We start from the raw sequence: 112,312 nt of genomic DNA on the forward strand, positions 1-112,312 counted from the left end.
GTCGCCCTCGACCTCGACTACGCCACCCGCTGGAGCCTGCGCCGGGATCTCGCCATCCTCCTGCGCACAATCCCCGCCGTCCTCGCCCAGCGCGGAAGCCGCTGAGCCGGGCGCAGGACTGGATTGGCGGCGCGCCACCGCCGTCATGACCGCGGGTGCGGGATCGGTCTGCCACCCGTCCGAACTTAAGCTGGGCGGGTACGAACTGCGATGAAGGGCCTGTTGCTGAACGCGCTGCTCGGGTTGTGTCTCGGGCGGTTCGGCTCCGTGTGGTGGCTCCTGGTGTTCCTGCCGGTCGTGGCCGCCGAACTCGCCTACGGCGTTTACGTGTACCACCTCGGCCTGCATGCCGGCTTCATCCGGCGCGCCGTGACCCTGCTGGTCTGCGGCCAGTTCGGCTTTCTGCTCGGCGCGCTCCTGCGCCCCATGCGCGGCGAGACGTGAGGGTCGAAGCGGGCGCAGCCGATTCCGGAGGCTGGGCCGACGATGACGGCTTCCGGCCGGTATCGGATGACGGATCGCCACCCCGGGGGCGCTCGGCCGCGCGAGCGCCCGCATCCGGGAGCGCGGCGCCCCCCTGGCGCCCCCCTGGCGCCCCCCTGGCGCCCCCCTGGCCGCCCCCCTGGCGCCCCCCTGGCGCCTTGGCCCTTCCCCCGGTTCTCGTGATAGCCAAGCCCCGGCTCCGAAGCCGCCGTGGATCGGCGGCCAGACGCACGGGATACGGTCGTGGAAGCGATATGGGTGACCGCTCTCATCCGAGCGTCGACCTCGGGAGCCGTCGTCGTGCTCGCCTCGGTGCTGGCCGAACTCCTCGGGCCGGTCTGGGGGGCGCTGATCATCAGCCTGCCGGTCTCCGCCGGGCCGGCCTACGTGTTCATGGTCCTGGAGCATGACACCGCCTTCGTGGCCGACGCGGCCCTCAACGGGTTCGCGGCGACCGCGGGGACAGGCCTGTTCCTCCTCGTCTATGCCCGCCGCGCGGCCGGCCGAGGTCTGGCCCGCAGCCTCGGCCCGGCGGTGGCGGCGTGGGGCGCGGCGGCCGTTCCGATCGCCGCAGTGTCGTGGACGCCGCTGACGGCGTTCCTGCTCAACGCGGCCGTCTACGGTGCGGGTACCCTGATGACCCGGCCGGCGGCGGGACCGTCGCTCGTCCGGAGCACCGTCGTCGCGAGGCCCCGGCCGCTGGACCTCCTCGTCCGGGCGGCCGCCGTCGCTCTGTTCGTGACGGCCATCCTGGCCCTGAGTTCAGCCTTGGGACCGGCGCGAACCGGGGTCATCGCCGCCTATCCGGTCACCCTCACGAGCACCTTCGTCATCCTGCACCGCCGCGTCGGTGGAGCGGCGATGGCACGGCTGGCCAGCATCACGATCCGCGGCGTGTTCGGTTTCGGCCTGACCCTGCTCACGCTTCACCTGACGATCCGGCCACTCGGTGCCGCCCTCGCCCTTGCGGCCGCGCTCCTCGTCTCTCTGACCTACTCGGCCGGGCTTCTCGCCCTGCAGAGCCGCCCGGGTCCGCAGGGCGAGAAGCCCGGCCGGTACGGTCGCTTCGCCAGACGGCCCTGACGCCCGGTCCGGTCCCGTGCGGCGGCTTTGCGGTGGCCGCGCGCGCCGGTCATCGGGACTGCACCGTCCATTTGGCGATCGCCACGGGACGCCCGGACCCGTCGGGTCGGGGCGCCCGGCGGGGCCGGATCCCACCGCCCAGGCGCGCGGCCTCAGGCGGTGCGCGGGGCGACCGCTTCGGAAGCCGCTCGGGCAGCCGCTCGGGCGGTATGGCGGCTCGGTGGCCGTGGCAGGCCGAGATGGTCGCGCAGGGTCGCGCCCGCGTAGTCGTGCCGGAACAGGCCGCGCCGCCGGAGGATCGGCACCACCGCGTCCACGAAGGTCTCCAGCCCGTCCGGCAGCACGTCCGGCATCAGGTTGAAGCCGTCCGCCGCGCCGGCCCGGAACCACGCCTCGATGTCGTCCGCGATCGCCTCGGGCGTGCCCGCGACGATGCGGTGGCCGACGCCGCCGCCCAGCGCCCGCAGGAGCTGGCGCACGGTCAGCCGGTCCCGCCGGGCGAGCGCGACGGTGCCGAGGAACAGCGTGTGGTTGGCGTCCGGCGGCAGCGGCAGCGGGTCGGGGAGCGGCCTGTCGAGGTCGAGCCGCGCGGGATCGATCCGCAGGGTGCCGGCGAGCCGGGCGAGGCTGTACTCCAGCGGTACGAGGTCCCAGAGCTCGTCCTGGCGGCGGCGCGCCTCGGCCTCCGTGGAGCCGATGACCGTTGCGAGGCCGGGCAGGACGACCAGCGCGTCCGGCCCGCGCCCGCAGCGCGCCGCCCGCGCCCGCAGGTCCCGGGCATAGGCCGCGCCGTCCTCAACGGTCTGGGCCAGGGAGAACACCGCGTCGGCGGTGGCGGCGGCGAGCGCGCGCCCGTCCTCCGAGCCGCCGGCCTGGAAGGTCACCGGGCAGCCCTGCGGGCTGCGCGGCACCGTGAGCGGTCCCTCGACGGAATAGTGCGCGCCGCGGTGATGGATGGCGTGGACCTTCCCGGCATCGACGAACCGGCCACCCGCCTTGTCGCCGAGGAAGGCGTCGTCCTCCCAGCTGTCCCACAGGGCGTGGACCAGCTCGGTGAACTCGCGCGCCCGGGCGTAGCGCGCCCCGTGCTCGGACGCGCCCGCGAAGCCGAAGTTGCGGCCCGCGGCGGCATCCGCGGTGGTGACCACGTTCCAGCCCGCCCGGCCGCGGCTGACGAGGTCCAGGCTCGCGACGCGGCGGGCGAGGTTGTAGGGCTCGTTGTAGGTCGTCGAGGCGGTGGCCACGAGGCCGACATGGCTGGTGGCCGCCGCGACGCTGGCCAGCACCACCGTGGGTTCGAGGGCGTTGAACGGCCGGTGGTCGATCCGGTCGTTGATCGCCGGCGTGTCGGCCAGGAAGATCGCGTCGAGCTTGCCCCGCTCCGCGACGCGGGCGACGCGCACGAAGTGGTCGATGTCCACGAAGGCGTCCGGCCGGCTGTCCGGCAGCCGCCACGCGGACGGGTAGACGCCCGAATGCAGCAGGTTGACGTTGAGATGCAGGGTGCGTCCGCTCATCGCAGTAAATCCCCGGTCAGCGGACGCGCGGCAGGACCTGCTCGGCGAAGCGGCGCATCTCCGCCTCGAAGGGCTGGAACTGCAGCATGAACAGGTCGATGCCGGCCGCGTAGAACGCCCGGATCCGCTCCGCCACTGTGGCGTAGCTGCCCACCAGCCCGGCTGCCGTGCCGCCGTTGGTGCCGACGTGGCGGGCGGCCCCCGCATCGGTCTTGGCGAACATCGCGCTGGCCCGGTCGGTCCGGGCGCGGGTGTCGGCGCGCAGGCCCGCGTCGCGCTGCGCCAGGGTGAGGAGCCGCGCGTGCTCGGCCACCGCCTCCGCGTCGGTCTCCCGGGCGATCACGAAGGCCGAGAGGCCGAAGCGCAGCGGGCCGTTGGACGCGGGCCGCCGGGCGACGTCGGCGATCAGGGCGGCGACGTCGGGCAGCGGCTGGCCGTTGAGGAACCAGACATCCGCGTGGTCGGCGGCCAGCGCCCGGGCGGGCTCCGACTCGCCGCCGAGATAGATGGTCGGCCGCGGCCGGAAGGTGCCGGCGGGGCGCAGCTGGTAATCCTCCACCTGGAAATGCGCCCCCGCGAATGTGACCCGCTCGCCGCGCATCAGCCGGTCCACCAGGCCGATCCACTCGCGGCCGTAGGCGTAGCGGTCGTCATGCGCGGGGAACGGCAGGCCGGCCCGCTCGAACTCGGCCCTGTTCCAGGCATTCACGAGGTTCAGGGCGAAGCGGCCGCCGCTGACGTGCTCGATCTGGAGCGCCATCTTGGCGAGCACCACCGGATGGTAGAGCCCCGGCTTGATCGCCGCGATGATCTCGATGCGGCGGGTCAGCGCCGCGAGCGCCGCCGCGGCGGTCCAGGCCTCGAGCTGGTCGCGTTCGCCGTCGTAGGGGTTCATCGTGTGCTGGGCGACCAGCACGGAGTCGAAGCCCAGGGCCTCCGCCTCCAGCACCAGGGCGCGGTTGCGCGCCCAGCTGGCGTCGTCCGGCTCGTCGGGATCGTGGTGGGAGGCCCGGGAGCCGTGGACGGCCGCCCAGATGCCGAAGCGCGGCGCGCGTGTCGGTCCGGCCATGGCCTCAGCCCCGCTCCGCGGGCGGCTGCCAGATCGGCACGGCGGTGGCGTCGAGGGCGCGGGGGATGAGCTTGGCCTCGTGGAACACGTCGGCGATGGCCTGCTGCTCGCCGAGCTGGGCGCGCTCCACCGGCTCGACCGCGTAGGTGCGGCGGCTGTTGGCGGCGGCCACCACCGAAGCCGGGAGGTCGCCCCAGATCGGGGCGAGGAGCGCGACGGCCTCCTGGGGGTTCGCCCGCATCCAGGCTCCGGCCTCGACGAGCGCCCGGTAGACGGTCGCGACGACCTCGGGCTGCGCGGCGACGAAGCTGTCGTTGACGAGATAGTAGCGGTGGTAGCTCGTCAGCCCGGTGGCGTCGGCGACGACGCGCACCGGGCGCTTGGCCTCCGCGAAGGCGAGGAACGGGTCCCAGATCGACCACGCGTCGAGGCTGCCCTGCTCGAAGGCGGCCGCCCCCTCCGGCGCCTGAAGGTAGGCCGGCTTGATGTCGGCGAAGGTCAGCCCGGCGCGCTTCAGGGCGGCGGCCAGCACGTAGTGGCTGCCCGAGCCCCGCGAGACGCCGACCGTGCGGCCCTTGAGGTCCGCGACCGTGCGGACCGGCGAGGCGGCGGGCACGATGATCGCCTCGGCGGACGGTGCGCCCCGCTCGCGGGCGTAGAAGGTCAGCGGCGCCCTGGCCGACTGGGTGAAGATCGGCACCGCGTCGGCGACGTCGGCGTGGATGTCCACGGCGCCGGCCGTCATCGGCTCGATCACGCTGGTGAACAGGTGCCAGCTCGGGGTGAAGCCCAGCGGCGCGAGGCGCTCGGCGAGCGTCCCCTTCACCTTCAGCACGGTGAACAGCACCGACGAGCGCTGCATGCTGATCCTCACCGCGCGGGGTCCGGCCCGCACGGCCGGTGCGCCGAGCGCCACGGCGGCGGCCCCGCCGAGGCCGGTCCGCAGGAGCGAGCGCCGGGACGGGGCGATCCGGCACAGGACGTCGTCGGTCATCAGGATCTCGCGGAATGTTCGGTCTGGCTGAAAGTCGGTCGGGCGGGAATCCGGTCGGGCCAGACGGAGGGCGCCGTGGACGCGACGGCTGTCCCGTCCTCAAGACGCGCCGCGTCGCAGCCCGGCCTGCTCTATTGAAGACCATCGTCGAGCGGCGGATCAATGAAATGTATTTTCGATTTCCCCGCGGACCGTGAAGGTTCGTCCCCTGGAATGACGGACCGGCAGCGGTCCTGAACTCCGGGCGCTGCGAAGCCGGCGCGGTGAGGTCGGAACGCCCGGTAAAAGAGCCCGTTCCGGGCCGACGCGATGCGAAGAACGGTTCTCCTTCGCGGCCGCAGAACACAGGATGGAACTATTCACGCCGCCGGATCAGGGGAACGACGCTTCCAAACTCGCATCGACCGCCGTGTTTTACCTTGAGATCGGGCTTCATCTGGTTGAGTTCATGGGGTGCCGCTCCGGGACGGCAGGTCAATTCGGGAATGGAAAGCCATGTCGCAGACGGAAGCGGGCTGGGGCGCGGGTCCGAGCGGGCGCTACGAGACCCTGGCCGACCGCTTCCGCCCGGTCTTCGCCGAGATCCGCGCCACCGCGGTGGGCCGGGACCGCACCCGCGGCCTGCCCCATGCCGAGATCGGCTGGCTGCGGGAGGCGAACTTCACCACCCTGCGGCTCGCCCCCGAGGAGGGCGGCCACGGGGCCAGCCTGCCCGAGCTGTTCGCGCTCCTGATCGAGCTGTCGAAGGCGGATTCCAACGTCACCAACGCGCTGCGCGCCCATTTCGGCTTCACCGAGGACGCGCTCTGCGCCTCGTCCGCCGTGTGGCGTGCCGCCTGGATCGCCCGGATCGGCGCCGGCGAGACCGTCGGCAGCGGCGTCTCGGAGACCGGCCCGGCCAAGGTCGGCGCGTTCGACACCGTGGTCCGCCGCCGGGACGGGAAGCTCGTGGTCGACGGCCGGAAATTCTACACCACCGGCGCGCTCTTCGCCGATTACATTCACCTGTCGGCCGAGGACGAGACGGGCGGCGCCGTCACCGCCGCGGTGCCGGTCCGGGCGCCGGGGGTGACCATCGTGGACGATTGGGACGGGTTCGGGCAGGGGCTGACGGCCAGCGGCACCGCGACCTTCGAGGGGGTGGCGCTCGATCCGGCACTGATCAAGCCCGATCCGGCCCGCTTCCCCTACGCGATGGCGTTCTTCCAGCTGGTGCATCTCGCGACGCTCGCCGGCATCGGCCGGGCGGCGGCCGAGGACGTGGCGCGGCTGGTGGCCGAGCGCACCCGGGTCTACAGCCACGGCAATGCCGGGCGCACGGCGGAGGATCCGCAGATCCAGGCGGTGGTGGGCCGCGTCCGCGCCCATGCCTACGCGGCCGGGGCCGTGGTGCTGAAGAGCGCCGAGGCGCTCCAGCGCGCCTACGAAGCGCACCGGGCCGGCGACGGCCCCGGGGCGGACCGGGCGACCACCCTCGCCGATGTCGAGGTCAACCAGGCGGTGGGCGTCGTCACCGACCTCGTGCTCCAGGCGACGACGACGCTGTTCGACGCGCTGGGCGCCTCCGCGGTGAAGACCGGCCTCGGCCTCGACCGCTACTGGCGCAACGCCCGCACCATCGCGTCCCACAACCCGCGGATCTACCGGGACCGGATCGTCGGGGCCTTCGCGATCACCGGCGCGCCGCCGCCGCGGCAGTACCGCGTCGGATCGGCGTGAGGCGACGGTGCCGCGCCGCCGCGACCGCCTGCGCCCGGGCGCCTGCCTGTATCCCGGCGGCCACCACGTCGCCGCCTGGCGGCACCCGTCCGTCAAGGCCGAGGCCGGGATCGACGCCGCCCATGCCCGGCAGATCGCCCGCACCGCCGAGGCCGCGAGGTTCGACCTGATCGTCCTGGCCGACGGGGTCAGCCTCCGGGGCGACGACCGCGACGCCACGACCTCCCGGGATGGCGCCGGGATGGCCACGCTGCGCGCGACTGCGGCCCCGGCAGTGATCGTCTAGGTACTTTGCCGGGGGCGGCGGACAGGATCGCCAGATTGCGCCAAACGTGTGTAGGTTGCATCACAGAGGACTGAGCGGAATGGTTCGGTGCCGCAGGGTGGCCTCGACGTGGCCGGGAGACGCGGATGGTGCGCTCACTACCTGGATCGGCCCTCCTCCTTCTGGCGTCGTTCTCCCTCCTCGTCCCAGCCGTCTGCGAGGCCAGGCCGAAACGCGTCAAGCTTCCCATGCTGGAGGTCCCCGACGACGCGGAGCCGCCGAGCCGGCGGATACCCTTCGTCGACCGATCCGCGTTGATAGGAAAGCCGATCGAACTCTCGAACGCCGACGACCGGCGGGTCCTGGCGCGGGAGCAACTCCTGTGGAGCCGGTTGAACGGTTCGCTTTGCACGGGATGCGGCGAGACTCGGCGCATCCGCAAGGTTGCCTACGTCGATCCGATCGCCGTTCTCAATGCGAAACCTGCACTTCTTGTTGCCGCTGTCGCGCCTGTTCAAGCGATCAAGCGGGGACGTGCCGCCCGGATCCAGCTGGCGCATCGGCGACATCATAGATCAAAGCTCTATTCCTACTACAATCGGCTTCGATATGCTGTTCTGAAGTGGCGCAGACATCACCGTGTCCGGACGCGTGCGGTGCACCGTAATTGGACTCCGGACGCGTGAGACTGCTATAGCCAAGCTCAAGCTCGGCTAGAATGGCCGGGTACGGCACGAGAGCGGCCATGCGTTTGAATCGAATCGGAGCGCTCGCGGCTCTGCTGCTGACGACGAGTGCCTGTTCGCATCTGCCGATGGGGCCGACGGCCTACAGCGCGCTGCCCTCCAATCCGCCGGCCGGCCTCGCGCCGGCGACCCTGCCGGCGACCCTGGCGCCGGCCGCGGCACCGCTTGCGGAGGCGGCGCCCGTCCGGCCCGAAACCGACGTCGCCCTGGCACCCGTCGTGATCCCCGGCACCTGGAAGCTGCGGGATGTCGAGACGCGGCGGGGCAGCGTGAACCCCTTGGCGGCCCTCGAGGCGTCGGTGCGCACCCGCCTGGCCTGGGAGACCCTGCATCCGGAAGATCTGTCGGAACAGCCGAAGCCGGCGGCGCGGTCGTTCAGGTCGCTCAGGACCGACGTCACGGAGACGTCGGCCACGTCGGCTGCCGGATCGCCCGCCGGATCGCCCGCCAAGGCGTCTGCGGACGCTAAGCTCTCGGCCGAGCCGCCGGCGAACTACAATCGTGAGGCGGCCATGACCGCCCTCCTGAAGGGCGGGAAGGACGCCGCGAAGAGCATCTGCTCGGGGTGCTGACCGCGTCGCGCCCCGCGACGCCTCGGCCTCACCGCCGGGCCGCGGACGGCGCGGCGGCGAGCCGCGGAGCCGGCACCGGGCGGGCCGACCCTGCCCGCCGCGCCGGTCACGCTGCGGAGGACCGGTCCGCGGCCGAGCGCGGTGCGACGCGGACCGGCTCCGACGGAGAGCCCTAGGCCTGAAGGCCGGCCGTCCGTATCACGGGCGCCGCCATCGCGTTCGTTTCCGAACCGCGACACACCGCTCCCCGTGAATGGATCATGCCGGCCCGTCCCCTCGTCCTGTTCCCCGATCCCCGCCTCTCCCACCCGGCGACTCCGGTCGACGCGTTCGGGCCGGACCTCAAGGCCCTGGCCGAGGATGTGCGGGACACCCTTCTGGCGGCGAGCGCCCTCGGCCTGACCGCCCCGCATATCGGCGTGCCCGCGCGCGTCGTCGTGATCCGCATGGCGCCGGACGCGGATCCGCGCGCCTACGTGAACCCCGCGATCCTGTGGGCGTCCGCCGACACGGCGACCCACGACGAGGGCAGCGTCAGCATGCCGGGCATGCGCGAGCGGATCACCCGGTCGGCCCGCATCCGGTTCGGCTACCGCGACCTCGACGGGCTCGCCCACGAGGCGGAGGCGGATGGCTTCCCGGCCGCGATCGTCCAGCACGAGATCGATCAGCTCGACGGCCTGTTTTGGATCGACCGCCTGTCGCGGCTGAAGCGCGAGCGGTTGCTGAAGCGGTTCTGGAAGCAGAAGCCGGCACCGTGAGCGGCCCCCCGCCGCCAGGCCCGGGGCGTCCGGCGGGCACGGGATGATCCGCGGGGACGCGTCCGGAGCGCCGCCGCGGCCGCGCGCCGAACCGAACCGGGCCGGGAAGCCGGACGGCGTTCAGCCGCCCGATGGCGCGAGCGGCTGAACACATCCGGTTTCGAGGCGCCGCGGGTCCGGCCTGCGCGGGACCCGCGGCGAGGGCGATCACTCGGCGGCGTGCAGGACCGGCGCCGGCGCCAGGGCCGGCGCGGTCCTCCCGGCCAGCGCGGCAGCGAGCTTGTCCTCGTCGACCTCGTTCTCCCAGCGCGCGACCACGATGCAGGCCACCGCGTTGCCGATGAAGTTGGTCAGCGCGCGGCACTCGGACATGAACCGGTCGACGCCGAGGATCAGCGCCATGCCGACCACCGGCACCGAGGGCACCACGGCCAGCGTCGCCGCCAGGGTGATGAAGCCCGAGCCGGTCACGCCCGCCGCGCCCTTCGACGACAGCATGGCGACGAGCAGCAGCAGGGCCTGCTCGCCGAGGCTCAGCGGCGTGTCGGTCGCCTGCGCGATGAACAGGGCCGCCATGGTCATGTAGATGTTGGTGCCGTCGAGGTTGAACGAGTAGCCCGTGGGCACCACGAGGCCGACCACCGGCTTCGAGCAGCCGGCCCGCTCCATCTTCTCCAGGAGCGACGGCAGCGCCGATTCCGAGGAGGACGTGCCGAGCACGAGCAGCAGCTCCTCCTTGATGTAGCGGATGAGCTTGATGATCGAGAAGCCGTTGTAGCGGGCCACTGCGCCGAGCACGACCAGCACGAAGATCGTCGAGGTCAGGTAGAACGCGCCGACGAGGTAGGCGAGGTTCGCCAGCGAGCTGATGCCGTACTTGCCGATCGTGAACGCCATGGCGCCGAAGGCGCCGATGGGGGCGACCTTCATGATGATGTTGACGACGCCGAACACCGCCTCGGACAGCACCTTGATGATGTCGAGCACCGGCTTGCCGCGGTCGCCCAGGAAGGCGAGGCCGAAGCCGAACAGCACCGAGAAGAACAGCACCTGCAGGATCTCGCCGCCCGCGAAGGCGCCCACCGCCGTCGTCGGGATGATGTTCATCAGGAACTCGACGATGCTCTGCTCCTTGGCCTTGCCGGCGTAGGTGGCGATCGCCTTCGGATCGAGGGATTTGGGGTCGATGTGCAGGCCGTTGCCCGGCTGGAGCACGTTGGCCACGATCAGGCCGACGATCAGCGCCAGGGTCGAGAATGTCAGGAAGTAGATCAGCGCCTTGCCGCCGACCCGCCCGACCTTCTCGAGGTTGGTCATCCCGGCGATGCCCGAGACCACCGTGAGGAAGATCACCGGGGCGATGATCATCTTGACGAGCTTGATGAACGCGTCGCCGAGCGGCTTCATCTCGGCGCCGAGCTGCGGATAGAAGTGTCCGAGCAGGATGCCGATCGCGACGGCGACCAGGACCTGGAAGTACAGGGTCCGGTAGAGCGGTCTCGGCTTGGCGGGCGGATGGGGCGCGGTGAGCGGTGACGGTACGGCAGCCATGGGTCGTTCTCCCTGTCGGCGGTTGCGATCGGGGCGGGTGGCACCGGAACGATCCGGCGGGGTCCGCGCTTGGTCTTGGCCTTCCGGCGCGCAGCTTTGCCGTGGGGGCATGGCTGCGTTTCGGCGAGGGAATGGCAACCGGCGTGCCATGTGCCGGAACGGGGCGACTTTTTAGTAAGGCGCTGTTCGGGAACAGGTTTTTGTCGGAGCTCCGCGTCCGCCCCGGGGCGCGGCGTGCGGGAATCCGCACCGGCGCGGCCCGGGCGGTCCGGTTTTCCGCACGGGCGACCGGGCGTTGACCGGACTCGCCGAGCCGGAACGCGGCGGGTGGGCGGCCCGCCTCCCGTCGCGCCGCGTCCTCCTCGTCCTCGCCGGCCTCTGCGCCGTCCTGGTCGCGGCCTGGCTCGCCGGGCGCGCGGCGGAACGCTGGGTCCTGGCGGACCTGCGGCGCGGCGCCCGCTCGGCGATCGGGCTCCAGGTCGGCCTGCTGCTCGCCGAGATGCAGAAGCAGGCCTCCCTGCCCCTGGCGCTCGCGGCCGACCCGGAGGTCGCGGCCGCGGTCGAGACGGGGGCGGGGCGCGACCTCCTCGACCGGGTCGACCGGCGGCTCGCCGAGGTGGCGGCGGCCACCGGCTCGGCGGTCCTCTACGTCATCGGTGCCGACGGCGTGACGGTCGCGGCCAGCAATGCCGGCGGGGACCGGAGCTTCGTCGGGCGCGACTACGCGTTCCGGCCGTATTTCCGGCGGGCGCTCTCCGGGGGGGCCGGCTCGCAATTCGCCCTCGGCACGGTGAGCGGCCGACCCGGCCTCTACCTCGCCCGGCGCATCGGCGCGGCGGCCGGCGTCGTGGTGGTGAAGGTCGAGTTCGACGCGGTCGAGGCGGCGTGGCGCGCGGCGCAGGAGGTTACCTTCGTCACCGATGCCCGCGGCATCGTCCTCGTCACGAGCGAGCCGGGCTGGCGATTCGGGACGCTCGGCGCGGTGGACGCGGCCGAGCGGGCGCGGATCGGCGCCGGCCAGGATTTCGGCGCGGCTCCGCTGGAGAAGCTGCCCCTGCATCCCACCGGCATCCCCGACGTGGTCCGCGTCGGACGGGGGGCGCTGCCGGCCTGGACGGCGGTCGCCACGCGGGCCGCCGTGCCGGGGACCGACTGGCAGTTGCACGCCCTCACCCCGGTCGGGACGGCGGTGGACCGGGAGCGGCTGCAGGCCTGGATCATCGCCGCCCTGACCACGGCGCTGGCCGGCTTCGGGGCCGCCGCCCTGGCCGACCGGGGCCGCCGGACGCGGGCGCGGCTGGCGGAGGCGGCCGCGCGGCGGGTGGAGCTCGAGACCCGCGTCGCGGCGCGGACCCGCGCCCTGCGCGAGGCCAACGCCCAGTTGCGCGCCGAGATCGAGGAGCGCCAGCGGGCCGAGGCCGAGCGCGAGCGCCTGGGGCGGGAACTGGCACAGGCCGGACGGCTCGCGGCCCTCGGCCAGTTCGCCGCCAGCATGGCGCACGAGATCAACCAGCCGCTGGCGGCGATCCGCTCCTACGCCGACAACACGGCGGTCCTGGTCCGGCGCGGGCGGAATGAGGACGCGGCCGAGAACGCCTTCGCCATCGGCCGGCTCACGGACCGCATCGCCGGTCTCACCCGGCAGCTCAAGGGCTTCGCCCGGCGCGCCTCGCCGCGGCGGGAGCCGGTCCCGCTCCGCGCGGTCCTCGACAACGCGCTGGAGCTGGTGCGCGCCCGCGCCGCGGCCCTGCGCGTGCCGCTGGAGGCCGACCTGCCCGGCCCCGAGCTGCGGGTCCTGGGGGACGGGCCGCGGCTGGAGCAGGTCCTGGTCAACCTGCTCCAGAACGCCCTCGACGCGGTCGCCGGGCGCCCGGACGGCCGCGTGACCCTGAGCGTCGCCGCGGAGGGCGCCGAGCGCGTGGCGGTGGCGGTGACCGATACCGGCCCCGGGATCCCCGAGGCGGAGCGCGGCCAGATCTTCGACGCGTTCTTCACGACCAAGGCCGACGGCCTCGGCCTGGGCCTCGCCATCGCCCGCGGGATCGTGGAGGATTGCGGCGGGAACCTGATCCTGGCCGTCCGCGACGGCGGGGACGGGCCGGCGGCCGGCACGGTCTTCCGGATGGAACTCATCCGGGCGGCCGCGGCTGATCCGGCCGCGGGAGGACGCGTGGGGGCGATGCAGTGAGCGGGGACGCGGACGGGGCGACCGGGCGCGTCGTGTTCATCGACGACGAGGCCGAGGTGCGCCGGGCCAACGGCCAGAGCCTGGAACTCGAGGGCTTCGCCGTCGAGGCGTTCGCCGCGGCCGAGCCGGCGCTGGCGGCGATCCTGGCCGTGTCCCCCGGCGTCGTGGTCAGCGACGTGCGCCTGCCCGGCCTCGACGGGGTCGGCCTGCTGGCGCGGCTGCAGCGGGTCGATCCGGATCTGCCGGTGATCCTCATCACCGGCCACGGCGACATCCGGATGGCGGTCGCCGCCATGCAGGGGGGCGCCTACGACTTCCTGGCCAAGCCCTACCCCGCCGAGGCCCTCGTCGCCTCCGTGCGCCGGGCGCTGGAGCGGCGGCGCCTGGTGGTGGAGAACCGCGCGCTGCGCGCCCGCCTCGACGCGGCGATCGAGGAGGATCCGGCCTTCCTGGGCGATTCCCCCGAGATCGTGCGGCTGCGGAGCCTGGTGCGCGAGGTGGCGCGGGCCGACGTCGACGTGCTGGTGTCCGGGGAGACGGGATCCGGCAAGGAGGTGGTGGCCGGCGCCCTGCACCGGTGGAGCCGCCGGGCGGCGCGCAACCTCGTGGCGATGAATTGCGGCGCCCTGCCCGACAGCGTCGTCGAGAGCGAGCTGTTCGGGCACGAGGCGGGCGCCTTCACGGGGGCGCTCAAGCGGCGGGTCGGGCGCATCGAGCATGCCCACGGCGGCACGCTGTTCCTCGACGAGATCGAGAGCATGCCGCTGACGCTCCAGGTCAAGCTCCTGCGGGTGCTCCAGGAGCGCACCGTGGAGCCGCTCGGCACCAACGAGGTGCGGCCCGTGGACATGCGGGTCGTGGCCGCCACCAAGGTCGATCTCGGGCAGGCGGCGGCGCAGGGCACGTTCCGCGACGACCTCTACCACCGGCTCAACGTCATCACGGTCGCGATCCCGCCCCTGCGCGATCGGGGCGACGACGTGATGCTGCTGTTCCAGCACTTCCTGCGCCGCGCCGCCGAACGGTTCGGGAAGGCCGTGCCCCCGGTCACCCCGGCCGTCCGCGACCACCTGCGCGGCCATGCCTGGCCCGGCAACGTCCGCGAGCTCGGACACTTCGCCGAGCGCTGCGCCCTGGGCCTCGTCGAGGCGCCGCAGGCCCCGCCCGAGGCCGCCCCCGGCGGTCTCGCCGAGCAGGTGGACCGCTTCGAGCGGCGGCTGATCCGGGACGAGCTGCTGGTCGCGGGCGGCGACGTGCGGGCCGCCGCCGAGGCCCTCGGCCTGCCGCGCAAGACCCTCTACGACAAGATGGCCCGCCACGGGCTCACGCCGGGCGACTACCGCTGACGCCTCCGCGCCGTCAGCCCGCGCGCCCTCAACCCCTCAGCCCGCACTGCCTGGACCCGGGCCGACGTGGTCGGCGATGGCGCCGGCCGTGGTGAGCCAGACGTCGGCGCGGCGCCCGGCGATGTGCTGCAGCGCCCGGCGCAGGGGCCTCAGGCGGTGCGGGCGCCCAACGATGTAGGGGTGGAGGGCGAGGCCCATGACCAGGGGCGCGGCCTGCGCCTGCTCCAGCATCTCGTCGAAGGCGTCGACGATCATGTCGGCGAACTGGCGGCCCGTCTCCTTGCGGGCGATGATCGCGGGGATGTCGTTGAGTTCCTGCGGATAGGGCACCGCGAGGATGCGGCCGCCGCCGCGCGTGGCGAACCACGTCGGCTGGTCGTCGTGGTCCCAGTCGAGCAGGTAGCGGTAGCCGGCCTCGGCCAGGAGGTCGGGCGTCACCCGCGACTGCGAGATCCACGGCCCGAGCCAGCCGGCCGGCGGCTGGCCCTCCCGGGCGGCGATCGCGGCCGTCGTCTCGGCGATCAGCGCCCGCTCGGCGGCCTCGTCGAGGGTGCCCTGCCGCTCCGCGTTGGTCCGCCCGTGGGCGACGATCTCGTCGCCCCGCGCCCGGAACGCCTCGATCAGCCCCGGACAGTCCCGGTAGAGGTTGCTGTTGACCAGCACGCTCGCCGGCATCGCCAGCTCGTCCAGCAGCGCAGCGATCCGCCAGGCGCCGACCCGGTTGCCCCAGTCCCGCCAGGCATAGTTGAGCACGTCCGGCTGCGGACCGCCCGGCGCCAGCTCGGCGCCCAGGCCTTCGCCGAACGCGAAGGTCTCGAGGTTCAGCCCGATATAGACCGCCAGCCGCCTGCCCTCCGGCCAGTCGAAGACCGGCCGGTCCGGGAGGGCGCTGTAGGGGTAGCGGCCGTGTCCGGCATCCGTGTCCATGAGATGTCCTGTTGCGCGGCACCGGGACGGGCCGCTCCCGCCCCGCCGCCCTCGACGACGCGGCTCAGCGCAGGTCCCGGAAATAGGCGATCGTCCGCTCGAGCCCATCCCGGACCGACACGGTGGGCGCCCAGCCCAGCAGATCCCGGGCCTTCGTGATGTCGGGGCGGCGCTGGTGCGGGTCGCCGAGCAGATGGGCGATGTTCCGCCGCCGCCCCCTGAAGAAGTTGTCGAGGCACAGGACATCGCGGCCCTGTGCCAGCAGCCGCTCGCAGAGATGCGAGCCGATGAAGCCCGCGCCGCCCGTGACGAGGATCCGCTCCGTGTCACCGTAGGGCAAGCAAACACATCCCCGCGTCCGGATCGGATCTCCTGGATATGACGCGAAGTCTTGGATCCATGTGAAAAATCGCAATGTCCAGTTGGGAATATCCTTGACTCTTGCGTGGTCAAATTCAGCGCCGTGACGCCAGCGCCGCCCGTCGCGGGACCGATGCCGGCCGGAGCGCCCCGTCGGGGCGGGCGATCGGGAGCCGTCCGGCCGCGACACCGGGGCCGGCCCGGTCCGAAGACCCCGCGGCCCGACCGCGGCCCGACCGCAGCACCGGGCCGGGCGAAGGCGCGCCGGCGGTCTCCCGCCGGAGCCGTTCCCGGTCGCGTCGCCGCCGGACGGGGCGCTAGCGGGCCGCGTCGAAGGCGGCGAGGAATGCCGTCAGGTTCCGGGGCAGGGCCGCGCAGAGGTAGCCGCCCTCCTGGACGAGGGCGGTGGGCAGCCCGGCCTCCGCGATCCGCGCCGCCGCCGCCTCGAAGCCGGCTTGGGTCACCCGCAGGGCGCCGATCGGATCGTCCTCCGCGGCGTCGAGGCCAAGCGCCACCACGAGGCCGCGCGGGGCGTGCGCGGCGACCCGTGCCAGCCCGGCCTCCACGGCGGCGAGCCAGGGGGCGTCGCCCGAGCCCGGCGGCAGCGGCAGGTTCCCGTTGAAGCCCGCGCCGGGCCCCTCCCCCGTCTCGTCGGCGTAGCCGGCGAAGAACGGGAAGTAGTCCGACGGGTCTGCGTGCACCGAGACGGTGAGCACGTCGGCGCGGGCGTAGAAGATGCCCTGCGTGCCGTTGCCGTGGTGGACGTCGATGTCGAGGATCGCCACCGGGCCGCCCGTGGCGGCCAGCATCCGCGCCGCCGCGACCGCGCTGTTGTTCAGGAAGCAGAAGCCGCCCGCGGAATCCGCGTAGGCGTGGTGGCCCGGCGGCCGGCACAGGGCGTAGGCGTGGCCCGATGCCAGCGCCGCGTCGGCGGCCGCCACCGCGCATTGCGCCGCGCCGTAGACCGCCGGCCACGTGCCGGCCCGGATCGGGGTCGAGGTGTCGGCCATGTAGAGGCCGGCGAGCCCCAGGAGCCCCGCGGGCTTCCGGTGCATCTGCGGACGGGCGAAGGCGCCGGTGAGGATCTCGTCGCCGATCCCCGGCATCTCCGCCCGCCGCGCCCAGGCCTCGGCCAGGAACGCCACGTAGTCCGGATCGTGCACCGCCCGGATCGGGTCGAGGCCGTGGTCGCCGGGCGCGGCGAGGGCGTGGCCGCCCCGCAGGGCCGCGTCGCGCAGGATCGCGTAGCGTGCGGCCTGCTCGGGATGCGGGATCGGCGTGCCGCGCCGCCAATACCGTTCGGGATCGTGCCGGGCCGTGTCGGGCGTGTGGAAGATGCGCATCCCGCGAGGTTAAGGCCCAACGGGGTGCGCGTCATCCGTCCGGGCCGCCGGCCCGCGGGGAAGACGGGGACGCCTGCGGCCGTCGGTTCGCGTGTCGCGTCCGCCGCTCGGGCCGGCGCGCTCCCCGGCCGCGCCGTCCGGCGCGCCCGCGGGCCGGGGCTTCGCCCGTGGCCCGGCCGGCTCCGGCGCTCCCGGTTCCCGGGCCGCGGGCACGGGCGGGGCGTGGACGCGCCGATCCGACGGCGCGGGGGACGCGGCGATCTCGCGCAGCAGAATCGGGACCCGCGCCCAGGGCTCGGTGACCGGCCGGATCGGGGCCGGGGCGCGGTCGCCGGCGGCCCGGATCTCCGGCCAGCGCGCGCAGAAGGCCTCCACGCAGGCCGGATCGAAGTGGCGGCCGCTGTCGGCCCGCAGACAGGCGAGCGCCGCCTCGAAGGACATGGCCTCCTTGTAGGGCCGCGACGTGGTCAGGGCGTCGAACACGTCGGCCACCGCGACGATCCGGGCCGCCAGGGGGATCTCGGGGCCGGCAAGCCCCTCCGGGTAGCCGCTGCCGTCCCATCGCTCGTGATGCGACGCGGCGATCTCGGCGGCCAGCCGGATCAGCTCGGAGGCGCTGCCGCCCAGGATGCGCTGGCCGATGGCCGCGTGCGTCTGGATCAGGGCGAACTCGTCGGGGTCGAGGCGGCCGGGCTTCAGCAGCACGCCGTCCGGGATCCCGACCTTGCCGACGTCGTGGAGCGGCGCCGCGAGGTAGAGGCTGCGGCAGGCCTCCGGGGGCAGGCCGAGCGCCTCGGCCACGATCTGGCTGTAGCGGGCCACCCGCCACGTGTGATCGCCGGTGTCGTTGTCGCGGTACTCGACGGCCAGCGCCAGGCGGAAGATGATCTCCTCCTCGCGCTCGCGCATGTGGCGGAGCGCCGCCTCCACCTCGCCGTCGAGCCAGGCCGCCTGCTCGGCGAGCCGCCGCACCGCCTTGGCCAGCCGGATCACGTTGCGCAGCCGCACGGTCAGCTCGACGCCCGGCATGGATCGGTCGAGGAAATCGGTCGCGCCGGCCTCCAGGGCGGCGAGCCGCACGGCCTCGGACACGTCGTCGGTGATCATCACCATGGGCACCTGGGCGTAGTGCGGGATGGTCCGCATGCACCGGATGAAGGCGATCCCGTCCAGGGCGGGCATGCGGCAAACGACCAGCACGAGGTCGAAGGCGCGCATCTGCGCCTCCACGAGGGCGGAGGCCGTGTCGGCGTGGTCGGTCACGCTCACGCCGCGCTGGGCCTCCAGCAGCCGGCGCAGCCGCAGGCGCATGGTGGTGCTGTCGTCGACCAGGAGCGCGTCCATCATGGATTCCCGTGTCGGAGCGCGGAACCGGCCGGCGCGGGGGCGCGCGGCCGGTCGTCGGGGCCGCGGGATCCGGCGCCGCGTCCTCGCGGACGCGTCCGGCTGGACGCGGCGACAGGTCGGAGTGAGAGTTGTGCGATCATCGCGGAACGTTCGAATGCCGAGATGGGATGTTGATTCGGTGCCGGTTAAATTAAAATGAATGAAGACCGCGGTAATGATGGATCAAGATCGAGTAAATTGCAGTGGATCTATACCAAAAAATACTGCGTTTGCGTCGATTAAAAGCACGATACGTACTGAGTATTGGGTACTGACTATGCGATAGTGATATCGATGGCGGCAACGTATTTTCATGCCCGTGACCAGGATTGTCGTGGGCGGATGCGCGCCGGCCCTGCGGCGCGTCCCGCTGACAGGTCGGCGGGCCGGCGCTACCGTCGGTCCGTGAGCGCGGGCCGGCAGCCCGGAGAGCGCGTCGCACGGCGTGTCGGGTGGCGTGTCGGGTGGTGGGTCGGGTGGTGACTGGGCGATGATGCGGTTCGATCTCACCGATCTCGGCCTGTTCCGGCACGTGGTCGAGGCCGGTTCGATCACCCACGGCGCGGCGCGGGCGAACCTCGCCCTGGCGGCGGCCTCGACGCGGATCCGCCTGATGGAGGAGTCCCTCGGCGCCGCGCTGCTGACCCGGGGGCGGCAGGGCGTGAGCCCGACCCCGGCCGGACGCGCGCTCCTCGTCCATGCAAGGGAGGTCCTGGCCGGCGTGGAGCGCCTGCGCGAGGAGATGGCGGCCTTCTCGGGGAGCGCCTTCGGCCAGATCCGGGTGCTGGCGAACACCAACGCGCTCACCGAGTTCCTGCCGGACGCGCTCTCGGCCTTCCTTTCCGGACATCCCGGGATCGGCGTCGAGATCGACGAGCGCACCTCCGAGGAGATCGTCGGGCTGGTGGCCGAGGGCGCGGCCGATCTCGGCATCCTGTCGGGCACGGTGGATACCGGCTCGCTCCAGACCTTCCCGTTCCGCGAGGACCGGTTCGTGCTGGTGGCGGCCCGGGACCATCCCCTGGCGGCGCGGGGCGCGATTCCCTTCGCCGAGGTGCTGGACCACGATCTCGTCGGCCTCGACCGGCGCAGCGCCATCAGCCGGTTCCTCGTCGCTCAGGCGGTGCGCGAGGGCCGGCCGATGCGGCTGCGGGTGCAGCTGCGCGACTTCGAGGCCGTCTGCCGGCTCGTCGCGGCCCGGGTCGGTCTGGCGATCCTGCCCGAGAGCGCGGCCGCCCGCGCCGCGCAGGATCTCGCCCTCGCGGTGGTGCCCCTCGCCGACTCCTGGGCGCGGCGCGACCTGACCCTGTGCCTGCGCGACCTCGACAATCTGCCGCCGTTCATCCGAGCCTTCGTGGCGGCGCTGAGGGACTAGCGGGCGAGGCCCCGGAACCGCCTGGAGGCGGTCGGGCCGGTCCGCTGGCGGACCAGGCGGTGGACCAGGCGGCGGATCGCGGTGGAACGCCGCTCCGCTCGCTGCGACGGGTTCTTCGTGGCAGTCTGCCGGCCGAGTCGCCGCCCTGTGCTTCGGAGGCTGCGGATCGGCACCGCAGGAGGACCCGTGAATCGTCTGCTGCCCCGCGACGGCATCGCCGCCCTGCTCGCCGCGGGCCTCGTGGTCCCGGCAGCCCCGACGCGAGCCGCATCGTCCACGATCCGCCACGTCGCCTTCGCCTGCCCGGCCGGCCGGACCCTCACGGTCGCGTTCGACATCGGCAACCTGGAGGCGCCGGCCGTCGTCCACCCGCCCGGCGGTCCGGCGGTGACCCTGCCGGTCCAGCCGCACGCGGATGGGATCCGGTACGGGGACGGGCGCCGCGAATTGCGCGGCAAGGGGCGCGTGGTGACCTGGAGCGACGCGGGCAAGCCTCCCGTCACCTGCGCGGAGACCCCCGCCGACAGGTGAGCGCCGACGGGTCCGCGCCGGGGCTCCGCACCGGAATGCGCCGCTTCCGCCCAACAACGTCCCGCCCGGCAACGTCCCGAGCGCCCGGCCCGGAGGCAACGCGCCCCCTTCGCCCGCCGGTGATCCGACCCGCGATCCGCGATGATCCCCCGGGTTCGGCAGGCACCTTCCGACGGCGTCGGGCCGCAGCGCGAAGAGGATCCGCCGCGGACCGGCCCCGCGCCGCGGCGGTTTCCTGCGCTCGGCCTCGGCATCGGAGGGGCGCCGGGCACGCCCCCGCCAGGCGGCTTCAGCGCCACCGCTCCTCCGTGCACGCCAGCACGTAGACGACGTGCATGCAGCGTGCCTGGGCGGCTTGCGAGGTCGCGTCACCCATGCACGCCCGCATCCCGACGGAGAGCAGGCCCCGATCGACGTCCTGATCCCGGGCACAGGTGAAGATGGGCTGGAAGCCCTCGAACCGGCTCACCTGCCAGAAGATGGCCATGAACGAGAGCAGGCAGAACGCGCAGACCAAGAACCGGTTGTCGTAGAACCAGTGCCTCCGATCGGCCTTCGCGGCGACGCGCTCGGTCATTCGGCCACCGGGGGCGCCAACGGAATCGCGGTCTGGACCACCCGTGCTCTCCAAGCGGATCGCCCGCCCCATCCCGCCGGACCCCTCGGCCACGCGCCCACCGGCAGGAGGTGCCGGTCGGGGTGCCGGTCGGGGTGCCCGTCGGGGGCCGTCAGTCGATCACCTCCACGATGCGGCGCGATCGCGGCTCGACGAGAACCGGATGGTGGTTGACGATCGTGTAGCTGTACTCCGGCAACGCGAACTCGCGCGGGACATCGTAGTACACGACGCCATCTTCCGGTAGCACGGTCCCGACCCGCACGGGGCCCGCGAGCGCGATGGACGGGCGGCGCTCGCCGAGCGCGTAGATGCGGAACCGCTCCCGCCGGTCGACGCCGAGGATGCCGTTGGCCGTGCCCACGGCCGCACCGATCGCGCCGCCGACGACCGCCCCGAGGGGGCCCGCCATCTCCGCGCCGCGCGAGGCGCCCTCCTGGGCCCCGCGCTCCAGCCCCTGCGCGTGGGCGGCCGCGGCGAGGCCCAGCGTGGCCAGGAGCGCAAGAGGAGTCGCGATCCGCATGATGTGTCGTCCGGGTCGGTGGCATGAACCCTCCGGCTTGCGCCCGAGGGAGCGGGGGCATCCCGGCCGGAGGATACCGCGAAAAGGCTGCCGATGGGTTGCCGCACGGCCTCGGCCGGGCGCCGCATCCCGCAGGGCGGGCCCGAGGCGCCCCGCGCGACGGTCCGGCGCGACCCGGCAGGTGCGGGCGCGGCCGCGGCATTGCCCCGGTCCGCCCATGGGTTAGCCTCGGGCTGATTCCGTCGGAGGGGACAGGGCATGCCGATCGAGACCGTGGAGACCGCCGGCCGCCGCCGGGGCGCCGACCTCCTGGTGGAGGTGCTGCGCTCGGAGGGGGTGCGCTACATCTTCGGCAATCCCGGCACCACCGAATTGCCGCTCATCGACGCGCTCACCGAGGCGCCGGACATCGCCTACATCCTCGCCCTGCAGGAGGCGACCGCGGTCGCCATGGCGGACGGCTACGCGCAGGGCGCCCGCCGGCCCGCCTTCCTCAACCTGCACACGGCCGGCGGCCTCGGCCACGCCATGGGCGGGCTGGTGAACTCGCAGGTCTCAGGCACGCCGCTGGTGGTCACAGCCGGTCAGCAGGACCTGCGCCACGCGCTGACCGACCCGCTGCTGATGGGCGACCTCGTCGCCATCGCCGACCCGGTGATGAAATGGGCCCGCGAGGTGACGAGCCCGGACCAGATCCCGATCCTGCTGCGCCGGGCCTTCCACGACGCGGGGGCGGCCCCCTCCGGTCCGGTCTTCCTGTCCCTGCCCATGGACGTGATGGAGGCGATGTCGTCGGTGCCGGCCGGCGAGACCTCGACCATCGACCAGCGGGCGGTGGCGGGCTCCCTCGACCGGCTGGCGGAGAGGCTGGCGGCCATCGCGCCCGGCCGCCTCGCCCTGATCGCGGGCGACGAGATCGACGCCTCGGACGCCTCGGCGCAGATGGTGGCGCTCGCCGACCTGCTGGCGGCGCCGGTCTACGGCTCGTCCTGGCCGGCCCACATCCCCTTCCCCACCGCGCACCCCCTCTGGGCCGGCAACCTGCCGACCCGGGCCGACGCCATCGCCGACATCCTCGGACGCTACGACGCGGTGTTCGCGCTGGGCGGCAAGTCGCTGATCACCGTGCTCTACTCGGAGGTCTCGGCGGTGCCGCCGGGGGTGCAGGTGTTCCAGCTCTCGGCCGACGTGCGCGACCTCGGGCGCACCTACGCCACCGCCCTGTCGACGGTGGGCGACATCCGCGCCTCGCTCGACGCCCTGCTGCCGCTGCTCGGCCCCCGCCTCGCCGACCGCGCCGACGCCTTCGAGCACCTGCGCAGCCAGGCCGTGACCGCGCGGGCCGGGCGCCGGGCGAGGCTCGCCGCCGCCGCCGACGCGGCCTTCGAGGATCCGGTGATCGCCCCGCTGGTCGCCGCCCGGGAGGTCGCCCGCGCGGTCGGGGCCGAGACCACCATCGTGGACGAGGCCCCCGCGACGCTCACCCACCTGCGCACCTTCCTCGACAGCCCCTCGGCGCATCAATACGCGGCGATGCGCGGCGGCGTGCTCGGCTGGGGCATGCCGGCCGCCGTCGGGTTTTCCCTGGGCCTCGACCGCGCGCCCGTGGTCTGCGTGGTCGGCGACGGGGCCGCGATGTACTCGCCCCAGGCGCTCTGGACGGCCGCGCACGAGAGGCTGCCGGTCACCTTCGTGGTGATCAACAACGCCGAGTACAACATCCTCAAGACCTTCATGAAGGGGCAGGCGCACTACGCCTCGGTGCGCGCCAACCGCTTCATCGCCATGGACCTCACCGATCCGCGCATCGATTTTCTGGCCCTGGCCGCTTCCATGGGCGTGCCGGGCCGCCGGGTGACCGCGGCCGCCGACATCGCCCCGGCGATCGAGGCCGGGATCCGCTCGGGGTGCGCCAACCTCGTGGAGGTGGTGGTGCGGGCGACGTGAGGGCTGTCGGGCGGAGGCCGGTCACAAGCCCTGTGCCGGGCCCTGCGCCGCGGCGTCTGCCGCGTCGTCTGCCGAACCCTGCGCGCGGGCTTCCGCTCATCCCCCGCGACGCAGCGTCCGGCTGAAGAGGCCGAGCATCGCGTCCCAGCCGCGCGCGGCCGCGACCGGGTCGTGGACCGGGAAATCCGGCATCATCCAGCCATGCGCGGCCGGATAGGTCTCCGCCCCGTAGCGGACGCCCGCTTGGCTCAGGGCCGCCTCCAGCCGCGCGGCCATCTCGGGCGGGTAGCTCCGGTCGTTCTCGGCCGCCGCGATGTAGACCTCCGCCCTCAGCCGCGGCGCGGCGCGGTGGGGGCTCGTCGGCTCGTCGGTGGCGAGATTGCCGCCGTGGAAGCTGGCCGCGGCCGCGAACCGGTCGGGATAGGTTCCGGCCGCCGTCAGCGCCATGGGGCCGCCCATGCAGAAGCCCACCGCCCCGACCGCGCCCCCCGCGACATCGTCGCGTGTGTCGAGATAGGCGAGCAGGGCGCCCGTATCCTCGGCCGCCTTGACGTTGTCGGTCGTGGCCATCAGCGGCCCCAGGATGGCGCGGAAATCGCCCTTGAACACCTCCGCGGGCACGAACGGCCCGTAGGGGCCGTAGCGATAGAACAGGTCCGGCAGCAGCACGACGTAGCCGCCCGCCGCGAGCTGCCGCGCCAGGTCGACCAGGGCCGGCCGGATGCCGCCGGCATCCATGTAGAGGATCACCGCGGGCCAGGGCCCGTCGCCGTCCGGCGTGACGGCCTGCATCGCGCACGTCCCGTCCTGGGTTCGGATCGCGACGTCCTGGACAGCCATGCGGTGTTCCTCGCCCGGGCGGTGAAGCCTTCTGCGCCCGGTCGCCGGAAACCGCCAGGGGCCCGGGGAGACCGGGACGCCGGACGTCCGCGTCCCGCCCGTCCGGGAACGGGACGGGTGCACCGGCCTCGGGCGCGGGGGCTCACGCCAGCCCCGGGATCGGCACCCCGAAGGCCGCGGCGAGCAGCACCACGTTGAGGCCGAGCACCAGGGCGGCCCCCGCCACGGCGGCCGCCTGGGTGAGCGGCCCGTTGGCGAAGGGCCCCATCACGGCCCGGCGCCGGGTGAACACCACCAGAGCCACCATCGGCACCGGCAGGGCGAGGGACAGCACCACCTGCGACAGGACCAGGGCCTGGGTCGGGTCGACCCCGATGGCCACAACCGCGAAGGCCGGCAGCATGGTCACGAGGCGGCGGACGAGGAGCGGGATCCGCCAGCCGGTGAAGCCCTGCATCACCATCTGCCCGGCCAGCGTTCCCACCACCGAGGAGGAGATCCCGGAGGCGAGCAGCGACACCAGGAAGGCCGCCCCGGCCGCGGGGCCGAGGAGGGGCGTCAGGGTGCGGTAGGCCTCGCCGATCTCGGCGACCCCGCTGTGGCCGACATGGAAGGCCGCCGCCGCCATGATCACCATCGCCATGTTGACGAGGCCCGCCAGCAGCAGGGCCACCACCACCTCGCGGTTCGAGTAGCGCACCAGCAGGCGCCGGTCGGCCTCGGTCCGGGGATTGCCCCGCCCCTGGGTCAAGCCGGAATGCAGGAACAGGGCGTGCGGCATCACGGTGGCGCCGATGATCCCCACCGCGATGGTGAGGGCCTGCGCGTCGGGAATCCGCGGGGTGACGAGGCCCTTGGCGGCCTCCCCCCAGGCCACGGGCGCGATCAGGAGCTCGACCGCGTAGCAGAGGCCGATGGTGCCGACCATCACGCCGATGGCGATCTCCAGAGGCCGGAAGCCCTCGTGCTCCAGGAGCAGGATCGCGTAGGTGACCACCGCGGTGATCGCCATGCCGACCATCAGCGGCATGCCGGTGAGCAGCGACAGCCCGATGGCGCCGCCCAGGAACTCCGCGAGGTCGGTGGCCATGGCGGCCACCTCGCTGATCCCCCACAGGGCGAGGCGCACCGGGCGCGAGGTCGCGTCCCGGCAATGCTCGGCGAGGTTCTTGCCCGTGACGATCCCGAGCTTGGCCGAGAGCGCCTGGAACAGCATGGCGGTCAGGTTGGCGAGCAGCACCACCCAAAGCAGGCCGTAGCCGTAGCGGGCGCCGGCCTGGATGTTGGTCGCGAAATTGCCGGGGTCCATGTAGGCGATCGACGCCGTCACGGCGGGCCCCGCGAACAGCAGAAACCGGCCCCGTCCGCCGGGACGGCCGTCGAGGACGTCGCGGATGGCGCCCTCGGTCCGCCGGCTCATCGCCCCGGGCGCGGTGCGCCCGGGGACCGTCGCGGCGTTCGGCGCCACCATGCTCACCCTCTCCTCAAAAATATAGCGGATGCTATATTCAGGGTTCGAGGTCGAGATTCAAGGGGGCCCTGTCGGCCGCGCGGGACTCCCCTCCCGGTGGCGGTGTTTGCTAGACAGGGGTCGGGCGGCGCGTGCGCGCCGAGAGGGGAGAGCCGATGCAGGAACCGTCCGAGCCGGGCTCGCCCGAGACCGTGCTGGTCGAGCCCGAGCGGCACGTGGAGAGCTTCCGCCAGGCCCGCGAGGCGCGGCGCTCGGAGCTCGTGGAGGATTACGTCGAGCTGATCGACGACCTGATCGGCGATGGCGGCGAGGCGCGGCAGGTGGACATCGCGGCCCGGCTCGGCGTGGCGCAGCCGACAGTCGCCAAGATGCTGAAGCGCCTGTGCGAGGACGGGTTCGTCCAGCAGCGGCCCTATCGCGGCGTGTTCCTGACCGAGGCCGGCCGGCGCCTCGCCGCCCAGGCGCGGGAGCGCCACCGGATCGTCGAGCGCTTCCTGTGCGCCCTCGGGGTGAGCCCCGAGACCGCCCGGCGGGACGCCGAGGGGATCGAGCACCACGTCAGCGCCGAGACCCTGGCGGCGTTCCGCGCCTTCGCGGAGCGGCACGGGGGGGCGTAAGGCGTCCGGTCGCCGTCAGGGCCGCCGTCACGGCGGGCGCAGAAAGGCGACTCGGAGCGGCCGGATCCCGATCGTGCGGCGCTGTTGAAGTGCCGCTGAAGCGCGCCGCCCCGCGCAGGCGCGGTTTCACACCGTCGGCGCGGCCACCTTCTGGCGCAGGCCCATGATCACCGCGCGCAGCATCTCGGCCCCGGCTGCGCCGGCATCCGGCAGGGTGCCGGTGCGGGAGGCGTAGATCCGCTCGTGCACGAAGGCGAGCTTGGCGATCACCGTGGGCGTCAGCTTGAACGGGTAGAGCGCCGGCTGACCCATGCTGTGGGAGAGTGAGTTGATCGCGTAGGTGAGCGGCAGCCACGCCGCGATCAGCCGGTCGAGATCGAGGGTGTTGTACGGATCGAAATCGATCACCGTCGGCGCGGCCTGCCCGTGGCGCAGGCGCGGGCGCACGTGCAGCTCGAAGGTCGAGGCGGTCTCCACCGTGTCGACGATGTGCAGGTAATGCGCGAAGGTCTCGGCGAAGTCCTCCCACGGGTGGGCGGTGGCGTAGGCCGAGACGTAGCCCTCGTCCCAGTCGGCGGGTGCCCCCCGCGCGTAGTGATCCTGCAGGGCCTGGACGTAGTTCCGGCCCTCATCGCCGAACAGCGTCCGGAAGGCCCCGATCATGGGGCTGTTCATCACCAGCAGATACCAGAAATAATGCCCGATCTCGTGCCGGAAATGGCCGAGCAGGGTGCGGTAATGCTCGCCGAACAGGATCCGGCGGCGCTCCCGCTCGACGTCGTCGGCCTCGGCGATGTTCATGGTGATCAGGCCGTTGATATGGCCCGTCAGGACCGGCGTGCCGCCGGAGAAGCTCTCCGCGGGATCGACCAGGAAGTCGAAGGCCAGCCCGTCCGTGTACTGGGCGCGGGTGGCGAGCGGCAGCTCCAGCCGCAGCAGCGAGTAGAACAGCCGGTGCTTGGCGGCCTCGATCTGGCGCCAGCGGGTGAGGTTCCAGCCCTGCGACAGGTCCGGCACCACGCGGTTGTGGCGGCAGGCGGTGCAGTAGAGGTCCGGGCTGTCCTCCGGCACCAGCCAGTTGCAGGCTGACGAGACGGCGTTGTTGCACAGGCGGTAGCGCCGGCCGGGATCCGCGTAGGCATGGAAGATCTGGGCGCCGCCCATCAGCGGGTGCGCGGAGAGCCCCTGCGGCTCCAGGGCCGAGACCTCGTGGACCGCGCAGACGTAGCCCAGCTGCCGCGCGCAGCTCTCGCAGCCGGTCGCCTCGAAGGTGACCGGCTGGTCGCAGGCTTGGCACTGGAAGATCTTCATCGGGCGGTCCCGGGCCGGCAGCCGGCCCACTGGGGGCTCAAGCGGGGCCGGCCGGCAAAGTTCCTGCCACATGCCCCGACCGGCCGGCGCCGCCGCACGAAAATTGCTTGTGGCGCCGTCTGTGTCGCATAACCGGGCGGCAGGGTCCGGTGCCCGGGACCGGCGACGAGACCGCGTTCGATCCATCCGACGGAGCCATCGTGTCGATCAAAGCCGCCCTGCACCACGTCACGCATTACCGCTACGACCGGCCGATCAGCCTCGGGCCGCAGGTGATTCGCCTGCGCCCGGCCCCGCACGCGCGCACCAAGGTGCCGGCCTACGCGCTGACCGTGACGCCCGCCAACCACTTCCTGAACTGGCAGCAGGATCCGAGCGGCAACTGGCTCGCCCGCCTCGTCTTCCCGGAGAAGACCGACGAATTGAAGATCGAGGTCGACCTCACCGCCGACATGGCGGTGATCAACCCGTTCGACTTCTTCGTGGAGGATTACGCGCAGACGCGACCCTTCGCGTACGAGCCCGATCTCACCGAGGAACTGGCCCCCTATCTCGCCCCCGTCGACGCGGATGGCCCGGAGATGGAGGCGCTCCTCGCCCGCCTCCCCGCGGAGCCCAGCACCGTCCAGTTCCTGGTGGCGCTGAACGGCCTGATCGCCCGGGAGACCGCCTACGGCGTCCGGATGGAGCCGGGCGTCCAGACGCCCATCGAGACCCTGCGGCTCAGGAGCGGATCCTGCCGGGACTCGGCGTGGCTGCTCGTGCAGGTGCTGCGCCGGATCGGGCTCGCCGCCCGGTTCGTCTCCGGCTACCTGATCCAACTCGTGCCCGACACCACCGCGGTCGACGGGCCGACCGGCGCGGCGGCGGACTTCACCGACCTGCACGCCTGGGCCGAGGTCTACCTCCCGGGCGCCGGCTGGGTCGGCCTCGACGCGACCTCGGGACTGCTCACCGGCGAGGGCCACATCCCGCTGGCCGCGACGCCGCACTACCATTCGGCCGCCCCGATCTCGGGGGCGATGGAGCCGGCCGAGACCACGTTCGACTTCCGCATGGCCATCACCCGCGTCGCCGAGACGCCGCGGATCACCAAGCCGTTCTCGGACGCGGTCTGGGCGGCCATGGACGCGCTGGGCGAGCGGGTCGACGCCGACCTCGCCGCGCAGGACGTCCGCCTGACCATGGGCGGCGAGCCGACCTTCGTGTCGGTGGACGATTTCGAATCGCCGGAGTGGAACATCGCCGCGGTCGGCCCGACCAAGCGGGGGCTCGCCGACCAGCTGATCCGGCGCCTGCGCGACCGGTTCGGCCCGGGGGGGCTGCTCCATTACGGCCAGGGCAAGTGGTATCCTGGCGAGAGCCTGCCGCGCTGGGCCTTCGCGCTCTACTGGCGCAAGGACGGCAAGCCGATCTGGCGGAACCCGGACCTGATCGCTCCGGAAGCTGCTCCCGGGCAGGCGGGGACGGCCACCATCGCGCAGGCCAAGGCGCTCGCCGACGCGCTGGCCCGGCGCCTCGGCCTCGCCGCCTACGTCTTCCCGGCCTTCGAGGACGGCGAACTCTGGGAGAAGAAGGCCGCCGCCCTGCCGGTCAACGTCACGCCCGAGGCGGCCCGGTCCGGCTCCGTGGAGTTCGACGCCCGGATCCGGCGCGTCTACGCCCGCGGTCTCGGGGAGGCCGCGGGCTACGTCCTGCCGCTCGCGAGTCTGCCCACCGGCCGGGACGGCGATTCCGATCGCGTCTGGATCTCGGAGGCCTGGGAGTTCCGGCGCGGCGCCGCCTTCCTGGTGCCGGGGGATTCCCCCGTGGGCTTCCGGCTGCCCCTGTCGTCGCTGCCCTACGTGCCGCCCGAGCACTATCCCTATTACCAGCCCCAGGACCCGCTGGAGCCGCGCCCGCCCCTCCAGGACGGGCTTCCCGGCGCGGCCACCGTCAACGGCGCCGGCATCACCGGCGTCGCGGTGCGCACGGCGGTCTCGATCGAGCCCCGGGACGGCGTGGTGCGGGTGTTCATGCCGCCGGTGCAGCGCGCCGACGAGTATCTGGAACTCGCCGGCCACCTGGAGGCGGCCGCCGCGGAGCTGGACCTGCCGATCCACCTGGAAGGCTACGAGCCGCCCTACGACCCGCGCATCGGCGTGATCAAGGTCACCCCCGATCCCGGGGTCATCGAGGTGAACGTCCACCCGGCGGCATCCTGGCGGGAGGCGGTCGCCATCACCACCGATCTCTACGCCGAGGCCCGCCAGACCCGGCTGGGCGCCGAGAAGTTCATGACCGACGGGCGCCACACCGGCACCGGCGGCGGCAACCACGTGGTCATGGGCGGCGTCACGCCGGACGATTCCCCGTTCCTGCGCCGGCCCGACCTCCTGAGGAGCCTCGTGCTCTACTGGCAGCGCCACCCGGCCCTCTCGTACCTGTTCTCCGGCCTCTATATCGGCCCGACCAGCCAGGCGCCGCGCATGGACGAGGCGCGGCACGACGGCCTCTACGAGCTGGAGATCGCCCTCGCCCAGATCCCCGCCCCCGACGCGCCCAACATCCCGCGCTGGCTCGTCGACCGGGTGTTCCGCAACATCCTGGTGGACGTGACCGGCAACACCCACCGCGCCGAGATCTGCATCGACAAGCTCTACTCGCCGGATGGGCCCACCGGCCGCCTCGGCCTGCTGGAGTTCCGCGCCTTCGAGATGCCGCCGGACGCGCGGATGAGCCTCGCCCAGCAGGGGCTGCTGCGCGCCCTCGTGGCCTGGCTGTGGCGCGAGCCGCAGACCGGCGGCTGTGTCCGCTGGGGCACGAACCTGCACGATCGGTTCATGCTGCCGCATTTCCTCTGGTCCGACTTCCTCTCGGTGCTGGAGGATCTCCGGGAGGCGGGGTACGCTTTCGATCCGGTTGCCTTCGAGGCGCAGGCCCTGTTCCGCTTCCCCGTGTTCGGCACGGTCGAGCAGGGCGGGGTCCGGATGGAACTGCGCCAGGCGCTGGAGCCCTGGCACGTGATGGGCGAGGAAGGGACCAGCGGGGGCACCGTGCGCTTCGTCGACAGCTCGGTCGAGCGGCTGCAGGTCAAGGTCGAGGGCTTCGTGCCCGAGCGGCACGTCATCGCGTGCAACGGCCGACGCCTGCCCATGACCTCCACCGGCCGCGGCGGCGAGGCCGTGGCGGGCCTGCGCTTCAAGGCGTGGCAGCCGGCCTCCTCGCTGCACCCGACCATCCCCGCCCACTCACCGCTGACCTTCGACATCCTCGACGCCTGGAGCGGGCGCTCGCTCGGCGGCTGCCGCTACCACGTCGCCCATCCCGGCGGCCGCAACTACGAGACCCATCCGGTGAACGCCTACGAGGCGGAGGGGCGCCGTCTCGCCCGGTTCCAGCCGCACGGCCACACGCCGGGCCGGGTGGAGATGCCCCGGGCGGAGGCCAGCGCCGAGTTCCCGCTGACCCTCGACCTGCGGATGCCGGCGCCGCAATGACCGGGGGGCCGTGATGGAGGCGGCGCTCGCGGGAAGCCGCGGCCAGGCCGAGCCGGCGGAGGGCCCGCGGGAGCGCGCCGCCCGCTGGAGCGCGGGCTATCGCCCCGCCCCCGGCCGGCCGGACGAGTTCCTGGGACCCGACGGTCGGCCCCGCGGGGCGTGGCCGCGCCTGCTCGACCGTCTCGGCGGCCTCACCGAGCCGGAGATCATGGCCCGCTTCGTCGCGGCGGAGCGGCACATCCGGGATGCCGGCATCTCGTTCCGCATCGCCGGCGACCAGCGCGAGCATCCCTGGCCGCTCGGCTGCCTGCCCCTGGTGATCGAGGGGCCCGAATGGGCCGCGCTCAGCGCCGGGATCGTCCAGCGCGCGGAGCTGATGGAGGCGATCCTCGCCGACACCTACGGGGACGGCCGCCTGGTCGCCGAGGGGCTCCTGCCCGCCGCGATCGTGGCCGGCACGCCCGAATTCCTGCACCCGCTCCACGGCGTCGCACCCCCCGGCGGCCACTACCTGAAGCTCTACGCCGCCGATCTGGGCCGGGGACCGGACGGGCGCTGGCAGGTGCTCGCCGACCGGACGCAGGCGCCCTCGGGGCTCGGCTGGGCGCTCGAGAACCGGATGGTCCTGGCCCGGACCTTCCCGGACTTCTTCCAGGATCTTCACGTCGAGCGCCTGCCGGCCTTCTTCCAGGCCTTTCGCGATGGCTTGGCGCTCGGTGCCGAGCGCGCCGACCCGCGGATCTGCCTGCTGACCTCCGGCCCCTACAGCAGCACCTATGTCGAGCAGGCGGCGCTCGCCCGCTACCTCGGCCTGATGCTGGTGGAGGGCGACGACCTCGTCATGCGGGACGGCCGCCTGCACGTGCGCACCGTCTCGGGCCTGAAGCGCGCCGACGCCCTGTGGCGGCGGATCGACGCCGACTTCCTCGACCCCCTGGAGCTGAACCCGGCCTCGCGGCTCGGCGTGCCCGGCATCCTGGACGCCCTGCGCAACGGCTCCCTGGTGATGGCCAACATGCCGGGTGCGGGGCTCGTCGAATCGGCCGCGCTCGCCCCCTACCTCGACGGCATCGCCCGGCGCGTCCTCGGGGAGCCCCTGCGGCTCGGCCATCCGCGCACGTGGTGGTGCGGCGACCTCGAGGGGTTGGCACACGCGCAGGCCAATCTCGACAGCCTGATCCTGCGGCCGGCCGCCACGCCCCAGCGCGGGGCGGGGCGCGACGCGATCCTGGCGGGGCCGGTCCTGGCGGCCGAGCGCGAGCGGGTCGTGGCGGCCCTGCGCGACCGGCCCTTCGACTACGTCGCCCAGGAGGCGGCGCCGCTCTCGACCATGCCGGGCTGGGAGCGCGGCGAGGCCGGCCTCGCCCTGGTGCCCCGTGCCTTCGTGGTCCGCGTCTTCGCCACCCGGACGCCCCTGGGCTGGCAGGTCATGCCGGGCGGCTTCTGCCGCGTCTCGGAGCGCGAGGACGTCGACCCCATCGAGATGCGGCTCGGCATCCGCTCCGCCGATGTCTGGGTCCTGTCCGATCAGCCGATCGCGGCGCCGCTGATCGGCTCGCACGCGGCCCCGCGGGTGCGGCGGGTCGGGGGACACCTGCCCTCCCGGGCGGCCGACGGCCTGTTCTGGCTCGGCCGCTATCTCGAGCGCGCCGAGGCGGTGATCCGGCTCGTCCTCGCCCATCTGCGCAGCGTCGGGGACGCGGTCGGGGCCGACATCTCGGGCGCCCTCGACACGCCCGCGGCCCTGGCGCTGCGCACCCTCCTGCACGAGTGGGGCAGCATCGGCGCGGCCGACCTGCCCACCGCCCGCCTCGCCCAGGAGGCGCTGGCCAGGCACCAGCGGCCGGGCTCGGCCCAGGCCCACATCGGCTCGGCCCGCCGCAACGCCGCCGCGCTCCGGGCCCGCCTGTCGGGCGAGACCTGGCGGGTGCTCGCCGACTTGGACGAGTTCCTGTCCCTCGACACCGAGCGGGGGCTGACCGAGTCGCAGCTCGCCGGCCGCGCCGAGCAGGCGCTGAGCCACCTCGCGGCGCTCTCCGGCCTCACGCACGAGAACATGAGCCGCGCCGAGGGCTGGCACTTCGTCGAGCTCGGCCGGCGCGTCGAGCGGGCGATCAACACCTGCACCTTCGCGCTGGCCTTCGCCAACGACGAGGCGACCCCGGGCTGCCTCGGGGTGATGCTGTCGCTCTGCGATTCGCAGATCAGCTACGGGCGCCGCTACATGCAGGGCGCGGCCCTCGACCCGGTCCGCGACATGGTCCTGCTCGATCCCTACAACCCGCGCTCAATCGCCTTCCAGGCGGAGGCGATCACCCGCCACCTCGCCGACCTGCCGGCGCTGGCCGCGGACGGGATCCCCGAGCCGCATTGCCGCCTCGCCGCCCGGATCCTGTCGGAGCTGCGCAGCGGCGAGGCCGCGGATTTCGACGCCGTGCGCCTGACCGTCCTGGCGACCGACCTGGAGCGGCTCGCCGACGGGATCGCGGTCCGCTACTTCCCCACCGGGCCGAACGCGCTGCGCCCTGAGAAACTGACGGGGCTGGCGTGATCTACACGCTGCGCCATCGCACCACCTACCGCTACGGCAAGCCGGTGCACTTCGCCCGCTGCACCCTGCGGCTTAAGCCGCAGGATTGCGAGGGGCAGAGCGTGCTGGCGAGCGCCGTCACCGTCGATCCGAGCCCCACCCGGGCGGTGATGCGGCGCGACTATTTCGGGATCGACGCGGTGGCGATCACCCTGGAGGTGCCCCACACCACCTTCAGCGTCGAGGCGCTCTCCACCGTGCGGGTCGAGCGACCCGCCCCGCCGCTCCCGGAATCCGGGATGCCCTGGGAGCGCGTCCGGGACGCCGTGGTGGCCGGGCGCGACCTCGGCGGCCGGGCGCCGGTACATCTCCTGTTCCCGAGCGGCCGGGTGCCGCTGCTGCCCGCGATCACCGACTACGCCCGCCCGAGCTTCGCCTCCGGCCGGAGCGCCTACGGGGCGGCCCACGACCTGATGCTGCGGATCGGCCAGGATTTCCGGTTCGACGCCAAGGCCACCACCGTCTCGACGCCGCTCGCCGAGTCCTTCGCGCTCCGGGCCGGGGTCTGCCAGGACTTCGCCCACGTGATGATCGCCGCCCTGCGCGGCATGGGCCTGCCGGCCGCCTATGTCAGCGGGTACCTGCGCACGGTGCCGCCGCCGGGCCGCCCGCGCCTGCGCGGGGCGGATGCGAGCCACGCCTGGGTGGCGGTCTGGTGCGGCGAGAGCTGGCTCGGCCTCGACCCGACCAACGGCGTCGCCGTGCGCGACGACCACATCGTGGTGGCCCGCGGCCGCGATTACGGCGACGTGGCCCCCGTCGACGGCATCGTCAGCGGCTCGGGCAAGCAGCGCCTCAAGGTCGAGGTCGACGTCATCCCCGATACCGAGACGCAGGATCTCGCCCTGGTGGGGTGAGGGAGCCGGGCTCCGCTGCCGGACTGCGCCCGAGGCTCCCCCGTTTCCTCATCGGGGAGTGCCCCAGCGCGGCGGAGGCCTCGCAGCAGGACTCCAGGGATCGCGGCGCTTCCCGGAGGCCTCCTCCGCGGCCCGCGGGTGCGGGCACCCTAGGAGGGAAGGGTCATCGGAAAGGCCGGCTCTCGGCGCCGGCCCTCACCACATCGTCTCGGCCGCCCGCTCCGGCCATTCCGCGTCGTAGCGCGCACCGCCGACCGCGCCCGCGGTGAGCGCCGCCAGGATCGCCCCGGGGGTCGGCAGGGTCGCCGGTTCGACGCGGGATTCGGGATCCCACAGCCTGGCCCGGATGATCGCCCTTGCGCACTGGAAGTAGATCTCCGCGACGGTGATCACGACCGCGGTGCGCGGCGCGTGGCCGTCGACCCGGAACGTGGCGAGGAGATCCGGATCGGCCGAGATCACCGCCCGCCCGTTCACCCGCAGCGTCGTGCCCGAGCCCGGGATCAGGAACAGCAGCGCCACCCGCGGATCGCGCACGATGTTGCGGAGCGAGTCGATCCGGTTGTTCCCCCGCCGGTCCGGCAGGATCAGCGTGCGCGGATCGGCGACCCGCACGAAGCCCGGCCGGTCCCCGCGGGGGCTGCAATCGAGCCCCTCGGGGCCGGCGGTCGCCAGCACCGCGAAGGGCGAGGCCGCGATCAGCGCCGCGTAATCCGGCGTGACCGCGCCGGCCACCTTCACGGTGGAGGCGGGGGCCAGGGGCGCGGTGTAGATCGCCTCCAGGGCGGCGAGGCTGTCGACGATCACGGCGCTCACGCGACCGGGGGCGCGACCGTGGCCTTGCCGGCCGCGAAGGCTTCGTGCTCGGCGACCAGCGCCCCCGACAGGGCCGCCTCGATCAGCTCCCGGGTCTCCGCGACCCCGTAGAGGGCCACGAAGGAGCCGAACCGGGGCCCGCGCGCCTCGCCGAACAGCACGTTGTACAGGCTCGTGAACCACGCCTGGGACACGCCCGGCCGGCCGTCCGGGCTCTTGGCCTTGCCGGACGTGTCGGGGAAGTGACGCCGTCCGACCTCGTAGACCGCCGCCTGCAGGGCCTCCGGATCGGTGGAGCCGGCATGGGCTCGGAGGGTCTCCGACAGGTCCTCCAGGGCGGCCCGCTCCTCGGGCGTCGGCGCCCGGTAGGTCTTGGCGGGCCGCACGAAGTCCGAGAAGTACTTCAGCGCGTGGACCACCAGCCGGTCGAGGCCCGGATGGGTCTCCGGCCCGGTCTGCGGCGCGTAGCGGCGGATGAAGCCCCACAGCACTGCCGGATCCTCGGTGTTGGCCACCGCGGCGAGGTTGAGCAGCATCGCGAAGGTCAGGCTCGCGCCCTCGACCCGCTCCGGCACCGGCGGGCTGCCGGCATGGAGGTGCCAGACCGGGTTGCCGAGACGCAGCTTCGCGTCCTGGCCGGCATAGCGGTCGAGGAAGCCGATATACTCGTCCACGTGCCGGGGGATCACGTCGAAGAACAGGCGCTTGGCCTCGCGCGGCTTGTTGTACATGAACAGGGCGAGCGAGTCCGGCGTGCCGTAGGTGAGCCACGCGTCGATGGTCAGGCCGTTGCCCTTCGACTTCGAGATCTTCTGCCCCTTCTCGTCGAGGAACAGCTCGTAGTTGAAGCCCTCCGGCGGCTCGCCGCCGAGCGCCCGGGCGATCCTGGCCGAGAGCTTGACCGAGTCGATCAGGTCCTTGCCGGCCATCTCGTAGTCGACGCCGAGCGCGACCCAGCGCATCGCCCAGTCGGGCTTCCACTGCAGCTTGGCGTGGCCGCCGGTCACCGGAGTCTCGTAGCGCTCGCCTGTGGCGGGATCGCGCCACACGATGGTGCCGCTCTCCGCCTTCACCTCGTCGATCGGCACCTGCATCACGTGGCCGGTGACCGGGTGGAGCGGCAGGAACGGCGAGTAGCTCGCCGAGCGCTCGGCCCGCAGCGACGGGAGCATGATCTCCATCACGGCGTCGTAGCGCTCCAGCACCCGCAGCAGCGTGGCGTCGAACACGCCCGCGCGGTAGCACTCGGTGGCCGAGCGGAACTCGTAGGCAAATCCGAACGCGTCGAGGAAGCGGCGCAGCTCGGCGTTGTTGTGCGCCCCGAAGCTGTCATGGGTGCCGAACGGGTCCGGCACGCGGGTGAGCGGCTGGTTGAGGTGGTCGGCCAGCATCGCGCGGTTCGGCACGTTGTCGGGCACCTTGCGCAGCCCGTCCATGTCGTCCGAGAAGGCGATCAGCCGGGTCGGCACCGCGTCGCGGGTGAGCACCCGGAAGGCGTGGCGGACCATGGAGGTGCGGGCGACCTCGCCGAACGTGCCGATATGCGGCAGGCCCGAGGGCCCGTAGCCGGTCTCGAACAGCACCTCCGTCTTGCCGGATTTCTCCAGCCGCGCGACGAGCTTGCGCGCCTCCTCGAAGGGCCAGGCGGCGGCGTTGGCGGCGGCCTCGATGGTGTCGGGATCGAGGGTCGGGGCTGGGGGAGCGGCTGGCATGTCTTCGGGGATGCGTGTTTGGGAGGGCGCACCCTAGAGCGGTTCGCGCCGGAGCGGAACGCCCGGTGGTGCAATGGAATCACGTTCGCCCGCAGCGGCGGTGGCGCGGTCGGAGCGATCAGACTTGCGACGGCACGCGCTGTCGCGTGCCAAGTATGTCGCGTGCCAAGTATGATGACCTCGCCTGCACGGACGCGGTCCGTGATCGCACAGGGGTACGGGCGTACGACGAGCCGACGACGTCCCGGGCGCGGTCGTTGAGCCCGCGAAGGGATGCTGCGAGAGCAGATCCCTCGCACCCTGACCGCGTTGCAGGCCGTGCTGCGCGCCCTGCGGGTTCCGCGCATCGATAGGGGTGAGGACCCTGTCGAGCGGGGCTGCGGCAGGGCGGGTGATCCGCAGCTTCACAGACCGAGCTTGGCCCGGAGGGCGCGGATCTCCGCATCGGTGGCGCAAGCGCCGCGCGCCTCGGCGACCCTGGACTCGTCGAGCTCCGCTTCTTCCTCCGGGGTGAACCGGTAGACCGAGCCCTCGTCGCCCACGAAGGCCAGCATGTGGCGGGCGATCTCGTCCTGGAGAGCCGGGGACAGGTCGCGCGCCTTCGCCACGGCCTTCTCGAGCCGATCCGCCCTGGTGCCATCCGGCAGCCGAAGCCCGGCGGGCAGGATTCCTGATTCCCACCCCCGATGGAAGCCCTCAGAACGGGCTGACGGGGAAGAACCGCAGGTACAGCTCGGTGTACTTGCCGTCGTCCCAGACCCGCTGGAGCGCGTCGTCCAGCGCCCGGGAGAGGGCCGCGTCCTCCTGGCGGGTGACCAGGCCGATGCCCTCCCCGAAGTAGCGGTTCTCCAGGTAGTCGCCGCCGATCAGCGCGCAGCACGACTCCGCGTCCTGGCCGCCGACATAGAGGGCGAGGTTGAGGCCGTCGGCGAAGAGGTAGTCGACCTCGCCGCGCTTGAGCGCGCCCTCGGCCGCCGCGAGGTCGGTGAAGTCCTTCGGTACGGCCTTGGGGAAGAAGGCCTTGAGGTAGGCCGCATGGGCGCTGCCGGCGATCACCCCGACGCTGCGTTCGGCCAGGGCCGCCGCCGAGGGGACCGGCAGGCCCTTGTCGGTCCGCGCGGCGAAGCGCGCCGGCCAGCGGAAATACGGCCGGGTCGCCAGGAATTTTTCCCGCAGGGTGGCGGTCAGGGGGATCGCGGCGGCGACCACGTCGCCCTGCTTGCCGTCGAGGGCGTCCAGCAGCGTGTCGAATCGGCGCGCCTGCACCGTGCAGGGGATCGCCAGCTTCTCGCAGACCGCCCGGGCGAGCTCGACCACGAAGCCGGTCGGGGTGCCGTCGGGGCCGGCGAAGTGCAGCGGCGGGAACTCGTCGTCGGTGAGGAAGCGGACCGCTCGGCCGGTCTGGGGCGCCTCCACCCGCTCGCCGCGGCTGCGGGGGTTCCAGAAATCCGGCACCGTGACGGTGGGGAGGACCCGGGCTTCGTAGGCTGCGGCCTGCGCCGCGGCATCGACCGGCTGCGCGCCGCTCCACAGCGCGAGGACGATCGCGGCCGACGTGAGCCAGGATGGGACAACGGTCCCACCGGCTCTTGACGGTGGGGCGGGGGCGGTGCTCCTCTCGGAGCGGGGACAGGGGAACTGGCTCACCCTCCTCCTCTATCACGTCCTGGGGCCACCGGGGGAGCGCGCGGCGTGTCGTTCTAGCGCCCGCCTACGGCGCGGGCCGCCCTGCCGCCGGAGATCGCCTTCCTGCTCGCCCAGGGTGTCGATGGCCGCCTGCTCGCCCGCGCCGCCGCGGAGGCCGCCGCCGCCGGAACGGACGCGGCGACCGCGCTGCTGAACGCGGGCTTGATGTCCGAGGCAACCTATTATCGGGCCCTCGCCCGGGCGCTCGGCGCCCCCTACCTCGACGGGCCGATCGCGTTCGGCCTGGGCCTCGCCTTCCCGGGCAGCCTCGTCACCGGCCTCGCGCCGCTGGCCCTCGGATCGGCGGCGCCCTGCGTGCTGGCCCCCCGCGGCCGGGCGATCACGGACCTCCTCGACGGTGCGGGCCGCAGCGCCATGCCGGCGATCACCAGCCCGACCCACCTGCGCGCGGCGGTGTTCGCCGCGATCCCCGGGCAGGTGGCGGACCACGCCGCGCACGATTTGCGGCGGCGCATGCCCGAGCGGGCCACGGCGCGCGAGCCGGCCTTCTGGTGGCTGCTGATCCTCGCCCTCGCGCTGGCCGCGACGCTCTGCCTGTGCGCGGCACTCCCGGCGCCGCTCGTGCGCGCCCTGACGCTCGCCGGGCAATGCCTGTTCCTGGGGATGACGACCCTCCGGCTGGCGGCCCTGGCCATCCCGGCACCGGTGGCGGCGGAGGACGGGACCGTGCCGCCGCTCGCCGACGCCGACCTGCCGGTCTACACGGTGCTGGTTCCCCTCCACCGCGAGGCGGCGGTGGTGCCCCCCCTGATCCGGGCGCTGGCCGCCCTCGACTATCCGGCCGCCAAGCTCGACATCAAGCTCCTGATCGAGGCGGACGACCGGGAGACCGCGGTGGCCCTCGCCCGCATCCCCCTGCCGGCCCGGTTCGCCGTCATCGCGGTGCCGCCGGGCGCGCCGCGCACCAAGCCCCGGGCGCTCAACGTCGCCCTGCCGCTCGCCCGCGGCACCCTGCTCACGGTCTACGATGCCGAGGACGACCCCGATCCCGGGCAGCTGCGGCTGGCGGCCGCCCTGTTCGCGCGCCTTCCCGAGCGCGTGGCCTGCCTCCAGGGGCGGCTGGTGATCGACAACGCCGGCGATTCGCGGCTCGCCCGCGCCTTCGCCCTCGAATATGCGGGGCTGTTCGACGTCCTGAACCCGGCGCTCGCCCGGTGCGGGCTGCCGGTCCCCCTGGGCGGGACCTCGATGCACCTGCGCACCCGGGTGCTGCAGGCCCTGGGCGGCTGGGACGCCTACAACGTGACCGAGGATGCCGATCTCGGCCTGCGCCTCGCCCTGGCGGGCTACGCGGTCGGGGACCTGCCGAGCAGCACGTTCGAGGAGGCGCCGGCCCGGTTCGGGCCGTGGCTCGCCCAGCGCACCCGCTGGTTGAAGGGCCTGATCCAGACCAGCCTCACCCACGGGCGCCGTCCCCTGGCGAACGCGCGCAGCCTCGGCGGCCTGGAAGCGCTCTGTGCCGTGGCGCTGGTGCCGGGCACGGTGGCCTCGGCGCTGGCCTACCCGGTGTGCCTCGCCGCGGCCCTCTGGGCGGTCCTGGTCCGGGACATCCCGACCGCCTCCGTCTTCCTGGACAACCTCGTCACCGGGCTCGCCATCACCCTGTTCGGAGCGGGGCTCGCGGCCCTGGTGCTCCCGTCCCTGCTGGGCTGCGCCCGGCGTGGCTGGGGCGACCTCGCCCGGTCGGCCCCCTGGATGCCGCTCTACTTCCTGATGGTCAGCCTGGCCGCGTGGCTGGCGCTGGTCGAACTGCTCCGCGCGCCGACCCGCTGGAACAAGACCCAGCACGGCCTCGCGCGGACCTCCCGCAGGGGGCGGCTGCGCCGCCTGCGATCCGTCCCCCGCCACCCTGCGACACTCTGAGGCGGATCACCCGGGGCCGGCGCGACCGCCGATTTCCTTCAACCCGGATCGACCACGTCGCCCGCCGCCGCCCTTAGCTTCAGAGGGCCGACGAGGCCCGCATCGCGGGCGGCCGGATCGTCACCGCGGGGCCGAGCGATGCGGGCCTCTCATCTCCGACGTACCATGGAGCATGCGGAGGGCCGCTCCGGCCGCGCCTGCGCCAGCGACCGCCAGGAGGCGGTGGACGTGGAAGCCGCGATCCGCGGGGCGCAGGAACTCTGCCGCAAGGCCGCCGGCATGCGCCTGACGGGGGCGGTGCTGATGGACGAGGTCGGGCAGATCCTCTGGTCGTTCAGCCGCGCGCTGGCGCACGAACCGCTCTGCGTCCGGCGCACCCGCTAAGATCCCGGTCCACCAGCAAAGACCGGTGCACGCGCTGAGGCCGGCGCAACGCTTGGGGCTCCTGCGTGGTTGTCGTCTCAGGTTCTGGGTATCCCATGACAACGATTGCGATCCTGATCGGTACGCAGGCGGGCGCCCGCCTGCTGGCTGCCGCCTCCGAGCGCGAGGCCGCCCTGTCGGCCGAGGCGTTCCTGCTGCGCATGCCGGTCCGCGCCCTCCCGGCGCCGCTCTGGGTCCAGTGCGCCGATCCGGCCGTCAGCGGGCGCCTCACCGGCTACCTCAACGCCCTGCAGGCCGAGCAGGTGCGCGAGCGCGACGCCCGGGTCTGACCCCGCGTCGGGCGGTGGGCGGATTCCCCTTTGCCGCGCCATGCTCTAACGCCACGGCTATGAGCGAGGCACACGAGGCGGACCCGGCCGGGCGGATGGGGGCGAAGGAGCCCGTGGAAGCTCCCCTGGACAGGCTCCTGCGCCTGATGGCGATCTTGCGCGATCCGGTCCGCGGCTGCGCCTGGGACGTGGCGCAGACGCCCGCCACCATCGTGCCCTACACGATCGAGGAGGCCTACGAGGTCGCCGACGCGGTGGCACGGGGCGACCGCGCCGACCTGCGCGACGAACTCGGCGACCTGCTCCTCCAGGTGGTGTTCCACGCCCGCATGGCCGAGGAGGCGGGCGCCTTCGCGTTCGACGACGTGGCGCGCGCCATCGGCGACAAGCTGGTCCGCCGCCACCCGCACGTGTTCGAGCCGGACGGGACGCTCCTGCCCGAAGGCGCGCCGCGGCACGACCCGGCGCAGATCGAGGCGCAATGGGCCGCGATCAAGGCGCAGGAACGCGCGGATCGGCCGGCCGGCCGGGACGGGCCGGCACCGGATCCGCTCGGCGGCGTCGCCCGGGCGCTGCCGGCGCTGGCCCGGGCCGAGAAGATCTCGCGGCGGGCGGCCGCCCATGGTTTCGACTGGGACGATGCCGCCCAGGTCGTCGACAAGGTCCGCGAGGAGACCGACGAGGTCGCGGAGGCGCTGGACCGGGGCGACCGTCAGGCCCTGTCCGAGGAGATCGGCGACCTCCTGTTCTCGGTGGCCAACCTCGCCCGGCATGCCGGGATCGACCCGGAGACGGCGCTGCGCGACGGCACCGCCAAGTTCGAGCGCCGCTTCGCCGCCATGGCCGCGCACCTGCGCGCGGCCGGGGGCGACCTCGGCCGGTCGGACCTGGCCGCCATGGAGGCCGCATGGCAGGCGGCCAAGCGCGGCGAGGCATCGTTGGACGCGGCACCCCACGACGGGTGAGCCGGCGCGGCGATCATCCGCGGCGGGCCGGCGCCGCGAGGGCTCGACAGGGGCCGGCCGGGGGATATGTTCCGCGCATGCGCCTCGTCCTCCCCATCCTCGCCGCCCTCACCCTGACAGCCGCCCTGTCCCGGCCCGCCGGGGCCGAGACGATCACCAAGGGACGGTTCGGCTGCCACACGCAGGAGGTCACGGACCGCCTGTTCAAGCTGGTCATGGCCGGTGAGGAGGTGGCGTTCGGACAGCTCCTGAATGTCAGCCTCGCCAGCGGCGAATGCCGGTCCTGGAAGCCGGGCGAGGAGGTCCGGCTCGAGAGCCGGACGCTGACCTACGGCTGCCTTGCGCTCAACGACTCGCAGGACCGCTGCTACTGGACGCCGCTCAGCGCGATTCAGCCGGCGAACTAGCGGCCGCCGGGTCGCCCGCGCCAGATCGCCCGCGCCAAGTCGCCCGCGCCAGGTCGCCAAACCAAGTCGCGATCACCGGGCTGCCGCGTCGCGGCTGGTCGGCGCAGCGCGCCGGCAGGGTTCAGGTCCTGTCGCCGCGCGTCGTCGCGGCCCGGCCCCGTCAGGCCTGCGTGAAGGGCGCTCGGCGGAGGGGCGACGTGGCGATGGGCCACGGGCGTGTCAGCCGGGGGCGGTGAAGCGCGCCCTTGTCTCGGATGCCCCTGTCTCGGACGCCCCTGTCCCGGATGACCGGAACACGGTGGACGAGGATCCGGGACGCAGTCCGTGAGCCCAGTGGCGCCCCGGGCAGGCGACCGTCCTCGAACGCGGCCGATCTGTCCCTGAACCCGCCTGGCGCACCGGAGGGATCGGTGCCGATCCCTCGGAACCGCCACCGGCCCGCGAGGGAGGGCGCCCCGGCCCTCCCCGCCCTGCCCGCGCTCAGGCGGCCTTCTTCGAGCCCTTGCCGTTCGATGCTTCGGTGTCGTCCCCGGCCGTGCCGGCGGCGTTGATCGCCTCGGCGATCTCGGACAGCCGGGCGTCGGTCTTCTTCTCCTCCTGCAGGGTCTCGTCGAGGAGCTTGGCGGCGTCCGCGTAGCCGAGCTGGCCGGCCCAGGTCTTCAAGGTGCCGTAGCGGGCGATCTCGTAATGCTCCACCGCCTGGGCGCAGGCGGCCAGCACCGCGTCGGCGGCAGGCGTCTCGGCGAAGTCCTCGAGATCCTCCTCCATCTCGGAGACGATCCCCTGCATCGCTTCGCAGGTCTTGGCCCGGGCGGGCTTGCCGATGATCTCGAAGACCTGCGTCAGGCGCTCGACCTGCTGGGCGCTCTCCTCGGCATGGGTCTCGAAGGCTTGGCGCAACTCCGCGTGCTCCGCCGCCTTGGCGGATTTCTTGAGGGCTTTCACGGATTGCTTCTCGGCGTAGTAAACGTCCTTCAGGGTCTCGTAGAAGGCGTCGTGCAGCGTCTTCTGCTTGGCCATGGCGATCTGTCTCCCTTGGCGCCGCTGCCGGGTGCGCGGCGTCTGGACGGGGAACGCCAGTCCTGCGGGACGTATCCGGACGATATCTTCGCCCTGTGGAGGAACTTTCGGCGGTCAGGTCTTGCCCTGGCCCGCTCGTCCGGGTCGCGCGGCGGGACCGCTGCGGGCGCGCTTATCGGGCGGCGCCCCAGGGGGCCTGGGACGCAGACGGTCGAGAATCGTCTCGAGCGCGCGCTCGACCGCTTCGCGGTCCGGCGGCGTATCGGATGGCGGGCTCCGACCCGCGTCGCGGCGTTTCGTCATGGCGTCCGCCTGTATCGAAGCCGGGCGGCGCGGTCTTCCGGCACGCGGGGCAACTGCCGACGAGTGTATCGACCGGGATCCCGGGATCAAAGCCTGCGGTGATCCTGGGATCCCCGGATCCTGTGATCAAGGTTCCCGGTTGGTTGCTGACGGTTCCGGCCGGGCCCCCGGATCCGGGGCCCGACGACCATCGCAGGTCTTGGCCGCGGGTCCGGCAGATCTCCGCCCCCTGCCCGACGGCCAGTCGATCAGGCCGCCGGCCCAGAGCGCCGCCCACACGAAGACCGGCTGAAACGCCAGCCGCGGCCCGTGGTACCACCAGGAATCCGGAAGGCCTTCGATGTGGATGTGCTCGAAGGCGTGCTTGAGGTTCGCCGGATAGACGCAGACCGCGTAGAGGGCGAGGCCGAGTGCGGCCGCGCGGCGGAACCGCCGCGTCAGGAGTCCGACGGCGCCGGCGATCTCGCACAGGCCGGTCACCAGGATGACGAGGCGCGGCTCCGGCACCCAGGCGGGCATCAGCGGCAGCATCGCGTCGGTCGCCAGCAGATGCACGATTCCGATGCCGGCGTAGCCCGCCGCGAGCCCGTATCGGAGCCGCCGGCGCCCGGGCCCGGTCTCGCGCTCGATCTCGCGCCCCGTCTCGCGCTCGGTCATGCGACCCGGTCTTCCGCGACGCCGCAGGCTCGGGCCACGCGGGTCCGGAGGGCGGCCATGAGGCGGGCCACCGCCGGGTGGCCGGCGCTGTCGAGGGCGGTGTCGCCGATCGCCGTCACCGGCGCCAGGAGGCGCAGGGAGTTCGTGAGGAAGACAGCCTCGGCGCCGCGCAGCTCGGACAGGCCCAGCGACCGCTCCTCGGCGCGCAGCCCGCTTTCGGCGGCGACGCCCAGCACCTCCGCGCGCGTGATCCCGGCCAGCACGCCGTCGGCGGGCGGGGGGGTCACCAGGGTCCCGCCGATCAGCGCGAACAGGTTGCCGGTGCCCGCGCAGGCGACGAAACCCCGCGTGTTGCGGAACAGCGCCTCGTCGAAGCCCGCCGCGGCGGCGTCGCGGGCGGCCAGCACCGCGTCCAGATAGCCCAGCGTCTTCAGCCGGGCGGCGGGCGAGGTGTCGTTGCGGGCGATGGAGGTCGGCCACAGGCGCAGGGGCGCGAAGGCCGTCGACCGGGCGCTCGGCGCCGCAATGGCGAAGAGCGTCGGGCTCGGAGCGTCCGGCGGCTTCAGGCCGCGCGGGCCGGACCCGCGGGTGAGGGTGGTGCGGATCGCCAACCGGCCGTCTTCGCCGGTCGCCTGCCTGGCCAGCGCCCGCATGGCCTGACGGATCCGCTCCGGATCGGCGGGGATATCGAGCGTGTCCGCCGCGGCCACCAGGCGGGCGACGTGGGCGTCCTCGAAGGCGACGCGGCCACCGAGGGCGAGCGCCGTGTCGAACAGCCCGTCGCCCAGCGTCAGGCCGCGGTCGGCGAGGTCCAGCGGCGCGGTCGTCCCCGGGACGACGGCGCCGTCACGCCACAGCATCGCGTCGTCCCCCTCGCCATGCGCGGGCAAGCCCCAAGAAATTGGCGAACAGGGCGTGGCCGCCCTCGGTCAGGACCGATTCCGGGTGGAACTGGATGCCGTAGGTCGGATGGGTCCGGTGCGAGAGCGCCATCACCTCCCCCTCCTGCGAGACCGCGTCGACGGAGAGGTGCTTCTCCATGTCGGGACCGGGGGTCACCACCAGCGAGTGGTAGCGCCCCACCGGCATCGGCGCCGGCAGCCCGGAGAACAGCCGCGTGCCCGTGTGGTCAATCGGCGTCATCTGCCCGTGCAGGGGGCGCTGCGCCCGCGCGACCGTGCCGCCGAAGGCCGCGCCGATCGCCTGATGGCCGAGGCAGACGCCGAGGATCGGCATCTGCCCGGACAGGTCCCGGATCGCCGGGAGCGAGATGCCGGCCTCCGCGGGGGTGCAGGGGCCGGGCGAGACCACCAGGGCATCGGGCGCCAGCGCCCGGATGCCGGCGACGTCGAGGGCGTCGTTGCGCACGACCCGGACGTCCTCGCCCAGCTCCTCCAGGTAGCGGACGACGTTGAAGACGAACGAGTCGTAATTGTCGAGGACGAGGATCATGCGAAGGCCTCGAACACCCGGGCGGCCTTGGCCAGGGTCTCGTCGTATTCCGGACCGGGCTCGGAGAGCAGCGTCACCCCGCCGCCGGCCTGCAGCACCGCCTGGCGGTCGTCCATGAACACGGTGCGGATCGCGATCGAGGTGTCCAGCGCCCCGTCGAAGCCGATCCGGCCGATGGCGCCGCAATAGAGTTCGCGCGCGTCGCCCTCGATCTCGGTGATGATGTCCATGGCGCGGATCTTCGGGGCGCCGGTGATCGAGCCGCCCGGGAACGTCCCGGCCAGGAGGTCGAGGGCGTCGAGCCCGTCGCGGAGGTCGCCGGTGACCACCGACACCAGATGGTGGACGTTCGCGTAGGTCTCCAGCCCGCAGAGGGTGGGCACGGCGACGCTGCCCGGCGCGCAGACCCGGGACAGGTCGTTGCGCAGCAGGTCGACGATCATGACGTTCTCGGCCCGCTCCTTCACGCTGGCCTGGAGCGCCCCGGCGGCCGCCCGGTCGGCCTCCGGATCGTCGAGGCGGCGGGCGGTGCCCTTGATCGGCCGCGTCTCCACGTGCCGGCCGTCGAGGCGGATGAACCGCTCGGGCGAGGACGAGGCGACGGTCAGCCCCTCCTGCTCCAGGTAGGCCCCGAAGGTCGCCGGGTTGGTCTCGCGCAGGCGCCGGTAGAGGGCGAAGGGATCGAAGCCGGCCGGCAGATCGGCGGTGAAGCGCTGGGCGATGTTGGCTTGGTAGATGTCGCCGGCCCGGATATAATGGCGAACCTTTTCGACAGCTTCTTCATAGGTTTGACGGTCAAAGTTCGAGTTCCACACGAGCGGCTCGGCCGGCCGTGCGGGGCCCGGGGGCTCGGCGGTGGCGAGCCGGTCGGCGAAGAGGGCGAGCCGCGCCTCGGCGCGAGCCCGCCGGGCGTCCGGCGCACGCTCGGGGAAGCCGGTGGCGACCAGCCGGCAGGTGCCGGCGGCGTGATCGACCACCAGCGCCGTGTCGTAGAGGTTCAGGGCGATGTCGTCGGTGAGCCCGGCCCGCCGGGCCGGGGGCGCCACCCGTTCCAGCGCCGCGCCGAGGTCGTAGGCGAGGTAGCCGATCGCCCCGCCGGGGAACGGCTCCGGCCCGGGCTCGAGCCGGTAGGGTTCGAGGCAGGTCCGGAGCGCCGCCATCGGGCCGCCCGCCACGGGGCGTCCGTCGAGGGTCGCGCGTCCGTCGCGGTAGCGGAAGCGCCCGAACGGATCAGCGGCCACGATCGAGTGCCGCCCCAGCGGATCGTGCCGCATGGCGCTGTCCAGGAAGGCGAGCCCCGGCAGGGCGCGCAGCCGGGCCGCCGCCGCGACGGGATCGATGAAGGGGATCTCTCGGGTCCACATGACCGGGTTCGGGGCCGTTATCCTCGGGCTGTGCGTCATCCGCTGCCGTCGCACAGGCGATGCCGCGGGGGAAGCGGCAGTTGCACGCAGGCACCGCCGCCCGGCGCCGGTCCTCGGCGGCGGGTGGGTCGATGTCAGATGATGTGTGATGTCAGGATCCGTCGTTAAAGGTCTGCGTCACAGCCAAGTTCCCCACCGTGGGCAGCCTCGCGTGCTGGGCCGAGCACCCCTGCGGCAGCCGGTCTCGCGCGGGCGGGCCGGAACGGCTATAGGGACGCGATCCCGAATTCTCGTCCTCGCGCTCCGTGTGACTGTTCCACCGGCCACACGCGCGGGCGGCGTCCGATCCGTCGAATGCGCCCATGACCGCCACGACCGCCCCCAAAGCCTCGGCTCCCAAGATTTCGTTCGTCTCCCTGGGCTGCCCCAAGGCGCTGGTCGATTCCGAGCGGATCCTCACGCACCTGCGCGCGGAGGGCTACGAGCTGGCGCGCCGCCACGACGGCGCCGACGTGGTGATCGTCAACACCTGCGGCTTCCTCGATTCCGCCAAGGCGGAGTCGCTCTCGGCCATCGGCGAGGCCATGGCGGAGAACGGCCGGGTGATCGTCACCGGCTGCATGGGCGCGCAGCCGGAGGAGATCCGCGCGAAATACCCCGACCTCCTGGCGGTGACCGGGCCGCAGGCCTACGAATCGGTGGTGGCGGCCGTCCACGAGGCGGTGCCCCCGGCCCACGACCCGTTCCTCGACCTCGTGCCGCCGCAGGGGATCAAGCTCACCCCGCGCCACTACGCCTACCTGAAGATCTCGGAGGGCTGCAGCAACCGCTGCAGCTTCTGCATCATCCCGTCCCTGCGCGGGAACCTCGTCAGCCGCCCCGCCGCCGACGTGCTGCGCGAGGCCGAGAAGCTGGTGAAGGCCGGCGTGAAGGAGCTGCTGGTGGTCAGCCAGGATACCAGCGCCTACGGCAGCGACATCCGCTACGCCGAGAGCCCGTGGCGCGACCGGCAGGTCCGGGCGAAGTTCTACGACCTGACCCGGGAGCTCGGCGAGCTCGGGGCCTGGGTGCGGCTCCACTACGTCTACCCCTACCCGCACGTGGACGAGGTCATCCCGCTGATGGCCGAGGGCAAGGTGCTCCCTTACCTCGACATGCCGCTCCAGCATGCGAGCCCGTCGGTGCTCAAGCGGATGCGCAGGCCCGGCAATCAGGAGCGCCAGCTCGACCGGATCCGGAGCTGGCGGCAGACCTGCCCGGACCTCGCGATCCGCTCGACCTTCATCGTCGGCTTCCCCGGCGAGACCGAGGCCGAGTTCGCGGAGCTGCTGGCGTGGCTGCAGGAGGCCAAGCTCGATCGGGTCGGCTGCTTCGAGTACGAGCCGGTGGCGGGCGCCACCGCCAATGCGCTCGGCGACCTCGTGCCGCCCGAGGTGAAGGCCGAGCGCAAGCGCCGGTTCATGGAGACGCAGAACGCTGTGGCGCTCCGGCTGCAGAGGGCCAAGGTCGGCAGGCGGCTGCCCATGATCGTCGATGCCGTCGAGGGTGGGGTCGCGAAGGGCCGGTCCAAGGCCGACGCGCCGGAGATCGACGGCACCGTCCACGCCGCCTTCCGGCGCCCGGTGCGGGTCGGCGACATCGTCACCGTGAAGATCGATCGGGCCGAGGCCTACGACCTGTACGGCAGCGTCGCCTGACGGCGGCGCGCCGCCGTCGCGAGCGGTCGAACGAACTCCGACCCTCTACCTCAGGATGGGGGCGTGGGCGGGATATCCCTGTTGAGGTGTGATCGAGCCGCCTTGACCCCGCCCGCCGGCCGCGGTCTCTGGAACAGAGCGGGAACCTAAGCCAGATCTCCGAGGCGGCGATGGATCCGGAGGTCGCCCTCCGCAAGATCATCCACATCGACATGGACGCGTTCTACGCCTCCGTGGAGCAGCGCGACGACCCCGCCCTGCTCGGCCTGCCGCTGGCGGTGGGCGGCTCGCGGGAGCGCGGCGTCGTGGCGGCGGCGAGCTACGAGGCGCGCAGGTTCGGCGTCCGCTCGGCCATGCCGTCGGCCACCGCCCGGCGGCTCTGCCCGGACCTGCTGTTCGTGAAGCCGCGCTTCGAGGTCTACCGGGGGGTTTCGGAGGAGATCCGGGCGGTCTTCGCCCGGCACACGCCGCTCATCGAGCCGGTGGCGCTGGACGAGGCCTATCTCGACGTCACCGAGAACCTCCTGGGCCTGCCGACGGCGACCGCGGTGGCGAAGGCGATCCGCGCCGAGATCCTGGAGCGCACCGGGCTCGTGGCCTCGGCCGGGGTCTCGTACAACAAGTTCCTGGCCAAGGTGGCCTCGGATCACCGCAAGCCCGACGCCCTGTTCGTCATCACCCCCGCGATGGGGCCGGATTTCGTGGCCGCCCTGCCGATCGGCCGGTTCCACGGGGTCGGGCCGGTCACCGAGGCGAAGATGAAGCGGCTGGGGATCGAGACCGGGGCGGACCTGCGCGCCTGGACACCGGAGCGCCTGCGCGAGACCTTCGGCTCCGCGGGCGCCTACTACCACGCGGTCGCCCGCGGGATCGACGCGCGGCCGGTCCGCGCCCATCGGGTGCGCAAGTCGATCGGGGCCGAGACCACCTTCTCGGAGGACACGGCGGCCTTCGAGGTTCTGAGCGCCCGGCTGGCCCCGCTGTTCGACAAGGTCTGGGCCGGGGCGGACGCGAAGGGCATGCGCGCCCGGACCGTGACGCTGAAGCTCAAGTTCTCGGATTTCGCCCAGGTGACCCGGGCGAAGTCGCTCACCTGTCCCGTGGCCGACCGCGCCGGCCTGGAGCGGATCGGCCTCGAACTGCTCGCCGGCCTGTTCCCCTTGCGGCGCAGCGCGCGGCTGGTCGGCGTCTCCCTGTCGGGCTTCGCGCACGACGAGCCGGAAGGCCCCCGACAGCTCGGGCTGGGTCTCTGACGGGCCGGCCGCCGGGACAGCGAGGTCGGACCGTACCCGTCCCTCGCCCGTACGGTAGCGGTCCCGTCGGGCTACGACGGCCGCGCGCTCCGCGCGTCACCGCGCGACGAAGGCGGCGCCTTGAGGGGCCGGGCCGCCGATCGGAGACGCTCCGATGCTGGCGTCGAGGGCGCTCGATGCGGTCCTGTACCTCGGAAGCCGCGCACCGGGTCCCGATGCGGCCCATCCGGTCCGGCTGGGGATTGCCTTGGCGCCGCACAGGCCGAAGGATGGGCCCATGCCGAAACCTGTTCCCCTGGGCCTCGCGGCCGCGCTCCTGACCGTGCCGGCGGGCGCCCACGTCGACAGCACGACGGCACGCGGGGCCGTCAACGCAGCCCAGTTGCGGGGCTACACGGCGAGCCCGGCGCAGCTCTTTGTCCCGGCGGACAGCCCGGCACCTCCGCACGCCGCCCCTGCGCCGCGGCGGCCAAAGGCGCCGGCGCGCGGCCGCTGAGATCGGCCCGGGCCGCGCCGGCCCGGGCATTTCGTCACGCGTTCTTGCGCGGGCGGTGGTCCGGATCGATGCCGCCGTCCACCTTAGTCTCGTTGTCCACGTCGCCCTCGAAGGTCGAATCCGCCTGCAGGTCGGCGGGATCGGCGCCGCTCATGCCCTTCGAGGTGCCGATGCCGGGATTGCCCTTGAGGTCGGCGTCGGTCGGGGTGTCGGTCTTAAGATGCTTGGAGGACATGCGGGCTCCTGTCGGCTGGTGATGACAGGCCAACGCACCGGATCGGGGGCGGTCTCCCGCCTCCCGTGCGGCGGTTCGCCTCCCGGTGCCGGAAGCGGTCAGACGATCTCCGCCGATCCGATCCGGCGCACGCCGGCCGCCTCCATCCGCCCCCAGGCCCGGGCGAGCGACCCGTCCACGTCGATCCCGCGCACCGCGTCCTCCACCACCCGGACGTCGAACCCCGCGTCGCGGGCGTCCAGCGCGCTCCAGGCGACGCAGAAATCGGTGGCGAGGCCGCACAAGACGACGCGGGTGATGCCCCGCTCCCTGAGCGCCCCCGCGAGACCCGTGCGCGTGGTCCGGTCGGCCTCCAGGAAGGCCGAGTAGCTGTCGACGCGCGGATCCAGTCCCTTGCGCACCACTAGGCTCGCCCGGTCGGTGGCCAAACCCGGCGCGAAGCCCGCGCCCGGGCTGCCCTGCACGCAGTGCCGCGGCCACAGCACCTGCGGCCCGTAGGGCAGCGCCACGGTGTCGAACGGCGCCCGCCCCGGATGGGTGTCGGCGAAGGAGACGTGATCGGCCGGATGCCAATCCTGCATCAGCACCACGTGCCGGAACCGGTGCTGAAGCGCGTTGATCGGCGCCACCACCGCGTCGCCCCCCGGGACGGGGAGCGCCCCGCCCGGCAGGAAGTCGACCTGTACGTCGACGACGAGGAGCAGGTCGGTGTTGCCGGGCGTCACGGTCGGTCCTTACGGCAGCATCACGATCGAGCCCGTGGTCTCCCGGCCCGCGAGGTCGCGGTGAACCTGCTGCGCCTCGGCCAGCGGGTAGGTGCCATTGACGGCGATCTTCACCGCGCCGTCGCCGACCACCTTGAACAGGCGGGCGGCCGCCTCCTCCAGGGTGGCGCGGTTCGACGAGAAGGTCGCGAGCGTCGGACGCGTCACGTAGAGCGAGCCGCGCGGGGCCAGCAGGCCGAGGTCCAGCCCGGTGATCGCCCCCGAGGCCGAGCCGAAGCTCGCCAGCAGGCCGAGCGGCGCGAGGCTGTCCAGCGAGCCCATCAGGGTCGCCTGCCCGACGCCGTCATACACGACCGGCACGCCCTTGCCGCCGGTGATCTCGCGCACGCGCTTGGCCACGTCCTCCTCGCGGTAGAGGATGACGTGGTCGCAGCCGTTCCGCTTGGCGAGCTCCGCCTTCTCGGGGCTGCCGGCGGTGCCGATCACCGTGGCGCCGAGGTGCTTGGCCCACTGGCAGGCGATCAGGCCGACGCCGCCGGCGGCCGCCTGCCACAGGATGGTGTCGCCGGGCTTCACCGCGTAGGTCCGGTGCAGCAGGTACTCGACGGTCAGGCCCTTGAGCATCATGGCGGCGGCGGTCTTCTCGTCGACGCCGTGGGGGATCGGCACGGCCGCGGAGGCCGGGATCACCGGCTCCTCGGCGTAGCAGCCGTCCGCCACCGAGCCGTAGGCGACCCGGTCGCCCGGCTTGAACTGGCTGACGCCCTCGCCCACCGCCGTGACGGTGCCGGCCCCCTCCTTGCCGGGGGTGTAGGGCAGGTGCGGGGACTTGTAGGCGCCGGTGCGGAAGTAGATGTCGATGAAGTTGACGCCGATGGCGGCCTGCTTGACGCGGATCTGCCCGGGACCGGGCTCGGCCAGGGGCACGTCCTCGAAGCGCATCACTTCGGGGCCGCCGTACTCGTAGACCCGGATCGCCTTCGGCATCGTCCTGCTCCCGCTCGCCGCCCCGTCCGGGGCGTTGCAGCCCGAGATAACGGACCGCCCGCCGGAGGCAATTCGTTTTTGACCCCTCGCGCGCCGGTTGTAACCCGCCGACCGGCGGCACCGTTCTGGATCCGCCGGTCCCGGGCGCCTATCTAGCCTCTGCCTGTCCTCTCAACCGAGGTTCGACCGCCATGTCCGGCACCACCCGCACGAGCGCCGACCTCGATCCGCGCCGCCGCCGCCTCCTCTACCGCGCCTGGCACCGGGGCATCCGCGAGATGGACCTGATCATGGGCCGCTTCGCCGACGCCGAGATCGGCGACCTGTCCGAGGCGGAGCTCGACCAGTTCGAGGCGTTGATCGAGGTGCCGGACCGCGACCTGTTCAAGTGGCTCACCGGCGAGGTCGAGACGCCCTCGAACTACGACACGTCGGTCTGGCGGCGGGTGCGGGCGTTCCACCGGCACGACGCGCCGATCCATTCCTGAGAGGGACCGCCATGGACGAACCCAAGCCCAATTACGATCACCCGGCCCGGTCGATCGCCACCGAGCTGGTGGTGCGCATCATGCTGGAGATGATGGAGCGCTCCGATCCGGCCCTGCGCGGCGAGATCCTGCGGCAGGCGACGGGCCGGGCCGCCACGATGACCGAGCACATGCCCAACGCGGACTTCTTCCGCGGCCGGGTCGAGGCGGCGCTGGCGGAGATCGTCGGGCCGGACGCCTGAACGCCTTGCCCTCAGGGCTCGCGCAGCGCCTCAGGCGGGCCGCGTCGGTCCCCCTCCCCTGCGGGAGAGGACCGGGGTTAAGGGATCGGGTCCTCCCGGGCGGGGCAGGCAACGCGCCCGGTCCCTCGCCCGCCCCGGAGAGGGGACCGGCGCCTCGTCCTGAGCCCGGTCTGCCGACGATCGGCCGCACTTCGGCGTCGTGCCGTTCCCTGCCGCGGGAGAGCGGCCATATAGAGGCGTTCAGCCACCCCCACGCCTGCGCCGGCATGCTTTATCGCGACGGCCCGATGGGCTAACGCCACCCGACCTCCGTCTCTGACGCGCCCGGCGGGATCTCCCCGCGAAAGACCCGATGGCCAAGCCTCAGCCGAAGCCCACCGCCCCCGTCGCCAAGCCGGTTGCCAAGCCGCAGGTCGCGCGCTTCGCCCTGCCGAAATCCTCCGCGCTCGCCAAGGCGATCGACGCCCTCAAGCGCGGCGACAGCCCGGTTCTCGCGAGCGCCCCGGAAGGATTCGACGCGCTGGCGCTCGCCGACCTCGCCCGCGCCCTGGCGCCCACCGTCGACGCGCCCGCCGTGCTGGTCCACGTGGCGCGTGATTCCGGGCGCTCGGCGTCGTTCCAGGCGGCCCTGAGCTTCGTCGCGCCCGAGATGGACGTGATGAGCCTGCCGGCCTGGGACTGCCAGCCCTACGACCGGGTCTCGCCCACCACCGCGGTCGCGGCCGCCCGGATGACGGCCCTCGCCCGCCTCGCCCGGACCCGCTCGGCCGAGGACCGGCCGCGCATCCTCTGCACCACGGTCAACGCCCTGGTGCAGCGGGTCCCGCCCCGCACGCACATTGCCCGAGAGGCGTTCTCGGCGGCGATCGGCAACGTCGTGGCGATGGACGACGTGGTGGCCTGGGTGGAGGCCAACGGCTTCCTGCGCACCGGCACCGTGCGCGACACCGGCGAGTATGCGGTGCGCGGCGGCATCCTCGACCTGTCGCCGCCGGGCTTAGCCGCGCCGATCCGCCTCGACTTCTTCGGCGACACCCTCGAATCGATCCGCGCCTTCGACCCGGAGACGCAGCGCACCACCGGGCAGCTGCGCTCGCTCGACCTGATGCCGATGAGCGAGGTCCAGCTCACCACCGAGACGATCCGGCGCTTCCGCCAGGGCTACATCCAGAGCTTCGGGGCGGCCACCCGGGACGACCGGCTCTACGAGACGGTGAGCGAGGGGCGGCGCTACGCCGGCCTCGAGCACTGGATGCCGCTGTTCTACGACCACCTCGACACCCTGTTCGACTATCTCGGCGGCGTGCCGCTGGTCTTCGACCCGCAGGTCGAGGACGCCGCCGCCGAGCGGATCAGCCTCGTCCAGGACTACTACCAGGCCCGCGAGGGCGCGATGAAGACGCCGCCGGCCGGCGTCGCCCCCTACAAGCCCCTGCCCCCGCGCGCCCTCTACCTGATGCCGAACGAGCTGAAGGAGCGGATCGCCGCCGCCACGGTGGCGCGGCTGACGCCCTTCGCCCAGCCCGACTCGCCCGAGCGCGCCGTGATCGATTGCGGCGCCAAGGCCGGCCGGTCCTTCGCGCCGGAGCGGGCCGACGAGAATACCAGCGTGTTCGACGCCGCGGTGGCGCATATCCGCGACCTCCAGGGATCCGGTCATCACGTGATCCTGGGAGCCTGGTCCGACGGATCCCGGGACCGCCTCTGCGGCGTGCTCACCGACCACGGCCTGAAGAAGCCCGTGGCGATCACCCGGCTCACCGACGTCTACGCGCTCAAGCGCGGCACCGACGCGGCGGTGGCGGTCTGGGGCCTGGAGGCGGGCTTCACCGCCGGCGAGCTCGCGGTGGTGTCCGAGGGCGACATCCTGGGCGACCGGCTGGTCCGCCAGAAGCGCAAGGCCAAGCGGCCCCAGGACGTGATCCTGGAGGTGCAGGCGCTCCAGCCCGGCGACATCGTGGTCCATGCCGATCACGGCATCGGCCGCTTCGTCGGGCTCAAGACGATCCACGCCGCGGGCGCCCCGCACGATTGCCTGGAGCTGCAATATACCGGCGGCCTGCTGCTCCTGCCGGTGGAGAACATCGAGCTCCTGACCCGCTACGGCTCGGAGGATGCCGAGGTGGCCCTCGACCGCCTCGGCGGCGGCGCGTGGCAGGCCCGCAAGGCCAAGATGAAGCGCCGCATCCTCGAGATGGCGGGCGAATTGATCAAGGTCGCGGCCCAGCGCTTCGTCCGGAAGGCGCCGGCCCTCAAGGCGCCGGAGGGGCTCTACGGAGAATTCGCCGCCCGCTTCCCCTTCGAGGAGACCGAGGATCAGGCCAACGCCATCGACGCGGTGCTGGACGACCTCAATGCCGGCCGGCCGATGGACCGGCTGGTCTGCGGCGATGTCGGCTTCGGCAAGACCGAGGTGGCGCTGCGCGCGGCCTTCGCGGCCGCGATCGCCGGCAAGCAGGTGGCGGTGATCGTCCCCACGACGCTGCTGGCCCGTCAGCATTTCCGGACCTTCGCCGAGCGCTTCAAGGGGCTGCCGGTCCAGGTGGCGCAGCTCTCCCGCTTCGCCTCCGCGGCGGAGATGAAGCAGACCCGCGCCGGCCTCGCCGCCGGCACCGTCGACATCGTGGTCGGCACCCACGCGCTGCTCGCCAAGAACATCGCCTTCAAGGATCTCGGCCTGATCATCGTGGACGAGGAGCAGCATTTCGGCGTGGCCCACAAGGAGCGGCTGAAGGCGCTCCAGGCGGACGTCCACGTGCTGACCCTCTCGGCGACCCCGATCCCCCGCACGCTCCAGCTCGCCATGACGGGGGTGCGCGAGCTCTCGATCATCGCGACGCCCCCGGTGGACCGCCTCGTGGTGCGCACCTTCGTGACGCCCTTCGACCCCCTGACCATCCGGGAGGCCCTGCTGCGCGAGCGCTACCGCGGCGGCCAGGCCTTCTACGTGGTGCCGCGGATCGAGGATCTGGCGGAGGTCAAGAAGTTCCTCGATGCCGAGATGCCGGAGATCAAGGTCGCGGTCGCCCACGGCCAGATGGCGGCGGGCCAGCTCGAGGACGTGATGACGGCCTTCTACGAGGGCAAGTTCGACGTGCTGCTCTCGACCACGATCGTGGAATCGGGCCTCGACATCCCCACCGCCAACACGCTGATCGTGCACCGGGCCGACATGTTCGGGCTGGCCCAGCTCTACCAGCTGCGCGGCCGCGTCGGCCGCTCGAAGGCCCGGGCCTACGCGCTGTTCACGACGCCGGCGAACCGCCAGCTCACCGCCCAGGCCGAGCAGCGCCTCAAGGTGCTGCAGAGCCTCGACACGCTGGGCGCGGGCTTCCAGCTCGCCTCCCACGACCTCGACATCCGCGGTGCCGGTAACCTGCTGGGCGACGCCCAGTCGGGCCACATCAAGGAGGTTGGCTACGAGCTCTACCAGCAGATGCTGGAGGACGCGGTCACGGCGCTGAAGGCCGGCATCGAGGACGTGCCCGAGGAGGCGTGGTCGCCGACCATCGCGCTCGGCGCGCCCGTGACGATCCCGGAGGAGTACGTCGAGGATCTGGGCGTCCGGCTCGCCCTCTACCGGCGCCTCGCCACCCTTCAGGACGATGCCGAGATGGAGAGCTTCGGCGCCGAGATGATCGACCGGTTCGGACCGCTGCCGCCGGAGGTGGAGCAGCTCCTCAAGATCGGCACGATCAAGATCCTCTGCCTCAAGGCCAACATCGAGAAGGTCGAGGCCGGACCGAAGGGCGTGGTGGTCCACTTCCGCGACAAGTCCTACGCCAACCCGCAGGGTTTGGTGGCCTACGTGGCCGAGCAGGCGTCGTTCGCGAAGGTGCGGCCCGACATGAGCGTGGTGTTCGTGCGCGAACTGACCACGGTCCCGGCACGGCTCAAGACCGCCACCGAGGTGCTGCGGAGCCTCGTGAAGATCGCCGAGCGGGGCAAGAAGGCGGCGTGACGGGCGGCGCGCGCGACGCCCCTCCCAACCCCCCCCTTCAGCCTGAGGTGCGGCGAAGCCGCCTCGCAGGAGCCCTCCAGGGACCGCGGCGGCTTCTGGAAGCCTCCGTTGGGGCCCGCTTCGCGGTCACCTCAGGATGAAGGGGGAGGTTGCGACGGTCGCGCGATCGTTGCGCCGGCAGCGCATCTCTGCTCTCTCCTGCCCCGCGACTCAGGAGACGCGTGGATGGCAAACCCGGCGCAGGTCACCGGCGCGCCCGAGCCGGTGAGGGCCGCGCCGGGCGCTTTCCTCACCCCCCTGTTCACCGACCGGCGCGTGGCCGCGGTGCTGGGCCTCGGCTTCGCGCAGGGGATCCCGTTCCTGCTGGTCTACGCGACCCAATCGGCGTGGCTCGTCCAGGCGAAGGTGCCGCTCGCCACGATCGGGCTGATGAGCGAACTGACCATCGCGTACAAGCTCAAGTTCCTCTGGGCGCCGTTCCTCGACCGGCACGACGCGCCGCTGCTGGGCCGCTGGCTGGGGCGGCGCCGGGGCTGGATCGTCGCCACGCAGATTCTGGTGGCCCTGGCGCTGGCCGGCATCGCCTTCGGCGACCCGGCGCACTGGCTCGCCTGGACGGTGGCCTTCTCCCTGGCGCTCGGCGTCGCGGGCGCCACCCAGGATGTGGTGATCGACGGCTGGCGCATCACCGCCGCGCCCCCCGAGCAGCAGGCGCTGATGTCGTCCTGGTCGGAGATCGGCTACCGGATCGGCAACCTCGCGGCGGGCGCCGGCGCCCTCTACCTCTCCGACGCCTATGGCTGGCGCGCCGCCTACCTGTGCATGGCCGCGCTGATGGCCCCCGGGACGATCGCGGCGCTGCTCGCCCCCGAGCCCCCCGCCCCCGAGACGCCGGCGACCGGCGGTTTCGTCGAGACCGTCTGGGCGCCGATCCGCGACCTCCTCGCCCGGCTCGGACCCCTCGCCGTGCCGGTCCTGGCCCTCGTCGCCGGCTTCCGGATGCCCGGCTACGTCTCGAGCGCCATGGCGATCCCGCTGTTCAAGACGCTCGGCTATTCCAATACCGACATCGCCACGGTGACCAAGCTGTTCGGCTTCTGGATCGCGCTCGGCGGCACCTTCCTGGCCAGCGCCATCATCCCCCGGATCGGCATGATGGCGAGCCTGCTCATCGGCACCGTGACGGCCTCCGCCTCGCACCTCGCGCTGGCCTACCTCGCCTGGCACGGGGGCCATGGCGGGGCAGCGTTCTGGACCTTCGCGCTGACGGTGGGGATCGACGGCTTCGCCTACGCCTTCGCGTCGATCGTGCTGATCACCTACATGTCGCGGCTCTCGGCGACCGCCCACGCGGCGAGTCAGTACGCCCTGCTCACGTCCCTCTGCGCCCTGCCGGGCAGCCTGCTCGCCGGGTTCTCGGGCTTCGTGATCGAGTGGACCGGGTTCACGTGGTTCTTCGTCGGCACGTCGCTGATCGGCGTGCCGGTGGCCGTGCTCTGTGTCCTGGTGGCGCGGTGGCACGGGCCCATGGAGGCGCCCGGGACGGCGACCTGATCGCGTCTTCGCGGACGACAGGGCGTCTTCAGCAAGACTTAACCATAGGGACGCTTAATGGGACGGACGGTTGATGTCCTTCCCATTTGGGCAACCCAGGCCACGCGCGCGGAAACGGCTTCCGCGGGTGAACGGCGGCGGCTGCCCGCGGGGAGGCGCGTGCGCGAGTTCCCGAATGGCCCAGGCTGCGATGTCCCCACCCGCGTACCGCGCCGCGGAGCCCGTTCGCACGGCGCCCTCGCGCATCACCTACGTGGAGACCGTCTACGATCCGGTCGTCCGGACACGGGCCCCCTACCCGAGCGCCATGCGGCGTGCCCGCCGCCGGGCCCGGCTGACGGGGCTGATCACCCTGACGGCCGTGACCCTCGCCGGCTGGGCCATGCTCACCCCGCCGCACGATCCGCTTCCCGCCGGTGAGCGGCCGACTCTTGCCGCCGCGGAGCCCGCGCCCGCGCTCCGGCTCACCCCGGCGACGGCCCAGAGCCCGGCGCCGCGCCTGAGCGTCGCCTGGATGCTCGATCCGAGCCCCACCCTGGGCCCTGCCGCCGCTCAGACCTTCGGGGACGAGGCCCCCCCCGCCCCCGCCTTCCTGGTCGCCGCCGCCGAACCGCCGCCCGCGATCCGCGCGATCGCCCGGCAAGTCGCCAGGGCGGAGCAGGCCCGAGCCGCGCAGGCCCGGGATGTTCAGCCGAGCGATGTCCAGCCGAGGGTCGCCCAGGCCGCGAAGGCGCCGGAGCCGCAGGTGCGGATCGCCGAGGCCGCGCCGACGCCCGCGGCCCTCGTGCCCCTGCCGGTGGCGCGGCCCCCCGAGCTGCGTCGTCCGCCCGCCGTCCCGGCTGCCCGGCTGGCCGCCCGCACCCTGCCCCGCACCCGCGACGTGTTCCGCGCCGCGATGGCCGAGGAGCCCTCCTTCTTCGAGAAGCTCTTCGGCGTCGACGCCGCATCCCGGCCGGACGCTCGTCAAGACGCCCGGCAGGACGCCCGGCAGGATGCCCGGCAAGTCCTGGCCTATGCCAGCCCCGACGCCCTGCCCCAGGAGGCCCCGCGCACCCGGATCAGCCCGGCGCCCGAATCCGTGGGCGGCACCGCGGTCTACGACATCACCGCCCGCACGGTGACGCTGCCCTCGGGCGAGGTGCTGGAGGCCCATTCCGGTCTCGGGCCCGCGATGGACAACCCGCGCTACGTCCACCTGCGCATGCGCGGCTCGACGCCGCCCGGAACCTACACGCTGACCGAGCGCGAGCGCCTGTTCCACGGCGTCCGGGCGATCCGCCTCACCCCGGTCGGCGGCAGCGGTGCGATCCACGGACGCGACGGTCTGTTGGCTCACACCTACATGTTGCGTCAGCCGGGCGCATCGAACGGCTGCGTCTCGTTCCGCGACTATAACCGCTTCCTGCAGGCCTTCCTGCGGGGCGAGGTCCGGCGCCTCGTGGTGGTGGCCGGCAGCAGCGGCGATTTCTTCGGCAGTCGGGTCGGCATGGTCGATCGTCCCGGCCGGCGCGGGTGAGCGGCTGCGTCGGAAGTCCAAGGGCACTTCCGCACGGCGCGGCTTTACGCGCACGCCCAAGCCTGCCTTAACGGGGCCGAACGCCAGCCCCGTACAAGAGGCCCCCGATGAAACTGCCCCGCCGCTTCTTCCAGCCCCTCGCCACCGGCGCGCCGGCCCCGTTCCGCGAGCTGCCGGTGCGGCTGGAGCGGATGATCCACTTCGTGCCGCCGCACAACGACAAGGTCCGCGCCCGGGTGCCGGAGCTCGCCGGCACGGTCGACGTGGTGCTGGGCAACCTGGAGGACGCGGTTCCCGCCGACCAGAAGGAGGCGGCCCGCAAGGGCTTCGTGGCCATGGCGCAGGCCACCGACTTCGCCGCCACCGGCACCGGCCTCTGGACCCGGATCAACGCCCTCAACTCGCCCTGGATTCTCGACGACCTGTTCACGATCGTGGCCGAGGTCGGGGACAAGCTCGACGTCGTCATGGTGCCCAAGGTCGAGGGACCGTGGGACATCCACTACATCGACCAGCTGCTCGCCCAGCTCGAGGCGCGCCACGGCGTGACGAAGCCGATCCTGGTCCACGCGATCCTGGAGACCGCCGAGGGCGTGGCCAATGTCGACGCCATCGCGTCGGCTTCGCCGCGGATGCACGGCATGAGCCTCGGACCGGCGGATCTCGCTGCGTCGCGCGGCATGAAGACCACCCGGGTCGGCGGTGGCCACCCGGATTACCGGGTGCTGAGCGATCCCTCCGGCGACGCGCCGCGGGCCACGGCCCAGCAGGATCTCTGGCACTACACCATCGCTCGGATGGTCGATGCCTGCATGGCCAACGGCATCAAGGCCTTCTACGGCCCGTTCGGCGACTTCTCCGACGGCGATGCCTGCGAGGCGCAGTTCCGCAACGCCTTCCTGATGGGCTGCGCCGGCGCCTGGACGCTGCACCCGAGCCAGGTGGCGATCGCCAAGCGGGTCTTCGCCCCCGACCCGGCCGAGGTCGCCTTCGCGGCCCGGATCGTGGAGGCCATGCCGGACGGCACGGGCGCGGTGATGCTCGACGGCAAGATGCAGGATGACGCCACGTGGAAGCAGGCCAAGGTCATCGTCGACCTCGCCAAGCTGGTGGCCGCGAAGGATCCGGAGCTGGCGGCGGTCTACAATCTGGGCTGAGCGGCTGCCACGACCCGTCCCCTCTCCCACGCGGGAACGGGGCGGGTTGCGCTGGCCTGGGCGTGTCATCGCTGACCCGAGCGGTTCGTCGGATCAGGCCCGCACCAGCGACGCATCCGTATCGTCGGCAGGATCCGCGATCGGACTGTCGGAGCCGGGCGGCGAGCAGATCGATCCCGCACTCTGCGCCGCACCCGGATGTCGGCCGAGGCCAAGCTCCGGCGCGTTCTCCGGAACCGGGCCCTGGACGGCGGAAGTACCGGCACCCGGTCGACCGGTTCGTCGTCGACCGTGCCTGCTTCGCCCTGCTCCGCATCCCGAATGCGGACCTCCCCGACCATCGCGAGGGCCTGCGCCGGACGATCCCGGCGGCCCTCGAACGCCGCGAGACCGCCCGAGCCCCTCACCCGCCGAACCGTGCCCGGTACTCCTGCGGCGTCGCCGCGACGTGCCGCAGGAAGCTGCGCCGCAGAGTCTCCTCGGAGCCGAAGCCGCAGGTGCGGGCGATGCGCTTCACGGGCTGCGCCGTCTCGGCGAGCGCGCGCCGGGCGGCCTCCACCCGCAGGCGCTCCACGGCCCTGGCCGGGGTGAGGCCGGTCGCCTCCCGGTAGTGCCGGCTGAGGCTGCGTTCGCTCATCCCGGCCGCCGCGGCGAGCGCCGGCAGCGACAGGTCGCCCGCGAGGTTCCCGGCGATGAAGGCGTGCAGCGTCCCGAACCGCGCCTCCCCCGCCTGCAGGGCGAGCGCCGCGCTGAACTGCGCCTGTCCGCCCGGGCGCTTGAGGAACATCACGAGGTGCCGCGCCACCGCCAGGGCGGTCGCGCGGCCGAGATCCTCCTCCACCAGCGCCAGCGTCAGGTCGATGCCCGCCGTGATCCCCGCCGAGGACCAGACCGGGCCGTCCCGCACGAAGATCGGATCCGGCTCGACCCGGGCACGCGGATAGCGCGCGGCGAGCGCCCCGCAATGCTTCCAGTGGGTGACGGCCCGCCGCCCGTCGAGGAGGCCCGCTGCACCGAGCAGGAACGCGCCGGTGCAGACCGAGGCCACCCGGCGCGCCCGCCCGGCGCGGATCCGGACCCAGTCCACCAGGGCGGGATCGGCGCAGGCGGCCGTGACGCCGGGACCGCCGGCGATCACCAGCGTGTCCACCGGCGCGTCGGAGGCCGGCAGCGGGTCGGCAATCAACCGCAGGCCCGCCGACGCGGTGAGCGTCAGGTCTCCGGCCGAGACCACGAGCGGCGCGTAGGGGGTGCCGACGCCGGCGTGCTCGTTGGCGGTGGCGAAAACCTGGAGGGGCCCGGCCACGTCGAGGAGCTGCACCGCCGGGAAGGCCAGCACCTCCACGGGTCGCGGAAGATTTGGCGGAAAACGAGGGGTCTTTGGCATCTCGGCCAAACTGTGACGCGCTAGAAGCCGCCTGTCCACCACGGAGATTTCGGCATGATCCCGCCCGACACCCATCTTCAGATCGGCTCGCTCCTGTTCGAGGGGCTGGACCAGATCGACCTCACCGGCCCGTTCGAGGTCCTGTCGCGGGTGCCCAACAGCACCTATCGGGTCTACGGGCCGAGTCTTGAGCCCGTCCGCGACGTCCGCGGCCTCCGGATCCTGCCGGACGCCGTCCTCGCCGACGCCCCGCGCCTCGACGTACTCCACGTGCCGGGCGGCCAGGGCCAGGAGGCGCTGATGCGCGACGCCGACCTCCTCGGCTGGATCCGCGATCAGGCGGCGGGGGCCGGCCACGTCCTGTCGGTCTGCACAGGCGCCCTGCTCCTCGGCGCCGCCGGCCTCCTCGTGGGGCGACGGGCGACCACCTACTGGAACGCGGCCCATCTGCTGCCCTGGTTCGGAGCCGAGCCGGTGGATGAGCGCGTCGTGATCGACTGCGACGCCGACGGCCGCACCTGGGTCTTCGCGGCCGGCGTCACCGCGGGAATCGACGGGGCGCTGCGGCTCGCCGCCGCGTTGCGCGGGGACGAGGCCGCCCAGGCGATCCAGCTCGGCATGCAGTACGCCCCCGAGCCGCCCTTCGACAGCGGGACCCCGCGGACCGCGCCGCCCGCCATCGTGGAGCGGGCGCGGACCGCGGCTGCCGACATCACCGCCCGGCGCGAGGCCACGGCCCGGTCCATCGCCGCGGACCTCGGGATCCGGATTCCCTAGGAGAGATCCGCGACGCACCTCCGTCACGGGCGCGTCGTCCGCACCGCGCCGCTGGCCGCATCCGGACCGGGGAGGCCGGGCGTGCCGGCCTGCGCTGTGCGATCGCCGCGGCCGGATCCGCTCTACCCGGGTGCGGAACGGCGGATGGCGCCCCGTCGCGGTCGTGCGTCACCCGCGGAACCGGATCCGCGAACCCGACGTCACGCGGGCAATCCGGCGGGCGACCGCGGCCTCAGCGGGGGGCACCCGTACGGTCGTGAGCGGACACATCACTGGGAATTCTGAACGAGGAAACTTCTGATCAAACCTCTATCGTACATGTTGTGCGATGTCAGGTCCCCGGCATGCTCGAATAGAAGATCGGTTTTCAAGTTGAAGGGAGGCTTGTCAAAATACAAACCCGACCCGTAAGCCAGACGCGTGTTGCTTCCATGCACGATATCCCTGTTATGAGACCTGAAATCGCACGCTGCCGGCTGGTGCTCCGTCAAGATAACGAACTCGAATGGCGAGAATTTTCGAAGAATGGCCGTGACCTGCTGATTTGACAGGTGCTGAAGTACTTGCCGAATGAGGCACAGCTGGGCCCTGGGAAGATCGGCCGGTCCCGCGGCGTCCAGGCATGCGAAGCGGCGCCCGTCCGAGGAATATTCGGCATTGTTCCTGTCGACGACCGATTGCGCAACGTCAATGCCCGTATAATCGTCACATATCAGGCGGCTTCCAATGGAGAAGTCACCGCAGCCGATATCCAGGACGCTCTTGACAGCGTGCGACTGTATAAATCGATTTATGTTGTGAATGTACAGTTCCGCCGCGGGGCCGTAGGAGCCTGAACCCGAGTTGATGCCTCCGACGGCCCCGCCCCATTTTGCCTTCGCGTAAATCTCCGAGAACACCTCGCGCGCAGACTTGTCGCGGTTTCGGCTCGCCTCCCGCGATTGCGCGATCTTCGCTGACAGCTTATGAATATTGTGCTTCATGCCATTCGGTAAAACCTTCTTGACGGCTTCCTTTATCATAGATGTTCCCCGTGTCGTGGCCAGGACAGTGAGATAATGCTGCGCATTGTGTTTTTGAAGAGCTCGTGAAATTGCTTGTTCTGCACGGCATCGTGACTGGTAATTCTGCCGCTTTTCTCTCAAGACGTTTCAGCGCGCGCGTTAGTCCTCTCGTTCGGTCACGCATGGCGCGGCGGCCAGGGAGGCTGATCCGCCCGGCACGGGGCTTCGAGTCGAGGGTCCGGGAGGGGCCGGGATGGCCTGCGAGGGTCTGCCTTCCCTCCCGCTCGGACATCGCCGGGGCCGGAGGGAGCCGCGTTCAGGCCCCGAGGGTCCCGTGCGGTCCGGGCCGACTCAGGCGCATCGAGGGCCGGGGCCTCGATGCGGTCAGGTCGTCTTCGGGTCGGCGGGTAGCCCCGAGGCGATCGTCCCCGGGACTTGCCGCTCCGCGCCGCCGATGCCGAAGGATCAGTCCACGCCCGGTGACAGGCTCGATCATCGCACCTATCTGTCCAGTCTGGACGGACTGAACCATGATGGACGTAACACTGAGAACCGCGAAGTTTGCGATCGGCGCCGTGGTGCGCCACCGGATCTACCCGTTCCGGGGTGTCGTCTTCGACGTTGATCCGGTCTTCGACAACACCGAGGAATGGTGGCTGTCGATCCCCGAGGAGGTGCGGCCGCGCAAGGATCAGCCCTTCTACCACCTGCTGGCCGAGAACGCCGAGACCGAGTACGTCGCCTACGTGTCGGAGCAGAACCTGTTGCCCGATACGTCGGGGGAGGCCCTGCGACACGCCGCCATCGCCGAGATGTTCGTGCGCGACGATGCCGGCGCCTACCACATGCGCGATCGCGCCACGAACTGAGCGGACGTGGTCCCGCGAGGGGCTGCAGACGGGCCCGGCAGGCCCACCGTGGTGGGCTCCTGCCACGGCGGACGCCGTCGGGCGGCCCCGTCGCCATGTCCTCCGAGCCCGCCTCGCCACCGCGGCTCTCCGGGCGCCGCGGCGCAACTGGTCGCCGGATTCCTCTGTCTCCCGGCCCGCGCCAGGGGCTGCGCCGCGTCGCGCGGGCCCGGGATTGCGCTGGCGCGAGGAGTTGTCGATCGCCCGCGGCCGGATCACCGTATCTCACCAGGTCCGCAACGCGGCGGGGGATCCGCGTCCGGTGCGGATCGCCTTCCCGCTGCCGCCGGTCGACGGACGCGGGCTCCGCGTCTCGACCCTCGCGCGGCCCGATCCCGCGGACGGCGAACTACGTCGGCGTCACCGCCACGGTCGATGGCCGGCCGATAGCGCCGGAATGGGAGGCGCGCGCCGTAGTGGGTGCGCGCGAGGCCACGGGCCTGCCGTCCCGCGCGGCCCGCCCCCGAACCCCCTTGCCCGTCGACACGATCGACGCGGCCACGAAGCGGATCGGCACGCCCGGATGGGGGAACTGATCAAGGCCGGCCTGTTCCCGGATGCCGGGGTCATGACCGAGAGGGGCAGTGGCGCGGCGCGGCGAAGGTCCACGGGCCGCAGAGGTTCCCCCCACGCCGCGACGTCCGGATCGCGCCCGGCGACGCGCCGGTGTGAACGGCGTCCACTTCCTCGAACCTTGAGGCGGCATCCCGCAACGCCTGCCGGGCGGCCTGCTGCCTGACGCAGGCCGGACTGGCCACGCATTGCCGGAGGCCCGGGATCACCTGCCGGATCAGGATCCGCGCGTGCTGTTCGTGCTGCCGGTCCGGGGCCGACGGGGATCCGACAGGCGCCGCGAACGCGCGGGGCCGGACCTCGCGGCCCGGCCCCTGAAGCCGGCCCGCTCGCGGCGGGCCGATGCGGAACGGTTTTACTTCGCGGCCGGAGCCGCGCCGCCGGCCGCCGGAGCCGTGCCGCCGGCGGCGCCACCCTGCTGCTCGAGCTTCTTGCGCATGTCCTCGGAGCGCTTCTCCAACTCGGCCTGGAGCTTCTTCTGCTGCTCCTCGAGCACCTTCGGGTCCACGGCCGGGCCGTCGAAGGCCTTGCCGAAGCCGGCGAGCGGCACCGCGAAGGTGACCTCACGCTGGGTCTGGTTCTGGACCGAGACGTTGAGGGTCGTGCCCTTCTTCATCCCCGCGACGACGCTGGCATCGACGCCGCCGGCCTCGGCGAAGCAGCCGTTCGGGAAGCAGACCGCGAAGCGGCCGGCCGTCGGGGTCTGGCCGTCGACGTTGAAGCGGATGCCGGGCTGCAGCAGGAGGCCGAGGGGCAGCAGGTAGCGGATCACCCGCACGTCCTGCTTCTGGGCGGCGTTCTTCATCTCGTAGACCGCCACGGCCAGCACGGGCTGGCCCTGGTCGGACACGAAGTCGCGGGTCGTGTAGCAGATGTCTGTGCCCGAGTTCTGATCCTTGCCGCACACCTTGGTCCAGTCGGCCTGGCTCGGCTCGGACTTGACCGTCACGATCTGCGGACCGGTCTGGGCGGCCGGGGTGTTGGCCGCCGGGGTGCCCGGCGCTGCCGGGGCCGGCGCGGTCGGGGCCGGTGCGGCGGCCGGCTTCTTCGGCTGTGCCAGGGCCGGCGCGGCCGCGAGGCCGAGGCCGGCGAGGCCGAGGAGGGCAGCGCGCGCGCGTGTCGCGGAGCGGGTGAAGGACATCGGCTCTGACCCCTTGGAAGAGACGTGGTGTGGCTGGCAGGATGCGGAGCCCGCCGGGCGGCAGGTCCGCCGGACCGACCGGGTGCGCGCCGCCATGGCGTGCCTCCCGGAGCTCCGGATGAACGGATCCGGTCGTGGAGCGGGACCGGCGCCCGGAGGCGCGCATCTCCCGCCCTGACCGGGCGGCCTGCCTTTCCCCTGGAATGCGGCGAAGGCATGACACCGCGGCTTGACACCGCGGCTTGGCGGGCACGTCAGCACCCGCCAAGCCGCGGCCGGCCCCCGATAGGCCCGCGCCCGCCCGTCCGCAAGCGCCGCGTCGCACGAGCGCGTGATCGACCCGGCTGAGGCCCTGCGGCAGCCGCACGGGCGGGGTCCGCCGCCCGGTCGGCGCAGGGCCGGTCCGTGCGGTCGTGCCGGACTTAGCGGTCGGTTAACCCTAATCGGCCGACCATGCCGCAGGATCTGCAATATCGGTGGGGGGCGGCGGGTTGAGTGCGTTCGCGGTGGCGGAGAGGACGGCCGACGCCGCGGCGGACGCGTTCGCGCGGGCCGAGGGGCCGCGTGGCGGGCTGGCCGCCTGCCTGTTCGCGGCGGCGCACGCCGCCCCGCAGCGCACGGCCCTGCGTGATTCGGGCGACCGGGCCGGCTGGTGCGGGCGTCCGCCGATCGTCTGGACCTACGCGGCCGCCGCAGAGATCGTCGGCCGGCTCGCCCGCGGCATCGGCGGATGGCGCCTGCCGGCCGGCAGCCGGATCGGCCTGTGGTTCTCCGGGGGCGCCGAAGCGGCGCTGGCCCACCTCGCCGTCGAGACAGCCGGCCACCTGCCCTGTGCGATGCCGGCGTCCTGGGATGACGAGCAGCTCGCGGCCGGGATCGAGACCGCCGGGCTCGTCGGCGTGTTGACGGAGGGGCGCCGGGGCGAGCGCCGGCCCGCGGAGAATCTCACCCGGGCGGCCATGCGCCAGTTCAACCTGCGCTACCTCGCCGCGTTCGGCCCCGGCGTGCCGGACGGCGTGATCAGCCTCGATGCGATGGCCCTGGAGCGCGGCGTGGCCGCGCCGGGCCCGAGCCTCGGCCTCGTGACGTTCGAGGGCGGCGAGCCGGATCGGCCCGTCTACCGACCCGCGGCCGCGCTCGCGGCCGCCATCGCGGCGCATCTCGATGCCCTGCCGCTGACCGCAGACGAGCGGATCCTGACGCTGCTGCCGGCCCACGATCTGCGCGGCCTCGTGACCGGCCTCGGCGCCGCGCTGACGGTGGGCGCCGGCCTCGAGACGGTGATTCCCTTCGACGAGGCGGGCTTCCGCGCCGCCCTGCTGCGGCCGGTGCCGACCCGACTCGTCGCGCCCGCCCGGATCGAGCCGGCGCTCGCCGCGCTGCCCCTGCCCTGGACCGTGCGCGCCCTCAACGTGGTCCACCGGGCGCCAGCGCACCTGCGGGCCACCCCCGGCTTCGCGGCACCGCAGCGACTCGACTCGCTCACTCTCGGCGAGGAGGCCGTGATCACCCGCCCCGGCCTGCGCGACCTCGCCGCGACCCTGGCCTTCCCGGACCGGGCCCCCCTCCCCCGCGCCCTTCTGGCCCTCGCCCGCGGCGCCGACGGAAGCCTGGCCTATCGTGGTCCCGCCTGCGCGGTGGCACCGCTGCACCGCGGCGACGTGCCCGAGCCGGACGCGGATACGTGGCGCGAGACGGGCCGCCCCGTCCTCCTCGCGCAGGGGGACCCCGATAACGCGGCCGGCTGAACGTCCGCCGATCCGCGGTTCATCCCACGCTCAGGCGTACCGTATAATCTCGCATCTGCACACGGCTCGACGGATCCGAACCGCCCCCTCGCGGGTTCTGCAACGGATTGTAGTCACGGCTACCTTTCCAAGCTGTGCCGGATGGAGTACCGCTCAAGCTCATGGGTGCGCTGCAACAAGTGCTCGTGGTCGACGACGGCGTTCGCGCCGTGGACCGGTCCCTATCGGGCGAGCTTGCCAACCTGGGCTACGCGAGTGTCACCGCCTCGATGGAGGCGGCGGACGATGTGCTGGCCGTGATCGCCCGTCCCGCCGCGGTGCTGCTCCAGGCTCCAACGCGCCGCGATCCCGCCTATGCCCGCCGGGCCGCCCGCCTGCGCTCCCAGCTTCGCGACAGCGGCATTCCCGTCATCCTGATCGGCGATTCGGGCGGAGCCCGCTTCGGCGGCCCGGTCGACCTCGCCACCCGCCTCGGCGCCTACGTGGCCGCTCAGCCGGATCTCTGAGCGGACGCTCGCTCCGCGCGCCGGGATCATCGGCTCCACGACACGCCGGACGCGTTCATCGAAGCGCGCGCATACCGGTCGGGCGCGAGCCCGTCAGCGCGTCCCGCGCATCAGCTCCGGCGCGCCGAGCCGCGGCACCACGCCCTCCCGCATCACCAGCCGCCGCAGCGGCCCGAGCTGCCCCATCACCAGCAGGCCGAGCCCGCGGAGCGCGTCCACCGGCATCAGGTCGGTCAGCAGGCTGCGGTTGAGGAGGTCCACCGCGGCGGTGCGCGCCGCCGTGTCGACCCGGCGAGCGCGGGCATAGGCGTCGAGCACCGGGCGGGCACCCGGATCGCGGCCGTCCCGGGCGGCGTCCAGCACCACGTCGCGCAAGGTCGCGGCGTCGCGCAGGCCGAGATTCAGCCCCTGTGCGCCGATCGGCGGGAACACATGGGCCGCCTCGCCGATCAGCGCCAGCCGCTGCGCCACGGGGCTCGCCACCGCGAGCCCGCGCATGGGCACGAGGCCGCGGGGGCCGTCGACCCGCATGGCACCGAGCATCGCCCGGGCCTGCCGCTCCACCGCCTGCCCCAGGGCGGCATCGTCGAGGGCGGCCAGCCTCCGGGCCGCGCCCTCCCCGGTCACCCAGACCAGGCTGGAGCGGTGGCCGCCCGGAAGGGGCACCAGGGTGAACGGGCCCGACCGGGTGTGGAACTCCGTCGAGACGTCCCGGTGCGGGCGGTCATGGGCCAGGATCGTGGTGATCGCGCTCTGCGGATAGGTCCAGTCGCGGACGCGCACGCCGCTCGCGGCGCGGAGCGGGGAGCGTCCCCCGTCGGCGCCCACGACCAGCCGCGCCGCGACCGCGCCGCCCTCCGCCAGGGCGATGCGGGTGACCGCCTCCCCCGGTACGGCGGCGGTGGAATCGGCCTCGACCAGGGTCAGGTTCGCCTGGACCCGGGCGCGGGCGCGCAGACTCTCGACCAAGCGCGCGCTCTCGACGTTCCACCCGAAGGCGTCGAGGCCGATCTCGGCGGCCTGGAAGCGCACCGGCGGTGGCCGGAACAGGCTGCCGGTGTCGTCGATGATCTGCAGGGTGCAGAGCGGACTCGCGTGCGGCGCCACCGCCTCCCAGGCGCCGAGCGCCGCCAGGAAGCGCACCGAGCCGTCGAGGAGCGCCACGGTCCGCCCGTCCGCCACGGGGGCGTGGCGGCCGACCAGCGCCGTCGCGATCCCCTCCCGGGCGATGGCCAGGGCTGCGGCGAGGCCCGCGGCCCCGGCCCCGACCACGGCGACGTCGAAGCGTGGGGTGGCGTCGTCGGTTAGGGTGTCCTGCACGATTGAGGCGTCCCGCTTGGCAAAGTCTGGCGCCGGGGCTTCCATAGGATCCCGGCTGTAATCGTCGGCCGATGCGGCCGCCCGTCGGCGCCTCGCCCCGCTCGCGAGCACGGCGGTGCCCAATCCGTCAACCGGGGACGCAGGGGGCGAGCCCGGCGGATCACCGTATCTGCGCCTTCCACCGGGCCTGCCAAGTCCGGCGGCCCGTTGCCACGGTGCCGCAGACCGTCAGCCCAGGAACGCCGCCAGCTCGGACAGGACCTCGTCCGGCCGCTCCTCCTGGAGGGTGTGGCCGCAATCGAGCGCCCGGCCCGAGACGGCGGTGGCCTTCTCGCGCCACGTCTCCAGCACGTCGTAGGTCTGGCCGACCGTGCCCCTCGCCCCCCAGAGGGCCAGGAGCGGCGCCGTGACGCGCGCCTGCGCATCGGCGGCATCGTGCTCCAGGTCGATCCCCGCTGCCGCCCGGTAATCCTCGCAGATCGCGTGGCGGCAGGCGGGGTCCGAATAGCAGCGCAGGTACTCGGCGAAGAGGTCCGGCGGTGTCGATCCGGGGGTCTTCGACTGGCCCTCGACATGGTGGCGCAGGAAATAGCCCGGATCGGCTCCGATCAGCGTCTCCGGCAGGGGATGGGGCTGGATGAAGAAGAACCACCAGAAGTAGCGGGTCGCGAAGGCCTTGTCGGTCCGCGCGTACATGGTCGCGGTGGGGGCGATGTCGAACAGGGCGATCCGCTCGACGGACTGGGGATGGTCCAGGGCGAGCCGGTGGGCGACGCGCCCGCCCCGGTCGTGGCCCACCACGGCGAAGCGGCCGTGTCCGAGCGCCCGCATCACCGCCACCGCGTCGGCCGCCATGGCGCGCTTGGCGTAGCCTTCGTGCCGCTCTCCGCCCGGGGGCTTGGACGAATCGCCGTAGCCGCGCAGGTCCAAGGCCACGACCGTCCGGCTCCCGGCCAGGCGCGGGGCGACGTGGAGCCACGTGGACAGGGTCTGCGGGTGGCCGTGCAGCAGAAGCACTGGCGGCCCGGACCCGGCCGAGCGGGCGTGGATCGTCACGCCGGGGGCGGTCTCGATCCGGTGCCGGTCGAAACCCGGCAGGAAGTCGCGCGCCATGGGAATCGGTCTTCCACCTCGGTCTCCACCACGACGCACTGGCGCGCCGGGATGCACCGGATGATAAGGCGCCTCCGGCACCATGTCCGCCGAACCCCCATGACAGATGCACGCGCTCCTCAGGACCCGGCCTTGAAGGACCCCGAAGCGCTAGAGGCGCCGGATGGGTCGGGTGCCCGCGCGCCCGAGGCGGCCCCGCCGATCCTGCGCCCCAGCATCCTCGATCCGCTCTTCGCGCCGGCCCGGTCCCTGCCGGGGATCGGGCCGAAGATGGCGCCGCTCATCGAGAAGCTGCTCGGCACCCCCGAGCGCGAGGCCCGGGTGGTCGACCTGCTGTTCCACCTGCCCCAGGGCGGCGTTGCGCGGAAGCTCATGGGCTCGGTCAGCGAGGCGCCTACGGGGGGGCCGGTGACCCTCGGCGTCACCGTGGTCGAGCATCGCCCGGCCCAGATCGGACCGGGCCGGCGCCCGCACCGGGTGCGGGTGGAGGATGCCTCCGGCGACATCTCCCTGGTCTTCTTCGGCATGCCCCGGGCCCGCGTGGAGAAGATGCTGCCGCTCGGCGCGCACCGCTACATCACCGGCCGCATCGACCTCTGGGACGGCACCCGCCAGATGGTCCACCCGTCCCGGATCGTGGACGAGGCGGGTCTGGCCGCGCTGCCCGCCGTCGAGCCCGTCTACGGTGCCACCGAGGGCCTGACCTCGCGGGCGATCAACAAGCTCGCGGTCTCCGCCCTCGACCGCCTGCCGACTCTGCCGGAATGGCAGGATCCGGCGTGGCTGGAGAAGAACCGCCTCCCCGCCTTCGCGGACGCGCTCCGCCTGGAGCACCGCCCCGAGGAGGCGCCCCCCAAGGCCGAGGACCCGCTCCAGGCGCCGCCCGCGACGCCGTCCCGGCGGCGCTTGGCCTACGACGAGCTCCTGGCCTCGCAGCTGGCCCTGGCGCTCCTGCGCGCCCGCCAGCGGCGCAAGGCCGGCCGGGTCAATGCCGGCGACGGCGCCCTGAGCGCCCGCATCGAGGCCGCCCTCCCCTTCGCGCTGACCGGCGCCCAGGCCCGGGCCGTGGCGGAGATCCGCGCCGACCTCGCGGCTCCGCGCCGGATGCTGCGCCTGCTCCAGGGCGACGTCGGCTCCGGCAAGACCGCGGTGGCGCTGCTCGCCACGGCATCCGCGGTCGAGGCCGGGCGGCAGGCGGCGCTGATGGCGCCCACCGAGATCCTGGCGCGCCAGCATTTCGAGAGGCTTCAGCCCCTGGCCGGCGGCCTGCGCCTGCGCCTGATGACCGGCCGCGACCGGGCCGCGGAGCGCAAGAACACCCTCGCCGACCTCGCCGCGGGCGAGATCGACATCCTCGTCGGCACCCACGCCCTGTTCCAGGAGGCGGTGACCTTCCGCGATCTCGGCCTCGCGGTGGTGGACGAGCAGCACCGGTTCGGCGTGCACCAGCGCCTCGCGCTCGGCGCCAAGGGCGAGGCGGTGGACTTCCTGGTCATGACCGCGACGCCGATCCCCCGCACCCTGGCGCTGACCTTCTTCGGCGACATGGACGTGTCGATCCTCGACGAGAAGCCCGCGGGCCGGCAGCCGATCCGCACGATCACGCTCCCGACCGAGCGGATCGACGAGGTGGTGGCGGGCCTCGCCCGGGCGATCGCCGGGGGCGAGCGGGTCTACTGGATCTGCCCGCTGGTGGAGGAATCCGAGTTCATCGACCTCGCCGCCGCGGCCGAGCGGTTCGACGACCTGAAGCAGCATTTCGGCGACGCGGTCGGGCTGATCCACGGCAAGATGCCGGGGCCCGAGAAGGACGCGGCCATGGCGCGCTTCGCGGCCGGCGACACAAAGCTGCTGGTCTCCACAACGGTGGTGGAGGTCGGGGTCGACGTGCCCGAGGCCACCATCATGGTGATCGAGCACGCGGAGCGCTTCGGGCTGGCGCAGCTGCACCAGCTCCGGGGCCGGGTCGGGCGTGGCTCCAGGGCCTCCTCGTGCCTGCTGCTCTACCGGGGACCCCTCGGGCAGGTATCGCGGGCGCGACTGGAGATGATGCGCGAGAGCGAGGACGGCTTCCGCATCGCTGAGGCCGACCTGAAGCTGCGCGGCGAGGGCGAGGTGCTCGGCACGCGGCAATCGGGGCTGGCCGCCTTCCGGCTGGCGCGGCTGGAGAGCGACGGTGCCCTGCTGGAAGCGGCCCGCGACGACGCCCGGATGATCGTCGAGCGCGATCCCGGGCTGAAGAGCGCGCGCGGGCAGGCGCTGCGGGTGCTGCTCTACCTGTTCGAGCGCGAGGCCGCGATCCGGCTGATCGGCGCGGGATGAACGGCACCGTTCAGGAAACCCCGGCGTTCCTGAACGGTGTCGTTCAGGAAAGGCCGGCGTTCATGAACGGCCGGGTCCGGCAGCGTCTCCGATCGGCCGGATCAGTAGTCCGATGCGGCAATGTCACAGGCGCTCCGCAAACGGCAGCGATTTCAGAGACTTGGCGGGACGCTGCGGAAGCTTGACGGCGCCCGCCGGACGGCCCGGCGGGTTGCGGACAGGTTTCGTGACCTTGCATCAGCCACATTCTTCCCTTAACTGGAGATGAACGAATGGCCCGGTAAGCCGGGACATCACGGACGAATCTGGAGGACGGACATGTCGAACGGACTGTTCCAAAACCTGCCGGGCTCCCACGAGATGGCCGGCATCCAAGCCCTGCCGAACGAGCCCTGGCTGTTGCCGATCTCGGATCGCGCCGCCGAGGTGGCGGGCAGGACCGCGGACGAGTTGCAGGCCGCCGTGCGCCGGGCAGCCCGGCCCTTCTGGCTGGCCGCCAACGGGCTCTGCATCGCGCTGGGCCTCGCCCTCACCCTGCAATGCGCCGCCGGCTGGGGCCTGACGACCCCCCGCAGCGCCGTGACGGTGGCGCAGGCGACCCCCCCGACCCTGGCGCCGCAGACGGCCTCGCTGCAGCGCTGAGCAGCCTCGGCGTATCGCAGCATCCAGCAGGGCCGTCCCGTGCCGCGGGACGGCCTTTTTCGTGGCCGATCATCGTTCCCGGTCGCGGGTCGGATCGGCACGGACGGTGTTCAGCCGACCCGAGGACTCACCCGCGGTGCCGGACCGCGGGAGCAGCCGCGACGGATCCCTCCAGCCGCCCTCGGGACCTGTGGGACACCCATCGACGCCGCTGCGCGGCGCCTCGGGACGCGCTGGAGGATGAACTGGGCCCGCCTGCCGGTCGCCGGCCGGGCCGCCCTACGCGTCCTGGGGCTCCCGCTGCGGCGCCGGGCCCCCCGCCTGCTGGGCCGCCCGCAGGGAGGCCGCCATGGCATTGAGCCGGCCCTGCGGATCCTCCGGCTGGATCACCCCCGCCGACATCACCAGTTTGGCCGCGTCGTCGACGCTGATGTGGAGTTCCACCACCTCGGCGCGGGGCAGGTAGAAGAAGAAGCCCGTGGTGGGATTGGGTGCGCAAGGCAGGAAGACGCCGACGAGGTCGGCGGCGGCGGCGCCCCGGGCCCGCAGCGCCCCCTCGATGTCGGGTGCCGCGGGGGCGGACAGGAACACCACCGACCACGTGCCCTTCACGGGGAATTCCACCAGCCCGACCGTGCGGAACGAGGTGCCGTTGGCCGAGAACAGCGTCTCGAAGATCTGGCGCAGGCCCTTGTAGAGCCCGGAGATCACCGGGGTACGAGCCAGCAGCACCTCCCCGAACTCGATGACCGAGCGGCCGACGAGGTTCGCCGTGAGGAAGCCGAGCAGCGTCACCGCCAGGAACGCGATGACGAGGCCCAGCCCCGGGATCGAGAACGGCAGGTAATGATCCGGGAGGTAGCTCGCCGGCACGAGCGGCTTCACGAAGGAATCGATCAGCGCGATGAACCACCACGTGATGTAGGCGGTGATCGCCAGCGGTCCGGCCACGATGATGCCGGTGAGGAAGTAGGTGCGCAGCCGCCCGCGTGCGCTGACCCGCGTCTTCGGGGCGCCGCCCGAAGCGGAGGCATCGGGCTCGGGAACCTGGATCGGCGGGGGACTCGGCGCCACGGGTGCCCTCTCGGCCGCGCCACGCGCGGCGATCCTGCTGCAGGGGCCATTCCCCAAAGGGAGAGGTAGCGGTTGCGCTTGTCCGTCTCAAGGGTGGCCGCGTGCCCGGAGCCCGCCCGTCCTCAGGCGCCCGAACCGGCCGGCCGGGGGGCGGGCGCCGGCATCGCGTCCCGGGGAATCACCGCGCCGCGATGCCCGATCACCGCCCCGGCGAGACGGTGGGCCTCGGCGGCGGCGGCCTCGGGGGCCAACCCGGCGGTGCGCGCGGCGATGTAGCCCGCCGCGAAGCTGTCGCCGGCGGCGGTCGTGTCGACGACCCGCGCCACCGGAGCGGCCGGAACGGGCGAATCGGCGTCCCCGTGCAGCACCCGGGCGACGGGCCCCGATTCGCCCGGAACCTTGAGCACGATCTCGGCCCGGCCACGGTGGCGCAGCACCGCGTCCTCGCCCGCCGCGCCGAAGAGCCAGTCCAGATCCTCCGCCGAGGCGAAAATCAGGTCGGCCAGCGCCAGCGCCGCGCGGAAGGCCGCTTGCGCCGCGCCGCGGTCGGGCCAGCCGCTGGGCCGAAAGTTGGTGTCGAAGGCGACCCGTCCCCCCCGGGCGCGCAGGGCCGCCAGGGTCTCCGCCAGGGCGGCGCGCCCGGCCTCGCCGTAGAGGGAGAGGCTGATGCCCGAGACGTAGACGAGATCGTAGGTTTCGAGGGCGGCCCGGGTCTCGGCGGCGCCCGGCCCGGTGAACAGGTCCCGGGCCGCGGCGCGGTCGCGCCAGTAGTGGAAGCTGCGCTCGCCGGTCGGGTCGGTGCGGATGATGTAGAGGCCCGGCATCCGGCCCGGCATCCTGCGGACCCGGTCGAGGCCGATGCCCTCGTGACCCCAGGCTGCCGCCATCTCGTCGCTCCAGACGTCGTCGCCGAGCGCCGTCACGTAATCGACCGCGACCCCGAGGCGGGCGAGGTAGAGGGCGGTGTTGAGCGTGTCGCCGCCGAAGCCGCGGACGAGGCTCCCGTCGGGGCGCTCCGACAGCTCGATCATGCACTCGCCGATGCAGGCGACCTTCATGCGGTTCCCCCCGGTGGCTGTCCCGTTCCCCGCACCGTTCGGCCCGGCCTGTCAATCTCCGGTCGGCGGAGGATCGTGCCCGAGGCCCGCGACGGGCCTGCGCGGGAGGCCTCCGCGCGCATAGCCTCCGCCGAACGCGTCTCCTCCCCGCATGCGCGGATCGCTGTTGGAAAACCAGTTTTCGGGTTGGGTTGTGTCATTATTGAAGTCATCGTCCGATCATATGCCAACGATCATTGAAGTATACATTGATAATACGGAATAGATCAAGGCGTAATCTATAAGTATTAATCCTTCATTCGCGATCTGAATTTTTATACCCCGTGCAATAGATGGGAAACTGTTCATTGAGTGTGGCGTCAGGCAGCCTCTCTCACGGGCGACTGTCGCGGGATTCGTTTCGCGGCCGGAGCGAGGTGGAGCAGCCGACCGTGGCGAGGCCTCCCGGCGTGAAGGCTGGGCGATCGTCTGGGCGATGGCTGCGGACGATCGGGCTGCTTCAAAGACATGGATGCTCTGCAATGCGTATCGCGATCGAACGAAACCGCGACCGGGAGTTTTTTTGAAATTGTTCACGGTTTACATCCGTTGACGGTCGGATGCGAAATCGCTGATGATCGTCGATGAGACGAAACAGGTCGTTCGGTCATGTTTCATTCTGCTTTAAGCGCGCTCACGTTTTCTTCGGGGGAATTCCTGACGATCACCGAGGGCCGGGGGGTAAGCGGTGCCTGGAGCTGGGCGTTCGCTGGCGGGGAGCAGACCTGGTCGCCGGGCTTCTATCGTCTGCTCGGGCTGGTCCCGAATGCCGCCAGGGCGAACTACGATCTGCTGCTGTCCCTGATCCACCCGGAGGACCGGCACCGGATGCCCGCGCTCGCCGATGTTCGGCAGGGCCACGTGCCGCGGGAGGTGAGCGCCCGGGTGATTCGGCCGAACGGCACCCTGCGCACCCTGTCCCTGACGATGGAGGTGCGCTTCTCGGCCGATGGCCGGCCCGTTGCCGTGAGCGGCATGGCGCTGGACGTGAGCGATCGCGAGCAACTCGCTCAGGTGCGGCACGAAGAGCGGCGGCGACGGGGGGCGCTCTACCTGACCGAGCGCATCACCACCTTCTCGGTCGGCCTCGACCTCGTCCGCGACCTGCCCTTCGAGGTGGCCCAGGTCCACGGCCTCCCCCTCGAGGAGATCTGCATCGATCCCTACCTCCTCATCGTCCCGGAGGAGCGCAAGGCGTTCCAGGCGATGGCGGGGGAGCAGATCGAGCGGCGGACGTTCTTCCAGGGCATCGCCCACGAGCGCCTCGCCAACGGCGAGCTCTGGCATTTCCGGATCCTCACGATGCCGGTCTGGGATCCGGAGGGCACGTATCTCGGCCGGTGCGGCCTCAAATACCCGGTGCGGACCGGGGCGCGCCTGCCGGCCGCCCTTCATGCCGGGCTCGAACAATGCGTCACCGGCCCGCACCTGCGTGCCGCCCGGGCGCTGCTCGACTGGTCGATGATGGACTTGGCTCAGGCGAGCGGGCTGTCACACTCCACGGTGCGGCGGCTGGAGGAGGACAGCGAGCATCGGGGAAGCCGATCGCGCCTCCACGCCGTCGAGGCGCTGCGCAAGGCCGGTATCCGCTTCGTGGCCATGGACGACGGAACCCTGGCGGTCGCCCGGAACTGAGGCCGCCGCCGCCGGATTTCGGGCGGCGCGCATCCGGTCCGGTCGCCCCCTCAGGCCGAACCGGATGCAGGGCCGGGATTCCGCTTTTCCGTGGCCGGCGGTGCCGTATCGGCCCGGGCCTGCGGAGCCTGTCGCGGGACCGTCGCGGAGCCGGCCCGGCGACCAAGGCTCCGAGCCCCGGACGCCCGCCGGGGGCGGACTGGCCGCGCGCCGCTCAGGCGGCCTTGTGGCCGAGCTGGATCGCCTTGGCGATCTGCGAGCGCTTGGCGGCGTAGCCGGGCGCGACCATCGGGTAGTCGGCCGGCAGGCCGTACTTGGCCCGGTAGCGCTCGGGGGTGAGCCCGTGCGCCGTGAGGTGGCGCTTCAGGGTCTTGTAGGGCCGGCCGTCGATGAAGCTGATCAGCCCGTCCTGCTGGATCGAGGCTTCGATCTGTGCGGCCGTCGGACCGGTCCAGCCCGGGCCGGAGCCGGACGCCCCATTCTGCAGGACCGAGATCGCCGTGTGGACCTGATCGATCAGGATCGGCAGGTCCCCCACCCCCACCGCGTTCCGCGATACATAAGCGGCAACCAGAGATGCCGTGCACTTGATCAGATCCGTATTCAGATCTGCGGATTTTTCATGCAAATCGATAGTGTTCATAGACCCCCCAGTACTGTAAAAAAGACCAAGATCTGGACGATTTCGCGACCGCGAAATGTCTAAGGATTTTCCGGCCCTCCATGTGTTCCAGAGATTTTCGGTTTGGCCAACATTGGCACCCAACAGTACAAAATTGGTACCAAAAGTCTAGGGTTTACTTAAAGATTAGTTTGATCAGTTTGTGATCTTATCCATAAACATGAGGTTGTTTTGTCAAAGCGTTTGAGACAGACATTGCTCACCTGCCTCGAGCATTCGGGATCATCCGGACAATGACTTCGAATGGTCCTGTGATGACCGTCCGTGAGCGCGCGAATCAACGCTGGTGTTGCCGACAGACCGGTCGCCATCGCCCGTTAATGCCCCCTGGGAGGCGTTAAGGTTTGCGGCCGCCCCGCCTTGCGACGGTTCGTGCCGTCCTCGCGTGCCGGTCCAGGATGAAGTTCTGGATCTTCAAAGACAAGATCTTTAACACTGTCTTCGGTGTCATATGTGAATACGACTTCTATCGGTCGTATTCAGAGGATTATCAAATTTCGAATTGATCATGAAAATGCCTGCCTCTCGAGAGGACAATTTCCGCGCGGCCTGCGGGCTTGTATATTATTCATTATCCGGCCTGGATGGACGCGCGAGTGTCCGGCCCAGCACCGTCATCCGGGCCGTCATCCGGGCTGTCATCCGAACTCACGACGATCCGCCCAGCACGGCTGCGCGGCAAAACCTCAGACTTCGTTAAGGTTATCGGCTCCCGGAACGCACGTGCCGGTCCGCTGACCGCAAGTCGATTAACAAAGTCCTCAGGCAAGTCATGGATCTTGCGCCCGGAGCGCCTCGCTCGACGTCCGATCACCGCGCGTTCTCTTCGGTCCTGCGTGCGCGACGGATGTTGTACGGGAGGCTGTTCGCCGCGCTTTCGAGAGCGACCCCTATGTCCGGACCGTGTGCGACGTCACTTCCGCGCTCCCTCTCGGCTCTGGCTTCGCCGGGGCCGGGCGGCACCGACGGGGTCGGCGGCCGGATGGCGCCCCTCTGGCTGCTGCTCGTGGGCCGTGCGGCGGTCCGCCGGCACTGGCACCTGATCCTGGCGACCGGCCTGGTATGGTCGCTCCTCGGCCTCACGGTCATGATCGATTCCCTCGACGGGGCGCTCCACGTCCCGGAGCGGTGGTTCGGGCTGATCCTGCTCGCCGAGGGAGCGGGTTCGCTGGCCGTCGGCGCCTCCGCCCTGGGGGCCGCGCGCCGCCTGCGCCTCCTCAAGGGGGGGCTCCTGACGATCATGGCCGTCCTGATCCTCGTGGCCACGCGGCACAGCACCTTCCTGCTCGCCATGATCTTCGGCATCGCCTTCACGGTCGACGGCGTCATCCGGATCACGGTCGCGGGCCTGCTGAAGTTCTCGGGGTGGCGGATCTCGGTGGCGCTGGGCGCGCTCAGCGTCGCCTTCGGGCTGTTTCACCTCCAGCCGTGGCCGACCTGGTACGCCGGCACGGTGGGCTACTGCATCGGCATGTTCCTGATCTTGACCGGCGCCAACCTCGCGCTGGTCGGCCTGCGCACGCGGCGCCTCCAGGCGGCGCCCGGGCTGGAGGCGCCCGCAGGGTCCGACAGCCTGACGGTCCATGTCTGGACTCCGACCGGACAGGCCACCACGCCCGCCAGCCAGCGGCTGATCCGCCGCTACGTGGCCTCCGTCGACAAGGCGGGGCGGTACTCCACCGGCCACGCCGCCCTCGAGCAGGGGGGCGACCTCTACATCAGTCACTATCCGGCCGTGGAGATCGATCGCTCACCCGACAACTTGCGGTCGAGCCTACGCGCCGGCCACGAGAACGACGTCCCCGGCCGGTTCCTGCCGTCCCACGCCTACGAGGCCGCCGATTGGTGCGAGGCGACGGTCGCGGTCACGCTCAGCGGCATCGACGCGGCGCGGCTGCGGGATTTCTGGGCGGCCTACCGCCAGGACACCACCTACAACTTCATCAGCCGCAACTGCTCGACCACCGTCGCCCGCCCGCTGGACGTCGCCGTCGAGGGCGCGTTCAGCCGCGGCGGCCATCCCTGGCGGACGCTCGCCCTGGCGCTGACCACCCCGGAATTCTGGGCGGCGGCCTTCCTGCGCGGCGGCGCCCGGTCCATGACCTGGACCCCGGGTTTGGTGCTGGACTACACGCGGGCGCTCAGCGCCCTCGTCGATCCTGTCTCGCCGGTGCCGTCAATCCCGTGGAAGCGCGTCGGCTGGCGGCTCGCCCGCAACTGGCGGGCCCGCGCCCTCGTCCGGCTGAACCAGATCACGCGGCGCTCGTCCCTGACGGATGCCGGCCCCAAAGGCGCGTGAACGGGTTTGGCGGGGGCCCGACCGGACGCGCGATGCCGGGCTTCCGGCTCGCGGGGCGCGGCCGGTCAGGGCACCCTGCGGGCTGCGGCGAGATCGGCCGCGATGGCCTGCATCACCGAGAGCGTGTCGATCTCGTCCTGCTCGGCCCCGTGGTCGCTGAGCTTCACGATCACCGTGCCGGTCTCCCGGTTGACGTAGATGTACTGCCCGTAGACGCCGATCGCCGAGATGTCGCCGTCGTCGCCCCCCGGCGCGTGCCACCACTGGGCCGAGTATTGCCAGCCTTCGACGTCGCGCCGGGCCGGCGTCAGAATCCGCGCGATCCAGCGAGCCGGGATGATGCGGTTCGGCCCCTCCCGGCCCTGGTCGGCCACGAGCAGGCCGAGGCGGGCGAAGTCCCGGGCCGTCGCGTTGATGCAGCAGAACGCCTTCTCGACGCCGCCGGCCCGGTCGAGGTTCCAGGTGGCGTCGGCCTGCGCGCCCATGGGCTTCCAGATCCGCTCCGAGAGGATGGCGGCCAGCGGCCTGCCCTCGACGCGGGCGAGGATCAGGCCGAGCAACTCGGTGTCGATGCTGCGGTAGCGGCCCCGGCTGCCCGGCTTGAACGACAGGTGCGCGTTGTCGCGCACGAAGCCCTCGATGTCCCGGGTCAGGTACATCCCGGCGGTACCGGTCAGGGGATGCCGGGGATCGTAGTTCTCCGGCACGGCGATCCCGCTCGCCATGTCGAGGAGGTTGCGGACGGTGATCTGGCTGAAGACCGCGTTGTTCTTCAGGTCGGGCAGCAGGGCGGAGACGCGGTCGGTCTCGGCGAGCGCGCCGCGCGAGACCGCCGCGCCCACCAGCAGCGACACGATCGACTTCGCCACCGACCAGGAGGGGAACAGGGTCGCCGGGCCCGTGCCGGGGCGCTGCCATTCGTGGACCAGGACGCCGTCCTGCAGGATCAGGAAGGCGTTGGTGTGGGTCGCCTCCAGCACCGTCGCGAGCGGGACCGTCCGCCCCTTCCAGGCGACCCGGTCGAGGATCGGGCGGGGCCGGACCGGCAGGTCGCTCGCCTGCGCGGGGGCCTGGACGACCCGGCTGGGGAACCACGGGCCCACCGCCGAAGGCTCGATCACCGCGAGCGCCGTGAGGGTGACGGGATCGGGAACGTTGATCAGGGCGGTGGCGGCCCAGGCGCCGCCCGCCGCCACGACGCCGGCCGCCGCGGCCAGGCCCCAGCGGCGGCCCCAGCGGCGACCGTGGTGCGTCCGGCCCGGAGGCTCCGAGATCGCGGAGGACGGGCTCATGAAGGCTCTGTGTCGCTCTGGGTCGTGACGGTTGCGGACGCGCCGGCCGTGCCGCTTGCGCCGTCCGGCCCCCACCATGGGCGGGAGGCCTTAACGAACCCCCTCGGATCGGCCCCGGGGCGACCGGGTTGAACCACGCCGGCTGGGGACGGCGACGAAGATTTCGAAATGTTCATGGATTCCGTGCAGCGTTGTCGCGCGGCGACCGTCCCCATCGTGCGGTCGATTCGAAGCAGACCTGCGCCGGAGGATGCCGGCTTCGTCTGTCGGGATGCCCGCTTCGACGCAGATCTCTACACCATCCTCCGGCCATCTCACGACGCTTGCTCAACCCGAGGGGGCCTGTGCCATGAATCCGTTCCTCATCCTTGGACTCGCCATCGGCGCCGAGGTTGCCGCCACCCTGGCCCTCAAGGCCGCCGACGGTCTCACGCGGCCGGGACCGACCCTAATCGTGGCAGTGGGATACGGCACCGCCCTGTGGCTGATGTCGACCAGCATGGACATGCTGCCGATCGGCGTCGTCTACGCGATCTGGTCGGGCGTCGGCATGATCGGCGCGGCCATCGGCGGAGCGTGGCTGTACGGCGAGGCGGTGAGCCCGACGATGCTGGTGGGCATCGCGGTGATCGCCGTGGGCGTGACCATCCTGGCCGCCGGTCAGGGCCAGCACTGATCCCGGCCCCGGTCGGCGGCGCCCGCGAGCGGCAGGCCCAGAGCGGCCGGTGACCGGTGGAGGCGATCCGGTCCGGCGGCGCGGATGCCGCGTCCGGCGCCCGCGCCGCCGACGAAGCCGCGGCGGGGTCGCCCCTCGACCTGGGCTCGCCCCGACGGTCCCGCGGCTGCCCGGGCGGCCGGGTGGACCCGAACCGTTCGGGCTGCCGCCACATCCTCGCCGCGAACGTACGGTCAAGCTCGGCCGTCGCCCTGTCGAGGCGCGGTGCCGCAGCGGACTTCGGAGCCGCCGCGAGGCTGAGGGAGCACGGAGCAGGCATGCATGCAGGGTAGCGCGCGGACGAAGAGTGTTCCTGTTCTGACCGTCATGGCGGCGGTCTGGAGCCTGGGGGGCTGCAACACGGGCGCGCCGGTGCTCACGACAGGATCGATCCCCGGCCACAAGCCGCCGCTGGTCGTCACCGATGCCGAGCGCGACTGCCTCGGCCGTGCGATGTACTTCGAATCGAACCGGAGCGACCCGGACGGGCTGGTCGCCGTCGGGACCGTGGTCATGAACCGGCTCGAGAACGCGATCTTCCCCGGCGGGATCTGCGCGGTGGTGGGGCAGCCCGGGCAGTTCGCCTCGGGGGTCCTGACCAAGCCGATGCAGGACAAGGACCTCCAGAAGGTCGCGGATGCCGCCGACGCCGTCCTGGCGGGCGAGCGGCACCCGAAGGTCGGAAAGGCGATGTACTTCCACACCGCCGGGCATCGCTTCCCCTACACCAACATGCACTACGTGGCGGTGGCCGGCGGCAACGCCTTCTACGAGAAGCGCGACGCCCGCTCGGCCAGGATCGAGCGCGCGACTTCGCCCTCGCCCGTCGGGCCGACCTTCGCGGCCGCTCCCGTCCCGGCCGCGCCATAGAGTCGCTCCGGAGCGCGGCACGCGCGTTCCCACGGCCGCGACCGAGCCTGTGATGGGCTGCCTTCCCCTGTGCCGGAGCCGTCCGCGCACCGATGGCCGTGGGCCGACCGGCTTGACCGAGGCGCCGCGTCGAGCACGTGTTTCTGCGCGCGTCCATTGAACCCAGACCTATCCTTAAGGTTGTATGCTGCTGGACTGATATCGGGGTTTCGCGGCGCCATGCCCGACGACGAGGGGTTTGACCGCTTGGCGGACGCAGCCATCCGCGCGCACCGGCTCGCGGTCACGTACGGTACGCCGGCGATGCAACTCCTGTCGCGGTTGCTGCTGACGGAGATCGGCGTGGAGATCGCGGCGCGGCGGGAGGCGGCTTCCGCGGACAATGACAATCCGAACGAGCCCGACGCCAGCGACCTCTGAACATCCGTCGCCGTGCCGGGGCCGATCAGGTCACCGCCGCCGGCGGCCGGACCTGCACGGAAGCCTTCGGAGCGACCGGATCGACCCATTTCGTCACTAAATGGATGTCGAACGCCGAGGCATATCTGTTGATCAGTGCGACCAACCGAACATGCGTCATTTACACCCGCGGACGCCGGCCTAGCTTGCCGGTAGAAACTACCCACGAATCACGGATGTGCCGCCGATGATCGCGAACCGGGTAGCGCTCGCTGGTGCGCTCCTCTTGCTGAGCATCACGCCGTCGGCTTCCCAGCTGCGCCGTCCCATGGCCTGTACGGAGGCGGTGTCGGTCGGCCTCGACCCCATCGCGGCCCCGGAGGCGGCGAAGCCGCACAAGGCCCGGACCTTTTCCCTGGTCTCCAGCGGCGGCCTGCTGACCGTGATCTCCGCGGGACGCTCCGATTATTACGAGTGTCAGACCGCGTCGCCGCGCCTGAACGAGCGCACGCCCCGCAACGCGATCAAGTGCCAGAACGGCGTCTACTTCCTGCTGATCGATCTGACCAAGATGAACTTCGTCGAGGCGCAGCTCAATCCCGAGGACCGCAGCGAGATCAAGGTCAGCTACGGGACCTGCCGGGGCGTGTGATCCCTCGATGCGGCCGATAGGGTCCTGGCCGTCACGGGGCGCGCTCGGCGGCCCGGGATCGCGCGGGGCCGATCCGCGGTCCGAGCCAGGCTAATCCATCCGGATCAGCGTGTAGGTGGAGACCGCGATGGCCGCGAGGGTGAGCGCGATCAGCAGGACGGTCCTGGCCGAGTGACCATCCCGCGGGTCCGGCGGATCGCCCATGGTGCTGCTCCGGCTATGATAAAGCGATGGTGTCTAAAATCCTGTTCGCGGTGTCATCAGTTCATAGGCCGAAATGAGCGTGCGACATCAGTCTTTCGCCTCGTTTCCACCGCAGATTTTTCTCGCCGTGCCGATGAACCGGCTCCCTCTCGCCGCGACAGCGTCGCCGCAGAACCCGATCCGTCCCGGCGTGTTGGTCCTGTGCCGTCGTTTCACCCGGCCACGACGGGGCGGCGGGCAGGAGCGGTTCCGCGTGCCCCTCAATGCGTACCACCGACTCGACGTCTGGTCCCTGATGAACGTCTACCGCGCGACCTTCGCCATCATGTGCGAAGCCAACCTCCAGCTCCCCTTCGCGGTCGCCGAAGCGTGGGGCGTGCGTGTGCGGGCATGATGGTACGGGCGTGAGCGGCCCGGACGGGCTTGGGCCGAGGCGCGGCCTCAGCGGCAGAACTGCTTGGCGCCCGGGGTCCACTGGCCGAAACCGGTCGCGACCATGTTGGCCATGACCCGGCAGATGTAGACTTTCTGCGCGGCGTTGTTGTGCGGGCCGGCATGGTAGCGCGCCACGGCCAGCGTCCAGCTCCCCTCCCGCTGCTTCAGTTCCTTGAGGAATTGTGTGGCGTACTCGACGTTCGCGCGCGGATCGATCATGGCCTCGAGCGAACCGAACTTGCCGCCATGGTAGTGGTGGTTGATCTGCATGCAGCCCAGATCGATCAGGCGCACGCCCCTGCGGCGCGCCTCCGTGAAATGCACCACCACGTCGCGCAGATCGGACCCGAAATAGGCCGCGCCCGCGATGTTCATGGCGTAGGGCTGGAGCGAGCCGCGCTTGCCCGTCTCGGTCAGGCCGACCGCGTAGAGCACCCCGAGCGGAACGCCGTAGCGCGCGGACGCCCGTCCCATCTCGGCTTCGCAGACATTCGCTGCGGACGGGACGGCGCTAGAGATAAACGCCGCCGTCGCGAGAACGTACCGTCTCATCTGTCCGCTCCCCATCGCCCCTGACGGCGGCCTGCCGGTGCTGCTCCGCCTGCCGCTGCCGTTCGCCTCCCGGGTCCGGCCGGGCACCGCCGTGGCTGAAGGGCTGCCCCTGCGCGGAGGAGCCCCCGGAGGGCGCGCCCCCGTCGCCCGGGCGGGCCTGCCCGACGGTCACCTCCGCCTGGAAATGAGCCTGCTTCAGCAAGTCCGTCAGGATCGCCGAGTCCCTGTGCAGGAGCGCGGCCGTCTCGGGCCGCGAGGCGCGCAGATGCGTCTCGAGTTGACCGTTGGTGAGGCGCAGCTCCACCGTGACGGTCCCGAGATCCTCCGGTCTCAGCTGGATCCTGAGCGTGCGCAGGGGCCCGTCCGGGGCGGCGCGCACCGGAGGATCGGCCTGGACCCGGGCTGCGGGAGCCGCTTCGGCGACACGGTCGACCGTGTCCCTGATGGCGGCCGCGATCGTCGTGACGGTTCCGGCCGGCAGACTGGCGCCCGCACCCTCCTGGGCCACCGGTCCGGAGCTGCGCTCCGGATCGGTGCGGCCCTCGGGATCCAGGACGGTCCTGGCGATTCCCGTGATCGCCCGACTGTCCTCATGCGCGGTGAGGCTTGTCGTATCGGGACCCTGCGCGGAGGCCGAAGCGGCGACAGCGGGGACGGGCTCCGGCTGAGGCACGATCCGGATCTTGGCCGCGGTCTTCGCCGCCGCGGCAACCAGTTCCGGCACGGCGGGCCGGAGAGGCTGAGGCGTGACGGTTTGCGCGGTGGCCGGCGCCGCGGGATCGGGCCTCGCGGGTTCGGGTGCCGCCCCGTCGGTCACGATGGGCTTGAAGTGGACCGCGCGGTCGAGCACCGCGATCTTGGGCGCGCCGCGGAGCGTGGCCCCCTCCTCCGCGACCGCCGGCTGGGTGCCCGGGCGGGCGTTCGCCGCGAGGGCTCCGGTGCTGCGGAACGGAGCGGATCCAGCCGTGGCAGCCGTCGCGGACGCGCCGTCGCGGACCGGCGCATCCGGCCCGCCGGCAATCGGCGTGCCGTCAGCCGCGGCGACCGTCGCGAGGGGGGACGCCGGTGCCCCCGCGGCGACCGCCGGCAGGGCGGTGTTCAGAAGGTGGGCGAGCAGCGCCGCGGCGGGATCGACTGGGGTCGGTGCGGGTGTCGCGCCCGCCTCCACCGAGCCGGCCTGCCCGGTCGGCGCGTCGGCGGCCGCCGGTCCACCCTGCGTCGCGCCGGCCCGGGATGCCGCCGATGGGTCCGAGGCTTCGCGCAGGACGGCTCCGAAGTCGCGCCTCCGCTCCGCACCCGGCGGATTCGGATGGTCGGCCTCCGGTTGGGGCGACGCGATGTCCCGATCGGCGCGCGGGGCGGATTTCTGGACCGTGGCGGAGATCGGGGTCACGGGCTGGCCTTCCGGAGGAGCAGATCGACCTGGTCGATCATGGCTTGGGCCTTGGGGATCAGGCTGGCGGGTCCGTCGGCATCCGCGGCGGCCTGCCCCGGTTTCGACGCGGCCTCGGTCTCGCTCGGACCGGGCTGGCCGGTGAGCCCCCGTCCGATCGCGTCGGCCGTGGCCAGCGCGGTGTCGAGCAGGACGGCGTCGCGGGCCGGCAGCATGGCCCGGTCGAGGCTTCTCAAGGTGCGCAACCCGGACCGGAACGTCGCGAGGGTCACGATCTCGGCAGCGGCCCGATAGAGCCGGGCCTGCGTCGCTTCCAGGCTCCCGGGCGCGCAGAGCGCGAGAGCCTTGTCGGTGGCCACGAGCGCCGAGGCCGTCTTGCCCGCCTGGATCGCCGTCCGGGCGATCAGGAGGTACATGTCCCTCCGGCTCTCCGAGCCGAGCTCGGCCAGGATCCTGTTGAGCGTCGCCAAGCGGTCCGCGTCCTGGCCGACGTCGAACCGCATCAGCTGAAAGGCGAGGCGCTGGCGGAAATTGCCCGCATAGATCGAGTGCGGGAAGCGGCGCAGATACTGGATCGCCAGGGTCTCGAACTTCCTCAGGTCGCCGATCTGCCCCAGGGTGAAGATTTCGCGGCGCAGGGCCCCCTCCTCGGTCAGCGTTCCCGGGAGCAGCAGCCGGACCCGATCGAGGAGGGCGACCGCCCGAACCGGGTTCTCCGTCACGGTGAGCGAGGCCTGCGTGAGGCCGATCGCGCCGGCCAGCGTCAGCGGCAGGGCCGCCAGGTCGATGTCCCGGAGTAGGCGGGTCGCCTCGGCCTCGCGCCCTTCCACGTAGGCGAGCGCCCCCCGCGCGAGGGTCGCCTCGGGATTGCCGAGGCTGCCCTGGGTGGTCAGGTGCCGCAGGATCGCCGGACCGCCGCCACTCAGGGCGAAGACGATCGCGGCCCGGACATTGCGCGGATCGGCCCAGACATCCGGGCCCGCATTCTGCAGATCCGCGTTGATCCGGGCGATCACCATGGGCTGGCTCGCGTGGGCGGACAGGGAGCCCGCGGCGACCCGATCCTGCAGGAGCTGCAGGGTGCGCACCCACGCGACCGGGTCGCCGATCCGGGGCTGCGGCGTGGCGCCCGGTGTCGCGGGTGGCATCGGGCCGGCGGGTGGCATCGGGCCGGCGGGTGCGGCCGTGACCGGCTGCGCCGCCTGCGGGGTCGCCTGTGGAGGCGATACCGTCGCGGGAGCGGGCTCGGCGGCGACCGGCCCTGCGGGGCCCGCGGCGAGCAGGCTGAGAATGCCGGGCAGGAACCACCTCATCCCGGAGACCCCTGCAGGAGGATCTCGATGCGCCGGTTCTCGGGCGCCTTCGGATCCGCGGCGTTGCGCGGCGACCGCTCGGCCGCCCCCTCGACCCGCCAGATCCGTCCCTCGTCGAGGCCAGCCCGGGTCAGCATGTAGGCCGCCATGTGGGCGCGCGCCGTCGAGAGCCGCCAATTGTCGTAGACCTCCGATCGGAACGGGCGGCTGTCCGTGTGGCCGCGGACGATGATCCGGCCCGGCCGCGTGGCGAGCGCCGAGGCGATGCGCGCCATGGCGCGCACCATCTCCGGACGCGGCTCGGCGGAGCCCACCGCGAACATGCTGAAATTCAGGTCGTCCGTCACGTTGATCAGGATCCCGTCCGGGGTCCCCTGGACGTCGACGCGGGGACCGGGCGCCGAGGGCGGAAAGATCTTGGCGATGTCGGCCCTCAGCGCGGACTGAGCCGCCGCAGTCTCCCCGCGGGGCGAACCGGGCTTGTCCGCACCGGCATCCCCGGCCTTTCCGCCCGCGCCCCTGGCCGGGTCGCCCTTGATCTCACCGTCCTTGGCCTCTTCCGGACCGGCATCGCCCGGCTTGATGTCGGCCTTCCGGCTCTCCGGCGCGCTGGCAATCCGCGCGTCGGGCTTGGATTGGGCCGGCGGCGGCGTGATCCCCGTGGGCGCCGACCGGTCCGTCCTTGCGGGCGAGAGGGTGGTGATCTGCCAGTATAGCGGGTCGAAGGGATCGCGCGGGACCTCGCCGCCCCGCCGCCCGGCGTCGCCGAGGTCTCCGATCGTGGCGCTCTGGGGCTTGTCCGGATCGGCCTGGGCCGCGAGATTGGCCAGGACGGCGTAGGGGTCCTGGAACAGCTCACGCTCCCGGGCGACGGATCCCGGGGGCAGGTTGCTGCCCTTGTCCCGGGACGCCCCGGCCTCGCCCGCCGTGCCGCCCGCGGTCGTATCGGTCGAGGTGGGCTGCGGATCGTTCAATCCCTTCCGGACCGGCAGGGCCTCCGACAGGCTGATCGGATTGAAGTAGTTCGCGATGCTGGTCTTGGTTTCCTCGTTCGAGGCCTTGATCAGCCACAGGACCAGGAACAGCGCCATCATGGTGGTCATGAAGTCGGCCAGGGCGATCTTCCAGACGCCCCCGTGATGGGGGGGGGCCTCTTCGACCACCCGCCGGACGATGATGATCTCGGATTGCGTGTCGGCCATGGTCACCGATCCTCGACCAGCGCGGCGAGGCGCTCACTCCAGGCCCGGAGCCGCGTCTCGACGACGGTTCCGTTCATCTGGATGCGCAGATCGGGCTGGCCGTCGGTGGTGACGACGAGCCGTCCGGGCGGCAGGGCGAGGCGCCGCGTGAGGGCCTCGACGAGGTCGGCGGGCCCGGTCACCGCGAGCGTGCCGGCCGCCTCGTCCGCCGCCAGGCTCGCGAGCGTCGCGTGCAGCGCGTCGATCGCCTCGTGCCGCAGGGCGTCCGTCAGGAACGGCAGGAGGACCCGCGTCAGGCTCTCGGCCAGTCGCGTCTCGAGCGCCTGGATTTGCGCCGTGACGGCGGCGGTCAGCGCCGCCGCCTCGGCCTCGACCCAGCGCTGCCGGGCCTCGGCCAGGGCTGCGGCGGCCGCCTCCCGCTCCGCGGCGACCGCCGCCTGTGCGGCCTGACGGGCCTGGACCTCGCCCTCCCGTCGGCCCTCCTCCCGCGCGGTCGCCGCGACGGCATCGAGGTCCGGTGGCGGCGGCTCGGCCTCCGCGCGCTTGGGCGCCAGCGCCGCGAAGGTGGAGGAGGAGCGCCGGCCCTTGCCCGAGAAGACGGCCCAGACCGCGGGAGCGTCCGTCATCACGCGGCCTCTTCACGGGTGAGCCACTGCTTCAGGATGTTGGCCACCTGCTCCTCGTCGAGTTCCACCAGCTGCTCCAGCTTGCGGATCGGTGAGCGGGCCATCTGCTCCGACAGATCCTCGATGAGGTTGGGGCTCGATGCGGCGGCATCCTGCTCCGCCTGCAGCAGAGCGAGAGCCCCGTCGCCCTCCGCCCCGGCCAGGGCCAGCTCGGTCGCGGGCGACGGGGCGAGGATCGCATTGACGGCCGGGCGCAGGCCGAACCAGATCAGCAGGCATCCGACGATCAGGATCGTGGCCGCGTTGATCAGGGTCCCGGACTGCCGCAGCAGCACCTCGCCGAGCCCGAGGGGTGGCGCGGGGCCCAACGGCTGGCCGTCGTTCACGAAGCTGACCGCCGCCACCTTGATCTGGTCGCCCCGCACCTTGTTGAAGCCGGATGCCGAGGCGACCAGCTGCTCGATCTCGGCGACCTTCGGCTCGATCTCGATCCGGCTCCCGTCCTTCGCGGGGCCCGCCAGGGCTTCGAGGCGGGACCGGTTCACCAGCACGGCGACCGAGAGGTTCTTGACGGAATAGCCGTCGCTGATCGTCGAGACCGTCTTGGAGGAGATCTCGAAGTTGGACAGATCCTCGCGGCGCTGGCTCTCGGAGTTCGAGTTCTCGCTGCCGGAGGCCTGGACGTTTTGGTTCGGCAGGTTCTGCTGTGCCGTGGTCGGCTTCTGCGGGGCGCGGTTCTGCGAACTCTCGGATTCCTTGACGGTCCGCAGGGAGCGCTCGACCTTCTGGTCCGGGTTGAAGATCGTCTCGTCGGTCTTGGTCTTGTCGGTGTTCAGCCGCGCGACGACGCTGACCTCGAAGTTGTTCGGGCCGAGATACGGCGTGAGCGTCCGGCGGATGTTGTCCTGGATCTCATGGTTGACGGTCTGTTCCAGGCTCGCCAAGCGTCCGGCCGGCGCCGTGGTGGCGTCGTCCCCCGCGAGCAGGACCGTCCCGTCGGTGTTCAGCACGGTCACCTTGTCGGGCTTCATGCCGGGGATCGCGGCGGCCACGAGCTGGCGGATGACGGGCGCGACCGCCGGGTCGTTGGCGGGCTCGGTGCGCACCACCACCGACGCCGAGGCGGGCTGCTGCTCTCGGCGGAAGGAGCCGGGATCCGGCATCACGATGTGAACCCGGGCCGCCTTCACGCCCTTGAGCGTCTGGATGGTGCGGGCGAGCTCGCCCTCCAGGGCCCGGACCCGGGTGATGTCCTGCATGAACGAGGTCAGGCCCAGCGAGCCCAGGTCGTTGAACAGCTCGTAGCCGGCCTTTCCGCTCTGCGGCAGGCCCTTCTCGGCGAGCAGCATCCGGGCCTGGGCCGTCTGCCCGTAGCCCACCAGCACCGCGGTGCCGTCCGCGCTGACGTCGAAGGAGATGCCGGCCTCTTTCAGGGCGGCGCCCATGCGGGTGACGTCGTCGCGGCTCAGGCCGGCGTAGAGGGTCTCCCGCAGGGGGCGGCTGAGATAATAGGCGCCCAGCCCGACCGCGAAGAAGACGGTGAGCCCCACCAGGCCGAGGGCGATCAGGCGCCGGGGCCCCAGCTCCAGGATGTTCTGCCAAAGCTTCTCTAGGTGCGCGCGACCGGGCATCGACGGGACTCAGGCCTCCACGGCTGTGGCTTGATCCAGGCTTCGCCGATCAACCTTGCCTGGAGGTGGTGGCGCGCGCCGGACACCACGCAAAGAAGGCCGCGCATCCGGAGATGCGCGGCCCGCCTCCGCCCCGAGGGGCGGATGTCGTCGACGATCAGGGCCGGGATTACGACCGGAACAGGCTGAGGATCTGCTGCGTGCTCTGGTTCGCGATCGTCAGCGACTGGATGCCGAGCTGCTGCTGGACCTGGAGGGCCTTCAGCTTGGTCGATTCCTCTTCCATGTCAGCGTCCACCAGGATGCCGACGCTCTTCTCGTTCACCTTGATCAGCGTGTCGACGTAGTTCGACTGCGACTGGATCTGCGACTGGATCGCGCCGAGCTTGGTACCGACATCGGTGATCTTGGTGAGAACCTTGTCGGCCAGGTTGATGTAGGCGTTGAGCTTCGAGATGTCGCCCTGCTGGATCGTCGAGATGTCGAGATCCTTGACGCTGACCACGAAAGCCTTGTTGAAGCCGTTCTCGTCGGCGCCGAACACCCGCCACTGCTTGTCCAGAATGCCGCCCGCGCCGTCCTTGCCGGCCGGGGCGCCGGTCGCCGTAGCGGCGGCGTTGTTCGCGTCCCGGACGGCCTTGTCGAAGGTGTTCTTGGCGGTCAGGTACGTCGTCGTGGCCGTATCGAAGGTGCTCACGTCACCCGCGGTCGCACCGTTCGGGCTGGTCTTCTTGGCCTCGAACACCGCCTGGGCGGTGGAGAAGGCGGCCGAAGCCGTGACCCAGGCCGCCGACGCGCCGGCAGCGCCCGCGGTGGTGATCGCGTCCGTGCCTTTCGTGCCCGCGGCGCCACCCGTGGTGGAGGCGACGTCGTACAGCTTGGTGTCGTCGACGTTCACCGTCACCGTGCCGATCGAGATCTGGCCCTGGACGCGGCTGAACGACGCCACGATCTTGCGGTTCGCGACGTAGTTGGCGGAGGTCGAGTCGGCGGCCAGCCAAGCCTCGCCGTTGGTCGAGGAGCTCTCCGCGTAGGTCCGCAGGTCGGTCTGCCGGGCGGCGATCTCCTGCTGGATCTTGTTGCGGTCGACACCCGGCGTCTTGGCCGCGGTCAGCTTGCTCTTGAGGTCGAGGAAGGTGTTGCGGACGTTGTCCAGGCCGTTGATGGCGGCGTTCACGGTGGCGAGACCGAGGCCGATCGAATCCTTCACGGCGTTGAGCGAGCCGATATCGGCGCGGATCGTGGTGGCGATCGACCAGTAGGCCGCGTTGTCGGAGGCGGTCGCAACCTTCTGGCCGGTGGCGACGCGGTTGCTGGACTTCTCCAGATCCTGGTTCGTGAGCTTGAGGGTGGTGAGGGCCGCCTGCGCGGCGGTGTTGGTCAACAGGCTCGACATGGTGATGTCCCTTTGGAAAGCGTACCGTGGCGGGACATGCCGGATTCACACCGGCATAGCAGGACGACCTCATGTCTTTGGTTCGGTGTGACAGGCACACGGAAGCAATCTGCTATCGATATCACGGCCGATCGACTGGGGCGGGCCGTCTGGCCCACGTTGATCTTCGGTTCCGCGATGGCGATGAGATGATCATTTCGGCGGCGGATGTCAACACCGATCTGTGTCGTCGATATTTTTGTGTTAAAAAGACTTAGATTGCGGAGTTATGAAGTAATAATCAGAAATATGATTTTAAAATACCTGAGATAAGTATGTTCCAGCCGTCAATGAGAATGAAGAATAGTATCTTGAACGGCAGTGATATCGCCGTCGGCGGCATCATCATCATGCCCATGGACATGACCAGCACGGCAACGACCATGTCGATGACCAGGAAGGGCAGCGCGATCAGGAACCCGATCTCGAACCCGCGGCGCAGTTCGGAGATCATGAAGGCTGGAATCAGGATTCGCAGGTCGGTCCGGCCGCCGTCCGGTGCCCGAAGAGTATTGGCTGCCGCGATTTCCGCGAACGTGTCGAGATCCTTCGGCCGGACATGGGCCAGCATGAAGTCCCGGAACGGCGCCGTCACCTTGGCGAAGGCCTCCTCCTCGGTGATCTTGTTCTCGGTGAGAGGGCGCACACCGTCCTGCCACGCCCGGTCGAAGGTCGGTCCCATGACGTAGAAGGTCATGAACAGCGACAGGCTGATGAGCACGATGTTCGCCGGGGCGCTCTGCAGGCCGAGCCCGGACCGGAGGAACGAGAGCGCCACGACGAACCGGGTGAAGCTCGTCACCATGACGAGGAGGCCCGGCGCGATCGACAGCACGGTCATCAGCGCGACGAGCTGAACCATCCGCCCGCTGACCGACCCGTTCCCCGGGGGCAGCACTTGATCGAGGCCGAACCCCTGGGCACTCGCGGCCGTGGCGGCGAGGAGCAGCGGGCTCGCCATGAAGACGCAACGCAGCATGGGGGAACCAGTCCTGATCGTCGTCGGCCAGAGGTTCGCGCTCCGCCCGCGCCGCGGACGGACGGGCGCCCTACTGAACGACGAGCGTTTCGATGAAGAGGTCGCGGGCCTGGCCTCTGCTCCGGACCTGAACGCGCTCGGCCAGGTCCTCCCGCAGGTGGCTCAGGCCGCTCGGACCCTCGAGCTGGGCGACCGACAGGGTACGCAGGTAGGCGACGATGTCCTGGCGAATCTCGGCGGACACGGCCTCGGGGTTGGTGAGCGCGCCGGCCTTCACGACGATCGACGCCTCGAGCCGGACCCAGACTTCGCTGGGGCTCGCGAGATTCGTCACCATGGTGCCGAGGTTGGTCACCGTGGCATCGGCACCGTAGCTGGTCACCCGCTGGACCTGCTCCTCCTCGACCTTCTTGCGCTCGTCCACGGCCTGCTCGACCCGCGAGATCATGTACAGGCCGCTGACCGCGCCGACCCCGATCGCCAGGATCGTGAGCGCCGCGAGCAGCAGCAGCCAGCGCGGTCCGGCGGACCGGAAGGTTCTGTCGGAGGCCATGATCGTGTCCGCCGGATCAGAACGGCGCGACCAGGTCGTAGACCTGCTGGACCATGCCGGGCTGCTGCACCTCCATGAGCCGGCCCCGACCTCCGTAGGAGACGCGCGCCTCCGCGATCTTGTCGTAGTCGATCGTATTCCGTCGTGAGATGTCCCGCGGCCGGACGATGCCCGCGATGTTCAGGACCCGGACTTCGAAATTAACCCGCACCTCCTGGGAACCGCTGATCAGCATGTTCCCGTTGGGGAAGACGTGCGTGACGACGGCGGCCACGGACAGCCGGAGCTGCTCCTTGCGGTCGATGGTCCCCTGACCCTTGGTGGAGGAGTTGCCGTTGATCTCGTAGTGATTCTTCGACTCCGGCGTCAGGCCGAACAGGTCGAGCTGGATGTCGAGGCTCGACTTGGTCCGCGAATCGCGCGACCGGTCCGTGCTGTTGTCGAACTGGGCCTTGTCGTTCATCGCGATCAGCACCGTCAGAACGTCGCCGACATTCTTCGCCCGGGGATCCTGGAACAGGTCGGCGCTCTGCTGCGCCCAGGTCGAGTGGTAGCCCGGCCGCTGCGATCCGACGTAGAGCTGCGGCACCGAGTCGTGATTCGGATCGATCCCGAGGCCGACCGGACTCAGGGCGGGGGCGCGGCCGATCTCCTGGATGGGGGTCGCGCAGGCCCCCAGGGCCGTGAGCGCGGCGATGGCGGCGAGCGCCGCGCCTGATCGCGCCGCAGCCGCGAGCAACCTCAGGCCCCCGGCGCGACGCGCCCTCCCGCGCCGAACCGGCTGCCACATCGGCGAAGAGCGCTCTGGCCCGGTCATCCTGATTTCTCGCTGTCCTGCGGGCGGCGTTCCCCCTGGTCCGAGCGCGGCTCGGGGGGAGCCTTGGTGCCGTCGTCGGGCCTGAACGGCACAGGCTCCTTCGGGGGCGTGTTGTTGATGACGTTGGCCAGCCGGGCGGCACGGCCGGGATCCATCTCGTTCATGATCGCGCTGGCCACGCGGGCATCGAGGCGGGTCAGGATCGCGGCGGCCGCCTCGCTGTCCATGGCGGTCAGCTGCTGCGACGCGGCCTCGGGGCGCATCTTGGCGTAGATCGCGGTGACGCTCTCGTCCGCCTTGGCGAGGAAGGCCTGCCGGCGCTTCAGCCAGGCCTCGTACTCGGTGCGCTTGGCTTCCAGCTGGGCGATCCGCGCCTCCACGTCCTTGGCAAGCGCCGTCAGCGCGTCCTTCTGCCAGGTGAAGCGGGCGTCGGCCGCGGCGTTGGCGATGCCGGCACAGTATTGCGAGGTGCGGCCCTCCTCGGTCTTGGCCGGCTCGCCCGGCTTCGGCTCGGCCGTCGCCTGGCCGGCCGGCAGCAGGGCGGCCGCCAGGACGAGGACGACGCCGCGACACAGGCCCCACGCGACGGTGCGGCGCTCGGCGGTCGGGCCGGTCATTGGATCACCAGCTCCGCCTGCAGGGCGCCCGCCGTCTTCACCGCCTGGAGGATGGCGATCACGTCCATCGGCTTCATCCCGACGTTGTTCAGGCCGCGAATCAGGGTCTGCAAGTCGGGACCGGACACGATCGCCAGGCGGGCCATCCGCTCGCCCGCCTCAATGTCGGTCCGGGGCACGACGGCCGTCTGGCCGTCGGAGAACGGCGCCGGCTGGGACACCTGCGGCGTCTCGGTGATGCGCACCGTGAGGTCGCCGTGCGTCACCGCCACGGTGGACACCTGCACGTTCCGGCCGATCACCACGGTTCCGGTCCGCTGGTCGACCACCACCTTGGCGGGGATGTCCGGCTGGACCTGCAATTCGCCGATCTCGGCCATGAACCGCGTCCGCCCGACCTGGCCGGGGCGGGACAGGACCACGGTGCGGTAGTCGCGCGGGCTCGCCGCGCGCCGTCCGTACTTCTGGAGGGTGTGGGCGTTGATCGCGTCGGCGATCAGGACGGCGGTGTGGAAATCGGGGTTCTTCAGTTCGAGCGCCATGGACGGCAACTCGCTGAACGTTCCGGCGACCGCGTGTTCCACCAGCGCCCCGTTGGGGATCCGGGCGGCCGTCGCCACCCCCGACACGAGTGATTCGGCTTGGCCGGTCGCGCTGAAGCCGGAGACCACGAGGGCGCCCTGGGCGACCGCGTAGACCTGACCGTCACCGCCGGCGAGCGGCGTCATCAGCAGCGTGCCGCCGCGCAGGGAGGTGGCGTCACCCATGGAATTCACCGAGACGTCGACCCGCGAGCCCGGCTCGACGTAGGCCGGGAGGTTCGCCGTCACCATCACGGCCGCGACGTTGCGGGTCCGCAGGCGCTGGTCGCGCACGTTGATGCCCAGCCGGTCGAGCATCGATTGCAGCGACTGCTCGGTGAACTGCGAATTGCGCAGGGTGTCGCCGGTGCTCTGCAGGCCGGTGACGAGCCCGTAGCCGACGATCTGGTTGTCGCGCACGCCCTGGAGGGCCGCGATGTCCTTGATGCGCGTCGCCGCCGCGGGCGCCGACCAGAGCACGAGACTGGCCAGGGCAAGGATCAGCCGGCGCATCACGGCTGCCCCGTCCGCACGCGGCCGTCCGGCAGGACGACGCCCTGGACGACTCGCCCGGTGGCGGTGTTCCGGACGCTGACCGCCTCGTTCACGGCCGCGTTCGCCAGGGCCATCCCCTGGGTCGAGATGGTGACGCCGTGCTCATCGAAGACGATCACGGTCGGGGCGCCGCGGGTCACGAGTTTCGCCTCCTCGATGGCGAGGACGGGGATCGTCTCGCCGGGCAGCAGCGTGCGCCGCGCGATCCGTCCCACGGCCCGGGCCGCCGAATCGACCACCGGCAGGCGCGGCTTGTAGCTCTCCGGGTAGGCCTGATCGCGCAGCATCGTCGGCTTGATGGCGTCGCCCGCGTAGATCGTCGCCACCGGGACGGGCAGCATCTGCTCTGCGGCGGCGACGGGCGCGGCGGCGAGGCCGACGGCCCAGGCTGCGGCCAGCGTCCGGGCCGGCCACGCCGCGATCCCTGCGGGGCGAGGGTGTCGGGTCATGATGTCAGCGGATACCCTTCGAGATCGTGCCGGCCATCTCGTCCGCGGCCTGGATCACCTTCGAGTTCATCTCGAACGCCCGCTGAGCCGAGATGAGATTCGTGATCTCGCGCACGGGATCGACGTTGGACGTCTCGAGGTAGCCCTGCTGGAGCTTGCCGAAGCCCGGATCGCCGGCGAAGCCGGTGACCGGCAGGCCCGAGGCCGGCGTCTCGCGGTACAGGCCGTTCCCCAGGGGCTCGAGCCCGGCATCGTTGGTGAAATTGGCGAGCTGCAGCTGGCCGATGGTCTGCGGCAGCGGCTGGGCGTCGACCTTGACCATCACTTGGCCGGTCTCGTTGATCACCACGTCGACGGCGTTCTGCGGGATGATGATCGCCGGGTCGACGCTGTAGCCCTCGGCCGAGACGAGGCGGCCGTCGGCGTTCTTGTTGAACGAGCCGGCGCGGGTGTAGTTGATCTCGCCGTTCGGCATCGTGATCTGGAACCAGCCCCGGCCGTTGAGCGCGAGGTCGAGGGGGTTGGTCGTGTTGGTCAGCGGCCCCTGCCGGTGCAGGTTCCGGATCGCCGTGTTGCGCACGCCGAGGCCCAGCATGGCGCCCTCGGGGATCGCTGATTCGCCGGCCTGGATCGGCACGCCCGCCGGCCGCTCGGCCTGATAGATCAGGTCCTTGAACTCCGCGCGGGCCGCCTTGAACGCCGTCGTGTTCAGGTTCGAGATGTTGTTGGCGATGACTTCGACGTTCAGCTGCTGGGCGTTCATGCCCGTGGCCGCAATGGCGAGCGCTCTCATGATCAGGTCCTTGCGCCGGAGATGGGGGTGTCGAGTTGGGGGCCGCTCGCCCGGTCAGATCGCCATACGGACGATCTCCAGGTAGGCGGCGACGACCTTGTCGCGGATCGCCACCGCCGTCTGGAGCGTCTGCTCGGCCGACATCACCGCCTCGACCACGGCCTGGGTCGACGCCTTGCCCTGGATCCCGGCGATCGCGGTCGCCTCGCCGGCCTTGACGGTGTCCCGCATCTGCCCCGCCATCTGGGCCAGGAGATCGCCGAAATTCGAGGTCGGCGCCGCGGAGGATGCGGGCCGGGCGCCCGGCATCGCCAGACCGAGCTCGGTCGCGCCGAAGACGGAGGTCTTGTCGGAAACGGTTGGGAGGGCTGCGAGGGATTGCATCATCACGGCCTCAGGAGTTCGATGATGCCGGCGACCATCGAGCGGGTCTGCTTGATCATTTGCAGATTCGCCTCGTACGAGCGGTTGGCCTCCCGCATGTCGGCCATCTCGATCAGCATGTTCACGTTCGGCAGCTTGACGTTCCCGTTCCCGTCCGCGGCCGGGTTGCCGGGGTCGTACTCGACCCGGAACGGGGCCTTGTCCTGGCCGATCTGGCGCACCGCCACCGCCGCCGTCCCGGAGGCCCGGTCGAGCGCCGTGCGGAACGTGATCGTCTTGCGGGTGTAGGGGTCCGACCCCGCGGTCTGTCCCGTCGACTGCGCGTTCGCGATGTTCTCCGCGATGACCCGCATGCGCTCGGATTGCGCCTCCATGCCGGAGCCGGCGATCCGCGAGGAGGCGGTCAGGGGGTCGATCATTGTCCCGCCTTCACGCTGAGCGACAGCATCCGGTTGAACGCCTTGACGACGCCGCCGTTGAGGGCCTGCTCGCGGCTCACCTCGCCGGATTTCATCAGCTGCTCCTCGATGCTGACCGAGTTGCCGGAATGCACGACGTCCCAGCCGCCGGTGGCCTTCGCGCGCGCCGGCCGTGCGGCGACACCGTCGATTTCCAGGTGGCCGGGCTTGGTCGCCGCCATCGCCAGGACCGTCCGATCGAGCACATCCTTGAACGGCGCCACGTCCCGGGCGCGATAGCCCGGCGTGTTGGCGTTCGCGATGTTCCCCGAGATGACCGCTTGGCGCGCCGTCAGGTGCTGCAGCTGTCGCGATGCGAGATTGAAGAGAAAGATCGGGTTCATGACCTGTCGGCTTCCCGGTTTGGCAATCGTGGCGGCGCCATAATCCCGCGATCGGGAGCGGAATCCTGATCGCCGCCTTGCGTTGACCGTCTGCTCCGGCGACACAGTTTGGTGTCGGCGGATCTTTGCGCGTCCTGTCTTGTCCGAAGCTTGCGGTGGACGGCTGTCCGGCTTGGGAGGGCCTGGGCCGGTCCGGCCGCAGGTGTGGCTCTTGCGCCCCGGAGGATCGACGCCGCCGGCACGGGCCGGCGGTGCCGGGCCGTCAGTTCACGAAGGCGTATCCGAGGTAGCGCCGCACCTCGATCGGGTCGAAGCTCAGCTTCTGCCGGAGCTTCTTCCGGAGCTTGCTGATGTGGCCTTCGATCACGCTCTCATCCACGTCGCTGGTGAAGGCGCCGTAGACGGCGTTGAACACCTGCTCCTTGGTCATTCGCCGGCCGCGGTTGCGGACCAGGAACTCGAGGATCTGACGTTCGCGCCGGGGCAGGGCCATCTTCTCCCCGTCGATGTCGGGGTCGCGACCGTCGAAATACACCTTCAGCCGGGCGGTCCGGTCCGCCCCCGCGTCCCTGGCCTCCTCGCGCTGCGAACGGCGCCACACGGCCTCCGTCCGGGCGAGGATTTCGCGGACATGGATCGGCTTGCGGACGACATCGTCGATGCCCGCCCCGAACAGATGGAGGGTCTCGGTCAGGCAACGCGTCTCGATCATCGCGATGATCGGCGCGCGTGACCGCTTCTGGATCAGCTCGGGCCATCCCGGCCGCTGCTCGCAAGCGCCGAGGAGGAAGCCCTGGACCGCATCCAGGTCCGTCCCGGGCGCCGTCTGAAGCCAGTCCGCGAAATCATCCGCCCGCAAACCTACCGATGAGATGCCTTCTCGATTGAAACTCGCGACGTATCCGTCGGTGACCATCGATCGTTCATCGACAATGACGTACATTGTCATAAGACTCCGCTGCTTAAATGGCAGATAATGATGTAAAACTTGTCCCGCATCGAGATATTTGCGTTGCGTCTTGTCTCGTGATCCAAGAATTAAATTTGGTCAACAGTTTGTCAGCAGGGATCAGTGCTGGATCGGCCTCAGAGACGGGCAAAGAATTCAGAATTTATGCCGATCGGTATCGCAGTTTGATGCAAAATTTACCGGAAAGTATCGATCATGAACGGAGCGATAATATTTTCCTGCGACATCCCGGGTGTGAGAACGGGACGATCGTGCGGGCGCGACATCGCGAGATTTGGCTGAGCTGATGCGTGAACGACACGCTCAGATGGCCGTCGCGGCGCGACCGGACGGGAATCCTGCCGCATCGCCCGGTCCGGACCACGTCGTCGGCAACAGGAACCGGTGGTCGCGGGTGATCCTGCCGTTCAGCGGCCTGGCTGCGGGACGCTGGTATGAGTTCGGCGCATGCATGGTTTGCGCGCCCGACGAGTCCGCTGCGGCCGTCAGGGACTTCGCGGCGCTCGGCCTCGCCATCCTGGCGGAGGACCGGTCCGCGATCGACTTCGCCCAGGTCCCCGGGCTGATGCGGACCTCCATGGATGCGCAGGGGGACTGGCTCGCCGGGCCTGCCGCGGAGGGCAGGGGCGCGGGTACACGCACCGCCGTGATCCGCCGCTGCTTCTACCTCCCGGAACCCGCCGCCGAGGTGGCCGTGGTGATCCGGAGCTGGCGCAACGCCCGCCCGTTCCGAATTATCGATCCCGAACTGCGCACGGCGTCGCCCGATCCCGCCCGCCCCGCGGACGATGGTGCCCGGCGGCTCCCGCACCCGCCGACCCGCGACGGCCGGATTGCCCTCGGTTCCCGGCCCGTGTGGTTCCGGCACGGGCTCGTCTCCGGGCGCGCCCTCGTCTTCAAGGGACAGGTGATCGCACCGAGACCGACGGACGGGGCCCTCGCCCGGATCGCCTTCCGCGATGCGCGCGGCCGGCCGATCGCACCGCCCTACCCCGGGACGCTGGGAACGCCGACGGTTCCGGCCTTCCTGGACATCCCGGTGCATCGGCGGGCCTACCGCTTCACCCTGAAGGTCTCGCCGCCGCCGCAGGCCGCCACGCTGGAGATCGGCTTCGCCACTTGGGACGCGGGTTCCGGCCTGGCCCTGGCCGCAGCGCCCGACGTGTACCTGGACGACGAGCTGCGCTTGGAGGATGTGGCGGATGAGCCGGATCCCGGTGCCGACGGATTCCTGAGACGGCTGCTCGGCCGCCTCGGCGCGCCGCCGGCGGACGGGCGCGACCCCGCGGCGTCGATCCGGCCCTACCTCGACGCCATCACCCTGGCCGAGCGCCCTTCCCCCCTGCGTGCCTTCACCCGCCTGCGCGACGGACCCGACGCGTGCGCCTGGACCGAGGGTGCAATCCGCATCGCCCCACGTCCGGCCTGGGCGCTCCCCGAGGTGCCGGACTGGGCGGCCGATCCGTTCCGCGCGCAGGCGTGGCGTCTGGCCTTTCAATCCCTTGCGTGGACGTGGGACGCCGCCGAGAGTCCGGAGGGCGCGATCCGGGAGCGTGCGGTCGCGATGGCCGTGTCCTGGTCCCGCGCGAATCCCTGGGGCCAGCCTTCGGACGCGTTGAGCCTGCATCCCGCCTGCATGGCCCTGCGCCTGGAATCGATGCTGTGCCTCTTGGCGGCTGCGGCTTCGGCTGCGCGGGCCGGGGACCCGGCGGACGACCCCGCCCTCGCGATCCTGGGCGGCGAGGTCGTGCGCCACGCCGCGGCCCTGGCGGAGATCCTCGCCCAGCACACGGTGGCGGGGTCGCTGCTGGAGCTTCAGGTCGCCGCCGCGCTCCTGGCCGCCGGCCATGCCCTTCCGGCCTTCCCGATGGCGCGGCACTGGACCGGCCTCGCGATGAACGCCCTGCTGGGCGGCTTCACCGCGACGGTCGATCCCGAAGGGGTGATCGCGGAGCCGTCATACCACCGCCGCCTCGAGATCCTGACGCTCGCCGTGGTCCTCCGACCCGTCCTGAACGCCAGCCCCGATCTGGCGCTGCTGGCCGGGATCCTCGACCTGCGCCTCCCGAAGGCCTGGGCCGCCATGCTCACCCTGGTCGAGCCGGACGGTGCCCTCCCCCCGTTCGACGACGCCCCCGACCACACCGGGCGGGGTCCCTGGCTGGAGCGGTTGGCCGCGGCGTCTCCCTGGCTCCGGACGGCCGATCCCGTTCCTGAGGCGGCGGGCGTCGGCCGGGCCCGCCCCGCCGACGCGATTTGGACCCGCGAACTCGCGCTGCGCCGGCCGGACGACGGTGCGGGCTGGTCCGCCTTCACGGCGGATTTCTCCGGGCAGGTCCACCCGCAGGACCACCGGGACTGCACCTCCTTCACCTTCGCCACAGGCGGCGTCCGGTGGATCACGGAAGCGGGCGGTCCGCACCCGGCGGCGCGGGCGCACAACGTCGCCCTGCCGGACGGCCGCGAGCCGACCGCCGGCATCGGCGTCGTGAAGGCCTTCATCCCGCTGAGTGGGGCCACCGCGCATTGCATCGCGACCAGCGTGCACGGACCCGATTACCGGCACGTCCGGGCCTTCGTGCTGCTCTCGGACCTCTCCGGCATGGCGGTCGTCGACCGGTTTCTGACCGGGGATCGCCCGCTCACGGTCGAGGGTTTCCTGCACCTCGACGCCGCCGTGGCGGTCGCCCTCGACACGACCCGGCGCGTGCTCGGTCTGCACGGCGCGCGGCGGCTGCACATCGTCCCGCACCTGCTCGCCGGCCGCCTCGACGACCTGACGGTGGGCCGCGCCTGGGCCGATCCGCAGGGGACACGCGGGCGGGACGACGCGGATCACGGGGCGCGGGCGGCCTCCGTCCTGCGGTACGGTTTCTCGGGCGTGCGGAGCGTGGCCGGCGGCCTTCTGATCGCGGCGTCCCCGGCGAGTCTGGGCCGGCTGATGCGCACGCTCGCGGATCCGGCCTTCCGGCGCTCCCTCGCGGACTGAATCGCCGGCGCCGAGCCAGCGGACTTTCGGCGCTCGGCGCGGGAGCGGCGCCGAGGCGGCCACGGTCGGCGGGGAAGACGCCGTCGCGCGTCGGTCGGGGCACGGGCGTGGGAGCCTCTCGCGAGGCGTCCGCTGCACCGTCGCGGCCGGATCGTGAGGTCCCGGGGACCGGGCACGGTTCTCGGGTCTCGTCCTGGCGGGCGTTCCTGCGCACGCCCCTGCATCGAACCGCCGTCCACGTCGGCGGGGGGCGCTCTGGACGGGCCGCGATCACGCGGGGCCGGAGCCGGATCTAGCTCCGGATGTCCTTCTTGGTGACGAAGTTGAAGTTCTCGATCATCACGTCCTTGACGACCTCGGAGCCCAACCGCTCGTTCACCCGCCGCTTGATGTCGTCCAGCCGCTTGTTGATGTCGTATTTCTTGAGGTTGCGAAAATCGAGGTCGCCGTCGCCGTAGATCTGCCGGAAGGACTCATCCATGACGAACGGGGCCGGAGTCAGGCCGTGGCCTTTGATCAGGTGCGCCTCGGCGGTGAAGATGATCGTGGCGATGACGTAGCCCTGGACGCTGCCCTCGGCGATGATCGGGATGTTGATCGGGCGCAGCTTCTGATAGGTCAGCCCTTCGAGGTATTCCTCGGCTCTCGGCTTGGGCAGGGCCGGCATCCAGGTGATCACCGCGAAGCTGGACAGCACCGTGATGGCGCAGATCCAGAGGCCGGTGATGACGATCCGGGTCACGACCGGTCACTCCTGATAGCGCAGGGCGGACGAGTAGGTCCCGTCGGATTCCGCACTCTGGATCATGGTCGAGACGATCTCGGAGACCTCCTGCATCGCCCGCAGGTGGATGCCTAGCAATTCATGGTTGCGTCGAAGCTTGGCGCGCACCCGTTCCAGGCACGCGATCTCCGGGGTGCTGAGATGCGCCGCATCCACGGCCCGTTCCAGCCGGGTGAGCTCGATCAGGCTCTGGCTCTTGCGACGGTTGAAATCGTCCTGACCTCCCAGATCGTGCATCGTGAGCGCGGCGGTCTCGGAGTCGATGATGGCCTCGAGGCGGGTCAGGGAGGACAGCAGCATGATCCTAGTCCATTGACGGGGAATGGGAGGCGCCGAGCCGGGAGGGGCTTCAGGCCGTCGACGTCCGGGTGCCGGGCGGCGCCGCAACCTCCGGGTGCGCGGCGTCGATCATCCGGGCGATGCCGATGCCGCCGGACTTGGCGAGCTGGGCGCCGAGCTGCTCGGCCAGCATCGACCGCCAGATCGAGCCGGCATTGCCCTTGCCGAAGACCGCCGCAGCCCCATGAGGCAGCATCGATTCGACGAAGGTCTGCAGGACGAACGCCTCGAATTGCTGGGCCGGCGTCCCCTTCGCCCGGGGGGCGGGAAGGGTCGCGGCCGTCCGGAAGCGGGTCAGGACCGTGTCGGGGCTCGGCTGCGCCGCCGCCGGGGCACCCGAGGCGAGCCCCAGCGCGTCCGCGAAGCTGCCCGGGGACGCCTGCGTGAGCTTGGTGACGGCGGCCTGATAGCGGCCGGGCTCGGCGGCGCGCGCCACGTCGAGGACGATGTCGGAGGGCGGTTGGACGCTCACGGCGCGCTCAGATCCGGAGGGGGAGGACCACCACGGGCCAGGCCGTCGGGGCCGGCCGGTCCCGTGGCGGCCGCGGGAAAACTTGGCTCGCCCACCGGACTAACCGGCCTGGCTGACCGGAGGCTTGCCTCGGGCGCGGTCAGGAGATCGAGGCGCTCGGCCCAATCCCGGATCTCCGCGTGCTGCCGGTGCTCGGTCTCGAGGCGTTCGGCCCACGCCCCGGTCCGCTTGTGCTGCGCGGCCCGGTCCAGCAGCCGCTGCGCGGCAGCCTCCCGTTCGCCGCGCAGATCCTGGGCCGCGACCGCGAGGGATTTCAGCCGGCCGACCGCCGTCGCGCGGAGCGGTTCGTGGAACGCCGAGGCCTCGTTGAGGGCGCGAATCAGGTCGCGCTGGGCCGCATCGGCCGCCTGAACCCGCCGCTCCAGCAGGGCCAGCTCCCGCTCGGCGAGCCGGTGCATCCGGTCCTGCAGGCGCAGGAGCCGGACCGCCCGATCCAGGCGCGCTTGCATGTCAGCCCCTCCTCAGCCAGTGCGCGTATTCGAGCATGAACTGCCCGAGCATGTCGCCGGACAGGACCAGCAGGAGGATGAGCCCGCCGAAGAGGATGAACGGCGTCGCGATGAAGAACACGGGAATCTGCGGCGTGAGCTTGTTGGCCAGCCCCAGGGCGAAATTCACCAGCACGGAATAGATGATGAACGGGCTCGTGATCCGGAGCGCCATCGTGAAGGTCGCGGAGAGCCGGTCGGCGAACCCGGCCAGCATCGGCCGGGCGCCGAACGGTGTCCCGGCGGGGATGCGCTCGTAGGAGGCGATCAGCCCGCGGAACAGCTCCCAGTGCAGGTCCATGGAGAACACCAGGACCGTCGCTGCCATCATGATCAGCGAGCCGGCCAGCGAGGCGGCCTCGCTCTCGGCGACCGGATTGCCGGGAATGCCCCCGAGGCCGATCATCGTCGCCACGCCGGTCGCCATGGTCTCGAGGGCGAAGTAGAAGGAGCGGCCGAAGAAGCCGATGGCGAGGCCGGTGAGCGTCTCGCACCCGATCCACCCCAGGATGTCGGCCGGCCCCGCGTCCCGCAGGCCCGTCCCGAACTGCGGCAGGAGCAGCGGCGCGACCGCGAGGGTCACCGTCACGGCGATGAACAGGCGGGCGCGCGACGTGACCCGCTGGCTGGAAAGGCCCGGGGCGATCAGGAGGCAGCCGCCGACGCGGCAGAAGATCACGAACACGCCGAGCAGGGCCTCAGGAATCATCGGCGGTCAGGAGATCGTGCCGAGGGACTTGATCTCGACGCCCCGGGCGATCTCGACGTGCGACAGCACCGCGACCGTGGGGAAGAGGCGCTCGATGATCATCCGCACGTAGCTGCGGACCTCCGGGGCCGTGACCAGGGCGAATTTGTGGGCGGTCTTCATCTGCGCGCGGATAGCCTCCGACGCCTCCATGCCGAACTGCTCGATCAGCCGCGGATCGATGTCGATCTCGGCCACGTCGCCCTTGGCATCGCGCTTCAGGCCCTGGTGGAAGGTGAGATCCCAGCGGCTGCCGAGCCGCAGGACGCTGAGGACCCCGTTCTCGGCCAGGTCGCCGCAGATCTGCTGCGCGATCCGCAGCCGGACGTGCTCGGCGATCTGCTCCGCCCGGCGCGCGTGCGGGACGATCTCCGCGATGGCCTCGATGATCAGATGCAGGTTCCGGATCGAGACGCGCTCGGCGAGCAGGAGCTTGAGCACGGCCTGCAGGCCCGAATACGAGATCTGCGACGGGCAGATGTCGTCCACCAGACGCTTGTATTCCGGGTCGAGGCGGTCGATCAGCATCCGCAGATCCTTGTAGGAGAGGAGCTGCGGCAGGTTGTTGCGGATGACCTCGCTGACATGGGTCAGCATGACGGACGGCCAGTCGATCGGGCTGAAACCCTCGCGCCGGGCCTCCTGGGCATAAACCTCCGGCACCCAGACCGCCCGCATCCCGAAGGCCGGCTCGCGCACCTCCTCACCGGCGATGCCGGGCATCGGTCCGTCGCCCACGACGATCATCGTCTCGCCGGGGCGGACCTGCTGCGCGGCGATCACGGTTCCGTGGATCGCGACCTCGTAGCTCTTGCTCGGGATGGCGAGCGATTCGACTAGCTTGATGTCCGGAACCACGAACCCGTATTGCTGCGCGAATTTCCGGCGCATCCGGCCGACCCGGTGGGCCAGCTCCTGCTGCGTGGGCTGGATCTGCACGGCGAGATGCTTGCCGAGCCGCAGCTCGATCTCGGACGTCTTCAGGGACTCCTTCACCGACTCGCTCTCCCGGCGTTCCAGGAGGAGCTGCCGCTCCTTGGCCTTCGTCTCGGCCTCGACCTTCGACTGCGCCTCCGCGAGGCGCCGCGGGATCAGGTACGCGATGGTGCCCATCAGGATGCTGAGGATCGCGAAGGGCACGAACGGCATCCCGGGCATGATCGCGAAGACCAGCATCAGCCCGGCGGCGACGAACAGCGCCCGCGGATAGGCACCGAGCTGGCCGAGGATCGCCTGCTCCGCGGTTCCGCGGGTGCCGCCCTTGGAGACCAGCAGGCCCGCGGCCAGGGAGACGATGAGGGCCGGGATCTGCGAGACGAGGCCGTCGCCCACCGACAGCTTGGTGAAGACGTCGGCCGCCTTGCCCAGGGGCAGCCCGTGGCGGGTGACGCCGATGACGATGCCGCCGAAGATGTTGACCGCGATCACGATCAGGCTGGCGACGGCCTCGCCGCGCACGAATTTCGAGGCGCCGTCCATGGAGCCGAAGAACGCGCTCTCCTCTTCGAGTTCGCGCCGCCGCCGCTGCGCCTCCTTGTCGTCGATCAGGCCCGCCGAGAGGTCCGCGTCGATCGCCATCTGCTTGCCGGGGATCGCGTCCAGGGTGAAGCGCGCCCCGACCTCGGCGATGCGGGTCGCCCCCTTGGTGATCACCAGGAAGTTGACCGTGATCAGGATGGCGAAGACCACGAGGCCGATCACGAAGTCGCCGCTCATGACGAACTGCGAGAAGCCCTGGATCACGTGGCCGGCCGCGTCGACGCCGGCATCCCCGTTGGCGAGGATCAGCCGCGTCGTCGCGATCCCGAGCGCCAGGCGCAGCAGCGTCGCGATCAGCAGGATCGTCGGGAAGGCCGAGAATTCGAGGGGCTTCTGGATCCAGAGCGCGACCATCAGGATCAGCACGGCCAGCGCGATGGAGAGCGCCAGCCCGATATCGATCAGCACGGCCGGGACGGGCAGGAACAGCACCGCCAGGATCGAAACGATCCCGAGCGCGAACCAGATATCGCGCCGGATTCTAGCCTCCGGTGGGCGCGCCTCTACCGCCGCTGCCACGCTCTCACCCCCGTCCGTTCTGACGGCGCTTCTGGATCAGCAAGCTTGCGCCTGGATTGCGCCCCGCCCTCGCCCCGGCCGCGCCCGGCCACCGGCGCGCCTCAGAAGCCCGATGCGATCCGGCCGTAGACCATCTCGGTGAAGGCGTAGATCTGGCCGCCGACGAAGGATCCGGTCACGACCATCACGATCAGCGCGACCACGATCTTCGGCACGAAGGTCAGCGTGACCTCCTGGATCTGAGTCAGCGCCTGGAACAGGGCGATCAGGATTCCGACGATCATCGCCGCCGCCACCGCCGGCCCGGAGGCGACGATGATCGTCCAGATGGCGGTGCGGACGAGTTCAAGGGCATCGATCTCGTTCATGGCGCTGGCCGGAGAGGGGAAAAGGGACCGGGGTCGTGCGGATCCCCGCGAGGATGGCCCGCGCGGGGAACGTGACGGGGCCGCCCGCCGCGGGTGCCGGTGCGAACGCGCCCGCCGGCGGGATCGCCGGGTCCTGGCCGCGACGCATCGCGGATCCCGCCGGCCACGGGATCGGATCCCGGCCTGCGCGGTCGGGATCTGCGCGACCGGACGCGGGGAACCGTCGCACTCTGAGGGCGGGGACCGCTCAGTCCGCCCCGGGGCGGCGGACCGGGTCCAGGAAACCCCTGCCGGCCCCGCTCCGCCTTACGAGATGACGAGGCCGGGCTCGTACGGGACGTCCTGGCCGTTGTTGAGATGCGCGAGCAGCCCCTTGTCGGTCACCTCGACCGAGCCGACCGTTCCCGTGATCGTTCCGTCCGCCGAAGTGACGGTATGGCCGACGAGGTTCCCGGCCTGGGACATCGCCGAGGACGCCAGGAGCGTATCCAGCTTGCTGTTCAAGTTGACGCTCTGCTCGACCTGCGAGAACGTCGCCAGCTGACCCATATACTCCGTCGACTTCATCGGATCGGTCGGGTTCTGGTTCTTCATCTGCGCGAGGAGGAGCTTGAGGAAGGTGTCGTAGTTCAGCGTCGTCTGCTTCGCCGCGGCGGCGGTCTTGGCTCCGGCGGCAGTCTTGGCCCCGGCGGCAGTTTTGGCCCCTGCGGTCTTGGCCCCGGCGCCCGTCTCCGTGAACTGACGCGTCGTGTTGCTCGGATTCACGTTCATGCTTCGACCTCCGTCCGGTTGGTATGGCCGCGTCCCGGGTTCGACCTCAGGCGACCTGATGGGTGAGCATGCCCGCGCTCCGGCCCAGGCGCAGATCGTCCGACTGGAACAGGCTGCGCAGGATCCGCAGGACTTCGAACGGCCGGCCGGCATCGAGGAACGATCGGGCCGTCGCCAGGGCGGACGCGACATCCTGGTCGGCGCCCTGCGCGACGATCGCCCTGTCGACCTCGTGGTAGGCCACCCGGACCTGACCCGCGCTGCCCGGATCGATCAGCATGGCCTGTGCGATGAAGTAGAGCTGGCGGATCGGCGTCGTCGCCTGCTCGGCCTGCAGCACGTGCGCTTCGAGCAGGAACGTGGCGTCGTTGAGCAGCTCGATCGTGACCTTCCGGTCGACCCTGAGGACGGCGCCGTTGATGAAGATGCGTTCGTGGCCGCGCAGGCTGAGATTGATGGAGCGGCTCATTGCAGACCGTCTCGGATGAGAGTGTTGACGTAGATCATCGGTTCGAAGCCGACGGCGTCGCCGTGGACGATCTGCTCGGCGCGGCTCATGTTCCACAGGCCGATCGAGATCAGATCCGCCCGCAGCTGCGCGGGCAGACTGTTCTCGGGATTGCTGAGGTCGTCGATCAGGAAGCTCCAGAGGCGCTGGATGAAGCTGGTCGCCTCGTGGCGCAGGCTCTCCGGCGCATCGGCGGCCTGAGCCCGCTGCATGAGGTCTATGGCCCGGTCGAAGGCCGCCCGTTCCCGCTCCCGGGCGAGGACGGGGGAGTCTTCCATCACTTCATCGTAGGACGCGCCATACATCGCAGCTTTGCCTCTCGTGTGGATCCGTCGATCAGCCCGCGCGGCCTGGCTCGCGAACCGCGCAGCCCGCCGTTCAGGGCGAGATCCCGGCGTCTCGTCAGACGTAGTCCATCAGACTCAGCCTGCTCACGCGGCTGGTCAGGGAATAGGAGACCTTCAGCGAGGCCTCGAGATTCTGGCTGCGGGTCGCGACCTCTTCCAGGTCGACGTTCTCGAGG

General features: G+C 71.8%; 105 protein-coding genes and 3 pseudogenes (1 of these 108 cut by a window edge). 45 read left to right on the forward strand and 63 right to left on the reverse strand.

Annotated elements, in window-relative coordinates:
• From MFF58_RS13005 to MFF58_RS13015, 3 genes and pseudogenes are all read left to right on the forward strand, one after another.
• Positions 1-105 (forward strand): annotated as a pseudogene (locus tag MFF58_RS13005) (sugar transferase); the annotation flags it as partial.
• A gap of 105 nt (positions 106-210) precedes the next feature.
• Entirely contained in the window at positions 211-444 is a 234-nt protein-coding gene (locus MFF58_RS13010; protein ID WP_238287986.1) for a hypothetical protein, read from the forward strand.
• 297 nt (positions 445-741) lie between these two features.
• A complete protein-coding gene (locus MFF58_RS13015) occupies positions 742-1,566 on the forward strand; it encodes a hypothetical protein (RefSeq protein ID WP_238287988.1) in 825 nt (274 codons plus the stop codon).
• A 152-nt stretch (positions 1,567-1,718) separates the two neighbouring features.
• On the opposite strand, the gene MFF58_RS13020 is transcribed toward MFF58_RS13015, so the two are convergent.
• Genes MFF58_RS13020 through MFF58_RS13030 form a run of 3 tightly spaced genes read right to left on the reverse strand, consistent with a single transcriptional unit; the run spans position 1,719 to position 5,146 of the window.
• A complete protein-coding gene (locus MFF58_RS13020) occupies positions 1,719-3,083 on the reverse strand; it encodes an NtaA/DmoA family FMN-dependent monooxygenase (protein ID WP_238287990.1) in 1,365 nt (454 codons plus the stop codon).
• A gap of 16 nt (positions 3,084-3,099) precedes the next feature.
• Positions 3,100-4,152 (reverse strand): LLM class flavin-dependent oxidoreductase, encoded by a 1,053-nt coding sequence (locus MFF58_RS13025; RefSeq protein WP_238287992.1) that lies wholly within the window; start codon positions 4,150-4,152, stop codon positions 3,100-3,102.
• A 4-nt stretch (positions 4,153-4,156) separates the two neighbouring features.
• Positions 4,157-5,146, reverse strand: a complete 990-nt coding sequence (locus MFF58_RS13030) for an ABC transporter substrate-binding protein (protein ID WP_238288023.1) — start codon at positions 5,144-5,146, stop codon at positions 4,157-4,159.
• A gap of 495 nt (positions 5,147-5,641) precedes the next feature.
• Here MFF58_RS13030 and MFF58_RS13035 point away from each other — a divergent pair, with 495 nt between their 5' ends.
• The 5 genes from MFF58_RS13035 to MFF58_RS13055 all read left to right on the forward strand — a co-directional run bounded on the left by MFF58_RS13035 (position 5,642) and on the right by MFF58_RS13055 (position 9,209).
• Positions 5,642-6,865, forward strand: a complete 1,224-nt coding sequence (locus tag MFF58_RS13035) for an acyl-CoA dehydrogenase family protein (RefSeq protein WP_238288025.1) — start codon at positions 5,642-5,644, stop codon at positions 6,863-6,865.
• Positions 6,866-6,872: 7 nt separating this feature from the next.
• Positions 6,873-7,151: a hypothetical protein gene (locus MFF58_RS13040; protein WP_238288027.1), complete on the forward strand. Its 279-nt coding sequence runs from the start codon at positions 6,873-6,875 to the stop codon at positions 7,149-7,151.
• Positions 7,152-7,276: 125 nt separating this feature from the next.
• The gene (locus tag MFF58_RS13045) at positions 7,277-7,816 is read left to right on the forward strand and encodes a hypothetical protein (RefSeq protein WP_238288029.1); all 540 of its coding nucleotides are present in this window, start codon (positions 7,277-7,279) and stop codon (positions 7,814-7,816) included.
• Between the two features lie 59 nt (positions 7,817-7,875).
• The gene (locus tag MFF58_RS13050) at positions 7,876-8,448 is read left to right on the forward strand and encodes a hypothetical protein (RefSeq protein WP_238288031.1); all 573 of its coding nucleotides are present in this window, start codon (positions 7,876-7,878) and stop codon (positions 8,446-8,448) included.
• Positions 8,449-8,708: 260 nt separating this feature from the next.
• Positions 8,709-9,209, forward strand: a complete 501-nt coding sequence (locus MFF58_RS13055; RefSeq protein ID WP_238288033.1) for a peptide deformylase — start codon at positions 8,709-8,711, stop codon at positions 9,207-9,209.
• 207 nt (positions 9,210-9,416) lie between these two features.
• On the opposite strand, the gene MFF58_RS13060 is transcribed toward MFF58_RS13055, so the two are convergent.
• A complete protein-coding gene (locus tag MFF58_RS13060; RefSeq protein WP_238288035.1) occupies positions 9,417-10,760 on the reverse strand; it encodes a dicarboxylate/amino acid:cation symporter in 1,344 nt (447 codons plus the stop codon).
• 295 nt (positions 10,761-11,055) lie between these two features.
• On the opposite strand from MFF58_RS13060, the gene MFF58_RS13065 reads away from it, so the two are divergent.
• Together MFF58_RS13065 and MFF58_RS13070 are read left to right on the forward strand one after the other, a co-directional pair.
• Complete coding sequence (locus tag MFF58_RS13065; RefSeq protein ID WP_238288051.1) at positions 11,056-12,948, forward strand: sensor histidine kinase; 1,893 nt, start codon at positions 11,056-11,058, stop codon at positions 12,946-12,948.
• Positions 12,945-14,294 (forward strand): sigma-54-dependent transcriptional regulator, encoded by a 1,350-nt coding sequence (locus MFF58_RS13070; RefSeq protein ID WP_238288061.1) that lies wholly within the window; start codon positions 12,945-12,947, stop codon positions 14,292-14,294. Before MFF58_RS13065 ends, MFF58_RS13070 begins: the two co-directional genes overlap by 4 nt.
• A gap of 36 nt (positions 14,295-14,330) precedes the next feature.
• On the opposite strand, the gene MFF58_RS13075 is transcribed toward MFF58_RS13070, so the two are convergent.
• The 4 genes and pseudogenes from MFF58_RS13075 to MFF58_RS13090 all read right to left on the reverse strand — a co-directional run.
• Positions 14,331-15,221, reverse strand: a complete 891-nt coding sequence (locus MFF58_RS13075; protein WP_238288063.1) for a polysaccharide deacetylase family protein — start codon at positions 15,219-15,221, stop codon at positions 14,331-14,333.
• 154 nt (positions 15,222-15,375) lie between these two features.
• Positions 15,376-15,561, reverse strand: a pseudogene (locus tag MFF58_RS32265) (NAD-dependent epimerase/dehydratase family protein); the annotation flags it as partial.
• Positions 15,562-15,898: 337 nt separating this feature from the next.
• Positions 15,899-16,924 (reverse strand): histone deacetylase family protein, encoded by a 1,026-nt coding sequence (locus MFF58_RS13085; protein ID WP_238288065.1) that lies wholly within the window; start codon positions 16,922-16,924, stop codon positions 15,899-15,901.
• Between the two features lie 249 nt (positions 16,925-17,173).
• Positions 17,174-18,268, reverse strand: a pseudogene (locus MFF58_RS13090) (HD domain-containing phosphohydrolase); the annotation flags it as partial.
• Positions 18,269-18,800: 532 nt separating this feature from the next.
• On the opposite strand from MFF58_RS13090, the gene MFF58_RS13095 reads away from it, so the two are divergent.
• Both MFF58_RS13095 and MFF58_RS13100 read left to right on the forward strand, forming a co-directional pair.
• Positions 18,801-19,685, forward strand: a complete 885-nt coding sequence (locus tag MFF58_RS13095; protein WP_238288068.1) for a LysR family transcriptional regulator — start codon at positions 18,801-18,803, stop codon at positions 19,683-19,685.
• Positions 19,686-19,871: 186 nt separating this feature from the next.
• Positions 19,872-20,216 (forward strand): MliC family protein, encoded by a 345-nt coding sequence (locus tag MFF58_RS13100; protein ID WP_238288070.1) that lies wholly within the window; start codon positions 19,872-19,874, stop codon positions 20,214-20,216.
• A 289-nt stretch (positions 20,217-20,505) separates the two neighbouring features.
• On the opposite strand, the gene MFF58_RS13105 is transcribed toward MFF58_RS13100, so the two are convergent.
• Positions 20,506-20,793 (reverse strand): hypothetical protein, encoded by a 288-nt coding sequence (locus tag MFF58_RS13105; RefSeq protein WP_238288072.1) that lies wholly within the window; start codon positions 20,791-20,793, stop codon positions 20,506-20,508.
• A 151-nt stretch (positions 20,794-20,944) separates the two neighbouring features.
• A complete protein-coding gene (locus tag MFF58_RS13110; protein WP_238288074.1) occupies positions 20,945-21,355 on the reverse strand; it encodes a DUF1236 domain-containing protein in 411 nt (136 codons plus the stop codon).
• Positions 21,356-21,613: 258 nt separating this feature from the next.
• Between MFF58_RS13110 and MFF58_RS13115 the strand changes: the two genes are divergently transcribed.
• Complete coding sequence (locus tag MFF58_RS13115) at positions 21,614-23,302, forward strand: thiamine pyrophosphate-binding protein (protein ID WP_238288084.1); 1,689 nt, start codon at positions 21,614-21,616, stop codon at positions 23,300-23,302.
• Between the two features lie 96 nt (positions 23,303-23,398).
• On the opposite strand, the gene MFF58_RS13120 is transcribed toward MFF58_RS13115, so the two are convergent.
• On the reverse strand, positions 23,399-24,142 hold the full coding sequence (locus MFF58_RS13120; protein ID WP_238288087.1) for a dienelactone hydrolase family protein: 744 nt from the start codon (positions 24,140-24,142) through the stop codon (positions 23,399-23,401).
• A 142-nt stretch (positions 24,143-24,284) separates the two neighbouring features.
• Positions 24,285-25,613 carry an Nramp family divalent metal transporter gene (locus MFF58_RS13125; protein ID WP_238288094.1) on the reverse strand — a complete coding sequence of 443 codons (1,329 nt, stop codon included), beginning with the start codon at positions 25,611-25,613 and terminating at the stop codon, positions 24,285-24,287.
• Positions 25,614-25,768: 155 nt separating this feature from the next.
• On the opposite strand from MFF58_RS13125, the gene mntR reads away from it, so the two are divergent.
• On the forward strand, positions 25,769-26,230 hold the full coding sequence (gene mntR, locus MFF58_RS13130) for a manganese-binding transcriptional regulator MntR (RefSeq protein WP_238288095.1): 462 nt from the start codon (positions 25,769-25,771) through the stop codon (positions 26,228-26,230).
• A gap of 126 nt (positions 26,231-26,356) precedes the next feature.
• Here mntR and MFF58_RS13135 read toward each other — a convergent pair whose 3' ends face one another.
• Positions 26,357-27,541 (reverse strand): zinc-binding metallopeptidase family protein, encoded by a 1,185-nt coding sequence (locus tag MFF58_RS13135; RefSeq protein WP_238288097.1) that lies wholly within the window; start codon positions 27,539-27,541, stop codon positions 26,357-26,359.
• A gap of 200 nt (positions 27,542-27,741) precedes the next feature.
• On the opposite strand from MFF58_RS13135, the gene MFF58_RS13140 reads away from it, so the two are divergent.
• The 3 genes from MFF58_RS13140 to MFF58_RS13150 are packed head-to-tail and all read left to right on the forward strand — an operon-like array spanning position 27,742 to position 34,467.
• On the forward strand, positions 27,742-31,020 hold the full coding sequence (locus tag MFF58_RS13140) for a transglutaminase family protein (RefSeq protein ID WP_238288099.1): 3,279 nt from the start codon (positions 27,742-27,744) through the stop codon (positions 31,018-31,020).
• A 13-nt stretch (positions 31,021-31,033) separates the two neighbouring features.
• A complete protein-coding gene (locus tag MFF58_RS13145) occupies positions 31,034-33,571 on the forward strand; it encodes a circularly permuted type 2 ATP-grasp protein (protein ID WP_238288530.1) in 2,538 nt (845 codons plus the stop codon).
• Complete coding sequence (locus MFF58_RS13150) at positions 33,568-34,467, forward strand: transglutaminase family protein (RefSeq protein WP_238288101.1); 900 nt, start codon at positions 33,568-33,570, stop codon at positions 34,465-34,467. The genes MFF58_RS13145 and MFF58_RS13150 overlap by 4 nt, the downstream gene beginning before the upstream one ends.
• 195 nt (positions 34,468-34,662) lie before the next feature.
• On the opposite strand, the gene MFF58_RS13155 is transcribed toward MFF58_RS13150, so the two are convergent.
• The 4 genes from MFF58_RS13155 to MFF58_RS13170 form a co-directional block, all read right to left on the reverse strand.
• A complete protein-coding gene (locus tag MFF58_RS13155) occupies positions 34,663-35,274 on the reverse strand; it encodes a pyridoxamine 5'-phosphate oxidase family protein (RefSeq protein ID WP_238288110.1) in 612 nt (203 codons plus the stop codon).
• Positions 35,275-35,279: 5 nt separating this feature from the next.
• Complete coding sequence (locus MFF58_RS13160; protein ID WP_238288112.1) at positions 35,280-36,995, reverse strand: lysine--tRNA ligase; 1,716 nt, start codon at positions 36,993-36,995, stop codon at positions 35,280-35,282.
• Between the two features lie 404 nt (positions 36,996-37,399).
• Complete coding sequence (locus MFF58_RS13165) at positions 37,400-37,603, reverse strand: hypothetical protein (protein ID WP_238288114.1); 204 nt, start codon at positions 37,601-37,603, stop codon at positions 37,400-37,402.
• Positions 37,604-37,691: 88 nt separating this feature from the next.
• Positions 37,692-38,642 (reverse strand): transporter substrate-binding domain-containing protein, encoded by a 951-nt coding sequence (locus MFF58_RS13170; RefSeq protein WP_238288116.1) that lies wholly within the window; start codon positions 38,640-38,642, stop codon positions 37,692-37,694.
• 204 nt (positions 38,643-38,846) lie between these two features.
• On the opposite strand from MFF58_RS13170, the gene MFF58_RS13175 reads away from it, so the two are divergent.
• The 5 genes from MFF58_RS13175 (at position 38,847) to MFF58_RS13195 (ending at position 42,650) form a co-directional block, all read left to right on the forward strand.
• Positions 38,847-40,565 carry a glycosyltransferase family 2 protein gene (locus MFF58_RS13175; RefSeq protein WP_238288118.1) on the forward strand — a complete coding sequence of 573 codons (1,719 nt, stop codon included), beginning with the start codon at positions 38,847-38,849 and terminating at the stop codon, positions 40,563-40,565.
• Between the two features lie 165 nt (positions 40,566-40,730).
• Positions 40,731-40,949: a hypothetical protein gene (locus MFF58_RS13180; protein WP_238288121.1), complete on the forward strand. Its 219-nt coding sequence runs from the start codon at positions 40,731-40,733 to the stop codon at positions 40,947-40,949.
• Positions 40,950-41,044: 95 nt separating this feature from the next.
• Positions 41,045-41,278, forward strand: a complete 234-nt coding sequence (locus MFF58_RS13185; RefSeq protein WP_238288129.1) for a hypothetical protein — start codon at positions 41,045-41,047, stop codon at positions 41,276-41,278.
• A 59-nt stretch (positions 41,279-41,337) separates the two neighbouring features.
• Positions 41,338-42,243 carry a nucleoside triphosphate pyrophosphohydrolase gene (gene mazG, locus MFF58_RS13190; RefSeq protein ID WP_238288131.1) on the forward strand — a complete coding sequence of 302 codons (906 nt, stop codon included), beginning with the start codon at positions 41,338-41,340 and terminating at the stop codon, positions 42,241-42,243.
• Between the two features lie 77 nt (positions 42,244-42,320).
• Positions 42,321-42,650, forward strand: coding sequence for a hypothetical protein (locus MFF58_RS13195; protein ID WP_238288134.1), 330 nt, complete (start codon positions 42,321-42,323; stop codon positions 42,648-42,650).
• Between the two features lie 480 nt (positions 42,651-43,130).
• On the opposite strand, the gene MFF58_RS13200 is transcribed toward MFF58_RS13195, so the two are convergent.
• The 5 genes from MFF58_RS13200 to pabB all read right to left on the reverse strand — a co-directional run bounded on the left by MFF58_RS13200 (position 43,131) and on the right by pabB (position 47,446).
• Complete coding sequence (locus tag MFF58_RS13200; RefSeq protein WP_238288152.1) at positions 43,131-43,670, reverse strand: YciE/YciF ferroxidase family protein; 540 nt, start codon at positions 43,668-43,670, stop codon at positions 43,131-43,133.
• A 429-nt stretch (positions 43,671-44,099) separates the two neighbouring features.
• The gene (locus tag MFF58_RS13205; protein ID WP_238288153.1) at positions 44,100-44,630 is read right to left on the reverse strand and encodes a DoxX family protein; all 531 of its coding nucleotides are present in this window, start codon (positions 44,628-44,630) and stop codon (positions 44,100-44,102) included.
• Positions 44,627-45,490, reverse strand: a complete 864-nt coding sequence (locus tag MFF58_RS13210) for an aminotransferase class IV (RefSeq protein ID WP_238288155.1) — start codon at positions 45,488-45,490, stop codon at positions 44,627-44,629. Before MFF58_RS13210 ends, MFF58_RS13205 begins: the two co-directional genes overlap by 4 nt.
• Positions 45,477-46,082: an anthranilate synthase component II gene (locus MFF58_RS13215; RefSeq protein WP_238288157.1), complete on the reverse strand. Its 606-nt coding sequence runs from the start codon at positions 46,080-46,082 to the stop codon at positions 45,477-45,479. Before MFF58_RS13215 ends, MFF58_RS13210 begins: the two co-directional genes overlap by 14 nt.
• The gene (pabB, locus tag MFF58_RS13220) at positions 46,079-47,446 is read right to left on the reverse strand and encodes an aminodeoxychorismate synthase component I (RefSeq protein WP_238288158.1); all 1,368 of its coding nucleotides are present in this window, start codon (positions 47,444-47,446) and stop codon (positions 46,079-46,081) included. Before pabB ends, MFF58_RS13215 begins: the two co-directional genes overlap by 4 nt.
• Before the next feature lie 362 nt (positions 47,447-47,808).
• Between pabB and rimO the strand changes: the two genes are divergently transcribed.
• The 3 genes from rimO to MFF58_RS13235 all read left to right on the forward strand — a co-directional run bounded on the left by rimO (position 47,809) and on the right by MFF58_RS13235 (position 50,892).
• Positions 47,809-49,143: a 30S ribosomal protein S12 methylthiotransferase RimO gene (gene rimO / locus MFF58_RS13225; protein WP_238288167.1), complete on the forward strand. Its 1,335-nt coding sequence runs from the start codon at positions 47,809-47,811 to the stop codon at positions 49,141-49,143.
• A 170-nt stretch (positions 49,144-49,313) separates the two neighbouring features.
• Complete coding sequence (dinB, locus tag MFF58_RS13230; protein ID WP_238288169.1) at positions 49,314-50,396, forward strand: DNA polymerase IV; 1,083 nt, start codon at positions 49,314-49,316, stop codon at positions 50,394-50,396.
• A 277-nt stretch (positions 50,397-50,673) separates the two neighbouring features.
• Positions 50,674-50,892, forward strand: a complete 219-nt coding sequence (locus MFF58_RS13235) for a hypothetical protein (protein ID WP_238288171.1) — start codon at positions 50,674-50,676, stop codon at positions 50,890-50,892.
• Between the two features lie 34 nt (positions 50,893-50,926).
• Here the strand turns inward: MFF58_RS13235 and MFF58_RS13240 are convergent, their stop codons facing one another.
• The 3 genes from MFF58_RS13240 to MFF58_RS13250 all read right to left on the reverse strand — a co-directional run bounded on the left by MFF58_RS13240 (position 50,927) and on the right by MFF58_RS13250 (position 52,839).
• Positions 50,927-51,127 (reverse strand): hypothetical protein, encoded by a 201-nt coding sequence (locus MFF58_RS13240; protein ID WP_238288173.1) that lies wholly within the window; start codon positions 51,125-51,127, stop codon positions 50,927-50,929.
• 98 nt (positions 51,128-51,225) lie between these two features.
• Positions 51,226-51,852, reverse strand: a complete 627-nt coding sequence (gene pncA, locus MFF58_RS13245; RefSeq protein WP_238288175.1) for a bifunctional nicotinamidase/pyrazinamidase — start codon at positions 51,850-51,852, stop codon at positions 51,226-51,228.
• Positions 51,853-51,861: 9 nt separating this feature from the next.
• Positions 51,862-52,839, reverse strand: coding sequence for a quinone oxidoreductase family protein (locus MFF58_RS13250; protein ID WP_238288177.1), 978 nt, complete (start codon positions 52,837-52,839; stop codon positions 51,862-51,864).
• A 191-nt stretch (positions 52,840-53,030) separates the two neighbouring features.
• Between MFF58_RS13250 and MFF58_RS13255 the strand changes: the two genes are divergently transcribed.
• From MFF58_RS13255 to MFF58_RS13280, 6 genes are all read left to right on the forward strand, one after another.
• Positions 53,031-53,327 carry an FAD assembly factor SdhE gene (locus MFF58_RS13255; RefSeq protein WP_043351869.1) on the forward strand — a complete coding sequence of 99 codons (297 nt, stop codon included), beginning with the start codon at positions 53,031-53,033 and terminating at the stop codon, positions 53,325-53,327.
• An 11-nt stretch (positions 53,328-53,338) separates the two neighbouring features.
• The gene (locus tag MFF58_RS13260; RefSeq protein WP_238288179.1) at positions 53,339-53,569 is read left to right on the forward strand and encodes a hypothetical protein; all 231 of its coding nucleotides are present in this window, start codon (positions 53,339-53,341) and stop codon (positions 53,567-53,569) included.
• A 352-nt stretch (positions 53,570-53,921) separates the two neighbouring features.
• The gene (gene mfd, locus MFF58_RS13265) at positions 53,922-57,530 is read left to right on the forward strand and encodes a transcription-repair coupling factor (protein WP_238288189.1); all 3,609 of its coding nucleotides are present in this window, start codon (positions 53,922-53,924) and stop codon (positions 57,528-57,530) included.
• Between the two features lie 225 nt (positions 57,531-57,755).
• Positions 57,756-59,084 carry an AmpG family muropeptide MFS transporter gene (locus MFF58_RS13270; protein ID WP_238288191.1) on the forward strand — a complete coding sequence of 443 codons (1,329 nt, stop codon included), beginning with the start codon at positions 57,756-57,758 and terminating at the stop codon, positions 59,082-59,084.
• A 175-nt stretch (positions 59,085-59,259) separates the two neighbouring features.
• Positions 59,260-60,600: a DUF2778 domain-containing protein gene (locus MFF58_RS13275; protein WP_238288193.1), complete on the forward strand. Its 1,341-nt coding sequence runs from the start codon at positions 59,260-59,262 to the stop codon at positions 60,598-60,600.
• A 107-nt stretch (positions 60,601-60,707) separates the two neighbouring features.
• Positions 60,708-61,757, forward strand: a complete 1,050-nt coding sequence (locus tag MFF58_RS13280; protein WP_238288195.1) for an HpcH/HpaI aldolase/citrate lyase family protein — start codon at positions 60,708-60,710, stop codon at positions 61,755-61,757.
• Positions 61,758-62,160: 403 nt separating this feature from the next.
• On the opposite strand, the gene MFF58_RS13285 is transcribed toward MFF58_RS13280, so the two are convergent.
• On the reverse strand, positions 62,161-63,144 hold the full coding sequence (locus tag MFF58_RS13285) for a GlxA family transcriptional regulator (protein WP_238288204.1): 984 nt from the start codon (positions 63,142-63,144) through the stop codon (positions 62,161-62,163).
• Positions 63,145-63,198: 54 nt separating this feature from the next.
• Between MFF58_RS13285 and MFF58_RS13290 the strand changes: the two genes are divergently transcribed.
• Positions 63,199-63,921, forward strand: coding sequence for a DJ-1/PfpI family protein (locus tag MFF58_RS13290; RefSeq protein WP_238288207.1), 723 nt, complete (start codon positions 63,199-63,201; stop codon positions 63,919-63,921).
• A gap of 269 nt (positions 63,922-64,190) precedes the next feature.
• Here MFF58_RS13290 and MFF58_RS13295 read toward each other — a convergent pair whose 3' ends face one another.
• The gene (locus tag MFF58_RS13295) at positions 64,191-64,943 is read right to left on the reverse strand and encodes a class I SAM-dependent methyltransferase (RefSeq protein ID WP_238288214.1); all 753 of its coding nucleotides are present in this window, start codon (positions 64,941-64,943) and stop codon (positions 64,191-64,193) included.
• 512 nt (positions 64,944-65,455) lie between these two features.
• Between MFF58_RS13295 and hspQ the strand changes: the two genes are divergently transcribed.
• Positions 65,456-65,794 carry a heat shock protein HspQ gene (gene hspQ / locus MFF58_RS13300; RefSeq protein WP_238288219.1) on the forward strand — a complete coding sequence of 113 codons (339 nt, stop codon included), beginning with the start codon at positions 65,456-65,458 and terminating at the stop codon, positions 65,792-65,794.
• 967 nt (positions 65,795-66,761) lie between these two features.
• Here the strand turns inward: hspQ and MFF58_RS13305 are convergent.
• The gene (locus MFF58_RS13305) at positions 66,762-67,547 is read right to left on the reverse strand and encodes an invasion associated locus B family protein (RefSeq protein WP_238288221.1); all 786 of its coding nucleotides are present in this window, start codon (positions 67,545-67,547) and stop codon (positions 66,762-66,764) included.
• Positions 67,548-68,053: 506 nt separating this feature from the next.
• Between MFF58_RS13305 and MFF58_RS13310 the strand changes: the two genes are divergently transcribed.
• Entirely contained in the window at positions 68,054-69,295 is a 1,242-nt protein-coding gene (locus MFF58_RS13310) for an acyl-CoA synthetase (protein WP_238288223.1), read from the forward strand.
• Positions 69,296-69,456: 161 nt separating this feature from the next.
• The gene (locus MFF58_RS13315) at positions 69,457-69,801 is read left to right on the forward strand and encodes a hypothetical protein (protein WP_238288225.1); all 345 of its coding nucleotides are present in this window, start codon (positions 69,457-69,459) and stop codon (positions 69,799-69,801) included.
• Between the two features lie 93 nt (positions 69,802-69,894).
• Here the strand turns inward: MFF58_RS13315 and MFF58_RS13320 are convergent, their stop codons facing one another.
• Together MFF58_RS13320 and MFF58_RS13325 are read right to left on the reverse strand one after the other, a co-directional pair.
• Positions 69,895-71,121, reverse strand: coding sequence for a UbiH/UbiF family hydroxylase (locus MFF58_RS13320; RefSeq protein ID WP_238288227.1), 1,227 nt, complete (start codon positions 71,119-71,121; stop codon positions 69,895-69,897).
• Positions 71,122-71,349: 228 nt separating this feature from the next.
• The gene (locus MFF58_RS13325; protein ID WP_238288250.1) at positions 71,350-72,234 is read right to left on the reverse strand and encodes an alpha/beta hydrolase; all 885 of its coding nucleotides are present in this window, start codon (positions 72,232-72,234) and stop codon (positions 71,350-71,352) included.
• Positions 72,235-72,333: 99 nt separating this feature from the next.
• Between MFF58_RS13325 and recG the strand changes: the two genes are divergently transcribed.
• Both recG and MFF58_RS13335 read left to right on the forward strand, forming a co-directional pair.
• Positions 72,334-74,556 (forward strand): ATP-dependent DNA helicase RecG, encoded by a 2,223-nt coding sequence (gene recG, locus MFF58_RS13330; protein ID WP_238288252.1) that lies wholly within the window; start codon positions 72,334-72,336, stop codon positions 74,554-74,556.
• 318 nt (positions 74,557-74,874) lie between these two features.
• Complete coding sequence (locus MFF58_RS13335) at positions 74,875-75,198, forward strand: hypothetical protein (protein ID WP_238288254.1); 324 nt, start codon at positions 74,875-74,877, stop codon at positions 75,196-75,198.
• Positions 75,199-75,477: 279 nt separating this feature from the next.
• Here MFF58_RS13335 and MFF58_RS13340 read toward each other — a convergent pair whose 3' ends face one another.
• Together MFF58_RS13340 and MFF58_RS13345 are read right to left on the reverse strand one after the other, a co-directional pair.
• Entirely contained in the window at positions 75,478-76,272 is a 795-nt protein-coding gene (locus MFF58_RS13340) for a DUF502 domain-containing protein (protein WP_238288256.1), read from the reverse strand.
• Between the two features lie 122 nt (positions 76,273-76,394).
• Entirely contained in the window at positions 76,395-77,330 is a 936-nt protein-coding gene (locus tag MFF58_RS13345; RefSeq protein WP_238288258.1) for a sugar kinase, read from the reverse strand.
• A 648-nt stretch (positions 77,331-77,978) separates the two neighbouring features.
• Between MFF58_RS13345 and MFF58_RS13350 the strand changes: the two genes are divergently transcribed.
• Positions 77,979-79,004, forward strand: a complete 1,026-nt coding sequence (locus tag MFF58_RS13350; RefSeq protein WP_238288267.1) for a PAS domain-containing protein — start codon at positions 77,979-77,981, stop codon at positions 79,002-79,004.
• Positions 79,005-79,218: 214 nt separating this feature from the next.
• On the opposite strand, the gene MFF58_RS13355 is transcribed toward MFF58_RS13350, so the two are convergent.
• Positions 79,219-79,647, reverse strand: a complete 429-nt coding sequence (locus MFF58_RS13355; RefSeq protein ID WP_238288269.1) for a Ros/MucR family transcriptional regulator — start codon at positions 79,645-79,647, stop codon at positions 79,219-79,221.
• Positions 79,648-80,578: 931 nt separating this feature from the next.
• Between MFF58_RS13355 and MFF58_RS13360 the strand changes: the two genes are divergently transcribed.
• A complete protein-coding gene (locus MFF58_RS13360; RefSeq protein WP_238288278.1) occupies positions 80,579-81,985 on the forward strand; it encodes an HdeD family acid-resistance protein in 1,407 nt (468 codons plus the stop codon).
• A 65-nt stretch (positions 81,986-82,050) separates the two neighbouring features.
• Here MFF58_RS13360 and MFF58_RS13365 read toward each other — a convergent pair whose 3' ends face one another.
• Positions 82,051-83,277: a serine hydrolase domain-containing protein gene (locus MFF58_RS13365; protein WP_238288286.1), complete on the reverse strand. Its 1,227-nt coding sequence runs from the start codon at positions 83,275-83,277 to the stop codon at positions 82,051-82,053.
• Between the two features lie 349 nt (positions 83,278-83,626).
• Between MFF58_RS13365 and MFF58_RS13370 the strand changes: the two genes are divergently transcribed.
• From MFF58_RS13370 to MFF58_RS13390, 5 genes are all read left to right on the forward strand, one after another.
• Positions 83,627-83,953, forward strand: a complete 327-nt coding sequence (locus MFF58_RS13370; RefSeq protein ID WP_238288289.1) for a DMT family transporter — start codon at positions 83,627-83,629, stop codon at positions 83,951-83,953.
• A 321-nt stretch (positions 83,954-84,274) separates the two neighbouring features.
• Positions 84,275-84,862 carry a cell wall hydrolase gene (locus MFF58_RS13375; RefSeq protein WP_238288291.1) on the forward strand — a complete coding sequence of 196 codons (588 nt, stop codon included), beginning with the start codon at positions 84,275-84,277 and terminating at the stop codon, positions 84,860-84,862.
• 219 nt (positions 84,863-85,081) lie between these two features.
• Positions 85,082-85,282, forward strand: a complete 201-nt coding sequence (locus MFF58_RS13380) for a hypothetical protein (RefSeq protein WP_238288293.1) — start codon at positions 85,082-85,084, stop codon at positions 85,280-85,282.
• 226 nt (positions 85,283-85,508) lie between these two features.
• Positions 85,509-85,913, forward strand: coding sequence for a hypothetical protein (locus MFF58_RS13385; RefSeq protein ID WP_238288294.1), 405 nt, complete (start codon positions 85,509-85,511; stop codon positions 85,911-85,913).
• A gap of 457 nt (positions 85,914-86,370) precedes the next feature.
• Entirely contained in the window at positions 86,371-86,511 is a 141-nt protein-coding gene (locus MFF58_RS13390) for a hypothetical protein (protein WP_238288295.1), read from the forward strand.
• A 47-nt stretch (positions 86,512-86,558) separates the two neighbouring features.
• On the opposite strand, the gene MFF58_RS13395 is transcribed toward MFF58_RS13390, so the two are convergent.
• The 18 genes from MFF58_RS13395 to MFF58_RS13480 all read right to left on the reverse strand — a co-directional run bounded on the left by MFF58_RS13395 (position 86,559) and on the right by MFF58_RS13480 (position 102,177).
• On the reverse strand, positions 86,559-87,104 hold the full coding sequence (locus MFF58_RS13395) for a transglycosylase SLT domain-containing protein (protein WP_238288297.1): 546 nt from the start codon (positions 87,102-87,104) through the stop codon (positions 86,559-86,561).
• Positions 87,064-88,497 (reverse strand): flagellar hook-length control protein FliK, encoded by a 1,434-nt coding sequence (locus MFF58_RS13400; protein WP_238288299.1) that lies wholly within the window; start codon positions 88,495-88,497, stop codon positions 87,064-87,066. The genes MFF58_RS13395 and MFF58_RS13400 overlap by 41 nt, the downstream gene beginning before the upstream one ends.
• Entirely contained in the window at positions 88,494-89,810 is a 1,317-nt protein-coding gene (locus tag MFF58_RS13405; protein ID WP_238288301.1) for a chemotaxis protein, read from the reverse strand. Before MFF58_RS13405 ends, MFF58_RS13400 begins: the two co-directional genes overlap by 4 nt.
• Positions 89,807-91,012 carry a MotB family protein gene (locus tag MFF58_RS13410; RefSeq protein WP_238288303.1) on the reverse strand — a complete coding sequence of 402 codons (1,206 nt, stop codon included), beginning with the start codon at positions 91,010-91,012 and terminating at the stop codon, positions 89,807-89,809. Before MFF58_RS13410 ends, MFF58_RS13405 begins: the two co-directional genes overlap by 4 nt.
• Positions 91,013-91,014: 2 nt before the next feature.
• Entirely contained in the window at positions 91,015-91,638 is a 624-nt protein-coding gene (locus MFF58_RS13415) for a hypothetical protein (RefSeq protein WP_238288305.1), read from the reverse strand.
• Complete coding sequence (fliF, locus tag MFF58_RS13420; protein WP_238288307.1) at positions 91,638-93,269, reverse strand: flagellar basal-body MS-ring/collar protein FliF; 1,632 nt, start codon at positions 93,267-93,269, stop codon at positions 91,638-91,640. Before fliF ends, MFF58_RS13415 begins: the two co-directional genes overlap by 1 nt.
• 169 nt (positions 93,270-93,438) lie before the next feature.
• Complete coding sequence (locus tag MFF58_RS13425) at positions 93,439-94,665, reverse strand: flagellin N-terminal helical domain-containing protein (RefSeq protein WP_238288316.1); 1,227 nt, start codon at positions 94,663-94,665, stop codon at positions 93,439-93,441.
• 280 nt (positions 94,666-94,945) lie between these two features.
• Positions 94,946-95,665, reverse strand: coding sequence for a flagellar type III secretion system pore protein FliP (gene fliP / locus MFF58_RS13430; protein ID WP_238288563.1), 720 nt, complete (start codon positions 95,663-95,665; stop codon positions 94,946-94,948).
• Positions 95,666-95,753: 88 nt separating this feature from the next.
• Positions 95,754-96,236: a flagellar basal body-associated FliL family protein gene (locus tag MFF58_RS13435; protein WP_238288317.1), complete on the reverse strand. Its 483-nt coding sequence runs from the start codon at positions 96,234-96,236 to the stop codon at positions 95,754-95,756.
• Between the two features lie 16 nt (positions 96,237-96,252).
• Complete coding sequence (gene flgH / locus MFF58_RS13440) at positions 96,253-96,975, reverse strand: flagellar basal body L-ring protein FlgH (protein WP_238288319.1); 723 nt, start codon at positions 96,973-96,975, stop codon at positions 96,253-96,255.
• Between the two features lie 74 nt (positions 96,976-97,049).
• Complete coding sequence (locus tag MFF58_RS13445) at positions 97,050-97,670, reverse strand: MotE family protein (RefSeq protein WP_238288329.1); 621 nt, start codon at positions 97,668-97,670, stop codon at positions 97,050-97,052.
• A complete protein-coding gene (gene flgI, locus MFF58_RS13450) occupies positions 97,667-98,764 on the reverse strand; it encodes a flagellar basal body P-ring protein FlgI (protein ID WP_238288331.1) in 1,098 nt (365 codons plus the stop codon). Before flgI ends, MFF58_RS13445 begins: the two co-directional genes overlap by 4 nt.
• Entirely contained in the window at positions 98,764-99,255 is a 492-nt protein-coding gene (gene flgA, locus MFF58_RS13455) for a flagellar basal body P-ring formation chaperone FlgA (protein ID WP_238288332.1), read from the reverse strand. Before flgA ends, flgI begins: the two co-directional genes overlap by 1 nt.
• Before the next feature lie 4 nt (positions 99,256-99,259).
• Positions 99,260-100,048 (reverse strand): flagellar basal-body rod protein FlgG, encoded by a 789-nt coding sequence (gene flgG / locus MFF58_RS13460; RefSeq protein WP_238288341.1) that lies wholly within the window; start codon positions 100,046-100,048, stop codon positions 99,260-99,262.
• Between the two features lie 54 nt (positions 100,049-100,102).
• On the reverse strand, positions 100,103-100,435 hold the full coding sequence (gene fliE, locus MFF58_RS13465) for a flagellar hook-basal body complex protein FliE (protein WP_238288343.1): 333 nt from the start codon (positions 100,433-100,435) through the stop codon (positions 100,103-100,105).
• Positions 100,435-100,848, reverse strand: coding sequence for a flagellar basal body rod protein FlgC (gene flgC / locus MFF58_RS13470; RefSeq protein ID WP_238288565.1), 414 nt, complete (start codon positions 100,846-100,848; stop codon positions 100,435-100,437). Before flgC ends, fliE begins: the two co-directional genes overlap by 1 nt.
• A complete protein-coding gene (flgB, locus tag MFF58_RS13475) occupies positions 100,848-101,234 on the reverse strand; it encodes a flagellar basal body rod protein FlgB (RefSeq protein WP_238288567.1) in 387 nt (128 codons plus the stop codon). Before flgB ends, flgC begins: the two co-directional genes overlap by 1 nt.
• Positions 101,235-101,496: 262 nt before the next feature.
• Complete coding sequence (locus tag MFF58_RS13480; RefSeq protein ID WP_238288359.1) at positions 101,497-102,177, reverse strand: response regulator transcription factor; 681 nt, start codon at positions 102,175-102,177, stop codon at positions 101,497-101,499.
• Positions 102,178-102,655: 478 nt separating this feature from the next.
• Between MFF58_RS13480 and MFF58_RS13485 the strand changes: the two genes are divergently transcribed.
• Positions 102,656-105,193: a heparinase gene (locus MFF58_RS13485; RefSeq protein ID WP_238288362.1), complete on the forward strand. Its 2,538-nt coding sequence runs from the start codon at positions 102,656-102,658 to the stop codon at positions 105,191-105,193.
• Positions 105,194-105,485: 292 nt separating this feature from the next.
• Here the strand turns inward: MFF58_RS13485 and MFF58_RS13490 are convergent, their stop codons facing one another.
• The 11 genes from MFF58_RS13490 to MFF58_RS13540 all read right to left on the reverse strand — a co-directional run.
• Positions 105,486-105,935 carry a hypothetical protein gene (locus MFF58_RS13490; protein WP_238288363.1) on the reverse strand — a complete coding sequence of 150 codons (450 nt, stop codon included), beginning with the start codon at positions 105,933-105,935 and terminating at the stop codon, positions 105,486-105,488.
• A 6-nt stretch (positions 105,936-105,941) separates the two neighbouring features.
• Positions 105,942-106,277: a flagellar protein FlgN gene (locus tag MFF58_RS13495; RefSeq protein ID WP_238288365.1), complete on the reverse strand. Its 336-nt coding sequence runs from the start codon at positions 106,275-106,277 to the stop codon at positions 105,942-105,944.
• A gap of 49 nt (positions 106,278-106,326) precedes the next feature.
• Positions 106,327-106,788, reverse strand: coding sequence for a rod-binding protein (locus MFF58_RS13500; RefSeq protein WP_238288367.1), 462 nt, complete (start codon positions 106,786-106,788; stop codon positions 106,327-106,329).
• Entirely contained in the window at positions 106,785-107,297 is a 513-nt protein-coding gene (locus MFF58_RS13505; RefSeq protein ID WP_238288369.1) for a hypothetical protein, read from the reverse strand. The genes MFF58_RS13500 and MFF58_RS13505 overlap by 4 nt, the downstream gene beginning before the upstream one ends.
• A 1-nt stretch (position 107,298) precedes the next feature.
• Positions 107,299-108,045, reverse strand: a complete 747-nt coding sequence (fliR, locus tag MFF58_RS13510; protein ID WP_238288371.1) for a flagellar biosynthesis protein FliR — start codon at positions 108,043-108,045, stop codon at positions 107,299-107,301.
• Positions 108,046-108,051: 6 nt separating this feature from the next.
• Positions 108,052-110,142, reverse strand: coding sequence for a flagellar biosynthesis protein FlhA (gene flhA / locus MFF58_RS13515; protein ID WP_238288373.1), 2,091 nt, complete (start codon positions 110,140-110,142; stop codon positions 108,052-108,054).
• 101 nt (positions 110,143-110,243) lie between these two features.
• Positions 110,244-110,510 carry a flagellar biosynthesis protein FliQ gene (gene fliQ / locus MFF58_RS13520; RefSeq protein ID WP_238288398.1) on the reverse strand — a complete coding sequence of 89 codons (267 nt, stop codon included), beginning with the start codon at positions 110,508-110,510 and terminating at the stop codon, positions 110,244-110,246.
• Between the two features lie 306 nt (positions 110,511-110,816).
• Complete coding sequence (gene flgD / locus MFF58_RS13525) at positions 110,817-111,281, reverse strand: flagellar hook assembly protein FlgD (protein WP_238288399.1); 465 nt, start codon at positions 111,279-111,281, stop codon at positions 110,817-110,819.
• Between the two features lie 46 nt (positions 111,282-111,327).
• Positions 111,328-111,750 carry a flagellar biosynthesis repressor FlbT gene (gene flbT, locus MFF58_RS13530; RefSeq protein WP_238288401.1) on the reverse strand — a complete coding sequence of 141 codons (423 nt, stop codon included), beginning with the start codon at positions 111,748-111,750 and terminating at the stop codon, positions 111,328-111,330.
• Positions 111,747-112,094 carry a flagellar biosynthesis regulator FlaF gene (flaF, locus tag MFF58_RS13535; protein ID WP_283206435.1) on the reverse strand — a complete coding sequence of 116 codons (348 nt, stop codon included), beginning with the start codon at positions 112,092-112,094 and terminating at the stop codon, positions 111,747-111,749. Before flaF ends, flbT begins: the two co-directional genes overlap by 4 nt.
• A gap of 97 nt (positions 112,095-112,191) precedes the next feature.
• Positions 112,192-112,312, reverse strand: the end of a protein-coding gene (locus MFF58_RS13540) for a flagellar hook-associated family protein (protein WP_238288404.1). It continues 938 nt past the right edge of the window; 121 of the gene's 1,059 nt are visible here — the last part of the coding sequence; its start codon lies off the right edge, out of view; the stop codon is at positions 112,192-112,194.

Origin of the sequence: Methylobacterium longum (assembly GCF_022179385.1) — a bacterium.
GTDB lineage: Bacteria > Pseudomonadota > Alphaproteobacteria > Rhizobiales > Beijerinckiaceae > Methylobacterium > Methylobacterium longum.

Bases quoted from the DNA above. Each gene is read 5' to 3' on its own strand.
- MFF58_RS13010 (WP_238287986.1), top strand. From the start codon at position 211: ATGAAGGGCCTGTTGCTGAACGCGCTGCTCGGGTTGTGTCTCGGGCGG.
- MFF58_RS13020 (WP_238287990.1), bottom strand. From the start codon at position 3,083: ATGAGCGGACGCACCCTGCATCTCAACGTCAACCTGCTGCATTCGGGC.
- MFF58_RS13025 (WP_238287992.1), bottom strand. From the start codon at position 4,152: ATGGCCGGACCGACACGCGCGCCGCGCTTCGGCATCTGGGCGGCCGTC.
- MFF58_RS13030 (WP_238288023.1), bottom strand. From the start codon at position 5,146: ATGACCGACGACGTCCTGTGCCGGATCGCCCCGTCCCGGCGCTCGCTC.
- MFF58_RS13035 (WP_238288025.1), top strand. From the start codon at position 5,642: ATGTCGCAGACGGAAGCGGGCTGGGGCGCGGGTCCGAGCGGGCGCTAC.
- MFF58_RS13045 (WP_238288029.1), top strand. From the start codon at position 7,277: ATGGTGCGCTCACTACCTGGATCGGCCCTCCTCCTTCTGGCGTCGTTC.
- MFF58_RS13050 (WP_238288031.1), top strand. From the start codon at position 7,876: ATGCGTTTGAATCGAATCGGAGCGCTCGCGGCTCTGCTGCTGACGACG.
- MFF58_RS13055 (WP_238288033.1), top strand. From the start codon at position 8,709: ATGCCGGCCCGTCCCCTCGTCCTGTTCCCCGATCCCCGCCTCTCCCAC.
- MFF58_RS13060 (WP_238288035.1), bottom strand. From the start codon at position 10,760: ATGGCTGCCGTACCGTCACCGCTCACCGCGCCCCATCCGCCCGCCAAG.
- MFF58_RS13075 (WP_238288063.1), bottom strand. From the start codon at position 15,221: ATGGACACGGATGCCGGACACGGCCGCTACCCCTACAGCGCCCTCCCG.
- MFF58_RS13085 (WP_238288065.1), bottom strand. From the start codon at position 16,924: ATGCGCATCTTCCACACGCCCGACACGGCCCGGCACGATCCCGAACGG.
- MFF58_RS13095 (WP_238288068.1), top strand. From the start codon at position 18,801: ATGATGCGGTTCGATCTCACCGATCTCGGCCTGTTCCGGCACGTGGTC.
- MFF58_RS13105 (WP_238288072.1), bottom strand. From the start codon at position 20,793: ATGACCGAGCGCGTCGCCGCGAAGGCCGATCGGAGGCACTGGTTCTAC.
- MFF58_RS13110 (WP_238288074.1), bottom strand. From the start codon at position 21,355: ATGCGGATCGCGACTCCTCTTGCGCTCCTGGCCACGCTGGGCCTCGCC.
- MFF58_RS13115 (WP_238288084.1), top strand. From the start codon at position 21,614: ATGCCGATCGAGACCGTGGAGACCGCCGGCCGCCGCCGGGGCGCCGAC.
- MFF58_RS13120 (WP_238288087.1), bottom strand. From the start codon at position 24,142: ATGGCTGTCCAGGACGTCGCGATCCGAACCCAGGACGGGACGTGCGCG.
- MFF58_RS13125 (WP_238288094.1), bottom strand. From the start codon at position 25,613: ATGGTGGCGCCGAACGCCGCGACGGTCCCCGGGCGCACCGCGCCCGGG.
- mntR (WP_238288095.1), top strand. From the start codon at position 25,769: ATGCAGGAACCGTCCGAGCCGGGCTCGCCCGAGACCGTGCTGGTCGAG.
- MFF58_RS13135 (WP_238288097.1), bottom strand. From the start codon at position 27,541: ATGAAGATCTTCCAGTGCCAAGCCTGCGACCAGCCGGTCACCTTCGAG.
- MFF58_RS13145 (WP_238288530.1), top strand. From the start codon at position 31,034: ATGGAGGCGGCGCTCGCGGGAAGCCGCGGCCAGGCCGAGCCGGCGGAG.
- MFF58_RS13160 (WP_238288112.1), bottom strand. From the start codon at position 36,995: ATGCCAGCCGCTCCCCCAGCCCCGACCCTCGATCCCGACACCATCGAG.
- MFF58_RS13175 (WP_238288118.1), top strand. From the start codon at position 38,847: ATGTCCGAGGCAACCTATTATCGGGCCCTCGCCCGGGCGCTCGGCGCC.
- MFF58_RS13180 (WP_238288121.1), top strand. From the start codon at position 40,731: ATGGAGCATGCGGAGGGCCGCTCCGGCCGCGCCTGCGCCAGCGACCGC.
- MFF58_RS13185 (WP_238288129.1), top strand. From the start codon at position 41,045: ATGACAACGATTGCGATCCTGATCGGTACGCAGGCGGGCGCCCGCCTG.
- mazG (WP_238288131.1), top strand. From the start codon at position 41,338: ATGAGCGAGGCACACGAGGCGGACCCGGCCGGGCGGATGGGGGCGAAG.
- MFF58_RS13195 (WP_238288134.1), top strand. From the start codon at position 42,321: ATGCGCCTCGTCCTCCCCATCCTCGCCGCCCTCACCCTGACAGCCGCC.
- MFF58_RS13200 (WP_238288152.1), bottom strand. From the start codon at position 43,670: ATGGCCAAGCAGAAGACGCTGCACGACGCCTTCTACGAGACCCTGAAG.
- MFF58_RS13205 (WP_238288153.1), bottom strand. From the start codon at position 44,630: ATGACCGAGCGCGAGACGGGGCGCGAGATCGAGCGCGAGACCGGGCCC.
- MFF58_RS13210 (WP_238288155.1), bottom strand. From the start codon at position 45,490: ATGCTGTGGCGTGACGGCGCCGTCGTCCCGGGGACGACCGCGCCGCTG.
- MFF58_RS13215 (WP_238288157.1), bottom strand. From the start codon at position 46,082: ATGATCCTCGTCCTCGACAATTACGACTCGTTCGTCTTCAACGTCGTC.
- pabB (WP_238288158.1), bottom strand. From the start codon at position 47,446: ATGTGGACCCGAGAGATCCCCTTCATCGATCCCGTCGCGGCGGCGGCC.
- rimO (WP_238288167.1), top strand. From the start codon at position 47,809: ATGACCGCCACGACCGCCCCCAAAGCCTCGGCTCCCAAGATTTCGTTC.
- dinB (WP_238288169.1), top strand. From the start codon at position 49,314: ATGGATCCGGAGGTCGCCCTCCGCAAGATCATCCACATCGACATGGAC.
- MFF58_RS13235 (WP_238288171.1), top strand. From the start codon at position 50,674: ATGCCGAAACCTGTTCCCCTGGGCCTCGCGGCCGCGCTCCTGACCGTG.
- MFF58_RS13240 (WP_238288173.1), bottom strand. From the start codon at position 51,127: ATGTCCTCCAAGCATCTTAAGACCGACACCCCGACCGACGCCGACCTC.
- MFF58_RS13250 (WP_238288177.1), bottom strand. From the start codon at position 52,839: ATGCCGAAGGCGATCCGGGTCTACGAGTACGGCGGCCCCGAAGTGATG.
- MFF58_RS13255 (WP_043351869.1), top strand. From the start codon at position 53,031: ATGTCCGGCACCACCCGCACGAGCGCCGACCTCGATCCGCGCCGCCGC.
- MFF58_RS13260 (WP_238288179.1), top strand. From the start codon at position 53,339: ATGGACGAACCCAAGCCCAATTACGATCACCCGGCCCGGTCGATCGCC.
- mfd (WP_238288189.1), top strand. From the start codon at position 53,922: ATGGCCAAGCCTCAGCCGAAGCCCACCGCCCCCGTCGCCAAGCCGGTT.
- MFF58_RS13270 (WP_238288191.1), top strand. From the start codon at position 57,756: ATGGCAAACCCGGCGCAGGTCACCGGCGCGCCCGAGCCGGTGAGGGCC.
- MFF58_RS13275 (WP_238288193.1), top strand. From the start codon at position 59,260: ATGGCCCAGGCTGCGATGTCCCCACCCGCGTACCGCGCCGCGGAGCCC.
- MFF58_RS13280 (WP_238288195.1), top strand. From the start codon at position 60,708: ATGAAACTGCCCCGCCGCTTCTTCCAGCCCCTCGCCACCGGCGCGCCG.
- MFF58_RS13285 (WP_238288204.1), bottom strand. From the start codon at position 63,144: ATGCCAAAGACCCCTCGTTTTCCGCCAAATCTTCCGCGACCCGTGGAG.
- MFF58_RS13290 (WP_238288207.1), top strand. From the start codon at position 63,199: ATGATCCCGCCCGACACCCATCTTCAGATCGGCTCGCTCCTGTTCGAG.
- MFF58_RS13295 (WP_238288214.1), bottom strand. From the start codon at position 64,943: ATGATAAAGGAAGCCGTCAAGAAGGTTTTACCGAATGGCATGAAGCAC.
- hspQ (WP_238288219.1), top strand. From the start codon at position 65,456: ATGATGGACGTAACACTGAGAACCGCGAAGTTTGCGATCGGCGCCGTG.
- MFF58_RS13305 (WP_238288221.1), bottom strand. From the start codon at position 67,547: ATGTCCTTCACCCGCTCCGCGACACGCGCGCGCGCTGCCCTCCTCGGC.
- MFF58_RS13315 (WP_238288225.1), top strand. From the start codon at position 69,457: ATGGGTGCGCTGCAACAAGTGCTCGTGGTCGACGACGGCGTTCGCGCC.
- MFF58_RS13325 (WP_238288250.1), bottom strand. From the start codon at position 72,234: ATGGCGCGCGACTTCCTGCCGGGTTTCGACCGGCACCGGATCGAGACC.
- recG (WP_238288252.1), top strand. From the start codon at position 72,334: ATGACAGATGCACGCGCTCCTCAGGACCCGGCCTTGAAGGACCCCGAA.
- MFF58_RS13335 (WP_238288254.1), top strand. From the start codon at position 74,875: ATGTCGAACGGACTGTTCCAAAACCTGCCGGGCTCCCACGAGATGGCC.
- MFF58_RS13345 (WP_238288258.1), bottom strand. From the start codon at position 77,330: ATGAAGGTCGCCTGCATCGGCGAGTGCATGATCGAGCTGTCGGAGCGC.
- MFF58_RS13350 (WP_238288267.1), top strand. From the start codon at position 77,979: ATGTTTCATTCTGCTTTAAGCGCGCTCACGTTTTCTTCGGGGGAATTC.
- MFF58_RS13355 (WP_238288269.1), bottom strand. From the start codon at position 79,647: ATGAACACTATCGATTTGCATGAAAAATCCGCAGATCTGAATACGGAT.
- MFF58_RS13360 (WP_238288278.1), top strand. From the start codon at position 80,579: ATGTCCGGACCGTGTGCGACGTCACTTCCGCGCTCCCTCTCGGCTCTG.
- MFF58_RS13365 (WP_238288286.1), bottom strand. From the start codon at position 83,277: ATGAGCCCGTCCTCCGCGATCTCGGAGCCTCCGGGCCGGACGCACCAC.
- MFF58_RS13370 (WP_238288289.1), top strand. From the start codon at position 83,627: ATGAATCCGTTCCTCATCCTTGGACTCGCCATCGGCGCCGAGGTTGCC.
- MFF58_RS13375 (WP_238288291.1), top strand. From the start codon at position 84,275: ATGCAGGGTAGCGCGCGGACGAAGAGTGTTCCTGTTCTGACCGTCATG.
- MFF58_RS13380 (WP_238288293.1), top strand. From the start codon at position 85,082: ATGCCCGACGACGAGGGGTTTGACCGCTTGGCGGACGCAGCCATCCGC.
- MFF58_RS13385 (WP_238288294.1), top strand. From the start codon at position 85,509: ATGATCGCGAACCGGGTAGCGCTCGCTGGTGCGCTCCTCTTGCTGAGC.
- MFF58_RS13395 (WP_238288297.1), bottom strand. From the start codon at position 87,104: ATGAGACGGTACGTTCTCGCGACGGCGGCGTTTATCTCTAGCGCCGTC.
- MFF58_RS13405 (WP_238288301.1), bottom strand. From the start codon at position 89,810: ATGAGGTGGTTCCTGCCCGGCATTCTCAGCCTGCTCGCCGCGGGCCCC.
- MFF58_RS13410 (WP_238288303.1), bottom strand. From the start codon at position 91,012: ATGGCCGACACGCAATCCGAGATCATCATCGTCCGGCGGGTGGTCGAA.
- MFF58_RS13415 (WP_238288305.1), bottom strand. From the start codon at position 91,638: ATGACGGACGCTCCCGCGGTCTGGGCCGTCTTCTCGGGCAAGGGCCGG.
- fliF (WP_238288307.1), bottom strand. From the start codon at position 93,269: ATGCCCGGTCGCGCGCACCTAGAGAAGCTTTGGCAGAACATCCTGGAG.
- MFF58_RS13425 (WP_238288316.1), bottom strand. From the start codon at position 94,665: ATGTCGAGCCTGTTGACCAACACCGCCGCGCAGGCGGCCCTCACCACC.
- fliP (WP_238288563.1), bottom strand. From the start codon at position 95,665: ATGGCGAGCCCGCTGCTCCTCGCCGCCACGGCCGCGAGTGCCCAGGGG.
- MFF58_RS13435 (WP_238288317.1), bottom strand. From the start codon at position 96,236: ATGGCCTCCGACAGAACCTTCCGGTCCGCCGGACCGCGCTGGCTGCTG.
- MFF58_RS13445 (WP_238288329.1), bottom strand. From the start codon at position 97,670: ATGACCGGCCCGACCGCCGAGCGCCGCACCGTCGCGTGGGGCCTGTGT.
- flgI (WP_238288331.1), bottom strand. From the start codon at position 98,764: ATGCGCCGGCTGATCCTTGCCCTGGCCAGTCTCGTGCTCTGGTCGGCG.
- flgA (WP_238288332.1), bottom strand. From the start codon at position 99,255: ATGACCCGACACCCTCGCCCCGCAGGGATCGCGGCGTGGCCGGCCCGG.
- flgG (WP_238288341.1), bottom strand. From the start codon at position 100,048: ATGAGAGCGCTCGCCATTGCGGCCACGGGCATGAACGCCCAGCAGCTG.
- fliE (WP_238288343.1), bottom strand. From the start codon at position 100,435: ATGATGCAATCCCTCGCAGCCCTCCCAACCGTTTCCGACAAGACCTCC.
- flgB (WP_238288567.1), bottom strand. From the start codon at position 101,234: ATGAACCCGATCTTTCTCTTCAATCTCGCATCGCGACAGCTGCAGCAC.
- MFF58_RS13480 (WP_238288359.1), bottom strand. From the start codon at position 102,177: ATGTACGTCATTGTCGATGAACGATCGATGGTCACCGACGGATACGTC.
- MFF58_RS13485 (WP_238288362.1), top strand. From the start codon at position 102,656: ATGGTTTGCGCGCCCGACGAGTCCGCTGCGGCCGTCAGGGACTTCGCG.
- MFF58_RS13495 (WP_238288365.1), bottom strand. From the start codon at position 106,277: ATGCTGCTGTCCTCCCTGACCCGCCTCGAGGCCATCATCGACTCCGAG.
- MFF58_RS13505 (WP_238288369.1), bottom strand. From the start codon at position 107,297: ATGCAAGCGCGCCTGGATCGGGCGGTCCGGCTCCTGCGCCTGCAGGAC.
- fliR (WP_238288371.1), bottom strand. From the start codon at position 108,045: ATGATTCCTGAGGCCCTGCTCGGCGTGTTCGTGATCTTCTGCCGCGTC.
- fliQ (WP_238288398.1), bottom strand. From the start codon at position 110,510: ATGAACGAGATCGATGCCCTTGAACTCGTCCGCACCGCCATCTGGACG.
- flgD (WP_238288399.1), bottom strand. From the start codon at position 111,281: ATGAACGTGAATCCGAGCAACACGACGCGTCAGTTCACGGAGACGGGC.
- flbT (WP_238288401.1), bottom strand. From the start codon at position 111,750: ATGAGCCGCTCCATCAATCTCAGCCTGCGCGGCCACGAACGCATCTTC.
- flaF (WP_283206435.1), bottom strand. From the start codon at position 112,094: ATGTATGGCGCGTCCTACGATGAAGTGATGGAAGACTCCCCCGTCCTC.